This is a genomic window from Dyadobacter sp. CY327, assembly GCF_021390415.1.
GTDB classification, from domain to species: domain Bacteria; phylum Bacteroidota; class Bacteroidia; order Cytophagales; family Spirosomataceae; genus Dyadobacter; species Dyadobacter chenhuakuii.
Genome location: NZ_JAJUXJ010000008.1, coordinates 1 through 115343, shown reverse-complemented (window position 1 = coordinate 115343; position 115343 = coordinate 1). Strand labels below are relative to the sequence as shown.

Annotated in this window: 102 protein-coding genes and 1 tRNA gene; 44 read left to right on the top strand and 59 right to left on the bottom strand. The window is 45.4% G+C overall.

Annotated features, from left to right (window positions below; genetic code table 11):
• Positions 1–8: 8 nt before the first annotated feature.
• From LZG74_RS23390 to LZG74_RS23350, 9 genes are all read right to left on the bottom strand, one after another.
• On the bottom strand, positions 9–1322 hold the full coding sequence (locus LZG74_RS23390) for a M56 family metallopeptidase (RefSeq protein ID WP_233798925.1): 1314 nt from the start codon (positions 1320–1322) through the stop codon (positions 9–11).
• A gap of 11 nt (positions 1323–1333) precedes the next feature.
• Entirely contained in the window at positions 1334–1708 is a 375-nt protein-coding gene (locus tag LZG74_RS23385; protein ID WP_233798924.1) for a BlaI/MecI/CopY family transcriptional regulator, read from the bottom strand.
• Between the two features lie 199 nt (positions 1709–1907).
• Positions 1908–2555, bottom strand: a complete 648-nt coding sequence (locus LZG74_RS23380) for a Uma2 family endonuclease (protein ID WP_233798923.1) — start codon at positions 2553–2555, stop codon at positions 1908–1910.
• 142 nt (positions 2556–2697) lie between these two features.
• Positions 2698–4137 (bottom strand): pyruvate kinase, encoded by a 1440-nt coding sequence (gene pyk, locus LZG74_RS23375; protein ID WP_026631870.1) that lies wholly within the window; start codon positions 4135–4137, stop codon positions 2698–2700.
• A 26-nt stretch (positions 4138–4163) separates the two neighbouring features.
• Positions 4164–6656: a primosomal protein N' gene (gene priA, locus LZG74_RS23370; protein ID WP_233798922.1), complete on the bottom strand. Its 2493-nt coding sequence runs from the start codon at positions 6654–6656 to the stop codon at positions 4164–4166.
• A 20-nt stretch (positions 6657–6676) separates the two neighbouring features.
• A complete protein-coding gene (locus LZG74_RS23365; RefSeq protein WP_233798921.1) occupies positions 6677–7144 on the bottom strand; it encodes a type II toxin-antitoxin system VapC family toxin in 468 nt (155 codons plus the stop codon).
• The gene (locus LZG74_RS23360) at positions 7144–7371 is read right to left on the bottom strand and encodes a hypothetical protein (RefSeq protein WP_233798920.1); all 228 of its coding nucleotides are present in this window, start codon (positions 7369–7371) and stop codon (positions 7144–7146) included. Before LZG74_RS23360 ends, LZG74_RS23365 begins: the two co-directional genes overlap by 1 nt.
• A gap of 65 nt (positions 7372–7436) precedes the next feature.
• Positions 7437–8039: an aminotransferase class IV family protein gene (locus tag LZG74_RS23355; protein ID WP_233798919.1), complete on the bottom strand. Its 603-nt coding sequence runs from the start codon at positions 8037–8039 to the stop codon at positions 7437–7439.
• Positions 8017–9021, bottom strand: coding sequence for an aminodeoxychorismate synthase component I (locus LZG74_RS23350; protein WP_233798918.1), 1005 nt, complete (start codon positions 9019–9021; stop codon positions 8017–8019). The genes LZG74_RS23355 and LZG74_RS23350 overlap by 23 nt, the downstream gene beginning before the upstream one ends.
• A 124-nt stretch (positions 9022–9145) precedes the next feature.
• On the opposite strand from LZG74_RS23350, the gene LZG74_RS23345 reads away from it, so the two are divergent.
• Complete coding sequence (locus tag LZG74_RS23345) at positions 9146–10153, top strand: YpdA family putative bacillithiol disulfide reductase (protein ID WP_233798917.1); 1008 nt, start codon at positions 9146–9148, stop codon at positions 10151–10153.
• Position 10154: 1 nt separating this feature from the next.
• Here the strand turns inward: LZG74_RS23345 and LZG74_RS23340 are convergent, their stop codons facing one another.
• Positions 10155–11282, bottom strand: coding sequence for an oxidoreductase (locus LZG74_RS23340; RefSeq protein WP_233798916.1), 1128 nt, complete (start codon positions 11280–11282; stop codon positions 10155–10157).
• 57 nt (positions 11283–11339) lie between these two features.
• Between LZG74_RS23340 and LZG74_RS23335 the strand changes: the two genes are divergently transcribed.
• Positions 11340–11639 (top strand): YtxH domain-containing protein, encoded by a 300-nt coding sequence (locus LZG74_RS23335; protein ID WP_233798915.1) that lies wholly within the window; start codon positions 11340–11342, stop codon positions 11637–11639.
• A 53-nt stretch (positions 11640–11692) separates the two neighbouring features.
• Here the strand turns inward: LZG74_RS23335 and LZG74_RS23330 are convergent, their stop codons facing one another.
• From LZG74_RS23330 to tgt, 12 genes are all read right to left on the bottom strand, one after another.
• Complete coding sequence (locus LZG74_RS23330) at positions 11693–12244, bottom strand: DUF4136 domain-containing protein (RefSeq protein WP_233798914.1); 552 nt, start codon at positions 12242–12244, stop codon at positions 11693–11695.
• Positions 12245–12268: 24 nt separating this feature from the next.
• Positions 12269–14275: a DNA primase gene (dnaG, locus tag LZG74_RS23325; RefSeq protein ID WP_233798913.1), complete on the bottom strand. Its 2007-nt coding sequence runs from the start codon at positions 14273–14275 to the stop codon at positions 12269–12271.
• 426 nt (positions 14276–14701) lie between these two features.
• The gene (locus LZG74_RS23320; RefSeq protein WP_233798912.1) at positions 14702–15667 is read right to left on the bottom strand and encodes a glycosyltransferase; all 966 of its coding nucleotides are present in this window, start codon (positions 15665–15667) and stop codon (positions 14702–14704) included.
• On the bottom strand, positions 15660–17063 hold the full coding sequence (locus LZG74_RS23315; protein WP_233798911.1) for an O-antigen ligase: 1404 nt from the start codon (positions 17061–17063) through the stop codon (positions 15660–15662). The genes LZG74_RS23320 and LZG74_RS23315 overlap by 8 nt, the downstream gene beginning before the upstream one ends.
• Positions 17051–18436, bottom strand: coding sequence for a CDP-glycerol glycerophosphotransferase family protein (locus LZG74_RS23310; protein WP_233798910.1), 1386 nt, complete (start codon positions 18434–18436; stop codon positions 17051–17053). The genes LZG74_RS23315 and LZG74_RS23310 overlap by 13 nt, the downstream gene beginning before the upstream one ends.
• Positions 18406–19128: a cytidylyltransferase domain-containing protein gene (locus tag LZG74_RS23305; RefSeq protein WP_233798909.1), complete on the bottom strand. Its 723-nt coding sequence runs from the start codon at positions 19126–19128 to the stop codon at positions 18406–18408. The genes LZG74_RS23310 and LZG74_RS23305 overlap by 31 nt, the downstream gene beginning before the upstream one ends.
• Positions 19128–20267 (bottom strand): UDP-N-acetylglucosamine 2-epimerase, encoded by a 1140-nt coding sequence (gene neuC / locus LZG74_RS23300; protein WP_233798908.1) that lies wholly within the window; start codon positions 20265–20267, stop codon positions 19128–19130. Before neuC ends, LZG74_RS23305 begins: the two co-directional genes overlap by 1 nt.
• Positions 20264–21268, bottom strand: a complete 1005-nt coding sequence (locus tag LZG74_RS23295) for an N-acetylneuraminate synthase family protein (RefSeq protein WP_233798907.1) — start codon at positions 21266–21268, stop codon at positions 20264–20266. The genes neuC and LZG74_RS23295 overlap by 4 nt, the downstream gene beginning before the upstream one ends.
• Before the next feature lie 31 nt (positions 21269–21299).
• Positions 21300–23630 (bottom strand): tyrosine-protein kinase family protein, encoded by a 2331-nt coding sequence (locus LZG74_RS23290; protein ID WP_233798906.1) that lies wholly within the window; start codon positions 23628–23630, stop codon positions 21300–21302.
• 139 nt (positions 23631–23769) lie between these two features.
• Complete coding sequence (gene glf, locus LZG74_RS23285; protein WP_233798905.1) at positions 23770–24873, bottom strand: UDP-galactopyranose mutase; 1104 nt, start codon at positions 24871–24873, stop codon at positions 23770–23772.
• Positions 24874–24976: 103 nt separating this feature from the next.
• Positions 24977–26431: an OmpA family protein gene (locus tag LZG74_RS23280; RefSeq protein WP_026631887.1), complete on the bottom strand. Its 1455-nt coding sequence runs from the start codon at positions 26429–26431 to the stop codon at positions 24977–24979.
• Between the two features lie 220 nt (positions 26432–26651).
• Positions 26652–27785 carry a tRNA guanosine(34) transglycosylase Tgt gene (gene tgt, locus LZG74_RS23275; protein WP_233798904.1) on the bottom strand — a complete coding sequence of 378 codons (1134 nt, stop codon included), beginning with the start codon at positions 27783–27785 and terminating at the stop codon, positions 26652–26654.
• A 110-nt stretch (positions 27786–27895) separates the two neighbouring features.
• Between tgt and LZG74_RS23270 the strand changes: the two genes are divergently transcribed.
• The 12 genes from LZG74_RS23270 (at position 27896) to LZG74_RS23215 (ending at position 43635) form a co-directional block, all read left to right on the top strand.
• Positions 27896–29026 (top strand): glycosyltransferase, encoded by a 1131-nt coding sequence (locus tag LZG74_RS23270; RefSeq protein WP_233798903.1) that lies wholly within the window; start codon positions 27896–27898, stop codon positions 29024–29026.
• A complete protein-coding gene (gene rsmG, locus LZG74_RS23265) occupies positions 29017–29637 on the top strand; it encodes a 16S rRNA (guanine(527)-N(7))-methyltransferase RsmG (protein ID WP_233798902.1) in 621 nt (206 codons plus the stop codon). The genes LZG74_RS23270 and rsmG overlap by 10 nt, the downstream gene beginning before the upstream one ends.
• A gap of 22 nt (positions 29638–29659) precedes the next feature.
• Complete coding sequence (locus tag LZG74_RS23260; protein WP_026631891.1) at positions 29660–29941, top strand: hypothetical protein; 282 nt, start codon at positions 29660–29662, stop codon at positions 29939–29941.
• Positions 29942–30026: 85 nt separating this feature from the next.
• Positions 30027–30100 (top strand) — tRNA-Asn (locus LZG74_RS23255).
• Positions 30101–30310: 210 nt separating this feature from the next.
• Positions 30311–30943, top strand: a complete 633-nt coding sequence (locus tag LZG74_RS23250; protein WP_233798901.1) for an RNA polymerase sigma factor — start codon at positions 30311–30313, stop codon at positions 30941–30943.
• A gap of 61 nt (positions 30944–31004) precedes the next feature.
• Complete coding sequence (locus LZG74_RS23245; protein ID WP_233798900.1) at positions 31005–32129, top strand: FecR family protein; 1125 nt, start codon at positions 31005–31007, stop codon at positions 32127–32129.
• 211 nt (positions 32130–32340) lie between these two features.
• Positions 32341–35727 (top strand): TonB-dependent receptor, encoded by a 3387-nt coding sequence (locus tag LZG74_RS23240; RefSeq protein WP_233798899.1) that lies wholly within the window; start codon positions 32341–32343, stop codon positions 35725–35727.
• 19 nt (positions 35728–35746) lie between these two features.
• Complete coding sequence (locus LZG74_RS23235) at positions 35747–37360, top strand: RagB/SusD family nutrient uptake outer membrane protein (RefSeq protein ID WP_233798898.1); 1614 nt, start codon at positions 35747–35749, stop codon at positions 37358–37360.
• A 32-nt stretch (positions 37361–37392) separates the two neighbouring features.
• Positions 37393–41292: a PVC-type heme-binding CxxCH protein gene (locus LZG74_RS23230; protein ID WP_233798897.1), complete on the top strand. Its 3900-nt coding sequence runs from the start codon at positions 37393–37395 to the stop codon at positions 41290–41292.
• A 1-nt stretch (position 41293) separates the two neighbouring features.
• Complete coding sequence (locus LZG74_RS23225; RefSeq protein WP_233798896.1) at positions 41294–42205, top strand: alpha/beta hydrolase; 912 nt, start codon at positions 41294–41296, stop codon at positions 42203–42205.
• A gap of 113 nt (positions 42206–42318) precedes the next feature.
• Complete coding sequence (locus LZG74_RS23220) at positions 42319–42726, top strand: EthD family reductase (RefSeq protein ID WP_233798895.1); 408 nt, start codon at positions 42319–42321, stop codon at positions 42724–42726.
• A gap of 63 nt (positions 42727–42789) precedes the next feature.
• A complete protein-coding gene (locus LZG74_RS23215) occupies positions 42790–43635 on the top strand; it encodes a glycosyltransferase family 2 protein (protein WP_233798894.1) in 846 nt (281 codons plus the stop codon).
• Positions 43636–43641: 6 nt separating this feature from the next.
• Here LZG74_RS23215 and LZG74_RS23210 read toward each other — a convergent pair whose 3' ends face one another.
• The 3 genes from LZG74_RS23210 to LZG74_RS23200 form a co-directional block, all read right to left on the bottom strand.
• Complete coding sequence (locus tag LZG74_RS23210) at positions 43642–44907, bottom strand: hypothetical protein (protein ID WP_233798893.1); 1266 nt, start codon at positions 44905–44907, stop codon at positions 43642–43644.
• Positions 44908–45232: 325 nt separating this feature from the next.
• Positions 45233–45985 carry a LytTR family DNA-binding domain-containing protein gene (locus tag LZG74_RS23205; RefSeq protein ID WP_233798892.1) on the bottom strand — a complete coding sequence of 251 codons (753 nt, stop codon included), beginning with the start codon at positions 45983–45985 and terminating at the stop codon, positions 45233–45235.
• A gap of 8 nt (positions 45986–45993) precedes the next feature.
• The gene (locus LZG74_RS23200) at positions 45994–49086 is read right to left on the bottom strand and encodes a sensor histidine kinase (protein WP_233798891.1); all 3093 of its coding nucleotides are present in this window, start codon (positions 49084–49086) and stop codon (positions 45994–45996) included.
• 181 nt (positions 49087–49267) lie between these two features.
• On the opposite strand from LZG74_RS23200, the gene LZG74_RS23195 reads away from it, so the two are divergent.
• The 4 genes from LZG74_RS23195 (at position 49268) to LZG74_RS23180 (ending at position 54532) form a co-directional block, all read left to right on the top strand.
• Positions 49268–50050: a DKNYY domain-containing protein gene (locus LZG74_RS23195; protein ID WP_233798890.1), complete on the top strand. Its 783-nt coding sequence runs from the start codon at positions 49268–49270 to the stop codon at positions 50048–50050.
• 159 nt (positions 50051–50209) lie between these two features.
• Complete coding sequence (locus tag LZG74_RS23190; protein WP_233798889.1) at positions 50210–51499, top strand: amidohydrolase/deacetylase family metallohydrolase; 1290 nt, start codon at positions 50210–50212, stop codon at positions 51497–51499.
• Between the two features lie 9 nt (positions 51500–51508).
• A complete protein-coding gene (locus tag LZG74_RS23185; RefSeq protein WP_233798888.1) occupies positions 51509–52756 on the top strand; it encodes an amidohydrolase/deacetylase family metallohydrolase in 1248 nt (415 codons plus the stop codon).
• Positions 52757–52804: 48 nt separating this feature from the next.
• Complete coding sequence (locus LZG74_RS23180) at positions 52805–54532, top strand: PQQ-dependent sugar dehydrogenase (RefSeq protein ID WP_310589378.1); 1728 nt, start codon at positions 52805–52807, stop codon at positions 54530–54532.
• Between the two features lie 37 nt (positions 54533–54569).
• On the opposite strand, the gene LZG74_RS23175 is transcribed toward LZG74_RS23180, so the two are convergent.
• From LZG74_RS23175 to LZG74_RS23145, 7 genes are all read right to left on the bottom strand, one after another.
• Positions 54570–55475 carry a carbon-nitrogen hydrolase family protein gene (locus LZG74_RS23175; RefSeq protein ID WP_310589377.1) on the bottom strand — a complete coding sequence of 302 codons (906 nt, stop codon included), beginning with the start codon at positions 55473–55475 and terminating at the stop codon, positions 54570–54572.
• Positions 55476–56078: a GNAT family N-acetyltransferase gene (locus LZG74_RS23170; protein ID WP_233798887.1), complete on the bottom strand. Its 603-nt coding sequence runs from the start codon at positions 56076–56078 to the stop codon at positions 55476–55478. It lies immediately after the preceding gene.
• The gene (locus tag LZG74_RS23165; RefSeq protein WP_026632422.1) at positions 56071–56484 is read right to left on the bottom strand and encodes a nuclear transport factor 2 family protein; all 414 of its coding nucleotides are present in this window, start codon (positions 56482–56484) and stop codon (positions 56071–56073) included. The genes LZG74_RS23170 and LZG74_RS23165 overlap by 8 nt, the downstream gene beginning before the upstream one ends.
• Before the next feature lie 82 nt (positions 56485–56566).
• Entirely contained in the window at positions 56567–57589 is a 1023-nt protein-coding gene (locus LZG74_RS23160) for an ABC transporter ATP-binding protein (protein ID WP_233798886.1), read from the bottom strand.
• Positions 57586–58668, bottom strand: a complete 1083-nt coding sequence (locus LZG74_RS23155; protein WP_255699610.1) for an iron ABC transporter permease — start codon at positions 58666–58668, stop codon at positions 57586–57588. The genes LZG74_RS23160 and LZG74_RS23155 overlap by 4 nt, the downstream gene beginning before the upstream one ends.
• The gene (locus LZG74_RS23150; RefSeq protein WP_233798885.1) at positions 58668–59834 is read right to left on the bottom strand and encodes an ABC transporter substrate-binding protein; all 1167 of its coding nucleotides are present in this window, start codon (positions 59832–59834) and stop codon (positions 58668–58670) included. The genes LZG74_RS23155 and LZG74_RS23150 overlap by 1 nt, the downstream gene beginning before the upstream one ends.
• A gap of 49 nt (positions 59835–59883) precedes the next feature.
• On the bottom strand, positions 59884–60279 hold the full coding sequence (locus LZG74_RS23145; RefSeq protein WP_051350346.1) for a DUF5618 family protein: 396 nt from the start codon (positions 60277–60279) through the stop codon (positions 59884–59886).
• Between the two features lie 132 nt (positions 60280–60411).
• On the opposite strand from LZG74_RS23145, the gene LZG74_RS23140 reads away from it, so the two are divergent.
• The 6 genes from LZG74_RS23140 to pdeM all read left to right on the top strand — a co-directional run bounded on the left by LZG74_RS23140 (position 60412) and on the right by pdeM (position 66994).
• Positions 60412–61569 carry a ligase-associated DNA damage response exonuclease gene (locus tag LZG74_RS23140; RefSeq protein WP_233798884.1) on the top strand — a complete coding sequence of 386 codons (1158 nt, stop codon included), beginning with the start codon at positions 60412–60414 and terminating at the stop codon, positions 61567–61569.
• Complete coding sequence (locus LZG74_RS23135) at positions 61566–63164, top strand: ATP-dependent DNA ligase (RefSeq protein ID WP_233798883.1); 1599 nt, start codon at positions 61566–61568, stop codon at positions 63162–63164. Before LZG74_RS23140 ends, LZG74_RS23135 begins: the two co-directional genes overlap by 4 nt.
• A gap of 90 nt (positions 63165–63254) precedes the next feature.
• Positions 63255–63488, top strand: coding sequence for a DUF433 domain-containing protein (locus tag LZG74_RS23130; protein WP_233798882.1), 234 nt, complete (start codon positions 63255–63257; stop codon positions 63486–63488).
• Positions 63488–63838 carry a DUF5615 family PIN-like protein gene (locus LZG74_RS23125; protein ID WP_233798881.1) on the top strand — a complete coding sequence of 117 codons (351 nt, stop codon included), beginning with the start codon at positions 63488–63490 and terminating at the stop codon, positions 63836–63838. Before LZG74_RS23130 ends, LZG74_RS23125 begins: the two co-directional genes overlap by 1 nt.
• 62 nt (positions 63839–63900) lie before the next feature.
• Positions 63901–66363, top strand: a complete 2463-nt coding sequence (locus LZG74_RS23120; RefSeq protein WP_233798880.1) for a ligase-associated DNA damage response DEXH box helicase — start codon at positions 63901–63903, stop codon at positions 66361–66363.
• The gene (gene pdeM / locus LZG74_RS23115; protein WP_233798879.1) at positions 66353–66994 is read left to right on the top strand and encodes a ligase-associated DNA damage response endonuclease PdeM; all 642 of its coding nucleotides are present in this window, start codon (positions 66353–66355) and stop codon (positions 66992–66994) included. The genes LZG74_RS23120 and pdeM overlap by 11 nt, the downstream gene beginning before the upstream one ends.
• 27 nt (positions 66995–67021) lie before the next feature.
• Here the strand turns inward: pdeM and LZG74_RS23110 are convergent, their stop codons facing one another.
• Positions 67022–67312, bottom strand: coding sequence for a hypothetical protein (locus tag LZG74_RS23110; protein ID WP_233798878.1), 291 nt, complete (start codon positions 67310–67312; stop codon positions 67022–67024).
• Between the two features lie 134 nt (positions 67313–67446).
• Complete coding sequence (locus LZG74_RS23105; RefSeq protein WP_233798877.1) at positions 67447–67656, bottom strand: hypothetical protein; 210 nt, start codon at positions 67654–67656, stop codon at positions 67447–67449.
• Between the two features lie 142 nt (positions 67657–67798).
• On the opposite strand from LZG74_RS23105, the gene LZG74_RS23100 reads away from it, so the two are divergent.
• Positions 67799–67954, top strand: coding sequence for a hypothetical protein (locus LZG74_RS23100; protein ID WP_233798876.1), 156 nt, complete (start codon positions 67799–67801; stop codon positions 67952–67954).
• An 18-nt stretch (positions 67955–67972) separates the two neighbouring features.
• Here the strand turns inward: LZG74_RS23100 and LZG74_RS23095 are convergent, their stop codons facing one another.
• The gene (locus tag LZG74_RS23095; protein ID WP_233798875.1) at positions 67973–68896 is read right to left on the bottom strand and encodes an alpha/beta hydrolase; all 924 of its coding nucleotides are present in this window, start codon (positions 68894–68896) and stop codon (positions 67973–67975) included.
• Between the two features lie 98 nt (positions 68897–68994).
• Here LZG74_RS23095 and LZG74_RS23090 point away from each other — a divergent pair, with 98 nt between their 5' ends.
• The gene (locus LZG74_RS23090; protein WP_233798874.1) at positions 68995–69486 is read left to right on the top strand and encodes a (2Fe-2S)-binding protein; all 492 of its coding nucleotides are present in this window, start codon (positions 68995–68997) and stop codon (positions 69484–69486) included.
• Positions 69483–71711, top strand: a complete 2229-nt coding sequence (locus tag LZG74_RS23085) for a molybdopterin cofactor-binding domain-containing protein (protein ID WP_233798873.1) — start codon at positions 69483–69485, stop codon at positions 71709–71711. The genes LZG74_RS23090 and LZG74_RS23085 overlap by 4 nt, the downstream gene beginning before the upstream one ends.
• Here LZG74_RS23085 and LZG74_RS23080 read toward each other — a convergent pair.
• The 5 genes from LZG74_RS23080 to LZG74_RS23060 all read right to left on the bottom strand — a co-directional run bounded on the left by LZG74_RS23080 (position 71704) and on the right by LZG74_RS23060 (position 78109).
• Positions 71704–73707: a response regulator gene (locus LZG74_RS23080; RefSeq protein ID WP_233798872.1), complete on the bottom strand. Its 2004-nt coding sequence runs from the start codon at positions 73705–73707 to the stop codon at positions 71704–71706. The genes LZG74_RS23085 and LZG74_RS23080 overlap by 8 nt on opposite strands.
• Positions 73708–73733: 26 nt before the next feature.
• A complete protein-coding gene (locus LZG74_RS23075; protein WP_233798871.1) occupies positions 73734–74141 on the bottom strand; it encodes a response regulator in 408 nt (135 codons plus the stop codon).
• Between the two features lie 58 nt (positions 74142–74199).
• Positions 74200–75528 carry an ATP-binding protein gene (locus LZG74_RS23070; RefSeq protein WP_233798870.1) on the bottom strand — a complete coding sequence of 443 codons (1329 nt, stop codon included), beginning with the start codon at positions 75526–75528 and terminating at the stop codon, positions 74200–74202.
• Between the two features lie 7 nt (positions 75529–75535).
• Positions 75536–76660 (bottom strand): FIST signal transduction protein, encoded by a 1125-nt coding sequence (locus LZG74_RS23065; RefSeq protein ID WP_233798869.1) that lies wholly within the window; start codon positions 76658–76660, stop codon positions 75536–75538.
• 105 nt (positions 76661–76765) lie between these two features.
• Positions 76766–78109 carry a deoxyguanosinetriphosphate triphosphohydrolase gene (locus LZG74_RS23060; protein ID WP_233798868.1) on the bottom strand — a complete coding sequence of 448 codons (1344 nt, stop codon included), beginning with the start codon at positions 78107–78109 and terminating at the stop codon, positions 76766–76768.
• A gap of 165 nt (positions 78110–78274) precedes the next feature.
• On the opposite strand from LZG74_RS23060, the gene LZG74_RS23055 reads away from it, so the two are divergent.
• From LZG74_RS23055 to LZG74_RS23040, 4 genes are read left to right on the top strand one after another with little or no spacing between them, the layout of a single operon-like run.
• The gene (locus LZG74_RS23055; RefSeq protein ID WP_233798867.1) at positions 78275–79351 is read left to right on the top strand and encodes a DUF3500 domain-containing protein; all 1077 of its coding nucleotides are present in this window, start codon (positions 78275–78277) and stop codon (positions 79349–79351) included.
• 8 nt (positions 79352–79359) lie between these two features.
• The gene (locus LZG74_RS23050) at positions 79360–79974 is read left to right on the top strand and encodes a pseudouridine synthase (protein ID WP_233798866.1); all 615 of its coding nucleotides are present in this window, start codon (positions 79360–79362) and stop codon (positions 79972–79974) included.
• Positions 79975–79990: 16 nt separating this feature from the next.
• Complete coding sequence (locus LZG74_RS23045; protein WP_233798865.1) at positions 79991–80359, top strand: YccF domain-containing protein; 369 nt, start codon at positions 79991–79993, stop codon at positions 80357–80359.
• A 27-nt stretch (positions 80360–80386) separates the two neighbouring features.
• Positions 80387–81376 (top strand): NAD(P)H-quinone oxidoreductase, encoded by a 990-nt coding sequence (locus tag LZG74_RS23040; RefSeq protein ID WP_233798864.1) that lies wholly within the window; start codon positions 80387–80389, stop codon positions 81374–81376.
• Here LZG74_RS23040 and LZG74_RS23035 read toward each other — a convergent pair.
• The gene (locus LZG74_RS23035; RefSeq protein WP_233798863.1) at positions 81357–82232 is read right to left on the bottom strand and encodes an alpha/beta fold hydrolase; all 876 of its coding nucleotides are present in this window, start codon (positions 82230–82232) and stop codon (positions 81357–81359) included. The genes LZG74_RS23040 and LZG74_RS23035 overlap by 20 nt on opposite strands.
• A gap of 54 nt (positions 82233–82286) precedes the next feature.
• Complete coding sequence (locus LZG74_RS23030; RefSeq protein ID WP_233798862.1) at positions 82287–84299, bottom strand: TonB-dependent siderophore receptor; 2013 nt, start codon at positions 84297–84299, stop codon at positions 82287–82289.
• Positions 84300–84379: 80 nt separating this feature from the next.
• On the opposite strand from LZG74_RS23030, the gene LZG74_RS23025 reads away from it, so the two are divergent.
• The 4 genes from LZG74_RS23025 to LZG74_RS23010 all read left to right on the top strand — a co-directional run bounded on the left by LZG74_RS23025 (position 84380) and on the right by LZG74_RS23010 (position 89394).
• Positions 84380–85861 carry a PLP-dependent aminotransferase family protein gene (locus tag LZG74_RS23025; protein ID WP_233798861.1) on the top strand — a complete coding sequence of 494 codons (1482 nt, stop codon included), beginning with the start codon at positions 84380–84382 and terminating at the stop codon, positions 85859–85861.
• 84 nt (positions 85862–85945) lie between these two features.
• A complete protein-coding gene (locus LZG74_RS23020) occupies positions 85946–87253 on the top strand; it encodes a D-arabinono-1,4-lactone oxidase (protein ID WP_233798860.1) in 1308 nt (435 codons plus the stop codon).
• Between the two features lie 132 nt (positions 87254–87385).
• Positions 87386–88090: a TetR family transcriptional regulator C-terminal domain-containing protein gene (locus tag LZG74_RS23015; RefSeq protein WP_233798859.1), complete on the top strand. Its 705-nt coding sequence runs from the start codon at positions 87386–87388 to the stop codon at positions 88088–88090.
• A gap of 2 nt (positions 88091–88092) precedes the next feature.
• Positions 88093–89394, top strand: coding sequence for an AarF/ABC1/UbiB kinase family protein (locus LZG74_RS23010; RefSeq protein ID WP_233798858.1), 1302 nt, complete (start codon positions 88093–88095; stop codon positions 89392–89394).
• Positions 89395–89430: 36 nt separating this feature from the next.
• Here LZG74_RS23010 and LZG74_RS23005 read toward each other — a convergent pair whose 3' ends face one another.
• Entirely contained in the window at positions 89431–90555 is a 1125-nt protein-coding gene (locus tag LZG74_RS23005; RefSeq protein ID WP_255699602.1) for an AI-2E family transporter, read from the bottom strand.
• An 82-nt stretch (positions 90556–90637) separates the two neighbouring features.
• On the opposite strand from LZG74_RS23005, the gene LZG74_RS23000 reads away from it, so the two are divergent.
• Both LZG74_RS23000 and LZG74_RS22995 read left to right on the top strand, forming a co-directional pair.
• Positions 90638–90940: a type II toxin-antitoxin system HigB family toxin gene (locus tag LZG74_RS23000; RefSeq protein ID WP_233798857.1), complete on the top strand. Its 303-nt coding sequence runs from the start codon at positions 90638–90640 to the stop codon at positions 90938–90940.
• A gap of 7 nt (positions 90941–90947) precedes the next feature.
• On the top strand, positions 90948–91319 hold the full coding sequence (locus LZG74_RS22995; protein WP_233798856.1) for a type II toxin-antitoxin system HigA family antitoxin: 372 nt from the start codon (positions 90948–90950) through the stop codon (positions 91317–91319).
• Between the two features lie 11 nt (positions 91320–91330).
• On the opposite strand, the gene LZG74_RS22990 is transcribed toward LZG74_RS22995, so the two are convergent.
• On the bottom strand, positions 91331–91774 hold the full coding sequence (locus tag LZG74_RS22990; RefSeq protein ID WP_233798855.1) for a GNAT family N-acetyltransferase: 444 nt from the start codon (positions 91772–91774) through the stop codon (positions 91331–91333).
• A 49-nt stretch (positions 91775–91823) separates the two neighbouring features.
• The gene (locus tag LZG74_RS22985; protein WP_233798854.1) at positions 91824–93308 is read right to left on the bottom strand and encodes a cryptochrome/photolyase family protein; all 1485 of its coding nucleotides are present in this window, start codon (positions 93306–93308) and stop codon (positions 91824–91826) included.
• 47 nt (positions 93309–93355) lie between these two features.
• Here LZG74_RS22985 and LZG74_RS22980 point away from each other — a divergent pair, with 47 nt between their 5' ends.
• The gene (locus tag LZG74_RS22980) at positions 93356–94300 is read left to right on the top strand and encodes an MBL fold metallo-hydrolase (protein WP_233798853.1); all 945 of its coding nucleotides are present in this window, start codon (positions 93356–93358) and stop codon (positions 94298–94300) included.
• 43 nt (positions 94301–94343) lie between these two features.
• Here LZG74_RS22980 and LZG74_RS22975 read toward each other — a convergent pair whose 3' ends face one another.
• The 5 genes from LZG74_RS22975 to LZG74_RS22955 form a co-directional block, all read right to left on the bottom strand.
• Complete coding sequence (locus LZG74_RS22975) at positions 94344–95231, bottom strand: DUF72 domain-containing protein (RefSeq protein WP_233798852.1); 888 nt, start codon at positions 95229–95231, stop codon at positions 94344–94346.
• A gap of 80 nt (positions 95232–95311) precedes the next feature.
• Entirely contained in the window at positions 95312–95827 is a 516-nt protein-coding gene (locus LZG74_RS22970) for a phosphoheptose isomerase (protein ID WP_233798851.1), read from the bottom strand.
• Positions 95828–95935: 108 nt separating this feature from the next.
• Complete coding sequence (locus tag LZG74_RS22965; protein WP_233798850.1) at positions 95936–97519, bottom strand: SusD/RagB family nutrient-binding outer membrane lipoprotein; 1584 nt, start codon at positions 97517–97519, stop codon at positions 95936–95938.
• Between the two features lie 10 nt (positions 97520–97529).
• A complete protein-coding gene (locus LZG74_RS22960) occupies positions 97530–100730 on the bottom strand; it encodes a SusC/RagA family TonB-linked outer membrane protein (RefSeq protein ID WP_233798849.1) in 3201 nt (1066 codons plus the stop codon).
• Positions 100731–101064: 334 nt separating this feature from the next.
• Positions 101065–102894 (bottom strand): sodium:solute symporter family protein, encoded by a 1830-nt coding sequence (locus LZG74_RS22955; RefSeq protein ID WP_233798848.1) that lies wholly within the window; start codon positions 102892–102894, stop codon positions 101065–101067.
• 152 nt (positions 102895–103046) lie between these two features.
• Between LZG74_RS22955 and LZG74_RS22950 the strand changes: the two genes are divergently transcribed.
• Positions 103047–103931 carry an AraC family transcriptional regulator gene (locus LZG74_RS22950; RefSeq protein ID WP_233798847.1) on the top strand — a complete coding sequence of 295 codons (885 nt, stop codon included), beginning with the start codon at positions 103047–103049 and terminating at the stop codon, positions 103929–103931.
• Between the two features lie 78 nt (positions 103932–104009).
• Here the strand turns inward: LZG74_RS22950 and LZG74_RS22945 are convergent, their stop codons facing one another.
• The 4 genes from LZG74_RS22945 to LZG74_RS26620 all read right to left on the bottom strand — a co-directional run bounded on the left by LZG74_RS22945 (position 104010) and on the right by LZG74_RS26620 (position 106160).
• Positions 104010–105077 carry a branched-chain amino acid aminotransferase gene (locus LZG74_RS22945; RefSeq protein ID WP_233798846.1) on the bottom strand — a complete coding sequence of 356 codons (1068 nt, stop codon included), beginning with the start codon at positions 105075–105077 and terminating at the stop codon, positions 104010–104012.
• A 112-nt stretch (positions 105078–105189) separates the two neighbouring features.
• A complete protein-coding gene (locus tag LZG74_RS22940; protein ID WP_233798845.1) occupies positions 105190–105750 on the bottom strand; it encodes a cob(I)yrinic acid a,c-diamide adenosyltransferase in 561 nt (186 codons plus the stop codon).
• Positions 105725–105889, bottom strand: a complete 165-nt coding sequence (locus tag LZG74_RS22935; RefSeq protein WP_233798844.1) for a hypothetical protein — start codon at positions 105887–105889, stop codon at positions 105725–105727. The genes LZG74_RS22940 and LZG74_RS22935 overlap by 26 nt, the downstream gene beginning before the upstream one ends.
• Positions 105870–106160, bottom strand: a complete 291-nt coding sequence (locus LZG74_RS26620; RefSeq protein WP_409014523.1) for a BrnT family toxin — start codon at positions 106158–106160, stop codon at positions 105870–105872. The genes LZG74_RS22935 and LZG74_RS26620 overlap by 20 nt, the downstream gene beginning before the upstream one ends.
• A gap of 151 nt (positions 106161–106311) precedes the next feature.
• On the opposite strand from LZG74_RS26620, the gene LZG74_RS22930 reads away from it, so the two are divergent.
• From LZG74_RS22930 to LZG74_RS22920, 3 genes are read left to right on the top strand one after another with little or no spacing between them, the layout of a single operon-like run.
• Positions 106312–106824: a hypothetical protein gene (locus LZG74_RS22930; protein ID WP_026632374.1), complete on the top strand. Its 513-nt coding sequence runs from the start codon at positions 106312–106314 to the stop codon at positions 106822–106824.
• 8 nt (positions 106825–106832) lie between these two features.
• Positions 106833–108098: an S-adenosylmethionine:tRNA ribosyltransferase-isomerase gene (locus tag LZG74_RS22925; RefSeq protein WP_233798843.1), complete on the top strand. Its 1266-nt coding sequence runs from the start codon at positions 106833–106835 to the stop codon at positions 108096–108098.
• 56 nt (positions 108099–108154) lie between these two features.
• The gene (locus LZG74_RS22920; RefSeq protein ID WP_233798842.1) at positions 108155–108748 is read left to right on the top strand and encodes a Uma2 family endonuclease; all 594 of its coding nucleotides are present in this window, start codon (positions 108155–108157) and stop codon (positions 108746–108748) included.
• Position 108749: 1 nt separating this feature from the next.
• On the opposite strand, the gene LZG74_RS22915 is transcribed toward LZG74_RS22920, so the two are convergent.
• Positions 108750–110522 carry a discoidin domain-containing protein gene (locus LZG74_RS22915; protein WP_233798841.1) on the bottom strand — a complete coding sequence of 591 codons (1773 nt, stop codon included), beginning with the start codon at positions 110520–110522 and terminating at the stop codon, positions 108750–108752.
• A 125-nt stretch (positions 110523–110647) separates the two neighbouring features.
• On the opposite strand from LZG74_RS22915, the gene tyrS reads away from it, so the two are divergent.
• On the top strand, positions 110648–111943 hold the full coding sequence (gene tyrS / locus LZG74_RS22910; protein WP_233799200.1) for a tyrosine--tRNA ligase: 1296 nt from the start codon (positions 110648–110650) through the stop codon (positions 111941–111943).
• Positions 111944–112009: 66 nt separating this feature from the next.
• Here the strand turns inward: tyrS and LZG74_RS22905 are convergent, their stop codons facing one another.
• The 4 genes from LZG74_RS22905 to LZG74_RS22890 form a co-directional block, all read right to left on the bottom strand.
• A complete protein-coding gene (locus LZG74_RS22905) occupies positions 112010–112252 on the bottom strand; it encodes a hypothetical protein (protein WP_233798840.1) in 243 nt (80 codons plus the stop codon).
• 57 nt (positions 112253–112309) lie between these two features.
• Positions 112310–112522, bottom strand: a complete 213-nt coding sequence (locus tag LZG74_RS22900) for a hypothetical protein (protein ID WP_233798839.1) — start codon at positions 112520–112522, stop codon at positions 112310–112312.
• Between the two features lie 242 nt (positions 112523–112764).
• Entirely contained in the window at positions 112765–113601 is an 837-nt protein-coding gene (locus LZG74_RS22895; protein WP_233798838.1) for an Abi family protein, read from the bottom strand.
• A 216-nt stretch (positions 113602–113817) separates the two neighbouring features.
• On the bottom strand, positions 113818–114633 hold the full coding sequence (locus LZG74_RS22890) for a metallophosphoesterase (protein WP_233798837.1): 816 nt from the start codon (positions 114631–114633) through the stop codon (positions 113818–113820).
• Between the two features lie 119 nt (positions 114634–114752).
• Between LZG74_RS22890 and LZG74_RS22885 the strand changes: the two genes are divergently transcribed.
• Positions 114753–115211, top strand: coding sequence for a regulatory protein RecX (locus LZG74_RS22885; RefSeq protein ID WP_233798836.1), 459 nt, complete (start codon positions 114753–114755; stop codon positions 115209–115211).
• The last annotated feature ends 132 nt before the right edge of the window (positions 115212–115343 follow it).

The following is a 115343-nucleotide window of genomic DNA, read 5'->3' as shown; positions in this document are numbered from 1 at the left end:
TCTTGGAACTAATGCGATACTGGGCCATAAGGGACAACCGTCGCCGCGGATTTCGCCGCTTCTTTGTGACTGCTTGACGTTTTCTCGTCGCTTTCTTCCAGTTGGAAGTTTACCGGCAAATGGTATTTTACATTAACCGGTTCCCCATTTTGCCGGCCCGGCTTCCATTTCGGAAACAGTGCAAGCACTCTTGCAGCCTCCTCGTCACAGCCTGACCCAATGCCTTTTAAGACCTTAATGTCTCGAACATCGCCGCTGGTAGTAACGATAAATTGTAAAAAGACCCGTCCCTGAACATTGTTCTTTGCCGCGGCAGTCGGGTATTTTATTTTTCTTCCAAGGAACTGAAACATAGCCTGTTGCCCACCTGGGAATTCGGGCTGTTCTTCAACGACGGTGAAGACTTTTTCATTTGCAAGTGCATCGTTAGCTGCCTTTTCTGAATTTCTAAAGGCCAATTCTGCTTCATTCTGCTCGGTTTGTTCACAACCTGCAACAAATAACGCCGTGCTTCCTATAACCGTCAGGGCCAGCATATAGGTGCTGAGCATCCATTTCGACGTTCTGTTTTTGTAAATCATACGAATGCGATTTTTGATTTGCGATGGTTTAAAAAAATGATTCGTTAAAGAAGTGATAGGCGCTTTTAATGCGTAGGCGACCAGGAAACGGGCATAATGGTCACGGTTAGGCGCCTGGGCGTCTGCAAGAAATTCGTGGATCTCCTGCATGGAGCGCTTGTAAAGCAAAAGAAATGGGTTGAACCAGAACAGGACTTTCAAAATCTCGATAAACAGAATGTCCAAACTGTGCATTTGCTGCGTATGGACCATTTCATGTCTCAAAATGGCATCGAAATGATGCTCGTAATCATTGCGATTAATCACAATCCATTTCAAAAACGAGAACGAGCCAGTGTTATTAGAATCGATTAAAACCACTGTGCAGTCATCGAGCTTGATGATTTCACCGGCTTTTAAAAACTTCCGTAACTGAATGATATGCTTTAAAAACTGAAATGCGGCAATGATCAATCCAATGGCATAAACAGCCCAGATTACCTCCGTTTTGCTCAATACTGGCGCCTCTTCATAGTTTGCTGAAATGGAAAAAGCGGCAGCATTAATCTGATATACAACCGGAATTACAGGCGCATTTTCAGGGTAGATCAGCAGTGGAAGGAGAAACGCCAGGCACAATGATCCGAGCAGGTAATAGCGGTTCCACTTAAAGAATGTATGGTTCCGCAGCATGAGCAGATAACACGCAATGAGCAAGATCCAATACAGGTTAACCTTTCCAATGTACAATAGCGTTTCCATGGCTAACGGATTTATTCTTCGCTTTTATGATCATTAATCAGCTTCATAATTTCATCCAGATCCTTGGTTTTGAGATCATTATCCTTTACAAAAAAGGAAACCAGGTTAGGGAGCGAGTTGTCAAAATAATTGACCATCAGCTGCTGCATTTCATGGCGCTTGTATTCTTCCTCGCTGATCAGCGGAAAATACTCGTGCGTTTTGCCATAAGCCGTGTAACCCACAACTTCCTTCTTCTCCAAAATCCGGATGATTGTAGAAACCGTGTTATAAGCAGGCTTGGGTTCAGGCATTTCGGCCAAAATGTCTTTTACAAAAGCCTTTTTCAATTGCCACAAGATCCGCATGATCTCTTCTTCGGCCCGAGTTAATGTGCGTATTTCCATGATGTTATTTTGTCTTACCAGTATTTCGAACTACTAGTTCAAAGTTAATACTATTTACTTAGTTTCAAAACTATTTTATTAGTTATACGAGGAAAAATAAAAGCGAAGTGTTTTGCTTCGCTTTCTGAATGTGTTTAAATGGAGCTAAATGGTTTACGAATCAAGCTTTTACCAGATGCTGCCTCTGGCTTTCAACAGTTCATGCAAACTCCGAGCCTTTGTCTTTTAGATATTGACCAACATTGCAAGTAATCCCGTCTAGTATCTCCACATCACAATTCCAGTCAAACGACTGCCATCCATCATCGTGCGTTGCAACCATGACCTTTTTTGATTCTGTCAGAAACCAAATGACTTTTTCCGTGCCAAAATCCAATAATTTTCTGGTTTTCAGATTGATGTAGTTGTGAGCAGTTAAGTCTTCCAGCGCAATGTCAATGTCCACTTCAATTGATATAAGCGGTGGAACACTCGCGTAGTTTTTATTGATCTTATCAATGGTCAGTTTACTGCTGTCAAAAATTAACAAATCTCCCGCCAAATTATTCTTTCGATCTAGGTGCAATCCTGCTTCGTTTGTCAGAATATGATATTTGTGCTCATCGATTTGCTTGCCAATCCAAATTGTTAAATACGTGATCAGGAAAGCCTGCAAAGAACTCGAACCCATAATGTCTTCAACCGTTTTCGTTTTGGCCAGTACGTCGCGGTAACCTTTGCGATACAAGGGTATGCCGTCAATTATTTCATGGATCAGAACGTCAGGTATATTTTTCGCAGAGATCGTCTTTGGTAAAACCCTCTGCGGATTGGAAGAAGCTATCATATGTCCTATTGATTTGCTCATAAGTAAATATAATGATTTTTGCTTTCGGGCGGAAGAGCATTGTCCCACCGGTTTACTGCCATTTTTCTAACGGTAATCTGCCGTATAAAGCAAAAGCAGCAAGAGTTGCCTCCTGCTGCTTTCTGATAAGAATTCCTTCTATTTATTCTACAACGCTCAATTTTACAGTATTCGTCTTGCGCTGTCTTGAAACCGGGATGCTAAGCGTGTTGATGAAAACATCGCCTTTTTGCAATTCACCTTTTTCAACTAAAAACTGCTTGATATCCTCAATCAGATCGTCCGTAGAAGCATCTTGGTCGCGGTCGTAATAGTATACTTTTGTTCCCCAATACAATGCTAGTTGGTTCATTAACACTTTATTGGAAGTGAAAATCAGCAAGCCAGCCTTTGGGCGGTGATGCGAAAGACGGAATGAAGTGTATCCCGAACGTGTGATACCAATGATCGCTTTGGCTTGCGTGTCACGTGCCAGACGGCAAGCGCTCATCACCACGTAATCATTCAGTTTGTTAATGCTTGTGCTTTCGCTAACAGCAGCGTGGTGTTTGAAATAAATGCTGTTTGTAGACGATTCAACTCTTTCAATCGTTCTCGTCATGCTTTCAACAGCCAGCAACGGATACTTTCCTGATGCAGTTTCGGCGCTAAGCATTACCGCGTCAGCACCATCAAGAACAGAGTTAGCAACATCATTAAGCTCCGCACGTGTTGCACGCGGGCTATCAATCATGCTTTCAAGCATTTGCGTAGCAACGATAACCGGTTTGCCGGCCTTGTTACATTTGTCAACGATCATTTTCTGGATCATTGGCACTTCTTCCGCAGGAAGCTCAACGCCCAAGTCGCCGCGGGCAACCATAATAGCGTCTGTGGCTTCGATGATCTCGTCGATGTTCAGGATAGCTTCTGGCTTCTCGATTTTCGCAACCAAACGCGCCGTTTTGCCTTTGCTGGCAATATATTCTTTTACTTTAATCAATTCTGAGGCTGTGCGAACGAATGATAATGCTACCCATTCCACATTATTTTCAAGACCAAAATCAAGATCTTCGTAGTCTTTTGCTGTTACGGAAGGCATTGAAACCTTCGTATTTGGCAGGTTTACACCTTTTTTGGATTTCAGATAACCACCATAAATTACTTCGGTTACTACGTCTGTTCCATCCATTCCGGTTACCAGCACTTCCAGTTTACCGTCGTCCATCAGGATGCGGTCGCCGATCTTAACATCATTATACATGCCGTCGTATGGCGTGCTCACTTTTTCAGCAGTTCCCAGCACTTCTGTGTTGGAAAGTATCAATTTATTACCTGCTTCGATCAAAACGCCATCTTTTTCGGCAACCATGCCGATACGGATTTTTGGTCCCTGTAAATCTTGCAGAATAGCGAGGTTTAAACCATGCTCTTCGTTGATTTCCCGAATGGTGGTTAATCTTTGGAGGTGATCAGCGTGAGAGCCGTGAGAGAAGTTAAGGCGAAAAACGTTTACCCCGGCTTTTGCCAATGCATACAATGTTTCTTTTGTTTCGGAGGCCGGACCTACGGTAGCAACAATTCTGGTTTTTTTGGAAGACATAGATTAATATGCAGTAAAAATGATTTTTATAAACAATCCACGTCAATCACGACCTGGATGCTTTTGAGCGTCTTATCGGTTAAAATATCAATAACCTTTTCTTGTATAAATGACTTTGCCGCCTTAAAATTAATCTTTTCTCGTTCAAGTTTAATGAGAATGTCGAACAAAAACTGATTTCTTACTCTTTCCACCAGCGGCGGTTGCGGTCCGAGAACCCGGCTGGCTCCCAGGTTGGCCGTCAGTTTGTCTGCCAGGATCTTGGCAGCCTTGCTGGAAGTGGCTTCGTCGACGTGCTTAACCGTCACTTTTATAAGCCTTGTAAAAGGCGGATAGTGGAATTTTTCACGCTCCTCGATTTCATCAGCATACATGCCTTCGTAATCGTTGTTAATGATCTTTTCCAGCAGCTTTTGACTAGGGTTACTCGTTTGAATAAGCACTTTTCCAGGCTTTTCAGCACGCCTTCCCGCTCGGCCGCTGACTTGTGTAAGCATTTGGAACGCCCGTTCGGAAGCACGAAATTCAGGGAAATGGATCATCCGGTCGGCATCAAAAATCCCGACAATGCTAACATTGTCAAAATCAAGGCCTTTGCTCACCATTTGTGTGCCGACCAAAATGTCGATTCCTCCTTCCTCAAACTCTGAAATGATCTGTTGATAAGCGTTTTTTGCCCTAGTCGTATCCAGGTCCATGCGTTGCACCCGCGCTTCAGGAAACATCGAATGGATCTCATCTTCAATCTTTTCCGTCCCGTAACCCATCGTTTTTACCTGCGTTGAACCGCATTGCGGGCAAGTTCTTGGGACTTCTTCTTTATGACCGCAGTAATGGCAGCGCACTTCGCCGGCTTTCATATGATAAGTCAGGCTCACGTCACAATTCGCACATTCCGGGATCCAGTTGCAGATTTCACATTGCAGATATGGCGAGTAACCGCGGCGGTTCTGGAAAAGAATGGTCTGTTCTTTATTTTGAAGATTTAATTTTAAATGGTCAATCAGCACAGATGAAAACTCATTTTTCATCTTCTTCGACTTCTTCTCCTTTTTTGTATTAATTAATTCAAAGGTCGGCAACGCTGCATTTCCAAATCGCTGCTTCATTTCTACAAACCCATATCTGCCTGTTTGAGCGTGATAGTAGCTTTCTAATGAAGGCGTTGCGGATCCAAGCAGCGTTTTGCCCTTGTGCATATAGGACATGATCACAGCCACATCGCGCGCATTGTAGCGCGGCGCCGGATCATGTTGCTTGTACGAAGTTTCGTGTTCCTCGTCAACGATGATTAAACCAAGATTATCAAAAGGAAGGAAAACGGCAGAACGAACGCCGACAACAAACTGAAACTTTCCATCCAAAATGCCTTTCCAAACTTCAACGCGCTCATTATCAGAAAACTTGGAATGATAAATGCCCATTGTGTCACCAAAAACCTTCCGCAGCCGCACAACGATTTGTGTAGTCAGGGCAATTTCGGGTAACAAAAACAGAACCTGCAGGCCACTTTCAAGGACTTGTTTGATCAGTTCAATGTAAACTTCGGTTTTGCCGCTGCCGGTTATGCCGTGCAAGAGCACAACTTCCTTTTCTGTAAAGAGTTCGTGGATTTGTTGAGAGGCTATTTTTTGCGTTTCCGTCAATGTAATGACCGCATTGCTGGCTGGAATGTCGTCAAATCTGGAAATGAAAATTTCAAATTGTTCGAAGATTCCCTTTTTAATTAACGTGTTCAGCGAGGCATCCGAAACATTGTCATCCTGGCTAAAAATGGATTTGTCAAGCCCTTTTTGATTTAGATCAGGATTGTTATAAACTGGAATGTAACTTAAATATTTTAAGAGAATTTCCTGCTGCTTCGGCGTTTTATCCAGCGAGCCTGCCAATTTGGAAAGTGCATCATTGGAAGTGTAAGCAGCATTCAACCTGATTTTTCGAACAACTTTCGGCTTATATCGTTCTTTAACCTCTTCAAAGAGGATAACGGCACGTTTGCCGACCATCGATTTGATGATTGCCGTTATGTTGGAACGCTGCAAAAGCCGCTCAACTTCCTCATAGGAAAGGGTTTGGTGCTTTTTGATCTCATCAACCACAATCCGCTCCTGATCCGTCAGCAGGTCATCATGATCAAATTCAGGATTGATCTGGATCCGTGACTGACTTGTGATTTTTAGTCCCGCCGGAAGCGCAATGTTAAGCACATCTCCAATATTGCATAAATAATATTCCGAAACCCAATTAAACAATTCAAGCTGCCGCCTTGTGACAATAGGTTCATCATCAAGCAGTTCAAGAATGTATTTCGCTTGGTATTTGGAAGGCGGATTCGAATGTATGTGAGCTACAACCGCCGTGGTTACCCTTTTTTGTCCAAACTGCACAATCACCCGCGCCCCCACCTTAATCATCCCGCTCATTTCCCTGGGAACCCTGTAAGTAAACAAAGAAGGGATCGGAACCGGCAATATCAGATCGGCAAAAAAAGTAGTTTCTTCCTCAAAAAGGGAGGCCATTGGCTGTTGGGAACGTAGTTTTAATTATTGGTAAAGAAGGGTAAAAAGTCACTAGGATGTATTTTTCGTACATCTATAAAAATATCATGCAGGTGATCAAAGTCGGAATCAGTTGTTACTAATGTCAAGTTTATTAGCGCGGCATAAGACGAAATCCATAGATCATTTTTACCCATATTTCTGGGCGTTTTGAAAGGATAGTTTTTAAAACCTGGATTTCTAAGCTGGGAAAAAGAGTCAATTTGGGAATATGTATTTATTGCAATATTTGTGATATCGGTGACGATCATCTCGTCTAAAAGACGCTCCAAAATACGGATTTTATTAAGTCCCCACTTATTTTGCAAAGCAAGGCATTTGATTTCTCCTTCCGAAACAATGGAAATATATACCTGCCTACTGTTCGGATTTAAAAAACGAATAAGATCTGGATGATTCGCTGCTCTAACAATTGCTACTAAAATATTTGTGTCAAAAAGAAGCCCCATTACTTAGTAGCCTCAAGTTGGCGTAACAAATCAGTCCACTCTTCGTCGCTAAAAGGTTCGATAGCAGGTCCTTCTTGCAGTGCTTTAATTAGTTTTTCAGTGCTTTTTCCCAATTTTTTGCCAAATGCATCTGCCCCGCCAGCAGCTAAGATTTCTTCGGCAGAATAGGACTTATGCGTGCGAAACATGCTAGAACTCGCGTTTGGCAATGTGATATCGACTTTCATAGTGTATATATTTGTTTAATCAAATATACGATTTTATTTGCAGAAGGAAAACCAACAAGATTGGCTCAAACAATGCAATCCATCCCCAACTCCACTGCATTTTCCCAGCCAATCATCGCATTGAACAACCTGATCTTACTAAAATAGGCAAGATCATCTTCGCTAATCCTTTCCTCTTTAATAACCCCCGATTCTAGTAAAAACGCTCGTTGCGTGCCTGGTAACAGCGGTGAATTGGGGGTAACCCAGGTAATTCCATTGTAAAAAGCAACATTGCCGTAAAGGGAATCGGTCACCAGGCCGTTTTTGATGATCAGGATTTCGTCGGCGTCATTTTGTTGGGCGAAAAGGGTGTTAAGTTCTTCGCGGTCTTCGTATTTGTAACGGTAATCGATGGCGTCGTGATATACGCGCCGGATTTTGCGGATGTTCCTATATGCGTATGGCTCCCATTTGATGACTTCTATTTCCTGGCTGTATGAAACGCGGCATTTATACAGCGTATTTTCAACATTGTCGGGGATTATGAGGAGTTCGGACAGGTTCCAGTAGTCGGAATAACCCCAAAGTTCGTGGCGCGTTCTGTTGAGCCGGGCTTCGTGGTAAGCAAGGTTTTTCAATTCACGATTCTCACAGCAGATCGTTTCAAAACATAACTTGCGGGACATGGGCGAAGGGGAGGTAAACTTTGTCGATTAATTCCTGATACTCTTTTTCTGCATTGCTTTGCGCGGTGATCCCGCCACCGCTTTTGAAAACCAGCTTTCCATCCTGATTTTCGATAAACCGGATCATGACCGCACTCTCAAAATTTTCTCCGTCGAAATATCCCATAACCCCCGTATAATAACCGCGGTCATAATTTTCTGCTTCCTCAATGATCTTTAATGTGCTCGGTTTCGGCGCTCCGGTGATGGAGCCGGCGGGAAGCATTTGAACCAATAAATCACCAAATTTCCCATCGAAATCATCAGGCAGAATCCCTGCGATTTCCGAGCTTACCTGCAATAATGTCTTATCATTTGTCTGAATGCGGTCGATATAGCGGTATTTTTCGACCCAAACTTTTTCTGCAACCATACTCAGGTCATTGCGGATCAGATCGACGATGGTGGCGTGTTCGGCGGCTTCTTTGGCGTCGGATAAAATTACATGCGCTGCATTCTGAACCGATGCGTCAATGGTGCCTTTCATCGGAAATGATGCAATCCGGTTGCCGTTGATCCGGACAAAAATTTCAGGAGAAAAGCAGACGAACTCATTTTTATACAAAAACCGGTAAGGCGCCTCACTATGAATAAAGATCTCTTCCAAAGTAAGGTCCGTAGTGATGTTTGTTGGAACCGAAAGATTGACCAAAAACGAATTGCCGGCCTTTAAATTAGCAACCACCCGATCAAATTTGACAACATAATCGGAAAAAGAAATGGGTTTTTTATGAAATGCGAAGTCGGAAAGGGGAGATTGCTTTTCATCTTTGCCGACGTTACCAAAACCATTCAGATCGAAGCTAATGTTGGTCAGTGCATTGTTGTCCAATGTCCAGGCTAGCGGCTTTTCGATGCGGTAATCTACAAGAAAAAGGAAGGGAGTTTTTGATTTTCCCCACTCGTTCAGCCTTTCCGCAAAGTCCCTGGCCTGGTCTTCCAAATCTTGATTCTAACTAAATAATGAACATTTTGAACAGCCAGCTAATTTACAAAGTTCAGAAACCAATATCTAAATTAACGGGTTTATTGAAGTAGGAGAGCACAATCGAATTAAGATTATCGCAATGCATATATATGATGTAATCGTTATTGGCGGCGGGCCATGCGGGCTGGCAATGGGTGTGGAATTGGCGAAAAGCGGCCTGGATTATCTGATTCTGGAAAAAGGAAATCTTACGGAATCAATTCGCAGATATCCACGGCGCATGAAGTTCTTTTCAACCGCTGAAAACATTGAGATCGGCGGAATTCCTTTCGCTATATCCGAAGTGAAGGCCAACCGGAACGAAGCACTACAATATTATAGAAAGGTTGCGGGCTATTACCACCTGAATTTTAAGCTCTTTATCGATGTGGACCGCGCGGAAAAGCAGCCCGACGGCACATTCCTGACTTATGCCAATGATGGTCAGGTCTTTCAATCTAAAAATGTGGTTCTGGCCACAGGCTATTTTGATGTTCCCCGGCTATTGAATGTGCCCGGCGAAGACCTGCCGCATGTATCGCATTACTATGATGAGCCTTTCAAATATTCTTTCACCAATGTGGTGCTCGTCGGCGGGTCCAATTCATCGGTGGAAGCTGCTTTGGAGCTTTACAGGCACGATGCACATGTGACGATCGTGCATAAGGAGGCCGATTTCCGTACAAAAGTGAAATATTGGCTTGTGCCTGATGTGAAAAACCGGGTTAAGGAAGGCAAAATTCACACGCGTTTTAACGCTGTTACTAAAAGAATCGAGCAGGGTAGGATTGAAATTGAAAATCTTGAAACTGGCGAAACAGAATGGCTTCCGGCGGACTTTGTATTCTTGCTCGTAGGATACCTTCCCGATGAACATTTGCTCGCAAGATGTGGCGTAGCGCTGGATGAAGTGACCAAGGTTCCGTCTTTTGACAAAGAAACCTTTGAAACGAATGTGCCCGGACTTTATCTCTGCGGAACAGTTATGGCGGGTGTTTTTACAGAAAAAGTCTTTATAGAAAACGGTCGTGATCATGCAGCCGCGATTGCAGATCATTTGTCTGGAAGGGAAGTCAGGGTGGTTAAAGAACTGATAGACAGGATCTGATTTACTGATCTACAAAAACCAGTTTCCTTTTTTTCTTTTTGGTCGAGAACTTTTCAATTTTCCCGATCAAGCCGTTGGCTCCGACAGCATAGCCTACATTCCCTGCAAAACTCATGGCGTGAAATCCTTCTTTGCCCAATTCCTGCCATGTTTTGCCCCAATCTGCCGAAAAGCTGCTGCCGGAAGGGCCGCTTGCGATTAATGCGTAATCATCGGATCTGAGCTCCGATTCGCCCGTCCAAACTGCATCCGTTTTATGATATAGTGCAACGCTTTCCTTCAAACCGCCAGGCTTGGTCATGCCCGTTAGTTTCCAGGTAATGCCGCCATCGCGTGTAATGAGCACATTCTGCGTTGAATCAGTCGTTTTCTTATAATCACCACCTACTGCAATGCCACTGCTTTTCGACCAGAACCGTAATCCAAAAATGCCGCTCGTTGGCCCGGCAGGCAACGGCGTTGCCGATACTTCCCAGGAACGGCCATAGTCATCTGAGCGGAAAACACGCGCCATTTTGCCTCCCCCGGTGCCTATGAAAACCTTTTCCTTCCCTGCAACAAGGATGGAGGTGCCACTGGCAGCAAAACATGCTTCACCTGGTTCAGCAACCGGCCGCTTCTCAACCGGCAATTCCTGCCAGCTTTTTCCGCCGTCTTCCGTAGTTAAAATGAATAACCTTCCATCGATCGGATCGCCCAGACAGATGCCTTTATTTTTATCCCAAAAGTCGATTCCATCCAGAAAAACCCCATTTTGTGTAGTTTGGTACACAAGCGACCAAGTCATTCCGCCGTCTTCTGTGCGGTAAATTTTGGCCTTATCGTGCTGTGCCTCACCCGCACTCATGGCCACTGCGACATCCTTATTGAAAGCATGAATGTCTCTGAAATCAAGCGAATCTGCACCCGAAATTTTTGAGGTTAGCCATTTCTTACCCCCGTTCACCGTTTTCAAAACAGTTCCTCCTGAACCGCCAATCCAGCACGTGGTTGGCGAAACGGCGTGCACTGCGCGCATGTGGATTTTCGCTTTTATATCAATGACCCTCCATTGCGCTGTTACCCATTGTGGCGTGAGAAATACGGTAATTAATGCAAGCGACTTAAAAATGGTTGGGCTTAGTGGCACAGTATTTTTATTATTTTACAGTTCAAACTTATTATTCTCACAAAATAAGAAATTCATATGAACAAGAATCAAAAATTTCTGATAGGCTCAATAGGTGCACTTTTGACAGGTATTGCGATTGGCCTTTTAGTTGCTCCTAAGGACGGGAAAGACACTCGTAAATTGATCAAAAATAAAGCAAATGATCTTGGCGGCAATGCAAAAGACAAATACGAAAAAAGCCTTGAAGAACTGTCTGTTTTAGCTGACAGACTGAAAGATGGCTTCTTGAAAAACGTTGGCAATGCAAAAGACAAAGCTGGATCTGTTGCTGACAATGTGAATGAAAGAGTACGTGGAGTAGTAAACAACGGATAAGCATCTGACATCGACCATATTGCGAGGGCTGTTTCTTCAATGAAGCAGCCCTCTTATTTTGGGATTTGGTCAACTATTTTTTTGATAGCCTGATTAATATCCTCAGTAAAATTGCTGCTCTTTTCAGGAATAATGCCTTCCGCACCTCCCTGCCACACCATCTTGTTGGTCGAAGAATCTACCAAGTCGATCATGATTGTGCCTTCGCGGTATTTGCCGACAACTACTTCCTCGCTTTTCCAGGTATAGCGCCTTTGACCCATATAACGCGGAAGCCCGTCCGTACGAAAATCTGTTTGCCGTGTTTGTGATTTTTCTTCAACATTCAATGCAATGTTAATTTTCAGATTGGCATCCCGGGCTTCGTCAAGGCCCCTTGCTTGCAGATTTTGCGCAATCGCCGTTTTAATGAAGCCTATGTTTTTCTCAAAGTTTTGAGAAATCGTATCCCCTCTGGCTTCAATGTCATAAAATCCAAAAGTGTCGTAATTTGACAATTTGAAGTCGTCCTCTTGTCTGGAATTAAGGATCTTATAAGAAGAGTTACACCCTGAAATGACAACAGCAGCAAAGAAAAACAAGATTGAAATACAAAAAGTCTTCATAACATTAGCTTCTAAGTTGACCATTTATCCAATTACGCTACCCAACTCTTTTGCAGCTGCCATGCTAATGCCCTTATAATACATGAATTCACTCATCACGGCGGTTTGCTCTTCCTCCGTTTTGGCATGAACCGCTTGCTGCAAGCACACCTTCATTTTTTCCTCAATAAATGCCTTTTTAAGCCTCAGAATGTTTATAAAGGCTGTTTTGTCTAAAACGTCAGTTTCAAAAGGAACAAAAATCTCATATTTTTCGGACCATAATTCGCTTAACTCATATTTGTTGGCAAGCCAGTCAATGGTCAGGTTTCTGATCTCCGGTTCGTGATGGTTTAAAAAATAATCCGTAGGCAGTACGTGATTCCGGTTGAAATTTTCCCGGAAGAGCACAAGCAAATGGTGGAAAACCGTGTCCTTGAAATCAATTCCTTCGATCTCGCTTAATACATACTGACAAACGGTTATAGACGGTTCCAGCTCACGCGCGCCATAAACCACCAATAACCGGATAAATGCTTCTTCCTGGTAGTATAACTTGCTGCGCTGCGGAGCCTCTGTATGGGAAGTTTGTGGCGCAAAAAAGTCAGAAGGAGGTTCGTTCTGTCCGGTTTGGGAGTCGCCGGAGAACAATGCATCAAGATCTGCCGGACTCTCAGGTGCCTGATAACCTTGGCGGGGCACCCTTTCCTGCGGCTTTTGTGTATGGAGCTTGCGCAGGATTTTATTACCTTCCGTGATCAGCATCTGCTCATCCACCTTCATCATTTCGGATGTCCGATGGAAAAAAACCTGCCGCTTAATCGCGTCCGGGATCTTCACAATGCTATTAACGACTTCCCCGATCACTGCTGCCAGTCGAAAAGGATCATTTCCAGCGTCCTGCAACAACATTTCTGTTTTGAAGGTGATAAAATCCTTCGCGTTGTTTTTCAGGTAAGCTTTAAAAGCCTCCGCACCGACCTTCCGGACGTAGCTATCCGGATCGTCGCCGTCCGGGAAGAGGACAATGCTGACATTAAGGCCTTCTTCCAGAACAAGGTCCAGACCGCGCAATGCAGCTTTAATTCCGGCAATATCGCCATCATAGAGGATCGTGACATTTGGAGTAAACCGGCCAATGAGCCGGATCTGCTCCACGGTCAGCGAGGTTCCGGACGAAGCCACAACATTCTCGATTCCTCCCTGATTCAGCGAGATCACATCCGTATAACCCTCAACCAAATAACAATGGTCAAGCTGTCGGATCGCATTTTTCGCCTGGAAAATGCCGTATAGGACATCACTTTTGTGATAAACTTCGGTTTCCGGCGAGTTAAGATATTTGGGCTGATTAGCCGCTTTACTTTTGTCGGATTTAAGGATCCGCGCGCCAAAGGCAATGACTTTTCCGGCCACGTTATGGATCGGGAAAATGACCCGGCCGCGAAAACGGTCGTAACCGGCAGTCTGGCTGCCTTCTTTATGAATCAGTAAGCCGGCCTTTTCGAGTAATTGGGTAGAATAACCTTTTGCAAGGGCCACCTTTGAAAAAGCGTCCCACGTATCCAGGCTGTAACCAAGTTCAAATTTCTTGCGAATTTCACCTGTAAAACCCCTTTCCTTGAAATAGCTAAGCCCCACAGCCTGCCCTTCATCACTTTCATGAAGCTGCTGGACATAAAAGTTTTTAGCAAAATTAAGAATGATATAAAGGCTCTCCCGCTCATTCTGCCGAAGCGCTTCCTCATCCGTAACTTCCTCTTGTTCAATCTCAATGTTGTATTTGTCGGCCAGATAGCGCAATGCTTCGCCATAACCGACGCCGTCGATGTCCATAACGAACTTAATGGAGTCTCCTGCTGCTCCGCAGCCGAAGCATTTATAAATCTGCCGGACAGGGTTAACGTTGAATGATGGCGTCTTTTCGTTGTGAAACGGGCAACAGGCCGAGTAATTCGCCCCTTTCTTTTTTAACGACACAAAATCCCCCACCACTTCCACAATGTCAGCGGTTTGTTTGATCCTTTCAACAGTTTCAGGGTTTATGCGCATATGAGTATTTTGAGCGGCTTTTGCAATATTATCGTTCTATCTGCCGCTTTGGAAGTCCGAAGCAGCGCGTAATCTTTAACAAAAAAGATAGTGCTTAAATTTTGAACACCGGCGATTATTTACAAATTAATAAGGTAAAGACACATTGAGCAATAATTAGGCAATATTTCCGTAGATTTGATGACAGCCGTTTAATCAGTCAGAATTTTTAGAGAAATGTCTACGTTTTTCTCAGTTTAGCTAAGAAAATCACAATAGAAAGCTTTTTTCTAATTACTTTAATTTGTTATTTTGCGGTGTTGAAAGTTATCGGAGAAATTATCAGATGTTTATATAGATAATAAAAATATAGTGTGTGTATAGTGTGAAACAGGGCATGGAAATTTTTCTATGCCTTTGTTTTTTTTACAACCACCTCGTTTTCAATTATATATATTGCTGATAAAGGTCGATTAACTTACTTACTGCGTTCGTTTCCTCCGTTTCGCATTCGTTTTGCAAGCGAATTCTCCCTCTCTTAAGTTCCGCGACCAGGTTAATGGTTGCAATGTCCTCATACACAACACAAAAGCGAGCTCTGGAAACGGTATTGGAAGCCAGCACCACTACATTACAAGCATGTGCTTCGTATATGGAGAGCGAAACCCCGTCCGTGGTTGTGTTCCTGATAAATGCGTCTGAAACGCGCAAAATATTCATGAAATCATGCGGACCGTCAATGAATAGTACATTTTCTGGAACGATCCCGAAGGATTTTTCGATGAAAGGTCGATAGTTACCGGAAGGATCGGAGATGACCAGGCCACCAGAATTTACATTACGGATACTGTTAATGATCTGCGAAATTCCGTAAGTTTCCTTTGCGTTTTTGTCAAAAGCCAGATTCCATGCATTTGTACAAAACAAAAATTCAAAGCGTTTACGGAAGTCGCTTAGCTGCTGCGCACATTGTGGGTCCAGTGGAATGATGCGGGCAGCCGGGATGAATGTGAAGATGAGCAGCGCGTTGGGATTGCAACATTTGGCTTTTGTCAAACTTTCATCGTTCTGGACAATCGGCACTGCGCAGAGGAAGGCGGACACGCGAACTGCCCAATTCCCCGCAAAACGATATCGTCCCCAGTTTCCATGATAAGTCAGAAGCAGCCGCTTCCTTATCAGGACACATAGCATGGCAAACAGCAACTGAAAATAGGGGTTGGATGCATGCAGGTGAATGGTTCGATACCTTATGATTTTCCTGATAATGTTCGCCCATTTATCAGTTTTGAAATCACAAAAGGTGAAACAGTCGAATCCATTTCGTGGTAAATGTTCAATTAACCGGCTTACATGCATGGTTACCCCTCCAATCGGTGGCGGAAGCCGCCCAATGATCAGCACCTTATTCATCTGCTAATCCAATATGCGCTTTTTGAACATGTTGAGAATAGAAATAAATGCACATTAACAGGATAGGAGCCAGGCAATTGATCGTCACGCTCTTTGCTGGCAGGATCACGAAAACACTGCCAACTGTGTGATTGTAAATCAGATAAAAGGCGAAACTGACCAACAACAAGCCCAGCTTTCTATCCATTTTGCATACGGAAATAAGCTGGATCAGCAGGCGAACAAACAAGCCGTAAAAATAAACCAGACCAAGCATTCCATTTTCGGCGAGTAATGTATAAAACATCGAATGCGCTTCGCGGTAACCTGGGCCCAGCGTTTCAAAACTCCCGGTTCCGTGGCCGGTTAGCGGTTTCAGAAGAAATAAATGATAGGCTATTTCATAAATTTCAGCCCGTCCGCTGATCTCCTGCAGCTTGTCAAAAAGAGAATCTGTCGCCAGCGAATCGCCAAATCTTAATGTCCAGAAATATGCCATATCGGAGTCCTGGTATTGAGAAAGAAGATCCGGGACAAAACCGATTATCCCGAAAGCCAAGAGCAAAAAGTGCCAGAACCGAAAATGATTTCCGGCCAGTATTGACGTCAGTATTATATAGGGAATGATCAACAGGACGGCACCGCGGGAGAATGAGAATACGACCACACTGAGCAGGATTGCAGAAAGCGCCAGTCTGACCAAGCTATTTAATGCACGCCGGGAAGCATAAAGCAATACAAATGGCCAAAGAAGAATGAAGTACGCCATTGTGACATTCGTATCGGTAATGTTCCGGGTCGCCAGTAAGTTATCTGAGCCCATGTAGCTGGCTCCGGCAACGACTAACCCGAAAGTCCCGATGCCAAGAATAATATATAAGGCGCAAAGATAAAGTTCCAGATTTTCAGCAAAGTCAATAGCTGTGCTTACTTGTTTCAGGTAAATGAAAAAGAATGGTAGCACTATCAAATAGAACAAAAATCCACCAGCAACAATGTTTGCGAAATTCGGTGAAATCAGGAGAAAGAATGCCTGAATATTGATCCAGGAAAACAGAAACAGCTTTTCACCCTGAGTCAGAGAAACGGGTTTTCGAAGGAAGAAATAAGCGAAATAGCAGCTCAGGATTCCAAAGGGCACTAACCGCCAAAATGAATTGGCACCTGCAGTAAATGCATATTTTTGAAATAAATGTAGAAACTGCGTGAAAACCGGAATGGCAAGCACGTGGAAAAGCTTGTGTTTGGAGGAGGAAAGCAGACTGATAATGCAGTAAATGTAGAATGCGAGGACCAGAGCGGTTTGCATTTCATCCTCACCCAAAAGCAAAACTTGCTCAAACAACTTTCCTAAAGTCAACACGAGCATGCATGCCGCCAGCCAGTACATTGCTGCTTGAATTCCTAGTCGAGCCATTCGGCAATGATTTTAGCAGTGAAATCCACCGATTCACATTGCGTAAAATGTGTGAATGGCGCAATGGCTGCAAGCTTTTCTTGGTGATCTGTGTCTTGCAAGCTGGTTTTTAATGCATTATATAATTGCTGTCGGTTTGTCACGACTTTGTCTATTTGCAAAGCATTCAGCGGAACCTGATGCGCATAATCGTAAAGCCTTTGTACGGATTGGTGATAGGGAAGTGGGATTTTGCCATCATAAGCAATGCTGATAACAGGTTTTTTGCAAGCCGCAGCATCCAGTTTCATCGTGGAAGCAAATTGAACGCACACATCACAAATCCGCAGCATTTGAGCTAGCGAATGCAGAAAGTCCAGCTCAGGAAACCAATTATAAAACAATTCACGGTTCTTCGCAGGCAGGTTTTTAGGATGCCATAATGTGACAAATTGCTCACGGGCTATGTGCGCATAAGCATTTGCACCATCCCCCGGATGGCATCGAATGATGACATGCACGTTGTTTTCGCCTCTTGCAAATTGTAGCACGTCTTCTATGATTTCCAGTTGATTAGGAAAATGCCGATTGGCACTCGTAGCGATCAGGATTATAAATTTGCCGCTTTTTACATTGAAAAGTCTTCTAGCGCGCTCATAGTATGCTTCGGACCGATGCTGGAAATAGCAGTCAAATCGCGGAATGCCGGTAGCGACAACTTTTGGCTGCTTCAACTTAAAAATGGAATAGAAATGCAGAAACTCGTTTTTCATGAAATCATTCCAGACCAATGTGCAATTATGGTCAGCGTTAATAAGGCCTTTGGAGGTCAGGTTATCCCAACTAATGATCATTGCCAGTGACTTGACATGATGTCTTCCAAGAAAGTTTACGACCTGATTTTCTCTCAAATCCAACGGCGACGAGGAAATTACGCCTTTGAAATGATAGGAGAGGAGAGGTTTTAACCTGATTGAGAAAGATGTGAGAGTGATAATAAGCCGTCTTAATGTACATAAGGCAGTTTTAGTAATGTGCAACAGGCTCAGAATCCAAAGCAACTTTCGAATCAGCAATGCTTTCCATTTCTCTTCATTTTGGTACTTAATAGTCTGAGTGATAATGTTGAAATGATAAGCAAAAAGTGCCTTTTCTACTTTTCTCAGATAGCAAAGCCAGGCCGATTCACGTGGAAAATCTACATGAATTAGCTTCACGTGAAGATTGAAATGCTTGTTAATCTCGGCTAGTTCAGCAGTAAGGATCATCGTTGACATGATATAAACGTCATATTTAATTCCCAATCTTTTAATCAAACCGCTGTGAATGATATTCATAGCCGCAAAACTGTTGGTTACGAGAATTAAGAGACGTTGCTTTGTTGCTTCCTCCATATTTTAAAAAAGATTTCAGCGAGCTCCCAGTCCTCCGGTGTATTAATGTTGATATCGGGTAAACTTTTATCCTCATAGCCAACCATTTTCCCGCCCATCAGCAGATCCTTGGCGAGCAGGGTGGTTTTTAGGAGGTAAATCTTTCCATCCCGACAAAAAATGTCAGGCAACTCCTGTCGTCGCGTGGGCATATCTTCATGCTGCACAACCCGTTGCAATGCGTTGCCGGTTACACCAAGTGCCCAAAGTGGATGGTACTTCTCCGGGATTTTTCTAATGGTTACCAGGCTATCCGCATCCGTTTCCAGCATGTGCGCAAAGGCTTGATCGATCAAATCCCAGGTCCGACATGGCGAGGTGGGCTGCAACAGGCATATGTAGTCAAACTCCGTTTGTTGTTCTTTGTAATAGTTCACGGCGTGTTTTACCACTTCCAACGATGGCGTGTCGTCAGCCGCCAGTTCAGAGGGCCTCACAAACGGCGCTTCCACGCCTTCCCAACTTTTTGCAAAAGCAATGGTTTCCACACAATCACTCGATACGACAATCCTGGTAAGAAGTTCGGATGCCAATGCAGATTCGATCGAATATTGGATAAGGGGCTTGCCGGCAAGCAGTCTCATGTTTTTCCCCGGGATTTCCTTGGAACCTTTCCTGGCGGGAATGATGGCTAGTATTGATTTAGAATCCATTAATAGGTGATTTGTTTGTGTGTGTTTAAATCCGCTGTGGCCAGCAAATCGGCAATTTGTAGCCCCGCATTTCCATTGCCGTATATGAATGAGCTTTTGTAAGGACCGTTTGCAACCTGTTTCTGCACTACTTCTATGATTGCTTCGGGATCAAAATTCACGTCAATTACATTGCAGGATCTTTCCCGGCCGCTTTGCCTGCTGCCAATGTTCACAACCGGAATGCCCAGCAATGATCCCTCCCTGATGCCTGTGCTGGAATTTCCGACGAGGCATGCACAATGTGTAATAAGCTTTAAAAATGTTTCTGGATTTAAGTTTCGCAGAAAATGGATCTTGTGATTCTTCGTTGTTTCGCTATATCGCTGGATTTCTTTCATAATGCAGTCGGCTCCGTAATCTGCATTGGGAGTAAACCAGAATGTTGGAATTTGCAGCGCCTCAACGGCCGTAAGCAAACCCTTAAACTGATCCTTAATCAACCCGCCCTCATTCGTCACCGGATGCTGCATAACCACCAGATATTTGCTCGCGGGAAATTTTAAATGGCCACATTCATAGTCGAATTGCGGGGAGGCATCACTCTTCGCCTGTATCGCAAGGTCGATGGACGGGCAGCCCGTATGCCATACTTTGTCTGGATTTTCGCCCATAGCAATCAGGCGCGCGCGGGCAGACGCCGTTGCTACGAAATGCATATCCGCGAGCTTGGAAACTGCATGCCGCACACGCTCGTCAATGTTGCCGGTCACTTCGCCACCTTGTACGTGCGCCAGGGGAATGTTCATAAAGGAAGCGGCTATCGCAGCAGACATTGTTTCGTATCTGTCGGCAATGGTTACCACGATATCTGGCCGTATATTTTCCAATACAGAAGCCAATTCAATGATTCCCAGCCCGGTTGTCTTTGCAGCAGCCGTGGTATTTTCGTTTTCGAGCAGGTTGGAAACCTTTATAATGTTCCTGAAACCGTCCCGTGCGAGGAGGTTTTGCATTCCGCCATACTTATCCAGCAGACCGCTTCCGGTAAGTACGAGTTGCAGCCGGAGTAACGGATGCGCTTTTATAGCAATTAGAAGTGTTTTGATCCTGCTATAACTGGCTCTTGCTGTGATTACTACGCAAATTTTTCGTTTCATAGCAAATCACTGAAATTCAGGAATGACCACTTAGGAAGATCGCGCTGCAACTGCCTGCCAACGACCGTTTCAAAATGCGCAGCCGACACACCATATCCCGCTGGTTTCTTCGCTTCCAGGTCGTACAACGTCAAAATGTGACCTGTGTCCAAGTCATTATTGACTGCCAGTGACTTACCAAAAGTCGTCTTCAACATTGCATACTCTGAACTATCAGCTTTATCAACCGGATATTTCATTGCCGTTTCAATCTGCCGGACGCCCTTTACAAGCTGCTTGACCTGATCAATATTTATGGAAGACGTGGAGTCAGGGCCAAACATTCTCTGATCAAAGGTGACGTGAAATTCCAGAATCTCGGCGCCCGTGGCAGCCGCTGCAAGACAAGCATAGATGTCTCCCGAATGATCAGAAAACCCAATCGGGATCTGGAAACGATCTTTCAGAAGAGGGATCACATTCAATCCCCACTGATGCGGGCCGGTAGGATAGGACGATGTGCATTGCAATAGTGAAAGCTTGCATTTGCCCCTCACCGCCGCTAGCGCGCTGTCCAGCTCGGCAAGGGAGCTCATTCCGGAGGAAAGCGTCATTTCGGTTGCCAGCTTTGCAGCGGAGGAAAGTAGCAGAAGATTACTCATTTCCCCGGATCCGATCTTGATCCTGCTAACGCCAATTCTTTCCAACAATCCAACTGCGCTGATGGAAAACGGGCTCGCCACGAAATCCAGATTTTTCTGCTCGCAATGTGCCTTTAAGCCTGCCCATTCTTCTTCGGAAAACTCCATCCTTTTCCAATAATCCATCCGGGAAAGGTCGTTATAGGAAAAATTTGTCCGGAACGGCTCGTGAATGCTGCTTTCCGCCTCCGCAATGTGAACCTGAAATTTGATAGCGTCAACGCCGCTCGATGCCAGCGCGTCAATATAGGAGTGTGCCAGCCCCAAGCTCCCTTCATGCGCCTGGCCGATCTCCGCCATCATGTAAATGTTGTTTTGCATAGTGTGATCGATGATTTGATATAATGATAGGTTATGATTTTCGCCTTATAGCGTTGAACAAATGACGTTTCTCTTGTTTGTAATAACCGTAACTGTATCCAGGCATTTCCTTCGTGTCATTCAATATCAAATGCAGGCTGGGCAACTGTTTGGCATCCTGGATATCCTTGATAATTTCCAACTGGCTTTTGAATGTAAATTGCTGTCGAACGACATATAAGGACATGTCGGCCAAATGGCTCAGCAAGCGGGCATCTGTCACCAATCCTATTGGAGGCGTGTCCAAAACGACATAGTCGTATCGCGTTTTTAGTGAACTAATCAGTTGATCCACTTTTGGTAAGCCTAGTAATTCCGCGGGATTGGGTGGAACGCTGCCCGCTGTGATGAACGCAAACGGATGTTTTGAAGACGGTTGCTGGATGTATTCCTGGAAATTTACATCAGACAAAATGTAATTTGTGAAACCCTCTTCTTTCAGCATGAGGTCCTTCGCCAGCCGCGGCCTGCGCAGGTCGAGTTCCAGAAGCAAGACCTTCTTATTTGTGAGTGCAAGCGAACCGCATAGGTTAACGGCAATAAAAGATTTCCCTTCACCGCCCATGCTGGATGTTAACAGAATAACCTGATTTTGTTGAGGCGCCGAAAGAAATTGTACATTGGTTCTTAAAACCCGAAACTGCTCGGCAATACGACTCTGCGAATTTGAGTAAACACTTGTTTCTAAGCTATAATTATGAGATATCTCGGCTAGCAAGCTGATATTAAGAAGATCAGCAAAATCATGTCTGCCTGTGACTTTGGTGTTGAGAATGTGCCTTAAATGAATAATTGCCAGCGGTAAACCAATGCCGATAAAGCCGGACATCAGCATAACCAATTGCTTATTCGGTTTAACAGGCTCGGGACCAGCTTTGGGTTTGTCGATAATTCGTGCGTTGGCAAACGTGGACGATCTTGAAATGGAAGTTTCTACGCCTTTTTTCAGCAACAAAATGTAGAGCTCCTGCTTAATTTGCTGCTGCCTCCTCGCTTCAAATAAGAGCCGTTCAATTGCAGGAATACGCTTTAACTCTTGTTGAACCTCATCATTATAGCTGCTCATAGCCAGCATTCCTATCCGCAAATCACCATGTTGGGCATTTAGATTGGCAATCAAATCTTGTCTCAGGCGGTTGAGCTGCGCTTTCAAACCCAGGACATTCGGATGCGATTCATGCATTGTTACCAGATCATTCGTAAAGGCCAATTGAGTTGCATTGTATTTTTCGACAATGGATAGGAAGCCTTGGTCCTGAATTAAAAGCTGAGTGGGAATGATATGTTGCGGACTGGCATGAAGAAATTGGAGCAAGGAATCGACCGTTCTCGCCTGAACTTCATACTTGCTTTTATCGCGCCCGTATTCAGCCGATTGATTTAGAAGCTGCCGGACGTTTTCACTCAAATCAGTGATATGATGTAAACTTTGAAACCGCTCAATCGCTTTCTCACTATCCGTCAGCTCGACTGAAACTTGATTGAGGTTTTGATTAATAAATGCAATGGTGCTGTCAGCAACACGATTTTTATCATGAATACTGGCTTTGAAATAATTCCGTAACAGCCTGTCCAGAATGGCTTCTCCCTTTGCAGGAATTGCGTCAGTAAGCGAAAGGTTTACGGTACTGACAAATTTGTTGGTAGCCGCAATGATGAGCGCTTTTCTGTAATGATCAACCAGGATCTGCGGGTCCTGAATCACGATCGAATGCTGATCTTGGGTATCTAGCAGGTGAGAAGTGCGGTATACTATGCAGTGGCCATGGGGAAGGGCTATGCTATCTCCAAAAATACCAGTAAATGTCTGCGAACCAAGTTGAAGCTTATAATGACCCCTCTCTCCAATCGTCACAACATAGGTGCCTGGTGGACTTTTGGAATGCTGTGCTTGGCTTACAAATCTTAATCTGAAAGGCGAATTCTTGAACAGTTCAGTGGTTTTTACGCGTCCGGTGGAGTAGTATCGGACATTTAGTTGCAGATCCTCCACGACGCTCTCCATAAGCGTCCTGCTTTTCAGTATTTCAATCTCATTGTCCACGCTACTTTGCATGGACGACAACCCCATACTTTCCAGGAATGCTGCATCTCCAAATTCTGAGCCCTTCGCATCATCACGAACCAGAATTGATGCTTTTACCAGAAATTGAGGCGTATTATAGCGAAGATAAAGGAGTCCGAAAGCTACACTGAATACGAGCGAAACGGTTACCCAATGCCAGTAGTCCCTGACATCGTTTAGTAATGTCAGCGCTTTTTTGACATTTGCCGAGTCTCCTTTGTTGATGTTCGTAATGTGTTCCAATCGCTTCTCCTGCATATGGTCTAATTTTCAGTTTAGACGTAGGAGCAAGATATCGGTCACTCGAAAACGAATATTTTTTTCGAAAAAAGGCAAAATAAAAATCCCTGACCCGCTATATATCAGCAGATCAGGGATTTAAGTGTTAAATTTTTTCTTAGTCGAAATGCACTTTCACCTTTTTTAATGCTGATCCTACAACCTGGTGCATGTCATAGTAACGATACTCGGCCAAACGACCACCGAAAATTACGTTAGGCTCCTGTTCTGCAAGCGCTTTATATTGGCTAAAAATGGCGGAGTTTTTATCATCATTTACCGGATAATATGGCTCAGAACCTTTTTCCCACTCCTGTGGAAATTCATGAGTTATCACCGTTTTAGGCTGTGTTCCGAATTCGAAGTGCTTGTGTTCAATAATCCTTGTGAAAGGTGTTTCGCCATCAGTATAATTAACCACCGCATTGCCCTGGTAGTTTTCCTGATCTAGCAGCTGGTTTTCAAATCGCAAGCTTCTGTATTCAAGCTGCCCGAATTGGAAGCCGAAATATTCATCAATCGGGCCTGTGTAAACAACCGTTTCCGCAAGTGCTGTCAGCGCTTCGCGCTCTTTGAAAAAGTCAACGCCTGTTCTAACTTCGATGCCTTCCAGTAAACCTTCGGTGAGTTTGTTATAACCGCCGATAGGAATGCCCTGGTAGCGATCATTGAAGTAGTTATTGTCAAAAGTAAACCGGACAGGCAGGCGCTTAATGATGAAGGCAGGCAACTCAGTGGCTTTTCTGCCCCATTGCTTTTCTGTATATGCTTTAATCAGCTTGTGGTAGATATCTGTTCCTACCAACGAAATGGCTTGCTCTTCCAGGTTTTGCGGGTCTTTTATACCAGCTTCTTCCACCTGCTGCTTAATTTTTTCCTTCGCTTCTTCCGGCGTTTTCACTTTCCACAATTGGTAAAAAGTGTTCATATTAAATGGGAGGTTATACAGCTCTCCATTAAAATTGGCTACCGGCGAATTGGTGTAGCGGTTGAATTCCACAAATGAATTCACATAGTCCCAAATGTCTCTATCATTCGTATGGAAAATATGCGCACCGTATTTGTGAACATTAATTCCTTCTACATTTTCACAAAAAATATTTCCTCCTGTGTGATTCCTGCGGTCGATAACCAGGCACTTCTTTCCTCTCTTAGTTGCTTCGTGTGCGAAAATAGAACCCCATAGCCCTGCGCCAACGATCAGATAATCGTATTGTTTCATTGTTTGTATGCCCTAATTAATAGTTGAGATGAATTTTTAAGGTGTTATCAAAAGAGAAAGGCTCCCATCAGGAGCCTTTCTCTTTTCAATTTATCGTTAACTTCTATGGAAGAAGTTTAAGTTCTACACGACGGTTTTTCAATAGACCTTCACGTTTCGCGCTGTCAGCTATTGGTTTGAATGAACCGAAGTAGTCAACAATCACTTTGCTAGGATCTGTCAAACCAGCTTCGTTGATCAGGAAGTTCTTCACTGCATCTACACGACGTTTCGAAAGAGCAATGTTGTAACGATCTGTCGCACGACGGTCTGTGTGACCTGCAAGTTGCAGACGGCATCCGTTCAAGTTCATCAAACGAGCTACGTTTTTAAGCATTTCTTGCGCCTCAGGCTTGATCGTATTTTTATCTGTATCGAACATTACGTTAGCAAAGATCTCTGCGCAAGCTGCACCATTTTTAAGTGCATTTTTAACGTAAGCGTCGAAGTCAAGAACGCGACCACCACCGTCAACAATGCTTCCAGCTGGTGAATTAGGCTCTTTATCGAAGAAGTCAGAAACACCGTCACCATCTGTATCAAGCAACAATCTTGGGTCGATATCCTTAGGACGGTTTGCCTTAGCAACTGAGTCCATTTCTTCAAGTGTAAGAATTTTTGGTGGCTTGATCAACACTTTAGGATCTGTGTAACGCAAGTGGTAGTAACCGCCTTCTTCTGGCTTGTAATCCCATTTGCCGTCAACTTTCGCAACTTTCAATGGATTTTTACCCAATTTGTAAGTTACCTGAACCGATCCGTATCCGTAGCTGTCAAGCTCAGAATTTCCTTTGCGGGAAGTTTTTTGATCTGCGATATCAAAGCTGCCTGGGGTTCTGTCATAGTCACCACCGTAAGTTGCATCGATATAGTCAGAGTTTGTATGGTTCAAACGGAAGTCAAGACCGATGTCAATTCTCTTAGTTACTTCGTAGTTCACATTAAGACCTGTAGGAATGATCCAGTCGTTCATGTTTCCTGTTTCGCGAAGTTTAACACCGCCTGTCAGGTCATATGCAGTTGCGTCGTAGAATACTTGACCAACACCCACATATGCGTCAACTTTCCATCTTTTCATCTTATTTGGTCCCATTAAAAGACCTTTAAGATTAACTGTTCCTGCAAGAGAAACATCGAAATAGTTGCCTTCAAAGTAACGGTTGTAATTGCGGCGTTTCATACCTCTCAAATTACCGATAGAAGCATCAAGTCTTGCACCGAATAAATATGAAAGTTGTTTGTTTAATGTCAAGCCTCCTTGAATAGTACCGGATTCTTTGTGGCTGTCCGAAGTTGTTTTCGTTACAGGCCAGAAATCATATTCTCTCAAATCGCCGAAGAACATAGAAGGGCCAATGTGTGCAGAAATTGACCATGTGTTCAATTTGTAGGGGCCATCATAGGTTGCTTTGGGATTGTAATCCGGAGAATTCGGCTGCTCTAGTGGTTGTGCCAATGAAGGCAGCGCCATCATTGCCGCCAGGGCAAACGAACAAATCAACTGGGATACTTTTTTCATACTATTCAAGTTAGCGTTATTAAGATTAACTAGGATTGATCTATAGTCAATTATGAGTAAAAGATGTATTTATTCATGGCCAAACTTACTTTAACCAAATGCCTAGTGGGCACAAAAATAGGTTAACAATATCATTTAATCAACCGAACTAGATACAATTGAAAAACTTTCCTGCTTTTCAATCAAATTTTACCCGAAAGAAACTTCCTTTTATGAACTTTCAAAGCCGTTGATTTATTTTTTTTTCTATTTCCGCCTTCCAGGGAAGGAAATCACCAGCTATAATCCGCTCTCTCGCACTGTTGACCAGCCACAGGTAAAAAGTAAGATTGTGTACACTGGCAATTTGCGCGCCAAGCATTTCATCCGACTTAACAAGGTGGCGGAGATAAGCTTTGCTGTAAAACGAACTTACATAACCTCCAAGTCCTGCGTCTAACGGTGACAAATCATCCTTCCACTTTTCATTGCGAATATTGATTACACCCTCTGTCGTAAAAATCATGCCATTACGCGCGTTCCTGGTAGGCATTACACAATCAAACATATCCACGCCCAGGGCAATGCATTCCAGTATATTCGCCGGCGTTCCGACACCCATCAGATATCTCGGTTTATCCTTCGGCAAGATGTCACAAACGACCTCTGTCAGTTCGTACATGATTTCGGCCGGCTCGCCTACCGAAAGGCCGCCAATTGCATTTCCTTCACGTCCGTATGAAGCAATTGTTTCTGCAGATTGTGTTCTAAGATCTTTATAAACACTTCCTTGCACAATCGGAAAAAGCGTTTGGCTGTGGCCGTACAAGTCGTTTGTACTGTCAAACCTTGTGCAGCAGCGTCCCAGCCAGCGGTGCGTCATCTCCATGGATTTGCGTGCATATTCATAATCGCAGGGGTAAGGCGTGCATTCATCGAAAGCCATGATAATGTCTGCCCCGATGATCCGTTGAATGTCCATTACATACTCTGGGGTGAATGTGTGTACGCCACCGTCAATGTGTGACTTAAATACCACACCTTCCTCATTGATCTTTCTGCCCGTGCCCGCAAGTGAATAAACCTGGTAACCGCCACTATCAGTAAGAATAGGTCTGTCCCAGCCATTGAAGCCATGTAGTCCCCCTGCTTTTTGCAGAATGTCCAGGCCCGGACGCAGGTATAAATGATAGGTGTTTCCTAATATGATTTGTGCCTTTATGTCTTCTTTCAGTTCGCGCTGATGAACAGCTTTCACAGTCCCCGCAGTGCCGACGGGCATGAATATGGGTGTTTGAATAGTCCCGTGATCTGTTTCAATAAATCCCGCCCTGGCTTTCGACGCGGGATCTTCAACTTGTAATGTAAACTTCATTAAAAGGTTTTAAATTGTGGTGTGCAAAAATAGGGTTAAGGTCTCGAACATTGCTGACAATGACCTTATATTTGTATGAATATGATTAAATTTTACAACTCTCTTCCATTGTGGCCGATTCTTTACTCTTTGCGCTCGGAGCATTTGTGTTCGTTCAGTTATGTTATTATTTCTACTTTTTTACAAGACTTGCATTTTACAGTAAAGGCGCCAATTATGACAATGAATTACCAGGAGTTACAGTGCTTGTCTGCGCCTGGAACGAACGCGATAACCTCACCGAACTGATCCCGCTCCTCGACGCCCAGGAATATCCCGAATATGAAGTAATCCTGCTGGATGATCGTTCCGACGATGGAAGTGAAGAATTTATCAGACAAAATATCTTTCAGTGGAAACACATTCGCTACATCAGGATCAATGATCAGTTTGACCACGTAACGCCCAAGAAATACGCGCTTACTGTGGGCATGAAACAGGCTAAATATCCAATTGCGCTGATGACCGACGCAGATTGCCGTCCATCTTCCAATCACTGGATTACCGCGATGACTTCTCGCGTAAGCCATGACAAGGACATTGTGCTCGGCTTTTCACCTTATATAAAGCAGCCCGGATTACTGAACTGGTTTATCCGCTGCGAAACGTTTTATACAGCTGTTCAATATCTTTCGTTCGCGCTTGCGGGCTTTACCTATATGGGTGTAGGTCGCAACATTCTTTACAAACGTTCCGTTTTTTTTGCCAACAAAGGTTTTTATACACATAAACATGTGTTCGGCGGCGATGATGATATCTTCCTGAATGAAGTGTCAACAAGCTCCAATACAACGATATCTATAGAAGAAGATTCTTTCGTATACTCTGTTCCGAAAACCACCTGGAAAACCTGGTATAAACAGAAGCAGCGGCATATGTCTGTAAGTATGTTTTACAAAATGCGTAACAAGATCTTGCTCGGGCTGCTCTCCGGCGCGCACGTCGCGGTATGGATGGCGGGCATTACTATATTGTTGGTTGGATTGCTTACAAAAGACATTTATCTGTTGCAGGGGCTCGGGATTGTTTTTGCTGCAAGATGGTTTATCCAGTGGTTTTTGCTGATCGTTATCAATCTCAAATTAGACAAGACCGTAGAGTGGTTCAGCTTTTTATTCATGGACTTTGCACTCTTTGTGTATTATGTCGTCTTTGGATTTCTGACCTTTACAAAAAGAAAACTTCGTAAATCGTGGAATTAATCAATAAATACTTCCCGGATCTGACTGCTGATCAGCGTGATAAGTTCGGACAGATGGAGGATTTGTACCAATTTTGGAATGCCAAGGTGAATGTGATTTCCAGGCAGGACATTGATACATTATATGAAAGACATGTGCTGCATTCATTGGGGATTGCCAAAGTGCAGGAATTTAAGTCCGGAACAAGCATTTTGGATGTAGGAACGGGAGGTGGCTTTCCCGGGATCCCGCTTGCCATTCTGTTCCCGAAAGCGCAGTTTCATCTTGTCGACAGCATTGGTAAGAAAATTCGTGTTGTACAAGAAATCGCCGACGCCTTGAAGCTCGACAATGTGAAAGCCGAGCAAATCCGGGCTGAGCGGCTGGATGATTCCTACGAATTCGTCGTTAGCCGGGCTGTTACCAGAATTACACCTTTTGTTGGTTGGGTCAAAAAGAACATCAGCAAAAACTCATTTCATTCCCTGAGGAACGGAATTTTATATTTGAAAGGAGGAGACCTGACTGAGGAATTGTCTGAATTGAATCAAAAGTCTCGCACTTACGAGCTTTCAGGCTATTTCGAGGAAGAATTTTTCCAGACCAAAAAAGTCGTCTACGTACCATTATAACTTAATATTTAACCTAAAAACAATGAACGAACGATATAGCGCCAGCGGGCTGATGAACCCATTTTTTCCAGATTCGGTATCATTTGGCGATAAAGGAGTGACTTTCACAGTAAAGAAGCTTTTCAAGAGCAACGACAATTTTGTTTTTTACTCCGATATTTCGGGCGTTGAGATCGAGAGCGGGATGTTTTTTTCCACCATTAGAGTGATTCCGCGGATGCGTCCGGAAATTATTATCAATAATTTTACGAAATCAGATGCTAAGAGGGTCAAGGAGTTAATCCTTCAGCAAGTGCAAGGTTGACATTTTTTTTAAAATTATCCTTGCGCTGTATAATTCAAATTCTTAGATTTGCACCAGAATTCAGATAGTTAATCGGATTTGAAATTCCTGAATAGCTCAGCCGGTTAGAGCATCTGACTGTTAATCAGAGGGTCGTTGGTTCGAGCCCAACTTCGGGAGCCCTAGACTTGAAGCACCTAGCATTAATTTGCTAGGTGCTTTTTTTGTTGCAATAAACTTGCAATAACTACCAAATGTATAGAAAGTGGTTGGTGCCTGTAAAGCGGATCAAAATGGATTCAATATGAAATGCAGGATAGTACAGGATGGGCATTGTTAAATAAAACAATACAATTGGTAGTATAAATATGATAATTCAAATAGTGGTTTATGGGAAAGCCCACACCGATACCAGTAGATGAATTGCATCTGGCTGATCTATGGAACCGATTTCGTCAGCATGATGAGCAGGCTTTTGACGAGTTGGCTAACCGCCGTTACCGCCTGCTGTTTAATTACGCTACCAAATTCACCAAAGACACCGAGCTGATCAAGGACTGCATTCAGGACCTTTTTTTGGAGCTCTGGTATCGCCGCACGCGCCTGACGGACACTTCCTATGTCACAGTTTACCTCATTTGCGCACTCAGGAACAACCTTTTGCGAAAATTGAAACTGAACAACCGCTTGGATGATTCGGCCGATATTACTGTAAGCTGCGAAGCATTCACGGACAACCTCACAGTGGAAACCATGCTGATCAGCTCCGAGTCCATGTCGCAAAAAGAGCGCGAGATCCGCAGCGCGATCAATCGGCTGCCTGCACGCCAGCAAGAGGTGATTTTCCTGAAATTTTATGAAGGCTTATCCAATGATGAGATCGCCAAAGTGATGGAGATCGAACGTCAAACCGTTTCCAACTTCATTTACAGGGCAATAAGTCAGCTCAAAAATGACCTTCCTTCCTTCTCGAATGTCATCCCGCAGATTATTTTAATATTTTTTCTAAAATTTTTATCATAAACAGGGTATGCTGTTCTGCGGCCGTACTATTTCATTGTATACAGTCCAATGAATACGGAAAATGCAGGATTACGCACGATACGACATTAAAGATTTCCTGGCCGATGAGGCTTTTTGCAGGTGGGTGCTTCATGAAAAGCCTGCCGACAATGCTTTTTGGGAGAACTGGATCCGCAATAACCCGGATCGCGCCAGCATTGTAAAGCATGCAAAAGAACTCATCGCCGAAATCCATCATGCGCAAAACTATCTGAGCGAAGAAGAACTGCAACACGAACTGCACCGGCTGACCGCCGCAAGAAAGTCGGCAACCGAAGCGCAGGAATATGCGGAACAGACTAATGATGAATATGAAACAAACTGGTTTGGGCCGAATTGGGCAAATCGTATGTCTGTGATTCTGGTTGCCTTAACCTGCTTCGTTGTCCTGTTTTATTTTTATTCCAAATCGAGCAAACCGCAGATCAGCCAGCAAACATTGCAGGATAAGCAAGATGAAAAATGGGTTGAAGTGCGCAATGATCAGACCGCAATCAAAGTCGTTTCATTGCCCGACGGCAGCTCGGTGAAGCTTTCGCCCCAAAGCAAAATTAATTATCCCGCCGTTTTTGTAAAAAATGAAAGGAAAGTCTTGCTGAATGGCGAGGCCTTTTTTGAAGTTGTGAAAAATCCGGAAAGTCCGTTTAAAGTCTATACTAACGATGTCGTAACCACGGTTTTGGGCACCAGTTTTACGGTTAAGGCTTTTGATCAGGATAAAGATGTGCGGGTTGTGGTCAAAACGGGGCGCGTAACGGTCGCCGCCAATCCACCGCAAAACAAAACGCCGCAACCCGAAAAAAATGAGCTCGTGCTGTTACCCAATCAGCAGGTCGTTTACCACCGCGACGATCAGAAAATGAAACGGTCACTCATCGAGAACCCTGCGCAGATCGGCCCGGCAGACATTACCAGCCAGAACTTGATTTTTGACAATGCGCCCGTCGCCAAAGTCTTCGAGTCGCTTCAAAAAAGATACGAAGTCCAGATCATTTACGACGCCGATCTCATGGCCGGTTGCGAGCTCACCGCCGAGCTTGGTCAGGAGCCACTATTTGAAAAGTTAGGCATGATCTGCAAGGCAATCCAGGCACGTTATGAAGTGATCGACGGCCAGATCGTCATTCACGGAAGCGCTTGCAAATAAATTTAAAATTCAAATCCTAAACCCTTTAAGCAAACATTCATGATCCGTTCCAGCCACCCACCCTGAGTTAAAAACAAGCAAGCCGAAGATGCTGTAACATCCCCGGCTTGTCTTTTCCCCTTTCTTAATTCCCATTAATAATCCGGTTCGCTAAAACCGGAACAGGGGAGTTTTGTATCTCATTTTTCCAAAAAAGCATACATACAAATCTATGAAAATTAGTACGAAACCGATCAGGATTTTACTCAAAATCATGCGCATTTCAATATATCAGCTGATCCTGTCTGCCCTATGCACGTCGTTGGTCCTGGCCCATGACAGCCGGGCGCAGGAGTTACTGAACCGTCGTATTTCCCTGGATCTGGACGAACAGAAAATAAGTGTAGCGCTCCGGCAGATCAGCCGTCAGGCGGCGGTGCGGTTTATGTACAGTCCGCAGGTGATCCCTGTTGAAAACAAAGTGACGTTACATGTTCGCAATGAGCCGCTTAATGTGGTTCTGGAATCACTTTTCAAGCCATTGAACATTGGTTACGAAGTTTCGGGCAACCAGCTGGTGCTTAGCATCGTGGCGGATCTGAAACCGCTTGATCCCAAGCCCGCGGAAGAGCAAAAACCGGTGGACAGGAACATTAAGGGCTCTGTAAAAGATGAAAAAGGAGCACCACTGCCCGGCGTAAGCATTGTTGTAAAAGGCACGCAACGCGGTTCATTGAGCGATACGGACGGCAACTTCGACGTCAGCATTCCCGACGGCGAACACACGATCATCTTCTCTTTTGTGGGTTACCTGAGCCAGGAAATTCCGGTGGGCAATCAGAGCACGATGGGTATTGTACTGAAAGACGACCTCAAAGCATTGCAGGAAGTGGTTGTGGTGGGTTATGGAACGCAGAAAAAGGTCAATCTGACCGGTTCGGTGGCTTCTGTGGAAGGTGAAGAATTGCTGAAAACACCAGCGACCAACATTACCAATTCGCTCGTCGGCAGGCTTCCGGGCCTAATCGCTGTCAATGGAAACGGAAAGCCCGGTGCAGGATCGTCCATCTCGATCCGCGGCGCCAGCACGTTCGGCGACAACAGCGCATTGATTGTCGTGGATGGCATTATCCGGACTTTCGATCAGATAGACCCCAACGAAGTAGAAAGTATTTCCATTTTAAAAGACGCCTCGGCAACTGCGGTTTATGGTTCCCGAGCGGCCAATGGCGTTATATTGGTCACCACCAAACGCGGCGCAACGGGCAAGCCAACATTTAATTACAACGGCTTCGCCGGCTTCCAACAACCTACCCAATATCCCAAAGTGATGAATGCGTACGAGTATGCAACGACCAAAAACAAGGCGGTGCAAAATCTGGGCAAACCCATCCAATACTCCGATCAGCAACTGGAAGACATTCGCACGGGCGTGCTGCCGGAATACGACTGGTATGGCAACACATTGAAAAAACGATCTTTCCAAACGCAGCAAAACCTGAGCGTGAGTGGCGGATCGGATGCAGTCCGCTATTTTCTGTCGCTTGGTTATCTCGATCAGGACGGAATGTACGACCGCATCAATTTCCAGCGCTATTCCATCCGCACCAATGTTGATGCGAAAATCAACAAGAACTTGACCATTTCGGCGGACATTGATGCCAGCGCCAGAAACACCAACCAAAGTGCGTACGCACCTGAATCCATTTTCGACGACATTGTGGCCGCTTACCCGCTCGATAAGGCTTATAACCCCGACGGGACCATTTTTTACACCCGTGAACAGCACCCGGTGGAAGAGATCAAAACCGGCTACAACCGCATGCGGAACAACATTCTGCAAGCCACATTGACCGTGAAACATGAGCTGCCGTTCATTAAGGGCCTTTCTGTTTTGGGGCGGGCGTCTTTCGGCAGGGAATATGCCAATAACAAACATTATAATGTGCCTATTTTCATGAACCGCCAGGATGCAGACGGGAATACGCTGGAAATTTATCCTTATGGCGGCTGGAATGGCAAAACCGCATTGACCCAATCATTCAGTGAATACAACACAACCACATTGAATGCTTCGCTAAACTATTCACGCACCTTCGGCGCACACGAATTTGGCGGTTTGCTCCTCTTCGAACAGTTGGATGCAAAAGGCAACAACTTCTATGGTTTTCGCACCAATTTCCCAGCTCAGGGATTGGACGAGTTTTTCTATGGAGGTGAAAGTCAGAAAGACGCCAATGGCGGCTCCTTCACAGATGGTCGCCGCGGTGCGATTGCACGCTTGAATTATAGTTTTCAGCAGCGTTATTTGTTTGAAGCGTCATTCAGAAGGGACGGTTCCGTGGCTTTTCCGGCATCCAAAAAATACGGTTTTTTTCCGGCCGTGTCAGCAGGATGGCGGATCATTGAAGAGCCATTTCTTAAAAACAGCACGGCACTTTCGTTCCTTGATAACCTGAAATTACGCGCTTCCTATGGCGTGGTCGGGAACGACCGCAATGTATACACGGGCTATCTTTTGAGAAATCCAACATTCCAGTATTCACAGGTTTACAACCCGTCGGGAACCATCGTATCGGGCACAGAAGGGCTTTCTACCATTGCTCCGGGCATTTTGCCCAATCCGGATGTGACCTGGGAAACGGCTTCGGTTTCTGACGTTGGATTGGAAGGCTCGTTGTGGAAAGGAAAGTTTCAGTTTGAAATAGATGTTTTTTACAAAAGAACTTCCAACATTCTGCGCACACGGATCCGCTCCATTCCGGGCACGTTGGGCGCACAGCTGCCGGCAGAAAATTATGCCAAAGTGGACAACAAAGGCATCGAGTTCATGCTGAGCCACCAGAACAGTTTTCAGGCTTTGAAATATTTTGTAAAACTCAACGGGAGCTTCTCGCAAAGCAAGGTGATCACACTCGACGAACCGGCTAACACGCCTGATTATCTGTTGCAGACAGGCAGGCCGCTGGGCTTCATTACAGGTTATAAAGCATTGGGCTTCTTCCAGACAGATGAAGAAGTGGCTGCCTATTTACCCCAATTCAACGGCGGACAAAAAGCAGGTGATGTGAAATATGCAGACATCAACGGCGACGGAAAAGTAGACGCCAATGACCTGACTATCATTTCAATGGACAATAACATCCCGAAAGTGATCGGTGGATTATCATTCGGAGGTTCATTGAAAGGTTTTGATTTAAATGTCCTTTTTCAGGCGGCGGGACGGGTTCGGCAAGTGCTTTACGGTGCTGCGCGTGACTTTTTCCAGGGCGGATCAAGAAACACCTATGTGGATTTGCTCGATCATTGGTCACCTGAGAATCCGAATGCATTGTATCCACGGCCATGGGAAGGACCTAATCCAAATAACTCGCTCACTTCCAGTCTGTATCTAAGAAATTCAAGCTATATCCGGTTGAGGTCAATTGATTTTGGTTACACATTGCCTTCGGATCTGATCAAGAAAATTGGCGTTCGTAATGTGCGGGTTTATTTCTCGGGAGCTAATCTTTTTGTATGGTCCAAGATGAAAATATTTGACCCCGAAATTGAGAACACGACGGGCACTTACTATCCGCAGCAGCGCACACTGAACCTCGGCCTGAACCTTACTTTTTAATCAGTTAATGTTTACTGTCATGACAAAAATATTTGCCAAAACACTGCTGGTTGTAATGATCCTTATGACCACCGCCTGCAACGAAGAATTCCTCGAACGCCAGGCCACCGATTCAATTCCTGAGGAAAATATCTTCGCGGATCCTGCGCTGATCCAGCTTTTTGTAAACAATATGTATCTGGATGTACCCGGGTTCGATCACAGCTTGTATGATAACATTACCGACGAATCGCGCAGTTACTGGGGCGGAGGACCGCGGAATGTGGTTCAGGGCCAGTGGTTTCCGGACAATAATCCGATGGAATACTGGGCTTATGGCCCGGTAAGGAAGACCAACATGTTCCTGAGCAAGATAGACGCGGCTGATGTGGATGAAGAGCAAAAAACAAATTTTAAGGGACAGGTAAAGTTCCTGCGCGCCATGCTCTATTTCAATATGATCAAGCGCTACGGCGGCGTGCCCATTATCACTGAGCCACAAGGACTTGACGACGATCTTTTTGTAGCCAGACAAACGACGGACGAAAGCTTTGCCTTTGTCATAAAAGAACTCGAAGAAGCCATTCCACTTTTGCCCGAAACGCACGGAACGCGTGCCGTGGATGTGGGAAAAGCCAACAGGCATTCTGCAAAGGCATTTTTGGGGCGTGTGCTGACTTATTATGCAAGTGCTTTATTCAATCCGGCGGGGGATGTTTCGCGCTGGCAAAAAGCGGCATTGGTAAACAAGGAAGTAATGGATGCAGGCAATTACAAGCTGCACCCCAACTTCCGCAACATTATGCTCGATAAAAACAATGAGGAAGAGATTTTCAGCGTGCAATATCAAAAGCCGTTCCGCGAACACGGCTGGGATTCATGGGGGCAGCCCGATTCGCAATCCAAGCAGGACGCAGTGGAGCGCAGTCCTGTGCAGGAATTTGTGGATGCATTTGAAATGAAAAACGGAAAAGCGATCAACGAAACGGGGTCAGGTTACGACCCTGCCAATCCTTATAAAAACCGTGATCCAAGATTCGACGCAACAGTGCTTTACAATGGAGCTACATTTTTCGGCGCAACCATTTATATGTACGAAGGTGCGCCCATTGACGGCATCAATCTTCCCTATGCGACCATTACCGGTTATTTAATCCGAAAAGGCATGAATGAAAGCAATAAGGACTATTACGGCAGTTCCGGCAGCGATCAGAACTGGATCGAGCTGCGTTACGCCGAAGTGCTTTTGAATTATGCGGAAGCCAAAAACGAAGCATTAACCACGCCTGACGCCTCGGTTTACGCAGCTATTGAGGCCGTTCGCCAGCGTGCTGGATTGGCTCCCTACCAGCTTGCGGCCGGACTTTCCAAGGTGCAAATGCGTGAAAAGATCCGCCACGAGCGGTTGATCGAGCTGAGCTTTGAAGGAAAACGCTATTGGGATTTGCGACGCTGGAAAATCGCAGAACAGGTGTTGAACGGCAAGCAGTTCAACGCGATGTACATTACTAAAAACACGAATGGTACTTACACGTATAAAGCCAAACCGGTGGACGGTGTGCCTTATGTTTTCCAGGAAAAAATGTATTTCATGCCCATTCCGCAGCGCGAGATCGAGAAAAATCCGAACCTGAAACAAAATACCGGCTGGTAATCCAGCCCTTTTATTGACTTATCTTATTGACTATGAAGTCCAAATTTCAGCATATCCTTCTGGCCATCGTTTTCTTTTCGGTCACATTTGCGAACGCGCAGGCGCCTAACCCCGGTTTTGCCCCTAAAAATGGCGACCATATCATCCTGCTCGGCAACACATTTGCCGACCGGATGCGGCATTACGGCTACTTTGAAACATTACTTCAGAAAAACTTCCCCGGCAAGCAACTAACCCTGCGCAATATGGGATGGAGCGCGGATGAAGTGGGTTTGCAACCTCGGCCGCTGAATTTCCCGGGTTTTGGAGAAAAAACAAAAAGGCTTACCGAAGGCCAGAAGGAGGTGAAATTTCAGGGTTTCACGCATGAAGGCGAGCGCATTGTCATGCCCGTCGCGCTCAATTTCGAAGGTTTGAACCAGGATCTTTATGACCAGAAAGCGGACATGATTTTCCTGTGTTTTGGCATGAATGAAGCATTTAAAGGTCCCGCAGGATTGCCGCAATTTGAAAAAGACCTCAACACATTCATTCAAAACCTGCAAAAGAATCAATACAATGGCCGTTCAGCGCCTTCACTCGTGCTCGTTTCTCCCATAGCGCATGAAGGATTAGGAGTTAATTTTCCAAATCCGGCGGAACACAATAAAAACCTGGATCTTTATTCCAAGGCCATGCAGAAAACGGCAGCTGCGAAAGGGATTTATTTTATTGATCTTTTCACGCCATCACTGGCTAAGATGAAACAAAAAGGCCAGGAAAAACTAACCATTAATGGCATTCACCTCACCGGAAATGGTTACAGGCAGGCGGCGGAATGGATGGCGCAATCGCTGGGTTTTGGCAAAATGCCCGATCTCAACTCGGAAAACAGTAAGAAGCTCTTGGCGGTGATCAAGATGAAAGACGATCATTTTTTTTACCGCTGGCGCGCGGTGAATGGCGAATACATTTATGGCCGCAGAAGAGAGCCTTTCGGTGTGATCGCATTTCCGCCGGAGCTGAAAAAACTCAATCAAATGACGGCTTCTCTGGATTCGGTGATTTGGGAAATGGGGAAAAGTAACAATGCAGAGGCTAATAAAAAGGCCATTGAAATCGTGGACCGGCGAGGAAAACCGGTTGATCCAATGCTAACCCCCGACATTCCGATGACCGGACGGCAAGGAGAAGCCGCGAAAGCAGCCGCGCACGCGCATCATGAGAAAACGTGGCCCGCAACGACCGAAGGATTCAAGCTGCCGGAGGGTTATGAGATCAATCTTTTTGCTTCGGAAAAGGATTTCCCCATTGAAAAACCGGTTGCCATGAACTTCGATGCGCGCGGCCGGCTTTGGGTAGCGACGATGCCGACTTATCCGCAATATTTTCCCGGCATTCCCGTGCACGACAAAATCGTGATCCTGGAAGATACGGATGCCGATGGAAAAGCCGATAAGCACACTGTTTTTGCGGATGATCTTTACCTGCCACTGGGTTTCGAGTTTGGTGATGGTGGAGTTTATGTCTCGCAGGAGCCGGATATTGTGTTTTTGAAAGATACAAACGGCGACGACAAAGCCGATTTCAGGGAAGTTATTTTGACTGGTTTTGGTTCCGAAGACAGCCACCACGCCACGCACGCTTTCACATTCGGGCAGGACGGCGCATTGTATTTCAATGAAGGCACATTCCTGAATTCGCAAGTAGAAACGCCTTACGGCCCCATCCGTTCCTATGCCGGCGCGACGTATCGTTATGAACCGCGCACGGCGAAACTCACGCATTACATTTCCTATCCTTACTACAATCCGTGGGGAAGTGTTTTTGATAAATGGGGCATGCATTTGATCGGTGATGCCTCCGACGGTTCCAATTATTTTGCGCCACCCATGACGGGCAATGTTACTTATCCCGACAAACATCCACGCATTGAAATGTTCACAGAAACGCGCGTAAGACCCACTGCGGGCATCGAAATCGTTTCCAGCAGACAGTTTCCGGATGAGGTTCAGGGTGATTTTCTTGTCAATAACAACATTGGTTTTCAGGGTACGAAGCAGCACCGGATCATTCCGCGCGGTTCAGGAATTGGCAGCAAGGAAGTAGAGGCGATCCTCCAATCCCAGGATCCGAATTTCCGTCCGATCGACATTGAATTCGGCCCGGATGGCGGCTTATACATTGTGGACTGGTACAATCCGCTGATCTCACACGGAGAAAATCCGCCGCGTGATCCGGCCCGCGACAAATCGCACGGCCGCGTTTGGCGGATCACTTACAAAGGCAAGCCGGTGCTGAAAGTAACCGACGTTTCCAAACAAAGCATTGCTCAGTTACTGGATAATTTGAAAGTGCACGAAGACCGTTTCCGCTATCGTTCGCGGGCGCAGATCCGTGAAAAGAAAGCCGAAGAAGTGTTGCCTGAACTTAAAAAGTGGGTATCTGCATTGGAGAAAAACGATCCGCAATACGAGCATAATCTGCTCGAAGGATTGTGGCTTTATCAGGATTTCAATATCGTTGAACCAACAATTTTAAAAACGTTACTCAATGCAAAAGAGCCTCAGGCACGCGCTGCGGCCACAAAATTGCTCCTTTACTGGCACGACCGCATTCCCGGCTCGCTGGAACTGATGCGCGCCCGGATCAATGACGAGTCACCGCGCGTGCGAATTGAAGCGGTTGTGGCATTGAGTTATTTTAATTCGGACCAGGCTGTTACTGCCGCCGCGGACATTTTCAAATATCCCACCGATTACTACATGGATTATGCCGTGCATGAAACATTCCGGTTTTTGAAACCGATCTGGCTGGCAGGAATGAAGCAGGGAAAAAGTTTTGGAGGAAATAAAGGCGACCGCTATTTGCTAAAACTGGCAAATGCGCAGGAATTGGCTACATTACCCCAATCTCCCGACGTGCTCAATGCCATGTTAACAAGGCCGGATATTGATGCGACAAAAAAACAGCAAGCGGTGAGCAGTCTTGCCAAAACAAAGAAAACGGGAAAGGTGAATGTGCTGTTAAGTGCAATCCGGGAGGAAGAAAAAGGCAGCCAATCCAATCCTGCGCAACAGGAACTTATCAAGCTTTTGCTCGCATCTGAGCCTTCGGAGCTGAAACAAAATAAGGCTGAGCTTACAAAGCTGATCAATGCGGATACAAGTCAGGTGATGCAGGCAATCGGCTTAGCAGCAATGATAACCGCAGGGCAGTCTGATCAGACTTTACAAAAAGTAATGCAGGAGAAACAAGAGGTGTTTTTGTCAGCGATTTCAATGTTGACCAATGCGGATTTACGTGCTTCTTTTTATAATAAGATAAAAGAAATCGCTCCGAACATGCCGACGGCCGGCTATCCTTTATTAATGAGAATAACCATTGAAAATGCGGCCAAAACGCAGTCAACAAAGGATCTGATCGCCTCATTGGGCAGTACGCCGGAATCCATTCAAAACTCTCAGACATTTGCTGACGCTGTTGCAATCATGAAAAATATGTTGGTTTACATGCCGGAGAAGGACAGAAAGGACGTGCTATCAATGCTGGAAAACTTGGGAACCATTGAAATAAAACTTGTGGCAATTGAAGCAAAAATGGCTTTTGACAAGAAAGCATTAAGCGTTCCCGCAGGCAGGGCCGTAACATTGGTTTTCGAAAACCCGGATCTCATGCCGCATAATGTGGTAATTGTCAAGCCCGGCGCGGCTGAAAAAGTCGGTGAAGCTGCGGATGCAATGGCGAGTCTGAAAGATGGCTTTGAAAAGAATTTCGTTCCTTCGACGCCGGATGTTCTGTTTGCAACACCGCTCGTTAACTCCGGGAAATCATTCCGGTTGGAATTTAAAGCCCCAAGCCAGCCAGGCGAATATCCGTTCATCTGTTCGTTTCCGGGACATTGGCGGGTAATGCAAGGAATTTTGACGGTTACGGACTCCAAAGTACCCTGACATGCTCATAATAAAATTGATTTTCCTGGCTGCATTAACTTCCTTTTTTAGCCTCAAAAGCATTGCGCAAACCCACATAAACCTCTATCCAGGAACGGTCCCGAATTCAATTTCGGGGCCGGACCAGGAAACCCACACAGCAAATGCATTAGTCGATTCCCTTACTTCCAAAGTTTCCATTCCGGGACTTACCCTCTTTTTGCCAGCCAGAGCAAAGGCCACGGGAATGGCGGTGATCATCTGCCCGGGTGGCGGCTACGGCACATTATTAACGAAACGCGAAGGGAGCGATGTTGCCCGTGCGTTCAACAAACTCGGTATAGCCGCATTTGTCGTAAAGTACAGATTACCAGATCCGAGGATCATGAAGGATCAATCCATCGGGCCTATCCAGGATGCACAGCAAGCCATTAAAATCGTTCGCGAACGCGCCATGGAATTCGGAATTGACCCAAATAAAATCGGGATCATGGGGTTTTCAGCGGGCGGCCACCTCGCCTCCACCGCCGGAACACATTTCAAAACGCGCTACATTGATCAAGCAGGGAAAACCAGCCTTCGACCGGACTTTATGATATTGATCAATCCCGTCGTAAGCTTCAATGACAGCACAGGACATATGGGTTCTCGGGAAAATTTGTTGGGCAAAAATGCAAGTGCTGAAAAGATTCGTTTGTTCTCGAACGAATTGCAGGTTACCAAAGAAACGCCGCCTGCATTCCTGGTCCATTCCGGTGCGGATGTGGTCGTTCCGGTCGCGAACAGCATTGAGTTTTACAAGGCATTGAATCAGAATGGGATTCCGGCCGCCATGCACATTTACTCCAAAGGGGAGCACGGGTTTTTGACATATCCGACCTTTGAGGAATGGTTTGGCAGGGTTGCGGGATGGATGGAAACTTTAAACAAGTAGCCGAAATGCCCGATTGTTTCCACAGAAAAATAACGTTTTGCGAATAAAGTCATTATTTTATATTTGTGTAATCCTATTCAAAATGAACAGTTTACCATTTAAAAAAAGAAACGATGAAAGTAAAACTATTTGTCTCGCTTATTCTGCTGACCATTTGTTTCACCGCTTTTGCACAGGAAAAGCAAAGCACGGCTGTGGCAGAGAAAGGCTTGACCAAAGTATGCGTGATGTATCCTTTTGCGGAAGGTAAAACCTTTGATATGGCCTATTATGAAACCAAGCATATGCCGATGGTGGCAGGGTTTTTGGGGTCAAATTTGGTAAAATACACCATTGAAAAAGGCATCGCGAGCGGCATTCCCAACCAGCTATTGCCTTTCATGGCCATCGGTACATTTTATGTAAAAAGCCTGAGCGACTACCAGGCGGCGATTGGTCCGAATAGAGACGCCATTCGTGCGGATTTTCCAAAATATACCAATATCAGCCCGGTCATTCTGGTCAGCGAGGTGGTTAAATAGTTTAAGCGCATGCAGCTTCATTGATAATGTATAAATTTGAAGCATTACTGTGTTCAAGTCCTTATGTTTTCAATAAAAAAGCTGATTTCAAAATTTCGGGGAGCCGATCAGCGTCCGCAGGTTCATCAATATGATTTGTCCCTTTGTTGTATCGTTAAGGACGAAAACAACTATCTGGAAGAGTGGATCGGGTATCATCGCAAAATCGGTGTCCAGCATTTTTACATTTACGATAATGGTAGTAAGGTGCCGATTCGTACTGCATTAGCAGCCATTAATTCTCCCGCTGATCTTACGGTGATTGATATGCCGGGAAAAAACAAACATGTTAAGGCATACCAGCATTGTCTGGACGGATTCGGCGGTTCTTCCACCTGGATCGGCTTCATTGATATTGACGAATTTATAGTCCCAAAAACAGCAAGTTCAAACCTGCCGGAATTTTTGAAAGACTATGAAAATTACGGTGGGTTAGGGGTTTCCTGGCTTATTTTCGGCTCCAATGGACATGTTCAAAAGCCGGGCGGACCACAGCTGGAAAATTTTACAAAACGCTCGGATGTTGCTTTCCCGCCCAACAGGCATATTAAAAGCATTGTGCAGCCCCGATTTGTGAAATCCGCCTATAAATCGCACTGCTTTCATTATAAACCCGGATATTTTTGTGTTAATGAGCACAACATTGCCATTGACGGCGCGACTGCGGATGTAAGCGTGGATAAAATCCAGCTCAACCATTACTACTGCCGCTCATTGGAGGAATATCATGAAAAGGTTGAAAGAGGAATCAGCGATACCAAGCGTAAGCGGAAACTGGAAGAATTTCACAACCACGATATCCAGGCCAATGTAATTGAGGACACTACGATACTGGAAGTCCTGGAAAAATTAAATAACAGCGTGAATTGATGAGCCCTATTTTTTGGGTGGGACCTTGTTCCCGATGACCAGGACTTCTTGCAAAGTAGAGTCATTAAGGATCATTTGCAACCTTTTCGGATCCGGGTAAGGGATTTGAAAACCCGGCTTATTTATTGTAGAAAAATCCTTTGTAGCCAGATAGTTTCGGACATTCTCTGTTTGCGTCAATCGCCTTGCGCGTTCTTCCTTCAACACCCTGAAATCCAATACGGACCGTTGAATGTAGCTGAAAAATACGGCTACGAAAAACACTGCTGCAACACCCCAAACGGCCTTTCTGACCACGGGCTTGCCCTTAATACTCGTAAGTCTTACCACAAACCAGCTGTTCGCCGCCAGACCCAGCAAGAGGACTTCGGCATAGCGTGGCGGCATATGTATGGAATCGTGCCCGCGGCCGTAAGCGAGTGCGACGATTTGCATGGCGGTCCATGCGAGGCAGCCAAACATTAACAAATCGGTTTTGCCTATCTGTTTGCGCAGGAAAAGCATGCGGGAGACAAAAAATAAGCCCGGCAGCCACATGACACCAATAAACAATTTGCTGCCGCGCAAAGGCCAGCCCATAAGGCGAAGCATCGTGGATATGAACTCTGAAAACGTGGTGGCATGTAAAATATAATGTCCTTCAACACGGGGCATCGTGAAATAAGCCGAAACTGCCATTGCAAACAGAATGATCATTAATAAGGCTGTCTTTGCACTTAATAAGCGTTGAAGGTAAGCCCGTGCGAGATAAACAGCGATTACAGCAAGCGGCGTTAACAGGCCCGAGGCCAATGTTAAAATGCTGATCAGGCTGAAGAATAAAATCACCCATACGGACCAGCTTCTATTGTGAAAATGGGCGGCAATAATCAGTGATGCGAGTGTAAATAGGTTAACAAAGTAAAACTGGCTCTGAAAACCAATCAAAAAGTTTTCCCACGAGAAAGGAAGTGATCCGCCTGCAATGATAACGGCAATAATCAGCCATTTTAATCCGGTTATTTTTTCGGTCCGGGCCAGGGTCCAGATAAAAAGTAAGGGCGTTGACGCACCAAACAGAATATTAAAACGTGCTTCGACAATGTTATTCCAGTATCCTGTCAGCCAGAAAGTGAACAAGGTCATGATGCGCGTAGGCAGGATGCGATGTTCATTGTGTGCAATGAAGAGGTCCTGAAATTGTAATTTTCCCTCGATCCACGGTTTCAGTAAGCCAAGCCATTCAGCATCCCATTGATCCCAAAATGGCAATGAAACAGCAAACCGTTCCACATAATACAAGCGAGGGATGATTAGAGCTAGGGTAGAAAATCCTATTAGAAGACTATTCTTGCTATACTTATTCACAATTGACTGGCTAACATTTAGCAAATATACGTCGTGCCTGGTAAACTAAAAAAAAGCCGAATGCCGGGATCCCCAACATTCGGACTGAACACCTAAACCGTTTAATTAGTCATCAAAACTGCCTGAATATAGGAACGAACCAGTAGCGATGAAAAACCAACCAGCCTCCGGTGGGAATGAAAAAATTAACGGTCAGGAAGCCGCATTAATCCACTTCAAAAACAATAGTGGAGAATAAAGGCGCTTCACCTTATCTGAGTTTCAATAATCTGACTACTTCCACTTTCTTCCTGCGGGATATTTCCACCTCGGTGCCATCGCTTACCACAATGTATCCGTGGTCATGACTCATCTGGGAAATGTGTCTCGGATTTACCAAATGTGATTTGTGGGTGCGGATAAAACCGAATTCGTCGAGCATTTCATCAAAGTATTTCAGTGTTTTGCTGGTAACGATGGGCTTTTTGTGGGTGGTGTGGATAAATGTATAATTACCATCTCCCTGCATGCGTATGATTTGTTCCAATGTCAGAAACAGCACGCCGTCCTTTGATGGAATAGCAAGCCGGAAATCTTTGGTTTCACTTTTACCAATATTCTGAACGAGGTTATCATATAAGATCAGGTTGCTTTTGGCATCGGGCATCTGCATTTTCAGATATCTGTCTACGGCATACCTGAGTTCGTCCGGGTCTATGGGTTTGAGCAGATAATCCAGCGCACTGAACCGGATCGCCTGAACCGCATACTGATTGTAAGCAGTTGTGAAAATCACCTCGAATGACGGGTTTACCAGCGCACGCAAAAAATCAAAACCGTTACGCTTGGGCATTTCCACATCCAGAAATACGATCCCGGGAGTGAAATACCGAAGGATTTCGAGTGCCTGGTCCACGGACTCCGCCTGCCTGACTTCCGTAATCTCCCCAACAAAACTTTCAATATAATATTTAAGCACAGTGCGTGCTTTGGGTTCGTCGTCAATAATCAGCGCTTTAATCATTTTCTTGATTATACATTGTTGAGATACGTTGATAGTTCTATTTCCACCAGTGTGCCGGTGGCTTCGCCGTTTTCGTCGTAAAGGTCTTCGATGTTAAGCACCGCATGGTTTCCCTGTTTGTTGATCAGGTCGATGCGGTCTTGCGTGATGCTTAACCCCTGCGAATCGTGACTTTTGTATTTGATACTCTGTGATTTTAATTCAAATGATTTCTTTCTTCCAATGCCGTTGTCCTGTATCCTGCAAATAAAAACGTCCTCGTTAACCAGCCTGAATTCAATGAGCAGCTTGCGGTCGTCGTCTTTATGCAGCAGGCCATGCCAGAGCGCATTTTCCACATAAGGCTGTAAGAGCATCGAGGGTAGCGCAACGTCCTCCTCTTCCAACTCGGGGTCCATAATGATCTCGTAGGTGAAATTTCCTTCAAAACGCATCAATTCCAGTTCAAGATAGAGTTCCAGGACCTGGCGCTCTTGTGTAATAGGAATAAGATCTTTCCCCGAGTTTCGCAAAACCATCCTGAACAGCTTGGAAAACTTATTGAGATAAGTGCTTGCCTGTGGATATTTCCCGGTCACAATGCATTCCTGAATGCTGTTGAGGCAGTTGAAGATAAAATGCGGGTTCATTTGTGCCCTTAACGCCATCAGCTGGCTTTCGGCAAGCATCTTGCTGATTTTTAGCAACATTAATTCTTTTTGCTCACTCTGGACTTTTTGCTTCTTACGCTGACTGTAAGCCTGATAGACAAAAAACAGTGTTACAGCCGCCAGGATCAGGCATATCGTTCTGAACCACCAGGTTTGCCACCAGTTGGGTCGTACAACCACTTGCAGCTTCTGGATTTTTGTCATCCATCTGCCGAATTCATCCGTACTCCGGACTTTGAACACATATTTCCCCGGCAAAAGATTGGTGTACGTAGCCGTAATCGCCCTGCCTGCGTTCACCCAGTTTCCGTCAATGCCTTCCAGCTGGTAACTGTATTGCAGGGCCGGGATATCCCGGTGACTCAATGAAGCATATTGAAACGTAATAAAATCCTCATCCGGGGCCAGTTTCAGGACACCCCCTTTTTCAAATCCCAGTTTTTCCTGACCAAAAACCTTGATGGAAGTGATAAAAGGTGGCTGTTTTACCGGCACGCCGGCAAAGCTGAAAGGGTCTATTAACAGGATATGGTCCAGCATTACCGCATAGATTTTACCGTTCGCGAATGTGAGGTTGTTATAATAATCCTGCAACGTTTTACCAAGGTCGATCTCAACTTTCGTTACAGCGCGCGTATCCGGGTTGAAAAACATAAGTCCCTCCCTGCTGGATCCCCAAACCGCGCCGCGCGAATCAATGGCAATGCTGGATAAATAATCATAGAACAGTCCGGTTCTGCTGTCGATGCTGTCCAGCGGTGTGCCGTCACGACTTATCTTCACCAGCCCTCTGCCACTCACGGCAGTCCATATGTTGCCTTTTTTATCTTCGGCAAGTTTCAGGACCTGTGCATTAGCTAGTTCTTTATTGGGTAAAATAGAAAAGAATTCTTTCTCGTAATTGAATTTCAGAAGTCCGCTTCCGGGCAGTGAAAACAAGATATCGGTGTTGCTCAGCTGCAAAGAACTCGGGCAACTTTTAAATGCAAATAACCCAAAACGACTATCAGTTCCGTCATAGCGCGTTGTTTTCTTAGTTACCGGATCGTGGCGGTAAATGGCGTCTTCCAGGATCTGGAACCAGATATTTCCTTTATGATCAGTAAAAACGAAGTTTGCGTAGCGGTGGTGCGTGCCTTTTTTTATATCTGTAAACTTCACCAGTTTATCGCTCCCGTTATGCAGCACGTGCACGCCGTCGTCTCCTACAAACCACCAGGCATCTTTCGCTTTGGTGCACATCACAAAACGGTTTCTTCGCAAGTCTCCGTCCGTAACGGTGTAGCGCTGATAAGTGCGGTTATCGGTGTGATAAGCAATAGCCCCATCCTCCTTGCATGCCATCACCAGGTTTTTGTCAACCGTAATGGAGTTGGCATGGGCAAAACCGGTTTCCAGGAAAAATTTGAAATTAGGCAGCTGGTATATCGCCTGCAACGGATATTGTGATTGACTTTTACTTACACCATTGATCGTTCCCAGCCACACATTACCTTCCTTATCCGTAATTGCGTCCCGGAAATGCCCATAACCGATGCAATAAGGAAGGTTTTGGTCATACTCAATCTTCTTGATCGGCTGTCCGCGTTCCTTGATATAGGCCGCAAACAACCATGTCGAGATCCATAGCCGGTCCTTATGGTCTATAAATAAATGGTTGATCCCATCGCTGATCTTATTGCCGTCGAGCACAGGGAAGCTTTGCACTGAGCCTTTTCTGACATTCCAGTAATTGAGGGTCAGGTTGTCGTCGCATCCGTACCAAATGTCGCCTTTGCTGTCAACAGCGAGCGCATTTACATATTTCAGGTCGAATATGGGTGAATGCAGAACATTGTTTTGCTTATGGTAAATCGCTTTTTTTCTGATATCGATAAAATAAGGCTTGCTGCCTACAATCCAGAAGCCGTTTCTGATCGTGTCCCACACCATGCCGGAAAGAAAATAGTCTGGTATGCCAAACATGGTTGCTGCCGAGGGCACAATGGCCGCGAGAGGAAGTAATTTCCCTTTTTCATAAACGTAGATCCTGTTGGAAGTGCCAATCCAAAGGCGCCCGACATTATCCGTCTTAATGGTTACAATTGATTCCTGATCCAGGGCGGAGAACCGGCTGTCTTTGGAAAACGAGCCTGAGCTCATATTAAACAGCATCACACCGTTCAGTAATCCGAGGATGAGCGTATCTCCCTTGCCGAGCGGTTGTATGGCATTGACAAGAAGATTTTTCTGTTTCGGGCCGTGCTTGTATTGCTTTACAACGGCCCCGTCGTAGCGGTTAAGGCCATTGTTGGTTCCGATCCAGAGAAATCCTGTATCGTCCTTATAAAGGCACCGCACTTGTTTCGCACTAAGACCGTCCTGCCACTTGATATTCTGAAAAATCGTCTGCCCGAAAAGCAGTATTGGACTCAGACAAAAAGCAAGTAAAAAGATAAATCTCTGACGCATGCTCCTACCGGATTATTTCTTTGAAATAAGATTGTATTAATGTGAAGTAGCTGATTAACGGCGGCTCATATACTAACCGTTCACCGTTAAATAGCCAGAAGCGACCGTTCCCTCTTTGGTTTTGAAATTTGCTGCCGGGTAAGCCAACTTTATTCCGCAATAAAGCGATTAGCCGTGAAAAATGATGGAATTATCCAAATCAACGTTCGTTATGATCAACATGAATGCCCTGACTTCCCGCCTTACCAACCATGGAAAATTTGCAAGTGTGTTTTTCAATGAGCCGGGATATCATATCAGAAAAAACGCTGTTTATTACTTCGGAAGTCAATTGACTCCCAGGCTGAACCTGGTGGCAGGCGCTGATGTAAAATCGTTTCAAATTTTAGATAACACTTTCTCAAAATTGCCATCGATCAGACATTATGCCGTCGATGAAAAGTTTGTTTACTATAAAGGAAAAGCAATCCCTGGTGCTGATCCTTCCTCATTTGTTGTGCTCGGATACGCTTCGGGCAAAGATTGCAATCACATTTACACAGCTTACAAAATCGTTTCCGACGATCCCGATCACTTTGTCAAAATAGATAGGCATTTGTCAAAAGACAGCAGATGTATCTACTATGCTGATCGGGTTATTTCTCATTACGCATCTCATTTTCAGTTGATTGCGAAAGTGGATGGCTTTACTTATTTCCGGGACAAGCACAGCATTTTTGTCAATGGCGTGCGGTTGGATGATCCCGATGTAAATTCCTTCGAGGCGTTGAGGCATGGTTATGCACGAGATGCGGCCCACGTTTATTTAATGAGTTCTGCATCTCTTAAAATCATTGAGGGCGCAGATCCGGGAAGTTTTCAGGTGATCAACCAGTATTACAGCCTGGATTATAAGCATGTTTACTGGCGTGGCTCACAGCTAACAGAATGTGAGCCATCCACTTACGAGGCTTTGAACTTTTAATCTCTGATAATCTTTTTCAGTTACCCAACTATACACATAAGGCGCAGCGATGCGCCTTTCTTTTTTGCCCGTTAAGCGCAAAGTTTCAAATCTTTTGAAGTAATATTTTGCCCTTATTGTCTTGTATATGAATATAATTCAGATCTAAACTCTTAACAAATGTTGGCTTGCACACATGCAAAGAACGCCGGACGCGTTGCCGTGTTCCTGTGTTCCCTGCTGTTTCTATTCTCTCCTTATTTTACCAATGCCCAGGACATTGACCTCCTGCTGAAAGGCGGGCACGTTATTGATCCCAAAAACAACATTGATGCGGCAATGGATGTCGCTGTTTCGGGCGGCAAAATCGTCCGGGTAGCCAGTAACATTCCAGCTTCGGAAGCAAAAAAGACGGTTGATGTAAAAGGTTTTTATGTAACGCCGGGGCTGATCGATATGCACGCGCACGTTTTTGCCGGAACTGTGCCCGATGCCTACATTGCCAATGCCTCCACCAGCCTGCCGCCCGACGGCTTCACTTTTCGCGCCGGGATCACAACGGTTGTAGATGCAGGCTCATCCGGCTGGCGCAACTTCCGGACTTTCAAAGCACAGACGATCGATAAAGCGCAGACGCGCGTCCTGGCATTGCTCAACATTGTCGGCACGGGCATGGCCAGCCGTTATGAAGAGCAGGATGTTACGGATATGAACCCCGTTATGGCCGCCAATATGATCCAAAGGCTTTTTCCGAAGATCATTGTAGGTGTAAAAGCAGCACATTACTGGGGCGACTACGCGCAGGTGAAAGCCGCGGTTGAGGCCGGAAAACTGGCCAATGTGCCGGTTATGGTTGATTTCGGGGAGCATAAGCCGCCCTTATCCATTGAAAAACTATTCAAAGAATATCTTCGTCCGGGCGACATTTTTACGCACACATTTTCGCATGGGCCGGAAAACCGCGAAACGGTTGTAGACGAAAAAGGAAAAGTAAAACCATTCGTTTTCGAAGCACAAAAGAACGGGCTGATTTTCGATGTCGGGCATGGCGGTGGTGCATTTGCGTGGCGGCAGGCGATTCCGGCCATGCAGCAGGGATTTAAGCCTAATGTGATCAGCACAGACTTGCATACCGATAGCATGAACGGCGCTATGAAAGGCCTGGACAATGTAATTTCTAAATTTCTCAACATGGGAATGACGCTTCCGGATGCCATTCTGCGAGCAACATGGAATCCCGCACAAGTTATCAATCGCCCCGATCTGGGAACATTATCCGTTGGTTCTGAGGCAGATATTGCTGTGTTTAATTTAAGAAAAGGAGATTTTGGCTTTTTAGACACCCGAAAATTGAAACTCAAAGGTGATAAAAAACTGGAAGCCGAGCTGACCATCCGCGCAGGTAAAATCGTCTGGGACCTGAACGGGATCAGCGCGGCGGGTTGGGAATCTGAAACATTGGCTAAATAACTGGTGGTGATGCACTTAATAAGATCCGATAGGGCCACAAATGTTATCAAAAGCAACTTTTGGGTGCTGTTTTTGCTTGTTTTTTACAGCAATGGCTTTGGCCAGACCTATGATCTGATCGTCAAAGGCGGCCATGTTATTGATCCTGCAAATAACATTGATAAAGTGATGGATGTGGCTGTCAGTAAGGGTGTTATCGTAAAAGTGTCAGATAAAATTAACGAGCCTGCTGAGAGAACGATTGATGCAAAAGGCTTATTTGTAACGCCCGGTTTTATTGATATGCATACGCACGTTTTTGTGGGTCCGCATGCAGGTCTTTTTGCTAATGGCGTAAACAGCGTTTCTCCTGATGATTTCACATTCCGGTCCGGTGTAACGACGGTTGTAGATGCAGGAACTTCGGGTTGGCGGAGTTTTCCTTTGTTTAAGAAACAGGTTATCGATCAGTCCAAAACGCGGATTCTGGCTTTTATCAACATTGCCGGGGACGGAATGACCGGCGCTGAACATGAGCAGAACATCGCCGATATGGTCCCGGACTCTGCTTTAATGGTCATCAACCAACATGCTGACCTGATTGTGGGCGTGAAGATCGGGCATTATAACGGAGCCGACTGGACACCTTATGATAATGCGATAAAACTCGCCCGACAGGTCGAGAAGCCGCTCTTTGTGGAATGTCATTTACCTCAATATTCATTACAGGATCAGCTTGCCAGGCTCAGTGCGGGGGATATGATTACGCATACTTTTGAAAACATTAAGGAGCGGATGCCGATCATTGGCGAAGATGGAAAGGTGCGGCCATTTGTGCTGGAAGCAAAAAAGCGCGGAGTACTATTTGATCTGGGTCACGGCGGCGCGGGTTTCTGGTTTGATCAGGCCGCACCGGCGATTAAGCAAGGTTTTGCACCAAATTCTTTCGGCACTGATCTGCACCGGTTCAGCATGAATTCGGCTATGAAAGACATGGCGAATGTTATGTCAAAATTCATGGCCCTGGGTTTATCCTTGCATGATGTGGTGCAAATCGCAACCTGGAATGCTGCACAGGCTATTAAGCACGAAGAATTGGGTAATATGAAAGCAGGCAATGTGGCTGATCTCGCCATTTTCAGGGTTCGTGACGGTCAGTTCGGTTTTACAGATTCCGGTGGGAAAAGTATAGCAGGATCCAAGAAACTGGAAATCGAGATGACGATCAGGGATGGGAAAATTGTGTGGGATTTGAATGGGTTAGGCGCTAAAAAATAGATAATTGAAATAATGGGATCTGATTTTTATAAACAAAAAAAGAGGCTTGTGCAGCGATATTTCAGCTTCGGCCTGATAGTAATGCTTCTCATCGGCGCGCAAAGGCCGGATTTACTGCCAAAAGGTGATCCGGACAATGGCGGCCTGGCAACGCCGGCAGGTTTTGAAGCACTCGTAGTCGCCGACAGCACCGGACTGGCGCGGCACATTACGGTAAATGATAACGGCGATATTTATGTAAAACTGCGCTATTTCGGAAAGGGCCAGCGGGGCGGAACTGTGGCACTCAGGGACACAAACCGGGATGGGAAAGCCGACATTATTAAAAATTTCGGCAATTACCCCGATCAGAGCAGCCTCGCCAACGGCATCACGATCCGCAACGGATATTTGTATTACAGTTCTTCACTGTTTGTATACCGCAGTAAACTGATCCCGGGGCAGCTGCTGCCGGACAGCACCGTAGAGGTGATTTTAAAAGATGACCATGAGCATGGCACACATTGGCACATTACCAAACCCATGGCTTTTGATGACAAAGGGAACATGTACGTGCCTTTCGGAGCGCCTTCGGATGCATGCCAGGATGTTGCCAATTCACCGGGCGGTAAACCTGGAACTATTGGCCTTAATCCTTGCCCGGACCTGGAAAAGCATGGTGGAATCTGGAAGTTCAGTGCTGATAAGCTGAATCAGACGCAGGCCGACGGCAGCTTGTATGCAACGGGTTTGAGGAGCATTGTGGGCATGAGATGGAATAATGCGGATCAAAATTTATATGCCGTTGTTCACGGACGCGACAATCTGCGCCGCTTGTTTCCTGACATTTATTCCTCATGGCAAAGCGCCGTTTTACCAGCCGAAGAATTCGTAAAAGTGACCCAGGGAACAAACCTGGGCTGGCCATACTATTATTTTGACCAGATGAAAGGCAAGAAGATCCTGAACCCGGAATACGGCGGTGATGGCAAAAAAGAGGGTGAAGGAGCTAAATATCAAAGCCCGATCATTGGATTCCCCGGACATTGGGCACCCAACGACATTCTGTTTTACACCGGAAATCAGTTCCCGGAACGTTACAGGAATGGCGCATTCATCGCCTTTCACGGCTCCACAAACCGTGCTCCTTATCCGCAGGCGGGCTTTTTCGTTTGTTTTGTGCCTTGGGTAAATGGTAAATTTTCGGAAAAATGGGAAGTTTTTGCAGATGGCTTTGCAGGCATGGATCCGATCATCAATGTAAGCGATGCCAAAGCCCGGCCTATGGGCCTGGCACAAGGGCCGGACGGCTCCCTTTACATTACAGATTCGAAAAAAGGCAAGATCTGGCGGATTATGTTCAAGGGTAACAAGCAGTCATTCGGAGCGCCGCAACTGGCTGCTATGGAGAAGCATAAGTTGGCAGGAAACATCCGAACGCCGGATCCGGTAAAGGACAACCTGGATAAGGATACAAAGCTCGCCGGCGAAAAAATTTACAGCACTTATTGTACGCCATGCCACCAGTCCAACGGCCTTGGCGACGGCAGCCGTTTTCCGCCTTTGGTAAATTCCGAATGGGTTACTGAGGATAAAAGAAAGCTGATCCAGGCCGTAGCAAATGGTTTGGAAGGGCCGATAGAGGTGCTGGGTAAGCCCTACAATGATCTGATGCCCAAACACGATTTTATCCCGCCGGCAGAAATGGCCCAGCTGCTCACCTACGTAAGGCAGCAATTCGGCAACATGCCCGACCGCATTTCGGTGGACGACGTGAACCGGGTTTTGAAAAAATAGCCTTAATAATTATATTGAAAAGCGAAAGCCATTATTGTTACACAGGCTTATGGATTACACGGATTTCCTGGTTATTAAAGCCAATGTTCAGTGTTTGCTGATCATTGAAATTCAGCACATGCCCATCCCGCCTCACTTCATCAATTTTAGAAAAATCCAGCTCCTGTACGAGCCAGCCTTCTTTTTGTGGGATTTCGGCAGCGATAATGCCTTCCTCGGGTAAACCCTTGTCAGGCGTGGAATAATAGGCAGAATAGCCATAGTTAATGTCCACTGCCGGTGACCAGGTTGCGTTGCCGACGGTCTGAGAAACAACTGTATAAGCCTGATTTTCCAGGGCGCGAGCCCGCGCGCCTACATGTACTCGTGTAGCGCCACGGATGGTTTCCGTGCAGCTTGGAACGAGGATCAATGATGCCCCCGCGCTGCACAATAATTGGGATCCTAACCCAAATTCAATGTCATAACAGATCTGAATGCCGAATTTGCCCCAAGCCGCTTCAAACACCGTCAGCACTTTGGGAGCGCTTTGAATGCCCCATTCTTCATTTTCAAACCGGGTCATGAAAAACTTATCCTGGTAACCGACAAGGCCTTTGTTTGAAAAAACAAAAACACGGTTATGGTGCTTTCCATAATCAATAACAGGCAAGCTCGGCGCAACAATCACCACATTATATCGGCGCGCCAGGTCTGCAAAGATCTTGCAGAACGATTCCACAAAGCCATCCATCGCCGCGACTTGCAGGAAGATATCTTGCTGAATGTCAAGGGATAATATGCTAACCAATTCCATGGCGCCGTACTCAGGAAACAGTAATAATCCGGCTCCGCTCGCAGCTGCATCGGCTACCCAGTTTTGAATGTGTCTTTGCCAGCCCGCAAGGTCGACATGTTGGGAGATCGGATATTGAGCTGAGGCAACGATTACAGACATAGGCATTTAGTGATCGAGTGGTTTGATCCAGAAAATCATTTGTTTTGGGGAGGAAGCCGTTTCGCCAATATCGGGCCATTCCATGGTACTTTGCAACGCAGGTTCCTTTACATATCCGCGTTTGATCCAGAATGCGTCATTGGGACGATAATCGGCGGGTTTGGCGGGGTGGTTCTCGCCCCGATCGACGGAGCAAAAACAGCATAAATTGTAATGTCCGAAGCTTCTGGCATGCGCCTCGCGTTCATCAAAAAAACGATGTCCAAGCCCTAAGCCGCGATATTCGGGAAGTAATATGCTTTCGCCAAAGTAAAAAATAGTGCTAATATCGAATCCCCCATCTTCGAACGGTTTCCGGACTTCCGCAGCTTCGTCGGTTAACGGAATGCACGTTGTTGCGCCCACCATTTTTCCTTTATCAAAGACAGCGAACAAAAAGGCGCGTTCGGACTGAACGTAAATTTGCAGATAGTCTTTTTCGTAATCCAGCGCCCCCTCATACAAATAGGGATAATCATGGAAAACTGCGATGCGCAATGCGCCCAATGCTTCCACCGCGGATGCTATTTCAACGCCCTTATAAGATGCAAAAGTCAGTTGCTCAGTCATTTTTCGGGTTTGAAACCAGCTCTATCCAATGCGGCAGATTGTAATAAGTGGTTACGCGGCAGATTTTTTCATTTTTTAATTCCAAAAAAGCGGCTGCCGGAAGTTTGTAAGCCTGTCCGTAAGCCTCAGGGAAGCCCTCTTCGCCTTTTTTGTAAATTCCTCTCACTGTGAATTCAACCGCCACCCGGGAGTCGTCTGCGGTTGTGAAAAAGACCATGTCGGTCAGGGTTTCTTCATAGGATTCGTCCATTTGACCAAGAAACTCAGTGAATTTTTCGATGCCGATGCGCACCTCGCCCTGGTTGGGCTCGTGCCTTACCTCCGGGTGCAGCAAGGCGAGCATGCCGTCCCAGTTTTTATGATTAAAGCTTGAATAATATGCTTGTACGATGTCCAGAGAAGCCATGTCAGTTCATTAATGTTATTTAATAATAAGAAAATAGAGCAGTAACTAGTTCACCGGAACATATATAAAAGTGAGGAAGCCGTTAATTCGCGGCCAGTTTGATTGCCGCAACCAATTCAGCAATAGTGAAGTATTTTGCATTTTTTTGTTGCCATTCCATTTGCCAGGTTGTACCAGCTGCATCCCGATCGCAACGGACTTTGAATGTTGCATTCATGTCGTCAGTCAAACCAAAACCTTCTCGTTGCAAGGCCCGTCTGGTCCAGAAAGCCAAGACAGGATCACCCGCAATGCTTATTGAATGTGTGCAAACGTCCTGGTAAATGTTAAATGTGCCGCTAGATTTATCAAAAAAGAATCCATTCTTTTCAAACGCTGCTTCAAATGCCCCGTTCAAAACAAGATCTTCGGGGACACCGGCTACCAGCTCGCCGCTTTGCTGCATAAGCCAGAGAATATCAGCAGTTTGTAATGCAAGGTCTAGTTCGTGTGTGCTTAGTAAGATGGCTTTTCCGGTTTGTCTGGCCAAATTATGCAGCAAGCGCATCATTTCCACGCGGTTGGGCAGATCCAGATGCGCGGTAGGCTCGTCGAGCAGAATGAGTTCTGTGTCTTGTGCAAGCGCGCGTGCCAGCATGACCTTTTGCCGTTCGCCATCGCTCAGCTGATGGATTTTCCTGTTTACCAAATTTTCAACATTGGCCAGTAAAATAGCTTCTTCGATCTTTTTATGGTCGATTTCGCTTAATGCGCCAAGCCAGCCGGTGTAGGGCGTGCGTCCTAATTTAATCACTTCCAGCGCGGTAAGATTTCCAGCCTCGATGCGCTCGGTCAAAACGAGGCTCAATGTTTGTGCGAGCTGAGCCGATTTTAACTCGGAAAGAAGCTGCTGTCCAATGTAAACAGTGCCTTCCAAAGCGGGTTGGAGGCCTGCAATTGTCCGCATTAATGTCGATTTTCCTGAGCCATTGGAGCCAAGCAGGCACACAAGCTGCCCCGGTAGGAGGGTTAGGTTCAGGTGTTTTGAAATAATGCGTTCGGTACGCTTGGTCTTATATCCAATAGACAAATCCTTCGTTTCCAGAAATGGTTTTACATCACTCATGAGAAAGAAGAACGGAGGTTATTGCGGCTGATAATGATCCAGATAACCACCGGTGCGCCAAGTAGCGAGGTGACAACATTCACCGGAATGACGGTTTGCATGCCCGGCAACTGGGCAATGATGTCACATAAAAGCAGCAGTACCATGCCGGTGAGGCAGCAGCCGGGAATGAGCACCCGGTGGTCGGACGTGCCAAACAGCGAGCGCGTTATATGCGGAACAGCGATGCCGACAAATCCGATCGGACCGCAAAATGCGGTAATGCTGCCGGTTAACAAGCTGGTGCTGAGCATGATGATCAGTCGTGTTTTTCCAATGGTAAGGCCCATGCTTTTGGCGTAATTTTCCCCCAACAATAATGCATTAAGCGATTTGGAAGATATAAAAGCGAGTAACAGCCCAAATGCAACCACACCCGAAAGCGCGTAAAGGTGATACTGCGTAACGCCTCCCAGCGACCCGAATGTCCACATAATGTATTCCTGCAATTGTTCGGGCTGACTGAAATATTGCCAAATGCTGACAATGGAAAGCGTTATCGTTCCTATCATCACCCCGACGATCAGCAATATTACATTGTCCCGGATCCTTCCTGCAATCAGTAATATCAGCGAAAGCACCAGTGCAGATCCCAGCGAAGCCATCACAATGATGAGCCAACTGCCCGAAACGCCAAGTTTGCTGATCGCATACATGCTCGCGCTGCTTCCACCTGCAAGCATCACCGCCGCCACGCCCAGTCCGGCGCCTGCTGTGATACCCAGCTCCGACGGCCCCGCCAAAGGATTTCGGAATAAGGTTTGCATTTGTAATCCACTGACGGATAGTCCGCAACCGACCAGCATTGCGGTTATCGCTTTTGGGATGCGGATTTTTTCAATGATAAAAAGCCAGGCAGTATTTTCGGAGTCTTGTAAAAAAATGATTCTAAAAACTTCTTTAAGCGGAATTTGCACGGAGCCCAGCATTACATCCAGCACAAAAAACACAATTGCCAGCGTTGCCAGTCCCGAAAAAGTGAGCCGGTGCGCATTCAGGGGCGTTTTAAGCAATGGTGCTTTGTTGAGGGATCCGACCATTATTTGAGCTGCTTATAGTAGACCAAATTGTGATTTGGCAGGAGTTCGGGATGCAATATTTTGATCAGATCAGACAGGACAATGTGTGGGTTTACAGTTCCGGATTCAAAAAAATCATTCGCGCCCTGCTCATTAACACGTCCATTGTAACTGAACATTTGCCCCGATTTATAAGCCTTAAAATCGCTGTAACGTGAATCCTGCGCCAGAATGTTGGCTTTCGTATCACTTTTATCGAACCCAACATTCAGCCATGCGTCGGCTTGTAGAGCAATTGGATATACAGATTCGAAGTTCAAAGGCAAACTGCCTGTCGCCTTCATATTGCTCCAATGATAATCCCCTCCCGCATCCCTGAAAAACTGCGACATATAGCTGTCCCCATTCGGTAAAAACCAGGCATCTTTGGTATTCAAGCCCGAAATAACGGATGGCTTGATTTTCACCTCCTTAGCAAGCTGAGCCAACCGAAGATATTCATTTTCGATCTTGCCAAACTTTTCATTGACCAGCTCTTCCTTATTTAATAATGCGGCAATAAGCTTAACCCACTCGGCACGGGCCAGCGGCGTTTTTTCGATCCATTCCGAATTAATCAAAATGGGAATTCCTGCCTGCGTTAAAATGCTGTATTGGTCCACTTTCGCGCCCGGCCCGCCCATGGCCATCAGCACATCCGGGTGCATTTCCACGAGTTTTTCATTATTCAATCCCTGATCCCGTCCAATGTTAGCCACTTTGCCAGCTTCAATGCGCGATTGAATTTTAGGCGAATAAATGTATTGCGGGTTGCTAAGGCCAGTGATAATGTTCTCCGAATCCAGAAATTCCAGTAATGCAGCATGCATGGAGGAAGTAGCCACAATGCTTGTAACCGGAATGCTAATTACCTGCGCATTCTCGAAACCTTTCGGTCGTGGTGTTCCTTTTTCGAGTAAAATGTATTTTGAAGTATCCGTTGCCGTTTCAAAAGGGCTCAGGATGCTTACGATTTTGTAATTATTGTGATACGAAATGGTAAATCCTTGCGCGTGGTTGATTTTGGTTTGGGCATTGTAATTAACCGATTTCGAAGTTATGTTCTCCTCCCTTTTCGATGAATTTTCGGGATTACAGCTAAGGATTGTTAGATAAAGAAAACACGAAAGGCAGAGGTTTTTGATCATTAGACGATATAAGGAGCGTTGAGCAGAATAAAAATGTAGAAAGAAAGAATCAGATATAAGATAGCATTTGCTTCACATTTGCCAAACCGTTCTGGATGACCTCAGCTGATTCTGTTCCTTGATAGTAACCGATAAGATGTAATTCGCTGTAAGCATTGATCGTATGTTTCAGCAATTTTTTGTCATATTTTCTTAATCTCCCCTTGTAATCCTCAATGCTTTGCGGCTTTACAAAATGAATACCTTCTTTTTGTTTCAGATATTCATCAAGAATTAGCAGCGCCGCTGAATAAGCAGTGCCCGCGGCCATTCTTACATATTTAATGTCCGAATACAATCCATCCTTTTTGCCTGCTTTTTCAGTCAGTATTTGTCTGGCATTTTCAAGATATCTTGCTGCTTCCGCACTTGGAGATAAAGGGTTTTCCATACTTTTCTTAGACATAGTTGTGTATTTGATAAGGATATTTGTTTAGACGCAGGCCAAAGAAATTGGTCACTCAAAAATAGCACTTATTTTTCAAAGGCGTCAGAGGCCTGGGTCCGCAATTGGCACACTTTTAATATTTTTCAAGCCATGCCAGCACAATCTCTTTTACAGTTTACAGGGAAAAGTATATACTGCGCCGTTGCAGATGCGCACATTGATCCATGGATCCCCGTTGACCGGGCGATCATCACGCATGCGCACAGCGACCACGCGCGCTGGGGGAGCAAACATTATCTGGCCCACAAGGATAGCGAACCCATTTTACGGCTGCGATTAGGGCAGGATATCTCTTTACAAACTGTTGAGTACTACGAGAAATTTGTGATCAATGGTGTCACATTCTCATTGCATCCTGCGGGTCATATCATTGGTTCTGCGCAGGTCCGGGTGGAATATAAGGGGGAGGTCTGGGTTGCGAGCGGAGACTACAAGCTTGAAAATGACAACTTTGCAACGCCTTATGAGCCAGTCAAGTGCAATGTTTTTATTACCGAATCAACCTTCGGTTTGCCTATTTACAAATGGCAGCCTCAGCATGAGGTGATGAGCGAAATTGACAACTGGTGGCGGCAGAATAAAAGTGAAGATAAAGCCAGTGTGCTGATGGGCTATTCATTGGGAAAAATGCAGCGGATATTGAAAAATATTGAATTACAGGACAAAATAATCTACGCACACGGCGCTATTTATACATTAAACGAGAGGTTAAGGCAGGCCGGTTTTGATTTGCCCGAATTGACATTGGTCACCAAAGAAACCGACCGGAAGCTATTTCGGGGATCATTGGTGTTAGCCCCGCCCTCGGTCGACAGCAGCACGTGGATCAAAAAGTTCGCCCCTTATTCGCTGGGCTATTGCTCAGGATGGATGGCCCTTCGCGGCGCCAAAAATCGCCGCGCCGTGGACCAGGGCTTTGTATTGAGCGATCACGTGGACTGGCCGGACCTGAACACTGCTGTAAAAGAATCGGGAGCCGAAAAAGTATACGTAACGCACGGATATACAAGCATTTACGCGAGATATTTGAATGAAAATGGCATAGAAGCAGGTGAAGTCCATACCATGTACGGCAACGAAGACGAAAACGAGGAAGAAGAAGTTGTACAAGACATCAGCGCCGGAACCGACGCCTATGAAAAGCACAAAGAATTACTAGATGGCGAATTCATCACTGATACAAAGGCGTCAACAAAAAAGTCCCCTTTAGGGAATTTAGCGGAAGGGGAAGGAGGCATCACACTATGAAACAATTCGCAGAACTTTTCATGAACCTGGACCGCACCAACAAAACCAATGCAAAGGTGGAGTTGATGAAGCAATATTTTCTGACTGCATCCGACGAGGACAAACTCTGGGCATTAACGCTTTTTACCGGTCGCCGGCCTTCGTTTAAGGTGAACAGGACGATGGTAAAAGAATGGGCCGCACAAGAAGCGGGTATTCCGATGTGGCTTTTCCAGGAAAGTTACCATAGTGTAGGCGATTTGGGTGAAACCATTTCATTGCTTTTGCCTAAAAGTAAGGTCGACGGATCGGACAAATCGCTTACCGAATGGTTCTATTATCTGGGACTTTTGCCAGGTATGACGGACGAAGAAAAACGTGACCATATCCTGCAAGCCTGGATGCAACTGTCTCAGCACGAGACTTTTGTTTTTAATAAATTATTGATGGGCAGTTTCCGGATCGGGGTTTCGCAGACATTGGTGGTGCGTGCATTGGCGGAAGCCACCGAAACCGATTCTAATGTGATCGCACACCGGGTCATGGGTCAGTGGGAGCCGTCGGGGACAACCTTTGAGCAGTTGATATTGGATAAAGGGGAAAATGACAACGCATCGCGCCCATATCCGTTTTTCCTGGCTTATCCTATCGAAGGCGACGTTTCTGGTTTGGGAAACCCCGAAGATTGGTTTGCCGAATGGAAGTGGGACGGCATTCGCTCACAAATTATTTATCGCAACAATGAGCTTTTTATCTGGACTCGCGGTGAAGAGTTATCGACCGAAAAATTCCCTGAACTGCATTTTTTAAGTGAAGTTTTGCCAAACGGAACGGTCCTCGACGGAGAGATCGTAAGTTATATGGATGATAAACCCATGCCGTTTAATGTGCTGCAAACGCGTATCGGCAGGAAAAACCTATCCAAAAAAGTGCTGGAAGAAGCACCAGTCGCATTTTTGGCTTATGATATTTTGGAAGTCAATGGCGTGGATATCAGGAACCTTACCCAGCAACAACGCCGGACCGAGCTGGAACTCATTCATCAGAAAGCGCCTGATCAATTTGTGTTTAATCTTTCGCCGCTCATTGATTTTAAAGAATGGGCAGTTTTGCGGGAGTTGCACACACTTTCCCGGCAGCATATTGCGGAAGGTTTTATGATCAAAAGGAAAGAAAGCACTTACCAGGTTGGCCGTAAAAAAGGCGATTGGTGGAAATGGAAAATTGATCCGTTAAGTGTTGACGCCGTGCTCATTTACGCCCAGAAAGGCTCCGGCAGGCGCGCTGAATTATTCACCGACTATACATTCGCCGTCTGGGGCGAAGACGGGAAGCTGGTTCCATTCGCAAAAGCCTACTCTGGATTAACAGACGTAGAAATCGGCCAGGTCGATTATTTCATCAAACGAAACGTCCTGGAAAAATTTGGTCCGGTAAGGACCGTAAAGCCCGAATTGGTTTTCGAAATAGGCTTCGAAGGCATCAACGAATCATCCAGGCATAAATCCGGAATCGCAGTAAGGTTTCCCAGGATTCTGCGCTGGCGGAAGGATAAGAAAGCAGAGGAAGCAGATACGCTGGAAGCGTTGAAGGGGATTTTGGAGATGTATAAGTGAGGGATTCGTTTAATGTATCGACCTGCGTTCACACAGTTCAAACGATCCCGAAACATTTGCTATTTTTGTAATTAAATGAAAAGGGATACAATGGAAAACTATCTTGATAGAATTACGATAGATGAGGCAGTTTGTAATGGCAAACCAACGATAAGAGGTTATCGGATAACGGTTAAAACGATTCTTGAATATTTGGCAGCCGGAGAAAGCTATGATGGTATTTTAGAAGCATATTCATTTTTGGAAGAAGCGGATATCAAAGCTTGTATCCAATTTGCCGCTAGAACAATGGACAGCGAGCACCATTCCTTAATTGCAGCTTAATGGCGCCCAATCGCTTTCTTATCGACGTAAATCTTCCGAAGTTTTTTAGTTTCTTCAATTCGAATGCGTTTGAGTTTGTCATTGATATCAATGGTAAGTGGCCTGATAAAGACATTTGGGAATACGCAAGAGAACACGATCTGGTGATCGTTACGAAGGACACAGACTTCTACTATCGATGTCTATTGGATAATGAGCCAGTCAGAGTAATTTATTTAAAGCTTGGTAACCTGCTGATCCGGGATTTGCATCTGTTTTTTCACCAAAATTGGAACACAATTGTCACGCATCTTCCCAACGCAAGGATGATCATTGCTACACCAACCGGAATTGATATTATTGGAATTTAATTCTGCAAAATCCGTGGGTACAATATTTATGTTACATTATTAAAATGTAATCGTTTATCCCTTTGACCAAATCCCCCGGACATACAATCGTTGAACATTGGTTTAAGGCCAAGAAGTGGAAGTGGGCGGCGTTTCAGAAGGAGGCGGCGGAGGCTTATCTGAATGGTAAAAGCGGCCTGGTGAATGCGCCGACGGGGAGTGGAAAGACTTATTCGCTCTGGCTTCCGATATTAATCCGGCATATTAATGAAAAGGCGAATAAGGAACTCAAACCAAAACGAGGTTTGCAAGTTCTGTGGATCACGCCTTTGCGCGCTTTGTCCAAGGACTTATTCCGGAATATGGAAAGCGCTGCGCTGGAAATGAACCTGACCTGGCGCGTAGGCATTCGCACCGGCGATACTAATTCCAAAGAAAAAAGCGATCAGAAAAAGCAAATGCCCGATGCGCTGATCATTACGCCGGAAAGCCTGCATATTCTTTTTGCACAAAAAAACAGCACAGAAATATTTAAAAACCTGCACACCATCGTCGTCGATGAATGGCACGAGCTTATGGGCAGCAAGCGCGGAACACAAACGGAACTGGCGCTGGCAAGGCTCAGAAGCATCAGGCCGGATCTCCAAACCTGGGGCATTTCGGCAACCATCGGCAACCTCGACGAGGCGAAACATGTGCTGCTCGGCATGAAGTTCCCGGTTGCCAAGTCCACGGTGATCAAGGCAAATACAGATAAAAAAATCCTGGTCGAAAGCATTATTCCTGAACGCGTGCAGACGTTGCCGTGGTCGGGATATATGGGGACGAGCCTGGTTGACCAGGTGGTAAAAATCGTCAATGAGAGTAATACGACGCTGCTTTTTACCAACACGCGTTCCGGAACCGAAATCTGGTATCGCACCATTATTGATAAATATCCTGAATTTGCGGGCATTATGGCGTTACACCATGCATCGCTGGACCGGGAAATAAGGGACTGGGTGGAGGAAGCACTGCACGACGAGCGGCTCAAACTGGTGATATGCACGGCCAGCCTCGATCTAGGGGTCGATTTTCGGCCCGTTGATACGGTCATTCAGGTTGGTAGTCCGAAGAGCATTGCGCGGTTTATTCAACGTGCGGGCAGGAGTGGTCACAGACCGGGTGTGGATAGTAAAATTTATTTCTGTCCTACCAATGCTTTGGAGCTGATTGAGGCTGTTTCGCTTCGGGAAGGCGTCGCCAAAAATATGCTGGAAGACCGTCCGCCCGTGGCTCATGCATTCGATGTGTTGGCGCAGTGGATGATGACTTTGGCAGTGGGCGAAGGTTTTGATGAGGCTCAATTGTTTGATGAAGTTTGTGACGCTTATGGTTATCAATATCTGAACCGGCAGGAGTGGGAGTGGCTTTTGGGATACATTACCACCGGAAGCTCTTCGCTTCATGTATATGATGAGTACAAGAAAGTAGAGCGTGTCGATGGCCTGTATAAGGTGACGAGCCGACGCGTCGCATTGCGTCACAGGCTGAGTATGGGAACGATTGTCTCGGAAACAGGCATTAAGGTGAAGCTGCAAAGCGGGAAATATCTGGGAACGGTTGAGGAATCGTTTGTTACCTGGATGAAACCGGGGGACGTTTTTACTTTCGCGGGCATGACCGTTGAGTTCTTGCGGATCCATGAGATGACGGTTAGTGTCAAAAAAGCAGAGGGTAAAAAAGGCTTTCTGGTGCGCTGGGCTGGCGGAAGAATGCCGCTGTCGTCTCAGTTGTCCACATTCATCCGCGAGCGATTGGCCGATGCCCTTGAAAATCCGCATAAAGAGCTCGAACTTGCCAAAATGCAGCCATTATTGGAATTGCAGGCAAGCCGGTCTATGATTCCAAAGACCGACGAACTGCTTATAGAGCAATGTGAAACCCGGGAAGGTCATCATATTTTCATATTCCCATTTGAAGGCCGTTTGGTGCATGAAGGGATGTCCATTATACTGGCCTATCGCCTGAGTCAACTTAAACCCATTACATTCTCAGTGGCTATGAATGATTATGGTTTTGAATTATTGAGCGATCAATATGTTGATTTTGAGCAGGTAATGAAGGAAGTTGATCTTTTTTCAACGAAGCATTTGGTCGATGACATTTATCAAAGTGTGAATGCAACCGAAATGGCCAAACGGAAATTCAGGGAAATTGCCGCAATTTCGGGATTAATGTTTCAGGGTTATCCGGGCAAAAATGTCAAAACACGGCAGTTACAGGCTTCCAGCTCGCTGCTGTTTACGGTAATGACCAAATATGAAGACAACAATTTGCTGATCAAGCAGGCTTACCAGGAAGTTTTGACTTACCAATTGCAGGAAGTGCGGATGCGGGAGGCGCTTGACCGGATCGCAACTCAGAAAATAATTGTAAAACAAACCCGCAAACCAACGCCTTTTTCGTTCCCTATTATGGTAGACCGGCTACGCGAGCAACTTACATCAGAAAAGCTGGATGACCGGATCCAGAAAATGATCAAACAGTATAGTAATGCAGATTGAAATCAAAGAAAACCATTTTATTTTACTCACACAAAGAGCTATTTTTTGGCAGGAAACGCAGACATTACTAATCGGAGACCTTCATTTAGGCAAGATCACCCATTTCAGAAAAGAGGGAATTGCGGTGCCGCCTAATGCCATTGAAAACAATTTCGAAAGATTAAACGAGCTGGTTCAAAACACTGGTGCCACCCGCATCATTTTCCTAGGAGACCTGTTTCATGCACAATACAACGCTGAATGGGAGCTTTTTAAGAACTGGCGCACGGCACATCATTACATTGAAATGCTGATCGTTATCGGCAATCACGACATTTTGCCGGTAAGTATGTTCCTGGAATGCAACCTGGAAGTGCATTTAAACGATTATGAAGAAGGCAATTTCATTTTCACCCACCACCCAAAAGTCGATGCAGTTTCAGGAAAATTCATCTTTGCAGGCCACGTTCACCCCGTTTTCACAACCTACGGAAAAGGCCGCCAAAGCGTGCGTCTGCCGTGTTTCGTAATCGATAACCATCAAGCCATCGTCCCAAGCTTCGGCGTTTTCACAGGCGGTTTTCAAATGGACCTGGCCAAGGACAGGAAGATTTATATTACGACGGAGACCAAGGTTTTTTCGGTTTGTTAATGCGGTTTTCCTTGATTTGGCTATGTTTCAGACATATAATGTGTTCTTATAACCATCCCCGAGTTTCGCAATCAAAGTTGCCACACGGAGCTGGTTCACGATATGTTCCCGCATTTCTGGTGTTACCTGGCTCAGGTTTTCTGTAAATAAAAAGGTTTCTATCATTGCGTGCAGCGACCCAATCATTTCGCTTCCTTTATCTGTTTGAAAAAACTCTTTTACGATCTCAAATTGCTGCCTTAACGCGGCTTCGTTACCGATAATTTTTTCATTCCCGCCGTTCATTTCTTTGTTTGTTGAATTTTGTAGTGTGTACATATTTTTGATGAAGTTTGATTGTGAACTTGATTGAACCGAACCCGGATGCCATTGTTCTGTGGCAATGCTCCGGGTTTTTTTGCAGACCTGATTTGCGGAGAACTCCATAAAATTCAGGTAAATAAAAAGCCTTGTTAAGGCTTGTATTTGACCAATGTTTCGATCTCAAAATGACCATATTCGAGCAAAATTTGTTTCATTCGTTTTTCGGATATTCCTTTTCCGTATATGTAATCCTGCATTGCCTGCACCGCTTTCCCTCTTTTCATCTCCGGCGTCAATGTAGGATATAAATTCTTTACCCACCACTCAAAAGCTTCTTCTACGGAGCTGAATGTTTTCATTTTTCAAAGATAGTTGTTTTACGGAGAAATCCATAATGTTGGTATTGCCTTTAAATTTTTCATTCCTGCCGTTTATTTTTTTTGTGAGATTATAGTTGAGTCGTATTTATATATTCGTATGGGTCAAGATGCATCTAACACTATGAGATTTATATCAAATACAGTTTCCAAAGCCGTTATTGGCAAAGAAGCTAAAAAGCTTATAAAAGCGGTCCGAGAGAACAGGCATGTTGCTAATGAGCAGGCAATGGAGACTATTAAGCGCATTGTGGAGCGCAGATCTATTAATTGCGAGTAATGTTTGGATTCATGATTGTCAATCCCGAAGAAAAGCTTCTGCCTCTCGCTTATCCTCCGGCAATTCTCTCTGATTATCCGCGGTTTTCATAAACTCCAAAATCTCCCCATATCTACCATTCCAGGGATTGAAAAATTGAGTGATCATGGGAATGTGTTTTTTGCCTTTTTGAATGTGGTAGGGTGTTTCTGGTGCGTAGGTTTTTAGGGCTTTGATGAATTTTTCGTTGCTTGCCAGGATGGAAGGATAGGTTTTTCCGCCCCGGTATATAAGCATGGGAGGCATGTTGCTGTGCAGGTGATACAGTGGTGTGGCTTTTTTCCAGGTGTCGGGGTTGTTGGAAAATGTGTTGAGATAGGTGTTGCCTTTTTCGAATTTTTCTTCTTGCAAATATCCGTACATATCCAGCCCGGCGGCGTCGATGAGGATCACCCCTGCAAGTGGATTTTCCAGGCCGATGTTTTTGAAATAATGTTCATCCGTGGCAACCAATGTCGCAAGATGGCCGCCTGCGGAATGTCCGGACAGGAAGATTCTGTCAGGATTTCCACCATACTGACTGATATTTTTCTTCACCCAATCAACAGATTTGGCAACGGAAATGGCCATGTCATCATAGCCCGCAGAGGGGCTCAGTGGGTAGTCCACAAGCACGGTTACCACCCCTTTTTTGGCCCAATGTCCTCCAATAATGTTGTATTGCGACTTCTTGCCGGAATTCCAGTTGCCGCCATGAACAAAAATCAGGACATCACTGGCCTCGGAATGCTTCTTTGGCGCAAACACATTGAGTTGCTGTTCTGCGGAAGTTTTATCTGCTTTTTGGTATACAATATTCTTCGACTTCGTTATCCTTTTAAAAGAACAACCTGATAATGTGAGCATAAATGCGCCCAATAAAATCATTAAAAGTATTAGTGTGATCCGTGCCTGCGCTTTCATAAATCTTTCAGAATATGGTAACACATACGAGAGAAGCATCTTAAAAGATTTAAAAGCAAGTAGTTAAATCATGGCGGCGGCTTAATTTTATTATTCTGGTGGAAAAAATAGAGGGCAATATGGCTGAGGTGATTAACATTAAAGTGAACGGCAAAACCCACCGCGTTACTGCGGACCCGGAAATGCCGCTGCTTTATCTTTTACGAAATAACCTGCAACTGAATGGCCCGAAATATGGCTGTGGCATAGAACGTTGCGGCAGTTGCATGGTGCTCTTGAATGGCAAAGCGCAACCTTCTTGCGTAATTCCGGGCTCGGCTGCGGCAGTTTATGAAGTGACAACATTGGAAGGACTTTCCAATAATAATGTGCTTGATCCGATCCAAGAGGCATTTATTGAAGAGCAGGCTGCGCAATGTGGCTATTGCACTAGCGGGATGATCATTTCTGCTAAGGCACTTTTAACAGAAAACAAAAATCCAACTGACCAGCAAATACGGCAGGCTTTGCAACGGAATTTGTGCCGATGCGGAACGCACACGCGCATTATTAGTGCTGTAAAAAAGGCGGCTGCTAAATTGAATAAATGATGGACGAATTGAATGATATAAGGTCTGGCAGACGTGGTTTTCTCCGGAGTTCGGGTTATCTGCTGATGGGTTTTACGCTCATGCCCGGACTTGGATTTTCTATGCAGCCGGATGAATGTTACTCGCCGGAACAAACGTTGATCGCAGATCGTGAGGCAATTGATTCGTGGATCAGATTTGATGATACGGGCATTCTGACGGTGTTAACAGGTAAAATGGAGCTTGGGCAGGGAATACGGACGGCATTAATGCAAATGGCAGCTGAGGAACTGGACATTGAGATGAAGCAAGTTCGTATCATCATCGCGGACACCGGGCAAACGCAGGACGAGCGCTATACGGCCGGAAGCGGGTCCATTGAAGGAAGCGGAAATGCGATCAGAAATGCTGCTGCTGAGGCTCGGAAGTATCTTTTGACACTGGCAGCAAAGGAATTAGGATCAAATGTGAATGAACTTTCGGTTCAAAATGGAATTGTTAAATCAGCCAAAAATCAGAAAACAATTGCCTATACAGATCTTGTAAAAGGAAAACGTCTGGAAGCAGAAGTCACTGGAAAGGCTGATCTGAAAAAGCCTGGTAATTACAAGCTTGTCGGTAAGCCTATCAAAAGGACTGACATTCAAGAGATAGCGGTGGCGAAAACGCATTTTATCCAGGATCTGAGGTTCCCGGATATGTTGCATGCGCGGGTGATGAGGCCATCGGTTTATAATGCCAAATTGATTTCGCTTCCAACGGAACAAATCCAAAAATCCCCTGGCGTTTTGAAAATCGTAACTAACGGAAGTTTCGTTGCTGTGATTGCTTCGCAGGAATACGAGAGCATGAAGGCGTTGGGTAAAATGAAGGAGCTGGCCAAATGGGAAACCACGCCGATAACGCCTTTGCCAGGTCAGTTGTACGCTGATATGATCAAAAATGGCAGTGCCGGCGAAATTGTGGAAGGAGATAAAAGTGCAAATAGTAAGGTTTGGGAGAACGGAACAACACTCGAAGCGGAATACAAACGGCCTTATCAAATGCATGGCTCCATAGGCCCGTCTTGCGCGATCGGTCTCTGGAAGGATGATCAGCTGACGATCTGGTCACATACGCAGGGCGTGTATCCTTTGCGAAGCACAATCAGCGATTTGGTGGGTCTGCCTCTGGAAAAAATCAGGGTCATAGGCATGCCGGGCGCGGGTTGCTATGGACATAATGGCGCGGATGATGTGGGAGGTGATGCTGCGTTACTGTCTCTGCAAATGCCTGGAAAGCCGGTTCGCGTGCAATGGATGCGGGAAGATGAGCACAAATGGGAGCCTTATGGGTCTGCTATGGTGCTGAAAATTAAAGCTGCATTGACTGCTGATGGCAAAGTAACTGCCTGGGAAACAGATATATGGTCGGACACACATAGTTCACGGCCAGGTGGAAAGGCGGGGCATTTAATTGCAGGACAGCATTTGGAAAAGCCATTTGCTTTTGAAGGCGGTGGATTTGCAGGAGGCACGCATCGGAATTCGCTTCCGTTGTATGATTTTGAATTCAAAAATGCCTCTGTTCACAGTTATAAAGGCCCTTTACGGACTTCTGCTTTGCGAAGTTTGGGTGCCTATGGCAACATTTTCGCATTGGAATCTTTCATGGATGAGCTGGCGGTGAAAGCCGGGAAAGATCCCGTTCAATTCCGTTTGGATCATTTAAACGATGATAGGGCCAAAGAAGTGACTACGACTTTGGTGAAAAAAGCAGGTTGGGATTTGAAAAAAGAGCCCGGATTAGGAAAGGGTTTTGCTTTTGCTCAATATAAAAATAATGCTTCCTACTTCGCTGTAAAGGCCGAAATCAAGCTGGATAGGGCGGCAAAAACCTACCGTCTGGTAAAATTGACAGGCGTAATTGATGCAGGGCAAGCCATTAATCCGGACGGGATTGTCAATCAGACTTCCGGCGGGATGATCCAGGCCGCGAGCTGGACCATGTTGGAGCAAGTTCAGTATGGTGCAAATGGTGTGGAAAGCAGTTCGTGGGAAACTTATCCGATTTTCCGTTTTGAAGATGTGCCTCACACAGAAGTGTTTGTGATTGACCGGCCGGAACTAGAACCGCTGGGTGCGGGAGAAGCGGCACAAGGGCCCGTGTCAGCTGCGATTGCAAATGCTATTTTTGATGCGACAGGAAGCCGTTTGCGAGAGCTTCCGTTGACTCCTGATAAAATCGATTGGACGAAAATCAGCTGACCGGGACAGGTCGGGCAGCATTACTAAATGCAAGATGCCTTGCGATAACACGGATCAGCTCGTCCGCCTTGAATGGTTTGGTCACAAAATCATTGAAATGGCAGGATTCAAGTTCCGGGGCGTTTTCAGCGAAAGTGTCTGCTGTAAAGGCGATTACGGGAACATGCGTATATTTCGGATACTGGCTCCGGATGGTTTTCATGGCCGTAATGCCATCCATAACCGGCATCTGAATGTCCATTAAAATAAGGTCATAACCATCGTTTCCGTCGAGGCTGGTCAGCACTTCCCGGCCGTTCCCGCAAATGGTAAATTCTGCTTCCCATCTTTTGAGTAAATGTTTGAGTAGCATCTGGTTAGCAGGAACATCGTCCGCTGCCAGGATCCTGAAACCTTTCAGCGACAGGTTTTCGGGCGCGCTGGCTTTTTCTTCTTCTAACGAAAGTCCGCCTTTTCCAAAATTGAGCACAACACTGAAAGTCGCACCTTCGCCAAGCTTGCTTTTGGCGGAAATGGTGCCGTTCATCAGTTCTGTGATTTTACGGGTAATGCTTAAACCGAGGCCGGTTCCACCGAAATATCTGGTGGCATTGTTGTGGTGCGCCTGTGAAAAGCTTTCGAAAATGTCGTTTAACTTGTCTTCGGAAATGCCTATGCCTGAGTCAGATACATCAATCCTGAGATCCACATTCCTGCCATGGTCTTTTTCCAGCTGAACGGCAATTTTGACAAAACCGTTTTCTGTAAACTTAATGGCATTGCCAACCAGATTATTGAGAATTTGATTCAGACGGTATGCGTCGCCCATGAGGATCTTAGGAACGTCATCGGCACATTCAAACAGCAGGTCAATGGATTTTTCCCTTGCCCGCACATCAAATGTCCGGATCAGCACATCCAGCTTTTCTTTTAAGTCAAACTGAAAACTTTCCAGCCCGAATTTTCCAGCTTCAATTTTAGAAAAATCAAGAATGTCGTTCAGGATAACGAGCAGGTTATCAGCCGAACTTTTGATCATTTTCAAATATTCCTTGTCCTGTCCCTGGAAATCGCTGTTTAAGAGAATATCGGTAAAACCAATAATCCCGTTCATAGGCGTGCGGATCTCATGGCTCATTGTGGACAGGAAGTCAGACTTGATGCGCGTTGCTTCTTCGGCGTCGCGCTTCGCTTGTATGAGTTCCTGTTCCGCCTGTTTCCGGCTGGTAATGTCTATTGCTGTGCCAAGCACTTCCTGCACAGTTCCTGCTTCATTGCGCTTAAACGGCACTTCACGAGTGATAATCCAGACTTCCGAACCATCTTTGTGTTTGAGCCTGAACTCCTTTTCAATCACATCTTCATCCTTCACATAATGCCGCATATAATGATAATGCCGCCGGAAAGTAAGCTGATCCTGATTATTAATAATCTGTTTCAGCCCGTTCTTAGAGTCGGTAGCAATGTCATCTTCGGAGTAGCCCAGTATCTTCCAGATTTGTTTATTATGAAAAATGTTGGTCCATTTCTCAATGTCGATCACATAGATAATGTTAGGTGACAGGAGGGCGATTTTATTTATAAATTCCTCTTTCTCAGCCAATTCATGCCTTGCGTCTTCCCGGTCTTTTTCCACTTCGAGCATTTGCCCGAGTGTGTGAAAAGCCTTGGTCAGCTTTTCGGCCGTGATCTCGGATTTGGGATAATAATCCGTTGCACCCGCTTTCATCATTTCCACGGCAATCCGCTCGTCGCCCTGGGAAGTGAGCACGATAACGGGCAGCTGCGGCGCCCTTTCTTTGATCTTTTTCAGCAATTCCAGTCCGCTCGTTTTGGGCAGCTGGTAATCCAGGAATACGCAGCCCGGCACCCAGGAATCGAGGGTTAGCAGCGCATCTTCGGCATATTTGCAGATTTTAACCTCTCCAATCTCCACCTGAGACTTCCTGATCGCCCGCAATAAGTTCATTGCGTCGATCTCATCATCTTCAACCAGAAGAATACTGATAGGGGCCATAGAATGGAGAATATGCGTTGTTTGGATTATCCGGGATATTCGCAGAGTGTCCAGTAACTGTTGAGCGTGGAAACGGCCGAAATGAAGCGGTCCATTGAAAGCGGTTTTAGAATATAACCCGCTACATTCAGGTTGAAAGCCTCAATTTTGTCGCTGTCTTCATTGGAAGTTGTCATTACAAAAACCGACAAAGAGCTCAGTTCAGGATCCTGGCGGATCTCTTTCAAAAACTCAATTCCACCCATTCTAGGCATATTGAGGTCTAATAACACAATTCTTGGCTTTGGGCTGTCGGATGAACCGGAGCGTAGCACTTCGAGCGCTTCAATGCCATTTGAAGCCACGATAAGCGGGTTGGAAATATTGTTCTTTTTAAATGCGCGCTTCACATTCATTACATCTACTTCATCGTCTTCAACCAATAATATGGTCATGGGGACTGGGGTTAAGGGGAACATTTTTGTGAAATTCTAGTTACGGAAAGGGTTATGTTTAGAGGGAAATTTCTGCTTCTTTGGCTTCGCTTTTAGGCCAGGTGAATATAAATTTAGTGCCTTCCTTCATGGTAGATTCGATACGGATCAAGCCGCCTTTTTCGTCAAGGATCTTTTTAACAATGGCTAGTCCTACGCCTGTGCTCTCTATCTCGTCGCGTGCCTGCAAGGTTTGGAAAATGACAAAAATGCGATCGTGAAATTCGGGGCTTATGCCCGGGCCATTGTCACGAACGTAAAATTCGTACTTGGTGTCTTCCTCCGTCCAGCCCACCGTGATTTCTATTTCAGGCTTGTCATTGTACTTAATGCCGTTGGAAATCAGGTTTTGAAGGATTTGGGTCAATGTGATTTTTTCCGTTTCGAGCTCCATGGACATATTTCCATCGAAAACGAAACTGACGGGCTTTTTGCTGTTGAATGTTTCGTGCAGATCTTCCAAAAGAGAACTGATCACAAACCGCTCTTTCACCGTCTTCATCCGGCCCGCCCTTGAATAGGATAAAATACCATTAATAAGGCTTTCCATACGGTGAACGCGCCCGCGGAGCAGTTTGAACTGGTCCAGCGTATCGCCTTCGAGCAAATGGCTGATATCTTCTTCAATCCACTCGGAAAGGTTATTGATAGCGCGCAGAGGCGCTTTCAAATCGTGACTTACGACATATGCAAACTGGTCCAGCTCAGCATTGATGCGTTCCAGGTCACGCATGTAGGATTTTAATTTCTTTTCTGCCGAAACGCGCTCCGTAACGTCCGAAAATGTGCCAATGTAGCCAGTTAGCGCATGATCATGGAATTGTTTTGTAAGCGAAACGCCTATCCAGATCTCTTTTTTCTGTGCCGTGAAAACCTTGATGGTTGCATTGATCGTCGATTCCCCGGAACTCAGCATTTCACTGATCTCCTCTTGCGAATCGGAGAAGAAATCCATCCAATTGCGGTTAAGACATTCACTTACCGTGTAGCCTGTGATGGTTTCCCAGGCCTTATTCATGTAAATGATGTTGCCATTCCGATCAAGCTGCACCAAAACTTCGGTAATACTGCTCACCACTTCTTCCAATCGCTTGTTGGTCAGTTCGGCTTCTTCGGTTTTCTCTGCGGCAATGCGGCTCAGTTCGCGGTTGGCCTTGAAAAGTTCGCCGGAGCTTTGTTCCAGAATAAGCTCTACGCGGCCAAGGTCGTCCTGATATTCAGTATATGCTTGATTTACAGATAACAAAAAGTCCTGCAGATCGGGATGTTCGGCAAGTTCGGGCGGCAGCGATTTCCGGATCTGACGTTTCAGTAACCGGTGATAATTGACGTCCGTAAGTTCGGGCATGTTCATTTTAATATTCTCTGAAAGTTGTAACGGTCATTGTCTGGTTGTGCAGCTCGCACAGCGAATTGCGGTTGAACGGCGCAAGCTCTCCATACGAATAAAAGCCTGTGATCACCGGACTATCCAGCACATCGGATACGCTTTCAACTTCTTCTTCAACCATTTGTTTGAGCACCAGCTTTCTGCCCACACAACTTACCAGAATGGCAAACTCAGGGCTGTTTTTAAGACCTTCCGAAGCGGCCTGAGCGGCTTCTTCGGCGCCGTTAATAAGCCTGTCGTTATTTGCTTTCATCAAACGAACAAATGAGCCCTCGGGAATATCGCCTGCAAAAGTGAGGCTTTTTTCATCTTCATTAATACCCAGGATCGTCCGCACAACCGGTGCACGATCTTCGCTGTCACGCATGCTAAGCGGGAAAAGTAACCCGGAAGCAGGCAGTTCTTTGGCCTTGTCGCCCAGGAACGATTTGTACAGATCGAGCGCAGGCTCGCCGTCAATTTCAAACAATATATTCTCTTTTGATCTCGTCACACGCCTGTCCAGCCCGAAGCTGTCCCATCCGCCCCGCGAACCAAAGCCGATCGTCAGGTTTTCACCATAAAAGCCGATGGCCGCCACCGTCTCACTGGCAATGTTTCCGTCTGGTTCAACAATCACAGTTCTTGCAAAATGCGATCCGTCGCCGGCGAGTCCGCCTGTAAGCGAAACTTCGGAACCCAGCCCTTCAGCCATGCCTTTTACGAGGTCGGTGCCATTTACTTTCAGTCCGTCTGAGACTACAAAAACGTGTTTCAGGCCCTCTTTCGGAAGTTGTGAAACAAGGTTTTTACCGGCTTCAATGCTGCTGAAATGAATGTCTTCCAGCGCAACTTTGGAGCTTTTGACGATTGTATCATCAAATCGGATCGCAGTAATGATGATGGTATTGTCTTTTACCGAAACGTTAGAGATTTCGCCTGCTGTGGAGCAACCGGAAAAAAGAGCTTCGGGATAAAGTGCTGCCAGCTGGGCAATTACATCGCTTTTTTCGAGGAGTTCCCGGTTTCCGAATACAAAAAAGAGTTGGGGTGAAAAGGAAAAGGTGACGTTCGAGGAGGCATTGGTGTACACCAATTGTTTGATTTCCATAAAAGATTGATCGGGCTCATGAATTTGATCAACAATTTACAGAAAACTTTTGACTGGCGAATTAATTTTACGCTGAACCAAAAATTTATACTGGTGAAACGAACATTAAGAGAGTGAGGGAAATGAAATTCCCTTGATTTTCCTGAATAATTCAACCGCATACAAGTCTGTCATCCCCGAAACGAAGTCCAGAACAGTCTGGATTTTCGCATATTCGTCCGTTTTTGAAGTTATAAACTGCTTGGGAATCAGATCCACCAGCTTGCGTGAATAATGTGAATTGTTATTGAGATAAGCAGGGACAAATTCTTCCAGCAAGCCGCCCATCACCTTGTAACCAGCCACTTCGATCTGGACGACGGAGGAATAGTTGTAAATTTTATTGACTGAAATCTTCGCAATGTCCTTCATAACAGAGCGGTAAGGCTCCTGGATTGCGTCGATAAGGCCCGAGTTGAAGTCGCCGCTGAGGATAGCATCCTGTTCATTGTAAAACAACTCGGAACATTGGAAAATCAATGTGCTGATGGATTTGGCCCGTAACAAGCTGATTTTGGCATCTTCATCATCAATTTCCAAAAGGCGGGCTGGCATTTTAGGATCGTTGCAAAGGCGTAGCAACAATGTTTCCACCTCGCTATACGACAATATTTTCAGCCTGTGGGCGTCTTCGAGATCGATAATGTTGTAGCAAATGTCATCCGCAGCTTCAACCAGGTAAACCAGTGGATGGCGCTTGTACACCAATGGTGATTCCGTAACCATATCCAGTTCCAAATCTGCTGCAATCTTTTGAAAACCAGTCTGCTCCGACTGAAAGAAGCCGTATTTTTTTGTGTAAATGTTCGATTTATTATGTCCTGCAATGGACTCGCAGGGATATTTGGCAATGGCTGCAAGCGTAGAGTAAGTGAGTGCAAAACTGCCGTAACCTTTGCCCGCATAAGGGTGCGTGAGAATGCGGAATGCGTTGGCGTTGCCCTCAAAATGCGTCAGATCAGCCCATTGTGATTCGGTAACCTTGTCGCGATATTGTAAACCGGCATCATTGGTAAAATAATGTGAGATCGCCGCCTCGCCTGAATGCCCGAATGCAGGATTACCCAAGTCGTGCGCCAGGCAGGCGGCCGACACAATGTTCCCTATTTCACTGATCAGCGGCAATTTATCATCAATGTTCGGATCGTCCTTTTTGAGTTTATTATAGAAAATCCTTCCTAAGGACTTGCCGACACTGGCCACTTCCAAGCTGTGTGTAAGCCGGTTATGGACAAATACGCTGCCCGGGAGCGGGAAAACCTGTGTTTTGTTTTGCAGTCTTCGGAATGGGGAAGAAAAAATCAGTCGGTCGTAATCACGCTGGAATTCCGATCGTGCCTCAGCCGGATCGGCATTGTATTTGTCTTCACTGCCCCACCGTTTCGCCGAAAGTAATTTCTCCCACTTCATTATTCAAGAATTTTAATTGTCGGCAAAACTAATCCCTTTCCGGTAATTAAGGAATAACAGGCGCTGTGGATTGCAATGGGCCGACAACTGGCATTGGTAGTTTCGCAAGTCGGGGCGCTTTTGATTTCTACACGGATTCCATTTGAAGATCTAAATTCAAGATATATGAAAAGGCTTTTAATTATAATCGCATTCGTAGCCAATGCGCTCATCATAAGCACTTCCGGAACATTGTCGGCTGCAACTGGCCACGATTTGGAAGGTCATACAAAGGACGAGAAACTGGCCAAAGAAATGGTGACCGTTGTCACGGCATTTCTCGAATCACTTTCTGCCGACCAGCTTTCAGAAACAAAGCTTCCTTACGACGATCCTGCCCGTTTCGACTGGAATTTTACGCCCCGGAAGCGAAAAGGGATTACTTTCAAAACCATGAGTGAATCGCAGCGGAAGTCGGCCATGGATATGATCAGGCTTGTTTTGAGCCAGGAAGGTTATACCAAAGCCGAGCAGATCATTGACCTGGAAAATGTGCTCAGGGTTGTTGAAACACGCCCTGCTAACGACACTTACCGCGATCCCGAAAACTTTGCATTCCTCGTTTTTGGCGAGCCGGGAAGCGATCCCTGGGGTTGGCGGGTGGAAGGCCATCATTTATCGCTGCACTTCTCATCCATCAAAGGTGAAATTGCTTACACACCGAGTTTTATGGGCAGTAATCCGGGTAACGTCATGGCCAATGTTCCTCAAAAGGGCCTGCGGATCCTGAAAAATGAAGAAGATTCAGCATTTGAACTATTACACTTATTGAATGAAAAGCAGCTCGAAAAAGCGGTTATAGGAAACCCTGCACCCAACGAAATGTTCACTTCCAATTCCAGGAAGGCATCTTTGGAAAAAATGCAAGGCATCCCGATGGGAGAAATGACCGCCGCGCAGAAAGCAGCATTCAAAAAACTCATCATGTCATATTTGCAGCGTTACCACGTAACATTAAAAAACCAGCAATGGGCCGAGCTGGAAAAAACCGGCCTCGACAAAATACATTTCGCCTGGATGGGCGACCAGAAAAACATCATCGGTTCAGGCCAGGGCCACTATTACCGCATCCACGGCCCCACCTTCCTCATCGAATTCGACAATACCCAAAACGGAGGCAACCACATTCATTCGGTGGTAAGGGATTTGGTAAATGATTTTGGGGAAGATATGTTGCGGAGGCATTATGAGAAGGCGCATTAACTTTGTGTATGATAACAACCCACACCCACCACCATTACTACATTATCAACAAGCCGCCCAACATGGTTTCACAGTTTGTGAGTCCGGATGATGTGGGGTTGCTGGGGGATCTGGCGTTTGAATTTCCGGAAGGGATTCATGCGATTGGACGGTTGGATGGACATTCTGAGGGGCTTTTGATCCTTACCACGAATAAGAGAGTAACCAATCTGCTGTTTCAGGGAGAGGTTCCGCATAAGCGCACTTACTGGGTGAATGTGGGACATCACGTCAGTGAGGAAACGCTGCATAAACTCAGGACGGGCATTGCCATACGAATAAAAGGAGACGTTGAATATGTGACGTCACCGTGCGAAGTTGAGATCATTCCCAGGCCTGAAATATTAGCGCCACATGCCAGTGAAAGCTGGGAAGGCGTGCCCAACACCTGGCTCAAAATCACATTGACAGAAGGAAAATATCATCAGATCCGTAAAATGGTGCGGACCGCTGGTCACCGCTGCAAACGACTTATCCGGGTCAGTATAGAGGATCTGGAATTGGGAGACCTTGTTGCCGGTGGTGTAAAAGAGATTGAGGAAAGCGAATTTTTTAGGTTATTGAAGATCGATAACTGGAAATAACGAAAACAACCCCGACATGAACTTAATAGGCAACATTATCTGGCTCATCTTTGGCGGATTCATCGTCTTTCTGGAATATATGATTGCCGGCCTGGCGCTCTGCCTGACCATCATCGGCATTCCGTTTGGTATTCAATGCTTTAAAATAGGTCTTCTGACGCTATTTCCTTTCGGGCAGCAGGTTAGGGAGGTTCCGGGGAACACCGGCTGTTTATCCACGATATTTAACATTCTCTGGATTGTGCTGGGCGGCATCTGGATTGCGCTTACGCATCTTATTTTTGGTGTGATCCTCGCCATAACGATTATAGGACTGCCCTTTGCGCGCCAACATTTTAAGCTGATGAGCTTGTCCTTCACGCCGTTTGGCAAAGAAATTTACTAGTCATTATTTCATTTGACTGTAAAAAACATGAAAGCCATTATAATCTCGCAGCCCGGCGGCCCGGAAGTGCTTCAAACAGAGGAGCGGCCAATGCCTCAACCGGCTGCTAACCAAGTCCTGATTAAGGTTTATGCGGCAGGGATCAACCGTCCCGACGTGTTTCAGCGCAAGGGAAATTATCCGCCGCCGACATGGGCGCCACAGGATATTCCGGGTCTGGAAGTTGCAGGAATTATTGAGCAGGTTGGGCATGATGTTGCTGATTGGAAAAAAGGCGATGCCGTTTGTGCATTGCTGCCAGGAGGCGGTTATGCGGATTATGCGGTTGCGCAAGCAGGCCACTGTCTGCCTGTTCCCGGCGGCTTCGATTTCGTGCAGGCGGCTTCCCTTCCGGAAACGGTTTTTACGGTTTGGCACAATGCATTTCAAAGAGGCGGTTTAAAAAGCGGCGACAATTTCCTGGTTCATGGTGGCACAAGCGGAATCGGGATTACGGCCATTCAGCTTGCAAAAGCATGGGGAGCAAAGGTTTTCGCAACGGCTGGCTCGGAGGAAAAATGCAGTGCTTGCGTTACGCTGGGTGCGGATATTTGTATTAACTACAAAACCGATGATTTCGAAGAAAAGCTTAAAAATGAAGGCATAGACGTCATTCTGGATATGGTAGGCGGTGATTATATTCCTAAAAATATCCGGTTGCTGCGGGAAGATGGGCGGCTGGTTTTTATCAACACCATGAAAGGCAGCAAGCTCGAAGGCACCGAAGTAGATTTCGGCATGATCATGAAAAAGCGCCTGACAATCACCGGCAGCACGCTGCGCAATAGAAGCGATGAATTCAAAACGGCACTTGCGAAGGAAATACGGGCGAATGTTTGGCCGATTATAGAAAGCGGAGACTTCAAAACCGTCATAGCAGCTCAATTTCCATTAAACGAAGCCTCAAAAGCACAGGCATTAATGGAAACGAGCGGGCATATCGGGAAAATTGTCCTGGTTAATGATTGGGAGTCGTAACCCAGTTGTCGCTTAATTTCTTATTCAAAATATCTGAAATCTGTTTTGCCTGCGCGTATACCATCAAATGTCCGGCGCCATCGATTGACACATCGGGTTTCACCATTTTTATCGGGATCAATTTATCGGCGGTGCCGTGAATGTGATACAGGTTTTCCAGATTGTCCTGTCTTTTCCAGCTGCCCATTCTTACCAAAGCCCATTTTAAAAAACGGCTGTCGGTGTCGTGTAAAATGGATTTCAGCAGCGATTTCAGCTCGGGTGTATCCGCACCGAAAAATTTATAGGTAAATGTATTGGTTGATTTCAAAAACGGAGCTGCGAATGGGCTTAGTAACAAAAATTTGGTTAACCCCTGATAAAATTTTGAAACCGGGACGCCGGTTGGTGTGCTAGAAATGATGACAATCTGCTCTGGATGAACGATATGTGCAAGTTCTGAGGCGACAATCCCCCCAAATGATAAGCCTACCAACTGAAATGGCCGGGTCGTGTCAATTTGTGAAACGAGCCTGCCCGCATAATCTGTGATACTTTCCTTTTTTAATGGTTCTATCCAATCTATATAATGTACCGCAAAACGGTCGTCCAGTTCCAATTTGCTAAAAACACGTTTATCAGCGCCTAAGCCGCTCAAAAAGTAGAGATTCATTTTGTCGTTGTCCGGCGCTGTTGGTCGTTGGTGCGTATTCGCCGTTCCAGCCGATAAAGTATGCTCATTTCCTAAATTTGCTACAAACGATTTTTCTAACGGTCGGTTCGCACCATTTAACGTAGCTTGACCGAAAATTTCGGCGCTCCGAACCGTTAGATAAATGGTCAGGCAGATGTGGGAAATGTTGATATTCGAAAGCATAATCGATCTTAAAAGTCAATCGAATATACGTAACGGGCCACGAAAAAGATTGCGCTACTTCGCGAAATTGAACCTGAGTCCGGCCATAGCCCATCGTCCCGGCATTTTAGAACCCAACAAGTCGCTGTACTGAACGTCGAATGCATTATCGGCCTGCACAAATACGGCCAGACTGCGCTTCAGGAAAGCATATTCAGCCTTGGCGTTGAGTAAAAAATAATCTTTCGAAATGTTCGCCTCGATAGCCGAAGCCGCCCGTTCGGCCCTGTTTTTATACAAACCATTCACACTGAACGAAAATGCGGAAATCTGGTAAATCGCAGAAAAATTACCCAGGAACTTGGCGTGTGACGAAACGTAGAATGAAGGCTGCGCATTGCTGCTTTCGCTGTTCAGCCAGGTTAACCCTGCATTGAAAATGACTTTTTGATTGGCAGAAATTGTATTGACTGTTTGAAAATCAAGTTCAAAGCCGGTTGTGTTCACTTCCGCAATGTTCAATGCAAGGCCAAAAGTCCCGGTGGGCGAAAGGTTTTCTTTGCGCGGCATTTGGGCATACGGCGTTGAAACATAATCGATCAGGTCGTTTTGCAGCCTTTGGAAAAATGTGCCTGAAATTTTCAGCTGATTGGTGCTGCTATTAGTCAAAAACCAGTCGGCGCCCGCTTCATAACTGAATGATCTTTCCGCTTTCAATGCAGGATTGCCCACATTTCCGCCCGTTACCAATGCTTTTTGAAAGTTATTAAACCGCTCTGTAAAATCGGCATCCCGGATCGTTTTGCCCGCGCTTCCGCGTAATTGCCAGTTTTCTTTTTTGTAAGATAAATTAATCTGAGGCACCACTTCCGAACCGATGCTTTCCCGCCAATCCAATCTGACAGAAGGCGTTACAGTGAAATCGGAACCGATATTTTGTACCAAAGAAATAAATGGTGCGAGCTGGCTCAGCGAATGATCGCCACGGTCATTGGAGGCAATGTTGCGGTTCTGGTAATTAAGCCCGGCGATCAGGTTCGTGCTTTGGGTGAAGGTTTGCTGCCAGGTCAGCAAGCCCTGCCATAGTTGTGATTTGCTGTCATTCGCAATGGAATGCGGGTTAAACATATACTGGTCCCTCACAAATTTATAGCCACCATCGAGCGTGATGGCCGTTTTAGCTTTCCTATAACTAATTTTAACCTGATTCCAGGAAGTTTTTACCTTCTCGCTGGCCGTGTCGGATTTTAAAGCTGTGTAGAAATTCTGAGCAGCGAAATCCCGGTGATCATAAGAACTTCTCACGGCCACATTCAAGTTCGGGGAAAGTGCGTAGTTCAGGGATAGGGATGCGGTGTTGTTATGAAAGTATCCTTTTATGCCACGCTGCTGAACGCCTGAGGCATTATTTGATAAAAAACCACCTGAAACTGCTAGTTTATTTCTCTGAACGAATGCGCCTGCATTTGCATTTCTTAACCCATATTCTCCACCTGTCAATGCTGCATTAATGCTCGTTTTTGTTGTTTCGGCAGCATTTTCAGCATCATTACCCGACTGTAACCGCGCAGCAAATGTTTTGGAAATAACATGGATCACACCGCCCACTGCATCGGAGCCATAAATAGCCGAAGATGCGCCTTTCAAAACTTCAATCCGTTCAATTTCAGCAGGTGAAATGGGGATATAAGCATTGAAATGCCCTGTGTTGGGATCATTCAATCGTAAACCATCCAGAATGATCAGGACGTGCTGAAACGTTCCACCGCGTAGCACAATGTCACTCTGCGAACCCATCGGCCCGCGCGCCTGAATTTCCACGCCCGGCACATAACGCAGCAGATCATCGATGCTGTGCACGGGCAGGTTTTGGAAATACTCGCCTTTAATAACAGCAATGTTACGGCCAGTTTCGGATGCGCGTTTTTCCACAAGAGAGGAAGTGACAGTAACCGGATCAAGCGAAATATCCTGTGCATAAAGCGGATGCAAAAGGCCTAATAAACTAATAAGTCCAAGGCTTGTAAAAACAAAAACTGCCGGGCCTTTCAAGACCCGGATCAGAAAAGAAAGGAAAGTTGTCATCATGGCTGAGATATCAGAATCAAATATATTTTCTACAAACTTACTATCTTGCCGGACTGTTAACATGCTCCGGTTTTAAGTTTATGAGTAGTCCGGTTGAGATTCCATTCCAAAGTATTGTATCCATCGACCGGCAAAATGAGACGCCGGTTTACCTGCAAATTTCGCGTCAGATGATCAATGCGATCCAGCGCGGCGTGCTTTATACAGGCGCCAGATTGCCCGGAACACGCTCACTGGCTGAGATTTTATCGGTTCATAGAAAAACCGTGGTGGCCGCTTATAATGAACTCGATGCGCAGGGGTGGATCGAACTTCGGCCGAACAAGGGAACATTCGTCACCCAAAAATCACCTGCAATTGCTGATAGTCCGGCGTCTTTTAATGCTGATTATCTTGTCAAATATCCTCAAAAAGCGGGTTTTGCATTTGAAGAAAGCATGCTGCTGGACAGGCCGGTTTCCGTTTCCAAAGCTGAACTGGAATTCACCGACGGTCTTCCCGACGTGCGCCTGGCACCCATGGACAAGCTGGCAAAAGCCTATTCCAGCGTTTTGAGACGAAATAATAACCGCAAATTGCTCAGTTACTCGCATGTGGAAGGCAATGCGTTTTTCAGGACGAAACTGGCTGACTACCTGAATAATACGCGCGGCTTGCATATTGGCAAAGAGAACATTATCACCACGCGCGGCATTCAAATGGGCATTTACCTGGCCTCCATGCTGCTCCTCAAAAAAGGCGATCACGTGGTGGTGGGTAACCTGAGTTACTATACGGCGAATATGATTTTCCAACAGGCCGGGGCCAACATTATTTCGGTTCTGGTGGATGAGCAGGGCATATCGGTGGAAGCAGTGCGGAAGTTGTGCGAAACAAAACGGATACGGATGCTTTACATCACACCGCATCATCATTATCCCACAACGGTGACGCTGAGCGCGGAGCGGCGCATGGAATTGCTTAATCTTTCGGTGCAATATGGCTTCATTATCCTGGAAGACGACCATGATTATGATTTTCACTATAATAGCAGTCCGGTTTTGCCGCTTGCAAGCGCCGATCCGGCGGGAATGGTGGTTTATATCGGCTCATTCTGCAAAGCGCTGGCGCCCGGACTGCGCTCCGGCTACATTGTGGCGCCGCAAAACCTGATTACGGAACTGGGGAAATTTCGGAGGATCATCGACCGCCAGGGAGATCTGATGATGGAGCAGGCATTGGGTGAACTTTTGGATGAAGGAGAAATTCAGCGGCATATCAAGAAAGCACAGAAGGTTTATCATCAGCGACGCGATCTTTTGGGAACATTACTGCAAGCAGATTTCCAGGAATATCTCCATTTTAAAACACCTCCCGGCGGCCTGGCGATCTGGACAGAATGGCGGAAGGACGTTAATCTAATGCGCCTTAGCAAGAACTGTTTGAAACAAAACCTGCATTTACCACAGACATTACTCTTCCAAACCGGCCAGCTGAGTGCTATGCGGCTTGGATTTGGGAATCTGGATGAAGGAGAAATCCGGACGGCGGTTGAAATCCTGAATTATTCAATTAATTTGTGATTTAATCATATCCTTCTGGTTTTCACTTTGCTTTCTTCCCAACATATGAATAAGAGAACCTTTATTAAACTTTCATCCGCATTAATGACAGCTCCATTATTTACACCATTAACCGGCTGGACAAACACCGATAAATTGAAAAACTGGGCAGGGAATTTAGAATACAGCACGCAAAAGCTGGATCAGGCGAAGAATCTGGCACAGGTTCAGGACATTGTGAAGAAATATCCAAAGCTTAAAGTGCTTGGAACCAAGCATTGCTTCAATAACATTGCGGACACCAAAGATCAGTTTATTTCCTTGGTAAATGCGGAGGAGCAGATGGTTTTGGATGAAAAAAACAAAACTGTAACCGTGAATTCCGGCATGAAATACGGACAATTGAGTCCATATCTGCATCAAAAAGGGTTTGCGCTGCATAATCTGGCATCCTTGCCGCACATTTCGGTTGCGGGTGCCTGCGCTACGGCCACGCACGGTTCAGGGGATAAAAATGGTAACCTGGCGACTGCGGTTTCGGGAATGGAGATTGTTACGGCGGCGGGTGATGTGATGCAACTGAGCCGTAAAAAGGATGGGGAGAAATTCAATGCGGCCGTTGTAAATCTGGGCGCTTTGGGCGTGGTAACGAAAGTAACACTGGATATTGTGCCGACATTCATGATGGGGCAGTTTGTGTATGAAAACCTGCCTCTGAATCAACTGAAGGATAATTTTGAAAAAATAGAATCGAGCGGATACAGCGTGAGCTTGTTCACAAACTGGCAAAGTAACGACATTACGGAGGTTTGGGTTAAGCAAAAAATAGAAGACGGAAAGCCGTTGAAAGCAGAAAAAGAATTCTTCGGCGCGAAACTGGCGACTAAAAACCTGCACCCGATCCCAGAACTGTCTGCCGAAAACTGCACCGAGCAAATGGGCGTTTCCGGTCCCTGGTATGAGCGCATGCCGCATTTCAAAATGGGCTTTACTCCCAGCAGCGGTGTGGAGCTGCAATCAGAATTTTTTGTGCCCAGAAAAAACGCGGTGGATGCGATTATGGCCATTTCCAAGCTGGGAAGCCAGGTCGGGCCGCATTTGCTAACTTCTGAAATACGAACTATCGCGGCGGACAATTTCTGGATGAGCCCTTGTTATAAGCAGGATTCTGTGGCGATTCATTTTACGTGGAAGCAGGAATGGGACGCCGTGAGCAAGCTGCTGCCAGTCATTGAGCGTGAGCTTGCGCCCTACAATGTGCGTCCGCATTGGGGAAAGCTGTTTTCGGTTTCGCCGGATCTGCTTGCAAAGCGTTATGTGAAAATGGAAGAATTCAAGGCGCTGGCCAAGGAAATGGATCCGAAAGGGAAGTTCAGGAATGACTTTCTGAACCTCAATATTTTCAGAGTTTGAAAAATTAATAGGCCTTTCGGTGAATGATTACGGCCCTTTATTTTGTTCTCTAATAGTCCGCTATGAATATTTTATGCTGACCAACATTCGTTGTGTAAGCGTGGATCAACACCTTGTAAACCAAATAAAATAATGGCAGCAAAATTGAGGGAACTTCCGAATGCAGGGGAGCCGAATATGGCCGAGCCGGCAGCAGCACGGGAAATTACATCCGATAAGATCATTGAATTATATATGCACGATTGCCTGGAACAGAATAAAAAGCCGGAGTCGGTTTACCTGTTCTGCAAGCGGCATGGCATCGTCGAGAAGGAATTTTACAAACATTTCTCTTCAATCGAAGCAATTGAAAAAAGCGTTTTTGTGAGCTTTCACAGACTGGCCGTTAACCTCATGAGACAAAGTGGCGATATGCCGTCGCTGGGTTTTCGGGATAAGCTTTTGACTTACTATTTTACTTATTTTGAGATACTTACAGCAAACAGAAGTTATGTTGTATTTGATCTCAAAAGTGAAAAGAACCGTTTGGCTGGGCTTATGAAGTTGAAAGATTTCCGGAGCCGGTTTAAATCGTTCGTTAATGAAATCAGCGAGGGTTATTTGAAATCCAAAAGCGAGCGGATCCGCAAGGCGCAACAGGATGCACTGGAAGAAGGTGCGTGGATACAGTTTATGGTAACCCTCAAATTCTGGTTGGATGACGAGTCTATCGGCTTTGAAAAAACAGACCTTTTCATCGAAAAATCAATCCGCGCAACATTCGATCTGATCGACATTACGCCGCTGGAAAGCGTCATCGATTTTGGTAAATTTCTCATCAAAGAAAAGTTAAAGTAGGAATGGAAACAATTGACAGCATCCCTACTTCGAAAATTCAGCGCGCAACCAGATTGATTTCGACCGGTGTAAAAATCGGGGGTAACTATTTAAAATATTACGGTGAGAAAATCACCAATCCTGAATCGGCGCGGGATAACTTGAATACTAACAACGCTGAGGATATTTACGACGGACTTAAGAACCTGAAAGGCAGTGCCCTAAAAGTGGCGCAAATGCTGAGTATGGAGAAAAATTTCCTTCCGCAGGCTTATGTGGAGAAATTTTCTTTGTCCCAATTCTCCGTTCCGCCGTTGTCGGCGCCGCTGGTTGTGAAGACATTCAGAAAGTATTTCGGCAAATCGCCGCTTGATCTTTTTGATTCCTTTGACGCCAATGCGATCAATGCTGCGAGCATTGGCCAGGTGCATAAAGCGACTAAAGACGGCAAGGATCTGGCTGTGAAAATCCAGTATCCGGGTGTTGCTGAAAGCATTTCTTCGGACCTGGCGATGGTGAAACCGATTGCGATGAGCATGTTCAACATTCAGGCAAAGGATTCGGATAAATATTTCAAGGAGGTTGAAACCAAGTTGACGGAGGAAACCAATTATTATCTCGAAATAGCTCAGAGCACGGAAATTGCCGAGGCCTGTGCACACATTCCTAACCTGCGTTTCCCGAAATATTATCCGGAATTATCCTGCGAAAGGGTAATTTCAATGGATTGGATGACGGGCAAGCATTTGTCGGAATTTACGAAAACGAATACGGACCAGAATCTGGCCAACAAGATCGGGCAGGCGCTTTGGGATTTTTATATGTTCCAGGTGCATCAGTTGCGAAAAGTGCATGCCGATCCCCATCCGGGCAATTTTCTGGTAGACGATGCCGGGAACCTGATCGCCATTGATTTTGGGTGCATTAAAGAGATTCCGGAGTCGTTTTACACGCCTTATTTTGAGCTGGCAGAGCCGGATAAGTTGAATGATCCTGAGATTTTCTATTCAAGAATGGAAGCGCTGGAAATTCTTTCGAGCAAGGACACGCCTCAGGAAACGGTTTATTTTTCGAAGCTTTTTAAAGAGATTTTATCGTTGCTAACCCAGCCGTTCCAGTCGGATACATTTGATTTTTCGGATGAAACTTTCTTTGGAAAACTGGCAGAATTGGGTGAGAAATATGCAAATGATAAAGAGCTGCGCAAAATGAATGTCAACCGCGGTTCCAAACATTTTATTTACATCAACCGCACATTCTTCGGGCTTTTCAGCTTGTTGCATGATTTGAAAGCGACCGTGGAAACGAAGCAACTGGTGGTGTAAAACATTGATTATCAAATTGTTCAAACCGGCGAAAGACTAAGCATCTTCGTCGGTTTTCTTTTTAGGCTTGCGCTTGTTCACAAGCCTGAACAGATTGTTATTCGCCTGTTCCGGCGTTTGATCTCCCAGTAAAATTCCCCAAGGTTTCAATCCATCAATCCGGTCAAAGACCACTTTCATCATTGCAATAGCGGGAATGGATAGGAACATTCCGGACAATCCGGCCAAGGCGCCACCCACCAGCACGCCCACAATCGAAACCAACGCATTGATCTTGACCTTGGAACCAACAATGAGCGGCACCAGGAAATTGTTGTCAATAAACTGAACAGCAATAAATACGCCCACAACGCCCAGCAATGTATGCGCATCGGGATGGCTGATAAACGTCACCATAACCGCCAGCGCTGTTGCCACAAGTCCGCCGATGTAAGGGACAAGATTCAAAATCGCGGCCATGATGCCCAAAAGCATCGCATACTGAACATTCAATAGCAGCAGCCCCACCGAATTCAGCACCGCAACAACAGCCGTTTCCAGCAGCAAACCCACCATATAGCTTTGAATAATGGCTTTGATCTCGCCCAGCACTTCCAGCACGCGCGGCTTATGCTTCTCTGCAAACAGGACGACCATAAAATGCAGCAGCATCGTACGGTAATAAAGAAGCAAGAATGCGTATATAGGGATAAGGATCAATGTTGCGAGCGGTCCCGTAACCACGCCGAGCGTCTCGGCACCCTGGAAATTTTCCAGCGTTTTTGTCTGGGCATTTTTGAGATATTCGGCCTGTTTGCTATAACTGACGCTATATTCCCGCCGGATCCAGCGCCGCGCATCCCTGTAAAACTCATTAATGTTCCGCTTCAATTTCGGCCATTCATCCGAGAAGTCTGAAAGTTGCATTGATAGCAAGATCGCGACGCCGGACACAAGCACGACCGCCAGCAGCACGGCCAGGGTGATCGCCAGCACCTTATGCATCCCCAGCCGAGTAAGCCAAGCCTCCACCGGCCTGAGCAAAACCGCAATCAACCCCGCTAATGCCAAAGGAACGATAATATCCTGGCCCAGATAGATTCCTAGCATGATGAGGCCTATGGCCAGGAGGGAGTAGGTGAGCTTTTCGTGGAAGGGGGCGGGGGTAGTGGTTAAGGACAATGGATTTAGTTTAGATTTTCTAAATAATTTTTGAAAATATTAATTTTCTTGTATGTTTGGTTACTCACACACTATTAATATTATGGTTATACTTAGCTATAAAGCTATAAGAGAATTTGGGAAAAAGCATCAGGATTCGCAAGAAGCCTTGAAGAGCTGGTTCAAGATCGTCGAGCAATCTGATTGGGCTCATTTTCATCATGTAAAGCAAGTCTTTAATTCCGTAGATTCAGTTGGCAATGACCGCTACGTTTTTAACATTAGAGGAAATAAATACAGGCTGGTAGCACTCATCAACTTCAATGTTAGGACCCTTTATATTCTCTTTATTGGTACGCACGCTGAATATGATCTGATCGACGCATCGCTTATCAAATTTAAATAGAAGTTATATGGAATTTGAAGAGATAAAAAGTGAACGAGAATATGACCGTATCATGGAAGAGATACTGGACATCATGAACAAAGGTGAAGCAAACATTTCACCTGATGAGTCAGAAAAGCTCCGAGTAATGGCTCTTGCTGCTCAGGCTTATGAAAAGAAACATTACTATGTGGAGCCACCGCGGACTTTCCAGGGAATGATTGAGTTGCGAATGTATGAGCTGAAATTGAAGCAGAAAGATCTGGCGACGAAACTAGGTGTTAGTAATGCTAAGCTGTCACTGATCATGAGTGGAAAGCAGCGGCCCGATGTTCCCTTTATCAAAGCTGTGCACACTGAGCTGGACATTCCTGCCGATTTTATCTTGCATCATATTTAATGCTAACACATTTAAACCAACCGCTTCACCATAAACACACTATGCCCAATCGCTTCATTCTGCCCGGGTTTTTCGGCGTTGGTGTAGCCTAGTTTGTGATACATGGCGATGGCTTGGGGTTGGCCGGTGCCGGTTTCCAGGACGGCGTTTTGGAAGCCTAGTTCGATGGCCCATTGTTCCAGTTCGCGGACCATGGTGGAGGCGATGCCTTTGCCACGGAAGGCCGGGGTTACGTACATGCGCTTTAATTCGATCGTTTCTTCATCATAGATTTTAAAGCAGCCGCAGCCGATGGCGACATTGTCGGCATAGGCTAGCATGACGGTTGGTAGATTGCTAATGCGGTTATAGTCTTCGTAATCAGCCTTATTTGTATTGTAAATGGAGCAAAGCTCGTCGTCCAGCTGGTCGGTTAGCTTTTTAAAATCGGGGTTTTCGCTGTTTGTTCTGATCATTGGTCACGTGTCGGAAAATGGATCGCGAAATTAGAGGATTAATAGCAGATTATTGTTTGTCCAATTTGGTCAGGAAATCATTAGCGTGCTGCAAATGTGCTTTTCGCTTTCCTTCTTCCATGTTGTCGAATGTGCGGATGAGCATGCCTAAGCGTGGGTTTTTCAGGAAGAATTTTCTGTTTTTATCCATAAACCGCCAGAAAAGTCCGTCCCAGGTTTGCTGCCAGTCGCCTTTGGGGAAGTCGCTCATTTTCATCAGATAATTACTGCCGCTAATGTAGGGTTTGGTTGCTAGTAATCCACCGTCTGCGAATTGGCTCATTCCGTAGACATTAGGGACCATTACCCAGTCGTATGCGTCGATAAAAAGCTCCATAAACCAGCGATAAACGTCATCAGGGTCGAATTCGCATAACAGCATGAAGTTTCCCAGCACCATTAAGCGCTCAATGTGATGGCAGTAACCGATATCGAGGACTTTCCTGATAACAATATCAATCGGCTCGATGCCCGTTGTGCCAGTCCAGAACGTTTCAGGGATTTTGCGTGTATAGCCCCAATAATTTCGCGTCCGCTCAATGCTGCCTTTGTATTCGTAAACCCCATGCATAAATTCCCGCCAGCCAATGATCTGCCGGATAAAGCCTTCCAGTGAGTTGAGCGGAATGTCATGTTTTCGCGCATACTTTATGGTTGCATTAATGACTTTCTTAGGCGTTAGTAAGCCTGTATTGAGCATGGGCGTCAACACGCTATGATGGAGAAAATGTTCTGCGACAACCATGGCATCCTCGTATTTGCCAAATTCCTCAAAACGCTTCTCCATAAACTGATCCAGCCAGGCCTCGCTTTCTTCGGTGGTGATCGGGAAGCGGATTTCGTCGGGAATGTTTCCGTAATTGTCCTTATAATGTTGCCCGACGTAACGTTTCGCTTCGTCATAATGCTCATTTGAAGCCGGGAAATGAATAGTTGGCGGCATTTGTTTTTTGGGGAATTTTAATCGGTTTTCCGTATCAAAACTCCATTTGCCACCTTCCGGGTCACCGTCTTCGTCCAGCAGGATCTTGTATTTTTTGCGCTGAGCACTGTAAAAATCTGCCTGGAAATATCTTTTCTTGTTCATGAAATACATTTCCAGATCTTCTTTGGAATTCACGAACATCGGCGTTTCAAACTCGATCAGCTCGATATTGTTCATCTTTGCAGACGTTGAAAGTCGTTTTTGGAGCCAGTTATCGGTAACATCCACATAGAAAATTTCTTCAACACCCTTTTTTTTAAGCATAGGAACCAGTTTCCGGACATCAGCCAGGGGATCCTGCGCGTCAATGTAATGCACATTTAATTTCTGGCTTTCTAAATGCAGCTTGTAAGCCTGCATGGAAGCGCGGTGGAAAAATAATTTATGCTTGTGAAATGAAAATTGGTTGAAATAAAGATCCTCTTCCACCAGAAAAACGTCTCTTCCCGCTGCAACAGCCGGATGCGGATGAAACAACTGATGCGGAAAAATTAGCGTAATTGCCTTCATTTGCTATTCATTATCGATACATGCCGACCAACTTCCTTACTAAAACCATGCGAATCCTTGCATTCTTGTTCTTAACCTGTTTTGTTTCCGTTTGTTCTGCTCAAAACAGCTTCCGCGTCGTTCCGCTGGGGGTTAGGGGAGGCGGGGACGATGGAAACCTGTCGGCTTACATGGTCGCACCGGTAAATTCCAATGCTTATGTTTGCCTGGATGCGGGGACTGTGACGAATGGGATTTCCAAAGCATTGACAAACAAGGCGTTCTCAGTTGCCGCGGATGTTGTTTTGAGAAAATATATCAAGGCTTATTTGATTTCCCATCCACATTTGGATCACGTTTCGGGCATGGTGATCAATTCGGTGGAAGACACGGCGAAGAACATTTACGGCACAGAATATTGCATTGAAACGCTAAAAAGCCATTATTTCAATTGGAAAAGCTGGCCTAACCTGACGAACGAAGGTGCGAGTCCGGCTTTGAAAAAGTATAGTTATAAAATGCTTGGTGAGGATCAGGAAGTGAATATTGAGCAGACGGAAATGTCCGTGAAAATATTTAAACTAAGTCATTCCAATCCCTACGAAAGCACTGCATTTCTGATCCGGAAAGGCGAAAAATATGTCTTGTATTTTGGTGATACAGGTCCTGACGAAATTGAGAAGTCTGATAAAATGCAGCAGGTCTGGAAGGCGGTTGCGCCGCTGGTGAAGGCAAAACAGCTGGCGGGAGTATTTTTAGAAGTGTCTTATCCTAACAAGCAGCCGGACAGACAATTATACGGCCATTTGACGCCAAAATGGCTGATGAAAGAATTGAATGTGCTGTCAGAAATCTCAGGCGCAGGAAGCTTGAAGGGCCTGAATGTAATTATCACACATATGAAGCCGACGGCAGATAATGAGTCGCAGATTAAGGCGGAACTGGCGAGTGATAATGCGCTTGGATTAAACCTTATTTTCCCGGAACAGGGCAAAGCATTTGAATTGAAATAACAACTTCCGGGCCGAAATAACATCCGCCCGGAAGTTGCAAGCATTATTTTTTAGCAGGAACCGGCGTCGGATGCACAGGCACTTTGAGCTCCATTCCCAGCTTTTCGTTGAATTTTTCTATCAGGTAAGCGGAAAGCAACGGAGAAGCCTCTTCATGATTCTGGTGGACAAAAAAGTAAATGTTCTCAATTCCTTCTTCCACCCACAATTTCAATCGCTCAAACCAGTCATCCAGCCTCGTATAATCCGAATCCACATTGGCACCATTATAACGCACAAATGCAGTCGGCGTGGTCAGGCGCATGTGCAGTAAGTCGCGGCGACCGGCGGAGTCTGTGACAATGTGGGTAATGTTATTTTTTTCCAAAACCTCGTAAAGCTCGTCGCTGTTGAATGAGCCGTCGTACCAGCCTGTATGGCGAAGTTCCAATGCAAGCGGGAAGCCGGAAGGCCATACTTCGAGGTATGCTTTCAAAACGTCCCAGTTTTTCGGGCCGAAATTGTCGGGCATCTGGAGGAAGAGCATGCCCAGTTTTTCCTGCAAATGTGCGATGCCATCCAGATACACTTCTGTGGGCTCTTTCGCATCTTTCAGGCGTTTCCAATGGCTAATGCCCTGGTGCAGTTTTGGGAAAAACCGAAATTCAGCAGGCGTTTTGTTATACCAGCTTTCGATCGTTTCCACGGGAAAATTGTTATAAAAAGTCGCATTCAGTTCAATGCTGTTAAATTGAGTTGCATAGTAACCGAGCTCATCCTTTGTTCCTTTTGGATAAAAACTTTTTAAGTCTGCCTTGTTCCATTTAGCACAACCAATGTAAATATTCGGCTTGCCTTTCTTTGCGTCGTTCAACAATTGCTTGTTAGCAGCCGCATCGTCCGGCAACTTAAAATCAACATCTTCTGGATTATCAACTTTCCCGAATTTCATGGTCTAATGTCTAAAATGGATCAATAATATATATAAAGAAGAATTTCCGTCGGTTTAAACCGACGGGAAAATTTTCTTTTTTATCGGCCGAAATCGTCTTGTACGCGGACGATATCGTCTTCATCGGATGGATTTGCGGCATCTGTATGTTTCCAGATTTCTGCCACAAAACCCCATTCATCAACCCCTACCAGGCGATGACGCTCTCCTTTTTGCAGTTCCACAACTGTCCCGATCGGCAATTGGCGCAATGGTGTTTCTTCGTCTGTATCGCTGATCACAATGCCCGCATTGCCGCCAATTACCTTCCAAATTTCAGCGCGACGGTGATGATACTGCCAGGAAAGACGTTTATTAGGCGCTACAACCAATATTTTAGGGCTCAGTTTTTCGTAACCTGCAAAATCTTCAAGCGACAAATGAGGGAAGAATGTGGATATGAATTTCGGTGCCTCCGTTTCTTCCAAAACAAAAAAACCGCCCCACGGCCGCGAATGATCCTTGCTGACAACTGTGAAACCCTGTTCGTCGATAAACTGCTGAACTTTGGCAAATACAACATCCTTATCGGCTGTCGCGGTGAAAGATTGTATCATAAATTGTGATGTTGGTAAAATCAGTGATGATTTCAAAATTAGGATAAAAAACAAAAAGATGCCCCAAAATATTCAGGGCACCTTTTGAATTATATCTACTAACTTATATTATTTGTCCCACCAAACTTTGGTAGTGAAGTCGTCAGGTAATGTTGCCCCGGTTTGGTAATTCGGGTTTCCTGCCACTTCGTTGGTTGGGTAGCGAAGTCTTACCGGGATTGTTCCGCCTGTTACATTGCCTGGATAGTTGGTTGGTGTTAATTTAGGGAATCCCGTTCTTCTCCAGTCGGACCATGCTTCCCACCAGTTGAAGAATTTGTTCACCCACATTTGCTCACCGATCATTTCAAGGGCTGGTTTTGTTACGCCATAAGGATAGGTCGTCAGATATTTGGCAGCCGCTGCGTCGGACACCGTCAGGGACGCGTCGAATGGCGTGTACATTTGCATAGAAGCCTTCACGCCAGCCTCATAATGTGATTTCGCTGTGCCCGCAATGCCGGTTCCGATCTTTCTCTCAATCGCCTCAGCAAGCAGGAGCTCCACTTCGCCATAATTCATGATCTGGTAAGGATCAGAATCCTGCAACATTTTTGAATTAATTCTTGAATAGGTTGTAGAGACATCGATCGGCTTCTTGTTTTCCAATTTTTCAAGCATCGCCAGATCATATCCGTTGGGCATTCCTTTTTGCTTCACCGGGTCCGTAATCACCGTCCCGCTGCCGATTCCACCGCTAATGATCATCAAACGCGGATCATCGTCTGTGGCAACAGCCGGGTTCGCACCTTTCAGGAAATTAACCAACGTCGCACTCAAATAAGTAGGCTGACCGCCATCACCCGCATCAAACGCACGCGAAATACCGTTCTGATTCACCCACTCGCTCGGGCCATCGGCCATTTTCACCCACACATTGTCTGCGTTGCTTGTGAAAACACCTCCCGCAGCTGCTTTGGTTACATAAGTTGCCGCTTTGGCCGCATCCACATTTGAAATACGCATTGCCAGGCGAAGCATTAAAGAATAACCCCATTTCTTCCATCTGGCAATGTCACCATTGTAGATGAAATCCGCTGCTTTGAACCCCTCATCCGGATTGGAAGTGCTTAATGCTGCTGTTGCCTCATCGAGCTCTTTCAGCAAGTCGGCGTAAATAACATCCTGGGTATCATATTTCGGGAAAAATATACCTTCAATGCCTTTATTTGCTTCGGAATAAGGGATATTTCCATATAAATCTGTCAGACGGGCAAAGCTGAATGCACGGAGGATCCTGGAAGCTTCGCGCGTGTTTTTGTACTTGCCTTCCGCAAAACCGCCCGGTCCGGACTGTTTCAGAATCTCAGCAATGTTTTTGAGCTGATCATTGTAAGTAAATTCAAATGGCGCAGCGTTTGTTTCCGCATTAACGGTGTATTTATCGCCAGGCGCAATGCCTCCGCCTGAGTTGGCCAGGTGCTGAATGGCATAGGAGAACATGCCGATGTTAGTCCGCCAGTCGATATAGCGGTTGTCGCCCGTTGTACCATTGGAGGCAATGCCCAGTTCAGCCGACGTAAAAATGAAGTTCAGATTTACTTCATTCAGGGCCTGCGGGTTAATGTTCAGATCGTGCAATTGCTTGGTATCACATCCTGTCACCAACGCCACTGCCAATCCGTATTTAATATATTTTTTCAAATTTTTCATCTTTGGTAAATTAGAATGTTGCTCTCAAATTGAAACCGTAGCTGCGTGTCGAAGGAAACCCGAAGTAGTCGAACCCTTGGGAGTTACCGTTCGCATAATTGGATTCAGGATCAATGTTCGGCGTGTTCTTGAACAGAATAGCCAGGTTACGACCCACGAATGAAAGTGTCAGGTTTTGCAAAGGCGTTTTGCCAAGCAGCTTTTTAGGAAAAGAATAACCTACCGTAAGCTGTCTCAATTTGATGAATGACGCATCGTAGAGATACATTGTGGTCACAGCATTATCGCCTTCACCACCCACGGCTCCCCAGTAATTGTATGCTTCCAGAGGCGTTAATGTTTTCGTAAATGGCTTGTATTCGGTGCCTTCTTGGGTAACACCGGTCACTGTAAGTGGCTCTTCTCCTTCACGGCCTTTCAGGGAATTTTTGCTTAGTCCCCATTGATCCAGTCTCATGTTCGTTCCGGAAAGAATGTCGCCGCCCACTTTGAAGTCAACCAGGAAAGAAAGGTCGAATCCTTTGTAATTGAAAGAGTTGGTTACGCCGCCTGTCATTTTCGCAATACCATTTCCAATCACCTTATATCCAGCTTCACTCACCGGACGACCGTCTTTATCGAATACCGGCTGGCCATCAGGCGACATTTTTTGCACACGTCCCGTGATCATTCCAAACGGTTGGCCAACAACGTTTTTGATAAAAGCATTCCGGGTTCTTGGTTCGTCCATTACCAATTCGGTTGTTCCTTCGATCAGCGATTTAACCTTACTATTGTTTTTTGCAAGGTTTACAGTCAAATCCCAAACCAGATTGTTGCTTTTGAGTGGCGTTGCGGATAACAAAAGCTCCAAACCGCGGTTCTGTAATTTACCCAAATTCACAGAAGTGCTTCCGAAGCCAGATGCCCGTGAAATCGTAGCATTCAGGATATCGTCCGTGGTTTGCTGATCGTAGTACGTGAAGTCGATGCCCAGTTTGTTGTTAAACACCCTGAAATCGATTCCAACTTCCGTCTCTGTAACTGTCAGCGGTTTAAGTGCGGGGTTAGGAATGTTTCCGCCGTTACCCATCGCCTGCGAGAATGATGCCATCGGAATGCCCAGATGCGGGTTTCCGTTCAGGGAGTAAGTCAGGTTGTTTTGATAAGCATCAATGGTAACATTGCCCACCTGCGCCCACGACGCCCTTACCTTACCATAAGACAACCAGGATGGAAGTCCTTTGAAAGCATCAGAAAATACAAAGCTACCACCAACAGAAGGATACAAAATGCTGTTTGTTTCAGGGTTAAGCACTGAGAACCAGTCGTTTCTTGCCGTTGCCGTAAGGAACAAATAACCGCCATACGAAACTTCGGCAGATCCTAACAACGAATTAATGCCGCTTTCCTTAGGGTCATAAGTGAAAGATCTGTCTTTTACGTTGTTCAAAGCCGGGAAAAACTGAACATTAAAGCCGTTTCCGTAAACGTTTGTGTATTCATATTTTCTTCTCATCCGGTTTCCACCTGCAAATGCAGTGAAACCGAATTTGCCAAACTCCTTGCTCGCACCGATTGTATACTCTGCATTAAGCTCCGAAACATTCCAGTTTCCAAGGTTTCTGGCGCCACCACGCTGGTAACCGGTTCCTTCGGGTGTGAGGGACTCTGCGCGCCTGCTGTACTTGTCCAAACCAACCCGTCCCTGGATGAAAAGCCAGTCGGTGATCTGATATTTCAACTGACCGGAAGTAATAATCCTGTTTTTTTGATCCGATTTAATGAACTGATAAGCAACCCAGTAGGGATTTTGACCCCAGTTATTGCTGGCTTGCTGCATTTCTTCTCCTACTGCTCTCGACTCGGATACACCCCAGATGGCCAGGCTGGCTGGGTCAGTGCCTGCTGGAATTGCACCCGGCTTGGCAGGATCTCCGTAATAATCAAGCACATTCTGGTCGCCCGGAATCCGCCAGATTGATTGGATCGCATTACCAGGGGAATCGGAAACATTTGGTCTGTTTTTCGCCTTTTCCTCTGAATAAAGCACTTTGGCATCGAAAGAAAGTCTTTTGCCAAATTTCGATTGCGTTGAAAGTGAAAGGTTAATCCGGTCGAAACCTGAATTAGGGATGATGGTCGTGCTTTTCAGGTTGGTAACAGATGCCCGGAAATTCTGTGTTTCATTTCCGCCTGAAAATGCCAGGTTATTGGTGAAAGCATGCCCTGTTTTCAGGTAACGCGAGAAATTGTCGCCAGCGTAGGAATATGGGTGCATTTTACCATCGAAACCGATTGCTTCGCTGTTGTCAAATTTTGGTCCCCACGAATCGTCACCCCAGTCATAAGCCTGCGCCTGGTTGGATGGCTTGCTTGCAACACCATTTACGTAACCCCCAGCTCCATACGAATGTTGCAGATCAGAAAGGTCATTCAGTTTTTCAAAAACATAGTTTGAGCCGAACTCAATGCCGACGCCTTTTCTTTTTGTGCCGCGTTTTGTGGTGACGTTAATAACACCATTGGCTGCACGCGAACCGTAAAGCGCCGCTGCATTGGCGCCTTTTAACACCGTAATGGACTCAATGTCATCAGGGTTAATACTCGAAAGACCATCTCCTTCATCAGAACCGCCCCAAAGGCCCGCTTGTCCGAAGTTGCTGTTATCCATGGGGATACCATCAATTACATAAAGCGGTTGATTATTGCCTTGCAGCGATTTATTACCACGAATGATCACACGGGAAGATCCGGCCGGGCCAGATGCCACTTTGCTCACATTCACACCTGCAACACGTCCTGCCAAGGAATTTCCAAGGTTAGCTTCACGGGCAGCCGTCAGGTTGTTGCCACTCACTTCTGTAATGGAGTAGGCCAATGCACGCTTATCACGACTGATACCAAGCGCCGTAACCACAACTTCATTCAGGGCAGTGGCTTCTGCTGCAAGATTCACATCAAGCACACTCGCATTGACAACAATTTCTTTCGAAACATAACCAATATAGCTGAATGTCAATGTTTTTCCCTTTTCGACTGAGATGGAATATTCTCCCTTGTCGTTCGTAGTAGTTCCCCGGGTTGTTCCCTTTACCACCACGTTTACACCGGCGATTTCTCCGCCGGATGCATCATTTACTTTCCCGGATACTGTCATATCCTGTGCATTGCCCTGGAGGGCGAGCATGGAGAGCAGTACCAACACAATGTTCAGTACAAGTTTTTTCATACGCTTTCTTTTTCTGGAAAATAGGTTAATCAAATCATAACATTGGATCTTGAACAATCCGGCTCAAATATACCACTTCGAAGAGCATACCGTTATAGTTCTTTTTTATCTAAAAATAACACATTTTTGACAGTTGTTCAAGATATCAGGGCTATTTTTTTGCGGTAATATCTGCTCTAATGCCTTGTTTATCAGCATTAACCTTTAAGAAAAATTGTAAAGGCAAATTTTCCTTGCTGACACTATTTTCGAGAGTGTCGCTTTGTTATATACGTTCAAGTATTGTTTAGCAGTTTTAGGGGTAATTTCCTTGTGGCAGTCAGGTTTTTATGATTTAATGATCGGGTAACTGCTTGTACCAGGTTTTCCAGAGGATCAATGCTGAAACGGCCAGTATGGCTGCTGCGATGGCAGTTTGTTCGGGCATGAGCAGCACCAGAAATACAGGTAACGCGGTGATGGAAGTCTGCGCCGTAATGCCCACCACAACATTAAACATATCCCATTTGAAACGACGGTTGGGCTCAAATGATGGATCTTCCGATTTTACGGCAATGGCCACAGGTTCCCAAAATCCCCACGGCCGGACCGTTTTGTAAAATTTTTTCAATGTATCAAAATCCATTGCGGGCGTCAGTAATGAGCCGGTTACTGCGCCCATTGTTGAAATGAGCAGGATTATTGGAAAATAAAAAAGCGGGACCGTTCCCGGAAAAATGGATGGCGCTGCCAGAGCGCAAAGTATGCCGGAGAGCATTCCCCAGAAAAAACCACTGCTATTAAACCGCCACCAATGCCATTTCAAAACATTGGAAGCAATATAACCACCAAAAAGCGCGGAAACGATCCATTGCAGAATGCTGTTGACGTCTTTCGCCAAAAAACCCAGCAAGATGCTGATCGTTACCACGGCAAGGCCCAGCAGGTAATTCATCCTGGAAATCTGCTTGTTGGTCGCTTTTGGATTAAAGGATTTTAGATAAATATCATTAACAAGGTAAGCCTGCGCAGCATTGAATGTCCCCGCAAATGTCCCCATAAAAGCGCCCATCAGCCCAACCAACACCAATCCAAGCAAGCCTGAAGGAATATAGGTGTTGAGCACAGCAGGCAGGATCCGCTCAAAATCCGTTTTGTCGGCGATTGAAATGCTGAGATCTTTATAAAATAACAATCCGAGAACGGTAACGCTGGTAATGAGCAGGTAACGCGTAGGAAGCAGCACCACATTCACGATCATACTCATAAGGGCAGCCTCGCGCGGTGTTTTTGCCGACAGGACTTTTTGCATATCATAACTGGGAACAGGCCCGGCCAGACTCGCCAAAATGCCTTTGGCCGTCATCAACGCAAAGAAATAACCAAAAGGTGAGAAGCCATTGGCCTTGATTTTTTCATTCACCTCAGGAATATGCGTGCTCCAATCCATATCCAGTTCTTTGCCAAAAAACAGATTATTCCAACCCATCGGCACAGGCAGCGATCGGGCATCGTGTAACGCGGTCATAGCAATGACAGCGATGGCGACAGATACGACAACCATGATCGCATAATGGATCAGATCGGCCCAGACGATACTTTTCATGCCACCTAGAAGTGAATAAAAAACCGTAAACAATGTAAAAATGACGCCATAAACATGCGCCGCATATGCTGCACTGATTGTAAAAGGTAAATATGGCTGGACAAAATGCCAGGGAATAAAAATTTCGATAAACTTGCCCAATCCGATAAATCCGTAGGCCATAAAACCCAGACAGCTCAGGAGCGCGAAGGCAATAATCGTCTTATGTGATGGCAACGCATCTTTTTTATCCCCAAACCGTGTGAGCATCCATTCAGCGCCCGTTGAAACATTGGATCGCCGCAACCAGATGGAAAGATAAACCATCATGAATATCTGATTAAAAACCGGCCATAACCACGGCAGCCAAATGCTTTTTACACCGTAAACAAACATGATGGAAACCATCCAGACGGTTCCGGAGATATCAAACATTCCCGACGCATTGGAAACGCCCAACATCCAGAACGGCATGGATCTCCCGCCAAGCATGTAATCATTTTTGCTCTTTTGCGCCTGTTTTTTGAGTATGATTCCAATCACCGTTACCAGCAGCAGATAGGCAATGATGACAAGGAAATCAATCAGTTTTATTTTCATGAAGAAGGTCCGGCGTCCATGGTATTTTTATCACAGTGAATTTAGAATACTAATGACAGATTTCAATATGTAACGTCAATTCTTCCCCTTGCCCGTCGATGAATATTATCACGAAATCATTATATTTAGCACATTCTGTAACCAAGATCTGTATGAGTGAAATTTACCGTGAAATTACCCCATTGACTCAGTATGACTGCTTTACAATCTTTGCCAGGAAAAAAACCGTTTTCGATTTCCCTTTACACAGCCACGATGAATTTGAGCTGAACCTTGTGCTGTCGGGTAAGGGCGTGAAGCGGATCGTGGGGGACCATACCGAGGTGATTGACGATGCGGAGCTGGTGTTGGTTGGAAATAATTTGCCGCATGGGTGGTTAACAAATGCGTATAAATGGCAGGAAGGCGTTCCCGAAGTGCAGGAGATCACCGTGCAGTTTCATCGCGACTTGTTTGACGACAAATTCCTGAAACGCAACCAGCTGTTTTTCGTCCGCTCACTGCTTGAGAAATCGTCGAAGGGAATCGCATTTTCCAGAGAAACCATTGAACGGATTACGCCCAGGCTCACGGCCCTTGTTCAAAAGAGTGGTTTTGATTCTATTCTTGAATTGATGTCTATCCTGCACGATCTGTCCGTTTCCAGAAACATGCGAACGCTTTCAAACAGCACATTTACAGGCGAAAACGTTAATTATAACAGCAGAAGAATCGAAAAAGTGTTTGCCTATATGCGCGATAATTACGACAAAGAGATCAATCTGGAAGGCATTTCCAAGCTGGCCGGCATGTCGGAAGTTTCGTTTAGTAGATTTATTAAAAAACGGACAGGGAAGACATTCATCGAAAGCCTGAATGAGATAAGACTTGGCCATGCATCGCGCTCTCTGATTAATACGACGAACACGATTTCGGAGATTGCTTACAAATGCGGGTTCAATAATTTGTCCTATTTCAACCGGATTTTCAAGAATAAAAATGGCTGCACGCCAAAGGAATTCCGGGACAATTATTCGGGGACGAGGACATTTATATAAAACAGAAAACCCGGTTATGTTTATACAAAAGGCCCGGTTAAAATCGCTTAACCGGGCCTTTTGTATAAAATATCAGAACTATACTTTCAGCATCCAGCCAAATGTATCTTCCTCTTTGCCAGTGCGTAAATCCGTCAGGTAACGCTTTACTTTATTGACAAATGAATCTTCTTTGATTTCAGGAAGAGGATAATCCACGCCTTCGTAGGCAATGCTCGCGAATGGAGAGATCACAACCGCCGTTCCAGCACCAAATGCAGCTTCCAGACTTCCGTCTTTCAGGCCGTCAATGATTTCTTTCACACTTACCCGGCGCTCTTCCACCGGAATGCCCCAGTGCTGTGCAATGGCAACGATGCTTTTACGCGTAATGCCATCCAATGTGGTTTCCGAAACGTATGGCGTAACGAGCTTGCCGTCCAGGATAAACATAATGTTCATCGTTCCGGATTCTTCAATGTACGCATGCTCGCGGGCGTCGGTCCAGATCAATTGATCATAACCTTCTTGCTGTGCAAGTTTGGCAGGATATAATGAACCTGCGTAGTTTCCGGCACATTTTGTTGCCCCCACGCCACCCTCTGCAGCACGGATGAAATGCGTTTCCACTTTTACCCGCGGAGGCTTCGCATAATACGTGCCAACCGGGCTTGTGAATATGATAAAGTAGTAAGAATCAGATGGTTTTACACCAATATAGGGGTCCGTTGCGAACATATAAGGGCGAATGTATAGCGAGCAACCGTCTTGTGAAGGCACCCAGTCCGCATCCTGACGAAGCAATTCTGTAAGCCCGCTCATGAAGATTTCTTCCGGGATTGTGGGCATGCAAAGGCGTTCGGCGGATTTATTCAGTCGTTTCCAGTTGTCAATCGCGCGGAATAGAAGCACTTCTCCTTCGGCACTTTTATAGGCTTTCATGCCTTCAAAAATAGCCTGACCATAATGCAATGCGGCAGTAGCAGGGCTTAGCGAAAGGTCACCATAAGGGACAATGCGCAGGTCTTGCCATTGGCCTTCGCGATATTCGGCGATAAACATGTGGTCGGAGATATTCCGGCCAAAAACGAGATTGTTGAAATCAACCTCTTGCAAACGTGAATTTGTTGTCTGCTGAACCTCTATTTGCAACGTGTCGGCTGTCATAATGCCAAAAATTTAGATTGCGGATATTGTTTTTTGAGGAAGTTTTGCGGCTTTCCTAAGTCCCGCAATTTAAAAAAATAAATCTATAAACAACAGATATTTAGTATAACAATTATTTTTTTGGAGCGACCCTCGGTTTCCACGTAACTTCCTCAATTTCCAGCTCATAAGTCATGGCGCGGCAGAGCATAAATAAATAATCCGAAAGCCTGTTCAGGTAACGAACGACGATATCCTCGACCTCTTCTCCCTGCTGCAAATGGATCACTGCCCGCTCAGCCCGCCGGCAGACGGTGCGCGCAATGTGCCCAAACGAAACAGATTGATGCCCACCCGGCAAGACAAATGCCCTTAACGGCGGAATTTGCGAATCAATCACATCCATTTCCGTTTCCAGCAAGGTCACGTCCGTATCCAGCAAATCCGGCAAAACCCGCTTCACCTGATCCGATTCGGAGGCCAGATGCGAGCCAATTGTAAAAAGCCGGTCCTGAATCTCTTTCAAAAGATCCCGCCGCTGCTCATTCACCGGCTGGTCGCGGAGCATGCCGATATAACTATTCAGCTCATCCACAGTGCCATAAGCATCAATCCGCACATGCGCCTTACTCAACCGCGTCCCGCCAATCAGCGACGTGGTTCCTCTGTCACCTGTTTTGGTGTATATTTTCATTTTTACTCATTTCAAATATTTCCTGAAGCGTATATGTTTTCGCGGTTGGGTCTAAAAAAACCTTTTCAAGTTCCCGCATTTCCGCCTTTGTGTGCTGGTTTTTAATTACCGCAATCTTCTTAGTTTTTGGCTCTTTCATAATAGTGTCGTTTAGTTTGTGTACTTGCAGGCCAACTACTTATTGGTCGGATTCTTTCTTCCCTTATTGTAAAAATAACAACCCTGATCCTTGCTAAGTTGCTTAATCCAATAGCGATATATCGTTGCTCTGTTGTAGTTCGCTCCGACATTCGATACTCCATAAACGGATCGTTGAAGATACTTTCAACTTCACTTTTTGTATTCTCTCTTTTAGGATAGTCCTCTAAGATATGTTTTCGGTTATGGTCATCCCATTCAAATTCAATCATTAAATATATGTATAGTGTGTTATGAGAATGTCAACTTTCAAAGTTAACATTTATAATCATTAACGTTCCCAATTAGGTTTTAGAAACTCCCCACCCTAATTTTGCAGCCAAATTTACTATGGCGATAAAACCTCCCGGAGGTTACTGATTCATGAAAGTTACAACATTTGTTATAAAAGTATGGCGCTGGATGTCGTTGATCCTGGTGATCGGGGCGCTGGTATGGACGTATTCGGTTTTTCCGCAGACGGTTGCAGTTGATTTCTCAGACAATGGTCTGGCTGAAAAATATCTTGAAAAAGAGCACATTTTTTACATTGTCATGGCCCTGTTTCTGCTTAATAATGTGCTTATAACGGGCCTTGCTCGGCATATTCCCAAAGTGGACCCTATGCATTTGCCTATTCTGAACAAAAAAGTCTGGGCACAGCACCGCGAAGCATTGAACGAGCATTTGATCAACTGGCTTTATTGTCTCGTAGCGGTCATCAACACGATCATTGGCATGAGCCTTTTCGCACTCGCGACCGTCAATAGTCAGCAGTATAAGCTCGACGTTTTCGATTTTTCCTGGCTGTATTATGTTGGTTTGGGGTTAATGATTATCGTTTTCCTTTTGCCATTAAGATTGCTGTGGACGCCGGCTCCTGAGGATAAATTGTAGAAAAAGGAATGGAAGAAGCAGAATCTCAAGGCAGCGGAAATTCAGAAAATTCCTGGCTAAAAGCAGCGGAATCCATTCATTTGGACGGTTACACCTATGACCTTCCGGACAATCGAATCGCAAAATACCCCCTCGAAAACCGAGATCAATCCAACCTTCTGATTTATAAATCCGGCGAAATCACGCACAAGCGTTTTGCCGATCTGGCCGAAAACCTGCCTGCAAAAACGCTTCTTGTCTTCAACGACACCAAAGTAATCCCGGCAAGAGCTTATTTCAAAAAGGAGACCGGAGCGGTTATCGAAATCCTGCTGCTTCATCCAGAGCTGCCGACGCGTGTGATTAATGATGCGATGTTGGTAAAGCATTCCTGCGTGTGGGAATGCATGATCGGGAATAAAAAGCGCTGGAAGTTAGCCGATAAGTTAACGACGGAAATCAACATTAATGGTCAACTTGTTGTTCTGAGCGTTAAATACGAGGATTATGACCGGAATTTGGTTCGGCTAAATTGGAATGAGGACTTCGTTTTTCTCGACATTGTAAAAGCACTTGGTGAAATCCCATTGCCACCATATCTTAATCGCAACACAGAAGCCAGCGATTCGGAAACGTACCAAACCGTCTACGCCCATCACGACGGCGCAGTCGCAGCGCCAACCGCTGGCCTGCATTTCACGCCGGAGGTTTTTGAAAAACTTCAATCAAAAGGTGTAAAGAGATCTTTTCTCACCCTTCACGTTGGCGCAGGAACATTCCAGCCAATCAAAGTAAGCTCCGTAACTGAGCACCGGATGCATTCGGAGCAGGTCGTTTTTACTAAACAACTGATCAATGATCTGCTTGAAAATCTGGAAATGGTCATTCCGGTCGGCACTACATCATTGCGGTCTTTGGAAAGTTTGTATTGGTTCGGCGTAAAGCTCTATCGCCAGGAGACGACCGATTTTTTCATAGAAAAGCTTTATCCCTATCCTTTCGAAGAAAAGGATCTTCCGTCTGCAAGCGAAGCATTGCATTCAATTTTAGCTTTCATGGAGCAACACAACACAGACCACATTGTGGGTGAAACCGAAATCTTCATCTTCCCAGGCTACAAATTCCGCCTTTGCAAGGCCTTAGTAACCAATTTTCACCAGCCAGGCTCCACGCTCATTCTCTTAGTTGCCGCCTTAACCGGCCAAGATTGGAAGCGTATTTATGCAGAGGCGTTGGAAAAGGACTATCGCTTTTTGAGTTATGGAGATTCATCGTTGTTGTGGCGGAAGGATTGAGTGCAATTTGAAAATGCTCGAATTTTGATGTAATTTGTTTTGAAAAATCAACCATTATGGGACACGCACAAATTTCAGAACAAAAATACACCGTAGCCGAATACCTAGAAATGGAGGAGAAAAGTGAAATCCGTCATGAATTTTACGATGGAGAGATTTTCGCCATGGCAGGAACGACTATGAATCACAATGATATTGTAGACAACGTTCGGTCACTGTTGAAAAGCGTTTTTGTGCCAAAGGGTTGCAGAGTTTTCTCAGAAAATATCAAGGTTGAGGCTGTCCCAAATTTTTTCTATCCTTATCCTGACGTGATTGTCACTTGTGCAAAAGATGACGTGAACGGAAAATATATCGTCAAGCATCCGAGCATTCTGGTTGAAATTCTTTCTAGAACTTCTGCGACCTATGACCGCGGCTTTAAGCTGAGAATGTACAAAGGAATCCCCTCACTGCAATATTACATGCTAGTGTCTCAAAACGAATTTTATGTCGAGCTTTTCACTCGAACTGAGCAGAAAGATATTTGGACGTATCAGACATTTGATCAGCCAAGCGACATTATCAATTTTGAATTGCTAAATTTCAATATTACACTTTCAGGCATTTACGAAAACATTATTTTCATCCCCGACGAAGAGATTATTTAAATCACTTCACCCCAACAACCTCACTCATCTTCGAAACGTCATTCTCATTAAAAGCCTCAATGGCAAAGTAATAGGGCACACCGACATTTAAAGCTCTCAGCTCAAATGCATTAGGCTCGTCATTCCAGAACTGATAAGTCTGATACAATTTATCCGGCGCGATTCCCCAAAGCACATTATAGCCAATCACTCCCGGCACCTTTTCCCATTTCAAATCTGCATTTCTGGTGTCTTTTTGGCGAATCACTGAGAAGTTTGCAGGCGTTTCAGGCGCTTTTCCAAATCCATTTCCAAAAACACGGAATTCGCTGATCGCCAGATTGGGTGAAGCAACATATATATGCTCATAGCGAACATAACGCGCTTTTACGGATTTTGCCAGCTCAGTGTAGGCGCATGGCCGGTCGCGTTTTGGCTCCTGCGTTAGATCGCTTACGATGTCCCATTTTTTGCCATCAGTAGAAGTCAAAATTTTGAATTGCGTGTAAACGACTTCCGGTTTGTTATCGAAAATGTCTGATTTGTAATCTGAATAATTTACTTGGACAGCTTTAATTTCCTGTTCTTTTTGTAAATCAATGGTCAACGTTTCACCGGGTTTGTTTTGTTTGGCGACCCAGAAAGTTCTGGGGTTTTCGTCGGTGATTTTTGCGGCGGACATGGTGTCCATAACGGACGATGCCGTGACAGGTTTTTTGTAGGAAAGCAGCATCCAGCCTGTGAAAAGTTCATCGCCTTTGCCTTCCCACTTTTTGGTTGTCATTTTGTGCGGAAAGTCACCGAACCGGGTGTTGGCGAACATTTGGCCGTCTTTGTCGAAACCAGCTGCATATCTCACGATCCTTCTTTCCATTCCCCAATTGTAGCCGATCCAGGAGGTTCCGGTGTTCCAGTAATTGCCAAAATTATCTTGAAATGTATTGCCGTGCCCGGCACCGGTCGCGAAGCCACCTGGCTTGTAGGAAACCGGATTGTAAGGCGCATAAGTGAATGGCCCGAGCGGGTCATCGCCGACGTAAGTGCCATTGGCGTAAACATTGTATTCCGTGCCAGGAGCGCCGTATTGCAGATAATATTTGCCATTATGCTTGGTCATCCAGGCGCCTTCGGTGAACGGTTTGAATGGATCGGAATGGTTCGGGCCGAAGCGTTCCCAGCCATGCTCGTATTGATTTAACCAAAACATTGCCTTATACTGATCTTTGAAAGCCAGCTTTTTGCTATGATCCAGCTCGGCGCCGAAAATCGGATATACATTCGACGAACCCCAATACATGAACCATCTGTCGGTGTCTGGATCGTGGTAAATCGCCGGATCCCACGGCCCAATGTCCTTCGGCAAGCGCGGCGTCCAGCGGTTATAAAACTCCCAAATGCCTTTTTCCGGCGCAACGGAATAGAGGATAGGACGGGATTCGAATGTGGATTGAAACAAAAAAAGCGTGTCACGGACTGAAACAGCCGCCGGAGCGCACATATCTTCAAAAGGCCAGCGGTTGGCAGTCAGATATTTCCAGTTGATCATATCTTTGGAATGCCAGTAACCGCCCTGAATGGTCACAAACATGTAATAATCACTTCCTTTTCCGGAAACTTTGTGGTTAATGATCACCGGATCCGCGCCGGAACGGTAACTTATTTTCTCATTCAACTGCTCAAAATTGTATTTGTAATCAATGTCCATCGGATTGCAATAGGTCGTTTGTGCAACCGCAGACTGGAAAATGAGGACATTAAAGGTGTAGGAAATAACTTGTAAAATGTTTCTGATCATTAGTATGTGAGGTTTGAATGCAGGAAAATCTTTTAATCATGCTAAAATAGGCACTTTCCCGGTAAACCGATAACGTTTACCTTTGCGCTTCGATTTTGAAATAAGAAACACGATTTATAATGACGATTGATTTTGTTGAAGAACTGCGCTGGCGCGGAATGCTTCATGATATGATGCCCGGAACGCATGAGCAACTGAAAAAAGAAATGACGGCTGGCTACATCGGTTTCGACCCAACGGCCTCGTCGTTGCACATCGGTAACCTGGCTACGATCATGCTTTTGGTCCACTTTCAACGTGCTGGTCATAAGCCATTTGCATTGATCGGTGGCGCAACGGGAATGATCGGCGATCCGTCATTTAAAGCATCGGAACGGTCGTTTTTGGATGAAGATACATTGCGCGTTAATCAAGATGGCATTCGCAAGCAATTGGAACAATTCCTTGATTTTGACTGCGGAGAGAATTCAGCTGAAATGGTTAATAATTATGATTGGTTCAAGGACATTGGCTTTTTGCAATTTTTGCGTGAAGCTGGCAAGTTTCTGAGCGTCAATTATATGATGTCGAAGGACTCGGTTAAAAAGCGTTTGGAAACGGGAATCTCATTCACAGAGTTTTCTTACCAATTGCTGCAAGGCTACGATTTTTATCATTTATACAAAAACAAGAATATCCGTTTGCAAATGGGCGGCTCCGATCAATGGGGCAACATTACAACCGGGACTGAAATCATCCGTCGCAAGGAAGGCGACGAAGAAGGTTATTTCAAAGCATACGCATTAACAACGCCACTTTTAACCAAATCCGACGGTTCGAAATTCGGCAAAAGCGAAGGCGGGAACATCTGGCTGGATGCTGAAAAAACGTCTCCATATGAGTTTTACCAATTCTGGCTCAACCAGGCCGATGAGGATTTGCCGCGTTATCTGCGGGTTTTTTCTTTCAAAAACAGAGAAGAAATTAAAGCATTAGAAACGAGCCATGCCGCCGAGCCACATTTGCGCATCATGCAAAAAGCATTGGCATCCGAACTAACGATCCGAATCCACTCAGAACGTGCATATCAAACCGTTTTGAAAGCATCAGAAGTGTTATTCGGCAAAGCAACATTGGAAACATTACAAAGTATCGAAGCCGACGAGTTCGACACCATCTTCGCAGGCGTGCCCCAAACGGACATCACAAAGGTCGAGTGGAGCGAAACGGCAAACATTACGGATTTGATTTCAACCGTTACCAAATCCGAAATTTATGCTTCAAAAGGAGAGGCAAGACGAGCGATTCAGCAAAATGCGGTAAGTGTTAATAAGGTAAAAGTAACCTCTGCTGAGCAAGCTTTGAGTGATTTTAGTTTGCTGCAAGATCGGTTTTTGTTGATTTCGAAAGGGAAGAAGAATCATTTGGTTCGGGTTGTTTAGTTGCCCATCCGTTTCGCTGGTGACGAGACTTTCTAAGTTTTCAAAACTTGGAAAGTCTTAGTTGCATTAACCAATCTCCTTATAACAACGCTCCAACTTGGATAGCAACGTTGCAACTCGTAGCTGGTTCGCAATATGCACGCGCATTTCAGGCGTGATCGAGTCAATGCTTTCAGTAAAGAGGATGCTCTCAATATTCTTGTTCAGCGATTCAATGATTTCACTTCCTTTGTCGGTCTGGAAGAATTGTTGGAGGATTGCTAGGTGATCCGGCAATGTTGCATAATGTGTTTGAGAAGTGTTCATCATGGTCAATTTGTGTTTATAAGTCTGTTGTATTTTACGACAAGATGTGGTCAAAAAAAATCAGTTTGGCTTGTAGTTAACAATAGTCTTAACTTCTATATCGCCAAATTCCTCTAAGATTTCTCTCATCCGTTTTTCAGTAATGCTTCCTCCATGCGTATAATCTCGCCAGGCATATGTTAATCGCCCCTTTTTCTGCTCAGGAGGAAGATTTTTGTAAACGTTTTCAAGAAACCACTTAAAAGCTTCGTCAATTGACGAAAATGATTTCATATTTCAAATGTAAACGAACTTGTCGCAAAATACAACAAGCTTTTTTTGCTCTGGCTTTTAGGAGGCTCCGCTGGAGCCAAAAAATTTGAATGACATTGTGTTGCTATAAACAGGGAATCCCTCTGGGATTTTGGTTAGCAAATGTTCCGGAGGAACTTTCTGTTTCTAGAAATCGCGTTGATATTATAAGTATGGCTCCGGTTGCAGCCTCCTTAATTGCTTGACGGCACATTCCGTCAAATTCAAACCTGGCTTTGCCATAGCGGCTCTTTCTCCCAATTGTCTGGAAATCCCATCGCCTTCACATCTACATTTGGATACTTGCTTAGTAATTGAGTGAACTTAATAGTAAATCGAGATTTGGGATTAACCGTTTGCAAAAGATATTTTGTCATCGATAAGGCAAAGTATGCTTTATCCGTGCGCACGTTACGATTATTCAGCCAAACCTTTCTTGGTGAATGCGGCGATTGTGGTTTTATGCTCAAACCGCGATTCCATAATCTGGAATGGTGTGCACAAACATTTCGTAGATACACAATGCTATGAAGCCAGGTGCCAAAAACAGAGTCGGGTAAACCAAAATATTGAGCAATGTCTCGTTTTTCCTTTCCAGGAGCAAGCTGCGAATACAATTTAGATAGTGTGCCAAATGATACAATTTCCATGATCATCCAGGAAGGAGGGAATGGGTTAGAGTATTTATCTCGAAAGGCTTTGATGAATTCTTCATCACTTCGTTCATATTCTTCTTTCAATTTACCTAATATCTGACCTTTGAATTTATCCGGATCTTTAAACAATGTTAAGTTTTCGAACCAAAACCCACCATATTTTTGTGACAAAACATAGATCATCTTCGCCCTAACAGCAACTTCAATCTTTTCTAATTCTGAACTGATGAGTAGCCTTAGTTCGCGATCAAAACAATAAAGCTGGAATGCAGTTTCAAATGAGGAGCCTTCTTTGAAAGTATGCAACTGCTTATCGGCGAGCAATGGATACCAATAACCACTGATGCGATAGTAGCTGACATTTTCAAGTAAATGCAATGCTTTCTGAGGGTCTTCAACAATCAAACCGCGGTCAATAAGTTGTTGAAGTTGACTGGCAAATGTTAAGAGGGCTTTGAATAAGGAATTTTATCCATTCGCTATAAAAAGTTCACCCTAAGCGCCCTGTTCTAATGGGAAGGGGGGTGAACGTGTTGACGCAAAGGTATGAAAATTCTTTAAGATCTTGTCTTTTGAGATTGAAGTATTAAATTTTGGGAGCAAAGTATCACTATTTGACTTCTAACTCTTCCCAGTAAAACTATTCAAAACTGGCGCAGCCGTCGGGTTATACTGATACGACTGCCACGTGCTATCCTCATAAATCTCTACAATCCGGTAACCTTTATAAGTCGTTCCCCAATTTCCTCCGAAGTGGCCGTCGAAGAAATAGGGTTTCTTTCCGTAGATTTTCGTGCTGTCTTGGTCGTGGTCGTGACCGTTAAAGATGGCTTTGATGTTGGGGGTGTTTTCGAAGAGGTCGATGACTTCCTTGCATTCGATTCCGTTCACGGTCCATTTGGCGGGGGTGATGTGCAGGAATACGAAAATGCCCTTTTTGTCCTTGTGTTTGGCGATTTCGTTTTTTAGCCAAGTTGCATCCGGGCACACGTATTCGCCTTTTTCGTTGGAAGTGTCGCCGATGATGAATGCGTATTCACCTTTTGCAAAACTGTGGTTTGTGGGGTAACCCCACGTGCTTTGCCACACGTCCAGGCCAACTTTATCGTGATTGCCGCGACTTACGTAAAACGGCACGCTGAGGTTGCTGATCGTGTTTTTGAAATCATATAACAATGTCGGATCGTCGTGGATGAGGTCGCCGTTGAAGAATAGGAAGTCAACGCCTTTCTGCATTTTCTCGCGATTCACCCAGCTGATCAAATCCGTGTGGAATTGTTTGAAATCGGTGTTTGGCTGGCCATAATGTCCGTCGGAGGCAACGATGAACCGCATGGAAATTCTTGCGGGAACATTGTTTTCTGCTGGTTTTGATATGAATGAAAGGCCTGGCAATGCGGGTAAAAGTTTGAGAAAAGAGCGGCGTTTGAATGTCATCGAATCGTTTAGGTTTGGGGCGTTCGGGGTGTTTTTATTATTCCAAAAATAGTTATTCGCGAATGATATTTTCTTTATTCTTGCACCTTGTTAAAAATATTTAATATAAAAATCAATTCATGGATCGCCTAATCCTGCAAAAAGCTGCTTCCTATTGTGCTTACCAGGAAAGAACGCAAGATGAAGTGCGCCAACGCCTGAAAAAGTGGAATGTGTGGGGCGAAGAGGCCGACGAGCTCATCGCTGAGCTGATTTCCATGAATTATCTGAGTGAAGAACGCTTCGCGAAAACTTATGCTGGTGGAAAATTCAGGATTAAAAATTGGGGCCGGATGAAGATCAGGCAGGAGCTCAACCGGCGTGGGCTGAGTCAATATAGCATTGAAAAGGGAATGGGGGAGATTGAGGATAAGGCATATGTGGAGGGGCTTAGAACGCTTTTGGAGAAGAAGAGGAATTTGCTTTTGAAAACAGAGAATGATCCTTTTAAGCTGAAACAGAAATTGGTGAGGTTTGCTCTGGGGAAGGGTTATGAGAGTGAGTTGGTTTGGAGGCTGGTTGAGGAATTGCTTGCCTGAAAGCTTGTCAGCCTGATTTCTATGATAAAACCAAGTGATCTTGATAGGTTGCTTGGTTTTTTATTAGGGCAAAGATGATGTGGACGATTTTGTTTCTGACTGCATTGAGAACGGACATTTTATTTTTGCCTT

What these genes read in the sequence shown, in the direction of transcription:
- glf (WP_233798905.1), bottom strand. Translation starts at nt 24,873, where the DNA reads ATGAAACAATACGATTATCTGATCGTTGGCGCAGGGCTATGGGGTTCT.
- LZG74_RS23185 (WP_233798888.1), top strand. Translation starts at nt 51,509, where the DNA reads ATGCACTTAATAAGATCCGATAGGGCCACAAATGTTATCAAAAGCAAC.
- LZG74_RS22950 (WP_233798847.1), top strand. Translation starts at nt 103,047, where the DNA reads ATGAGTGAAATTTACCGTGAAATTACCCCATTGACTCAGTATGACTGC.
- LZG74_RS23290 (WP_233798906.1), bottom strand. Translation starts at nt 23,630, where the DNA reads ATGCAGGAGAAGCGATTGGAACACATTACGAACATCAACAAAGGAGAC.
- LZG74_RS23125 (WP_233798881.1), top strand. Translation starts at nt 63,488, where the DNA reads ATGGCGCCCAATCGCTTTCTTATCGACGTAAATCTTCCGAAGTTTTTT.
- LZG74_RS23390 (WP_233798925.1), bottom strand. Translation starts at nt 1,322, where the DNA reads ATGGAAACGCTATTGTACATTGGAAAGGTTAACCTGTATTGGATCTTG.
- LZG74_RS23020 (WP_233798860.1), top strand. Translation starts at nt 85,946, where the DNA reads ATGACAGCTCCATTATTTACACCATTAACCGGCTGGACAAACACCGAT.
- LZG74_RS23015 (WP_233798859.1), top strand. Translation starts at nt 87,386, where the DNA reads ATGGCAGCAAAATTGAGGGAACTTCCGAATGCAGGGGAGCCGAATATG.
- LZG74_RS23000 (WP_233798857.1), top strand. Translation starts at nt 90,638, where the DNA reads ATGGTTATACTTAGCTATAAAGCTATAAGAGAATTTGGGAAAAAGCAT.
- LZG74_RS23335 (WP_233798915.1), top strand. Translation starts at nt 11,340, where the DNA reads ATGAACAAGAATCAAAAATTTCTGATAGGCTCAATAGGTGCACTTTTG.
- pyk (WP_026631870.1), bottom strand. Translation starts at nt 4,137, where the DNA reads ATGTCTTCCAAAAAAACCAGAATTGTTGCTACCGTAGGTCCGGCCTCC.
- LZG74_RS22935 (WP_233798844.1), bottom strand. Translation starts at nt 105,889, where the DNA reads ATGAAAGAGCCAAAAACTAAGAAGATTGCGGTAATTAAAAACCAGCAC.
- LZG74_RS23205 (WP_233798892.1), bottom strand. Translation starts at nt 45,985, where the DNA reads ATGATTAAAGCGCTGATTATTGACGACGAACCCAAAGCACGCACTGTG.
- LZG74_RS22920 (WP_233798842.1), top strand. Translation starts at nt 108,155, where the DNA reads ATGGGACACGCACAAATTTCAGAACAAAAATACACCGTAGCCGAATAC.
- LZG74_RS23060 (WP_233798868.1), bottom strand. Translation starts at nt 78,109, where the DNA reads ATGAAGTGGGAGAAATTACTTTCGGCGAAACGGTGGGGCAGTGAAGAC.
- LZG74_RS23380 (WP_233798923.1), bottom strand. Translation starts at nt 2,555, where the DNA reads ATGAGCAAATCAATAGGACATATGATAGCTTCTTCCAATCCGCAGAGG.
- LZG74_RS23260 (WP_026631891.1), top strand. Translation starts at nt 29,660, where the DNA reads ATGAACGAACGATATAGCGCCAGCGGGCTGATGAACCCATTTTTTCCA.
- LZG74_RS23245 (WP_233798900.1), top strand. Translation starts at nt 31,005, where the DNA reads ATGCAGGATTACGCACGATACGACATTAAAGATTTCCTGGCCGATGAG.
- LZG74_RS23110 (WP_233798878.1), bottom strand. Translation starts at nt 67,312, where the DNA reads ATGTACACACTACAAAATTCAACAAACAAAGAAATGAACGGCGGGAAT.
- LZG74_RS23195 (WP_233798890.1), top strand. Translation starts at nt 49,268, where the DNA reads ATGATGGAATTATCCAAATCAACGTTCGTTATGATCAACATGAATGCC.
- LZG74_RS22980 (WP_233798853.1), top strand. Translation starts at nt 93,356, where the DNA reads ATGCGAATCCTTGCATTCTTGTTCTTAACCTGTTTTGTTTCCGTTTGT.
- LZG74_RS23310 (WP_233798910.1), bottom strand. Translation starts at nt 18,436, where the DNA reads ATGGAGGAAGCAACAAAGCAACGTCTCTTAATTCTCGTAACCAACAGT.
- LZG74_RS23130 (WP_233798882.1), top strand. Translation starts at nt 63,255, where the DNA reads ATGGAAAACTATCTTGATAGAATTACGATAGATGAGGCAGTTTGTAAT.
- LZG74_RS23010 (WP_233798858.1), top strand. Translation starts at nt 88,093, where the DNA reads ATGGAAACAATTGACAGCATCCCTACTTCGAAAATTCAGCGCGCAACC.
- LZG74_RS22900 (WP_233798839.1), bottom strand. Translation starts at nt 112,522, where the DNA reads ATGAAATCATTTTCGTCAATTGACGAAGCTTTTAAGTGGTTTCTTGAA.
- LZG74_RS23365 (WP_233798921.1), bottom strand. Translation starts at nt 7,144, where the DNA reads ATGGGGCTTCTTTTTGACACAAATATTTTAGTAGCAATTGTTAGAGCA.
- LZG74_RS23240 (WP_233798899.1), top strand. Translation starts at nt 32,341, where the DNA reads ATGAAAATTAGTACGAAACCGATCAGGATTTTACTCAAAATCATGCGC.
- priA (WP_233798922.1), bottom strand. Translation starts at nt 6,656, where the DNA reads ATGGCCTCCCTTTTTGAGGAAGAAACTACTTTTTTTGCCGATCTGATA.
- LZG74_RS23235 (WP_233798898.1), top strand. Translation starts at nt 35,747, where the DNA reads ATGACAAAAATATTTGCCAAAACACTGCTGGTTGTAATGATCCTTATG.
- LZG74_RS26620 (WP_409014523.1), bottom strand. Translation starts at nt 106,160, where the DNA reads ATGATTGAATTTGAATGGGATGACCATAACCGAAAACATATCTTAGAG.
- LZG74_RS23160 (WP_233798886.1), bottom strand. Translation starts at nt 57,589, where the DNA reads ATGAGTGATGTAAAACCATTTCTGGAAACGAAGGATTTGTCTATTGGA.
- LZG74_RS23035 (WP_233798863.1), bottom strand. Translation starts at nt 82,232, where the DNA reads ATGCTTTCGAATATCAACATTTCCCACATCTGCCTGACCATTTATCTA.
- tgt (WP_233798904.1), bottom strand. Translation starts at nt 27,785, where the DNA reads ATGAAGTTTACATTACAAGTTGAAGATCCCGCGTCGAAAGCCAGGGCG.
- LZG74_RS22945 (WP_233798846.1), bottom strand. Translation starts at nt 105,077, where the DNA reads ATGACAGCCGACACGTTGCAAATAGAGGTTCAGCAGACAACAAATTCA.
- LZG74_RS23360 (WP_233798920.1), bottom strand. Translation starts at nt 7,371, where the DNA reads ATGAAAGTCGATATCACATTGCCAAACGCGAGTTCTAGCATGTTTCGC.
- LZG74_RS22990 (WP_233798855.1), bottom strand. Translation starts at nt 91,774, where the DNA reads ATGATCAGAACAAACAGCGAAAACCCCGATTTTAAAAAGCTAACCGAC.
- LZG74_RS23190 (WP_233798889.1), top strand. Translation starts at nt 50,210, where the DNA reads ATGTTGGCTTGCACACATGCAAAGAACGCCGGACGCGTTGCCGTGTTC.
- LZG74_RS23230 (WP_233798897.1), top strand. Translation starts at nt 37,393, where the DNA reads ATGAAGTCCAAATTTCAGCATATCCTTCTGGCCATCGTTTTCTTTTCG.
- LZG74_RS23140 (WP_233798884.1), top strand. Translation starts at nt 60,412, where the DNA reads ATGCCAGCACAATCTCTTTTACAGTTTACAGGGAAAAGTATATACTGC.
- LZG74_RS23215 (WP_233798894.1), top strand. Translation starts at nt 42,790, where the DNA reads ATGTTTTCAATAAAAAAGCTGATTTCAAAATTTCGGGGAGCCGATCAG.
- dnaG (WP_233798913.1), bottom strand. Translation starts at nt 14,275, where the DNA reads ATGCGCATAAACCCTGAAACTGTTGAAAGGATCAAACAAACCGCTGAC.
- LZG74_RS22965 (WP_233798850.1), bottom strand. Translation starts at nt 97,519, where the DNA reads ATGAAAAATTTGAAAAAATATATTAAATACGGATTGGCAGTGGCGTTG.
- LZG74_RS23220 (WP_233798895.1), top strand. Translation starts at nt 42,319, where the DNA reads ATGAAAGTAAAACTATTTGTCTCGCTTATTCTGCTGACCATTTGTTTC.
- LZG74_RS22955 (WP_233798848.1), bottom strand. Translation starts at nt 102,894, where the DNA reads ATGAAAATAAAACTGATTGATTTCCTTGTCATCATTGCCTATCTGCTG.
- LZG74_RS23330 (WP_233798914.1), bottom strand. Translation starts at nt 12,244, where the DNA reads ATGAAGACTTTTTGTATTTCAATCTTGTTTTTCTTTGCTGCTGTTGTC.
- LZG74_RS23250 (WP_233798901.1), top strand. Translation starts at nt 30,311, where the DNA reads ATGGGAAAGCCCACACCGATACCAGTAGATGAATTGCATCTGGCTGAT.
- LZG74_RS22890 (WP_233798837.1), bottom strand. Translation starts at nt 114,633, where the DNA reads ATGACATTCAAACGCCGCTCTTTTCTCAAACTTTTACCCGCATTGCCA.
- LZG74_RS23100 (WP_233798876.1), top strand. Translation starts at nt 67,799, where the DNA reads ATGAGATTTATATCAAATACAGTTTCCAAAGCCGTTATTGGCAAAGAA.
- LZG74_RS23280 (WP_026631887.1), bottom strand. Translation starts at nt 26,431, where the DNA reads ATGAAAAAAGTATCCCAGTTGATTTGTTCGTTTGCCCTGGCGGCAATG.
- LZG74_RS23075 (WP_233798871.1), bottom strand. Translation starts at nt 74,141, where the DNA reads ATGACCATATTATTGGTTGAAGACGATGAAGTAGATGTAATGAATGTG.
- LZG74_RS23040 (WP_233798864.1), top strand. Translation starts at nt 80,387, where the DNA reads ATGAAAGCCATTATAATCTCGCAGCCCGGCGGCCCGGAAGTGCTTCAA.
- LZG74_RS23135 (WP_233798883.1), top strand. Translation starts at nt 61,566, where the DNA reads ATGAAACAATTCGCAGAACTTTTCATGAACCTGGACCGCACCAACAAA.
- LZG74_RS22995 (WP_233798856.1), top strand. Translation starts at nt 90,948, where the DNA reads ATGGAATTTGAAGAGATAAAAAGTGAACGAGAATATGACCGTATCATG.
- LZG74_RS23145 (WP_051350346.1), bottom strand. Translation starts at nt 60,279, where the DNA reads ATGTCTAAGAAAAGTATGGAAAACCCTTTATCTCCAAGTGCGGAAGCA.
- LZG74_RS23320 (WP_233798912.1), bottom strand. Translation starts at nt 15,667, where the DNA reads ATGAATAAGGTGCTGATCATTGGGCGGCTTCCGCCACCGATTGGAGGG.
- LZG74_RS23065 (WP_233798869.1), bottom strand. Translation starts at nt 76,660, where the DNA reads ATGGAAATCAAACAATTGGTGTACACCAATGCCTCCTCGAACGTCACC.
- LZG74_RS22960 (WP_233798849.1), bottom strand. Translation starts at nt 100,730, where the DNA reads ATGAAAAAACTTGTACTGAACATTGTGTTGGTACTGCTCTCCATGCTC.
- LZG74_RS23045 (WP_233798865.1), top strand. Translation starts at nt 79,991, where the DNA reads ATGAACTTAATAGGCAACATTATCTGGCTCATCTTTGGCGGATTCATC.
- LZG74_RS23225 (WP_233798896.1), top strand. Translation starts at nt 41,294, where the DNA reads ATGCTCATAATAAAATTGATTTTCCTGGCTGCATTAACTTCCTTTTTT.
- LZG74_RS23385 (WP_233798924.1), bottom strand. Translation starts at nt 1,708, where the DNA reads ATGGAAATACGCACATTAACTCGGGCCGAAGAAGAGATCATGCGGATC.
- LZG74_RS23200 (WP_233798891.1), bottom strand. Translation starts at nt 49,086, where the DNA reads ATGCGTCAGAGATTTATCTTTTTACTTGCTTTTTGTCTGAGTCCAATA.
- LZG74_RS23305 (WP_233798909.1), bottom strand. Translation starts at nt 19,128, where the DNA reads ATGGATTCTAAATCAATACTAGCCATCATTCCCGCCAGGAAAGGTTCC.
- pdeM (WP_233798879.1), top strand. Translation starts at nt 66,353, where the DNA reads ATGCAGATTGAAATCAAAGAAAACCATTTTATTTTACTCACACAAAGA.
- LZG74_RS22985 (WP_233798854.1), bottom strand. Translation starts at nt 93,308, where the DNA reads ATGAAGGCAATTACGCTAATTTTTCCGCATCAGTTGTTTCATCCGCAT.
- LZG74_RS23080 (WP_233798872.1), bottom strand. Translation starts at nt 73,707, where the DNA reads ATGGCCCCTATCAGTATTCTTCTGGTTGAAGATGATGAGATCGACGCA.
- LZG74_RS23070 (WP_233798870.1), bottom strand. Translation starts at nt 75,528, where the DNA reads ATGCCCGAACTTACGGACGTCAATTATCACCGGTTACTGAAACGTCAG.
- LZG74_RS23095 (WP_233798875.1), bottom strand. Translation starts at nt 68,896, where the DNA reads ATGAAAGCGCAGGCACGGATCACACTAATACTTTTAATGATTTTATTG.
- LZG74_RS23050 (WP_233798866.1), top strand. Translation starts at nt 79,360, where the DNA reads ATGATAACAACCCACACCCACCACCATTACTACATTATCAACAAGCCG.
- LZG74_RS23105 (WP_233798877.1), bottom strand. Translation starts at nt 67,656, where the DNA reads ATGAAAACATTCAGCTCCGTAGAAGAAGCTTTTGAGTGGTGGGTAAAG.
- LZG74_RS23030 (WP_233798862.1), bottom strand. Translation starts at nt 84,299, where the DNA reads ATGATGACAACTTTCCTTTCTTTTCTGATCCGGGTCTTGAAAGGCCCG.
- LZG74_RS22885 (WP_233798836.1), top strand. Translation starts at nt 114,753, where the DNA reads ATGGATCGCCTAATCCTGCAAAAAGCTGCTTCCTATTGTGCTTACCAG.
- LZG74_RS22975 (WP_233798852.1), bottom strand. Translation starts at nt 95,231, where the DNA reads ATGAAATTCGGGAAAGTTGATAATCCAGAAGATGTTGATTTTAAGTTG.
- LZG74_RS23315 (WP_233798911.1), bottom strand. Translation starts at nt 17,063, where the DNA reads ATGGCTCGACTAGGAATTCAAGCAGCAATGTACTGGCTGGCGGCATGC.
- LZG74_RS22925 (WP_233798843.1), top strand. Translation starts at nt 106,833, where the DNA reads ATGGAAGAAGCAGAATCTCAAGGCAGCGGAAATTCAGAAAATTCCTGG.
- LZG74_RS23295 (WP_233798907.1), bottom strand. Translation starts at nt 21,268, where the DNA reads ATGCAAAACAACATTTACATGATGGCGGAGATCGGCCAGGCGCATGAA.
- LZG74_RS23355 (WP_233798919.1), bottom strand. Translation starts at nt 8,039, where the DNA reads ATGTCCCGCAAGTTATGTTTTGAAACGATCTGCTGTGAGAATCGTGAA.
- LZG74_RS23155 (WP_255699610.1), bottom strand. Translation starts at nt 58,668, where the DNA reads ATGGTCGGATCCCTCAACAAAGCACCATTGCTTAAAACGCCCCTGAAT.
- LZG74_RS22905 (WP_233798840.1), bottom strand. Translation starts at nt 112,252, where the DNA reads ATGATGAACACTTCTCAAACACATTATGCAACATTGCCGGATCACCTA.
- LZG74_RS23345 (WP_233798917.1), top strand. Translation starts at nt 9,146, where the DNA reads ATGCATATATATGATGTAATCGTTATTGGCGGCGGGCCATGCGGGCTG.
- LZG74_RS22970 (WP_233798851.1), bottom strand. Translation starts at nt 95,827, where the DNA reads ATGATACAATCTTTCACCGCGACAGCCGATAAGGATGTTGTATTTGCC.
- LZG74_RS23150 (WP_233798885.1), bottom strand. Translation starts at nt 59,834, where the DNA reads ATGATCAAAAACCTCTGCCTTTCGTGTTTTCTTTATCTAACAATCCTT.
- LZG74_RS23085 (WP_233798873.1), top strand. Translation starts at nt 69,483, where the DNA reads ATGATGGACGAATTGAATGATATAAGGTCTGGCAGACGTGGTTTTCTC.
- LZG74_RS23055 (WP_233798867.1), top strand. Translation starts at nt 78,275, where the DNA reads ATGAAAAGGCTTTTAATTATAATCGCATTCGTAGCCAATGCGCTCATC.
- LZG74_RS23025 (WP_233798861.1), top strand. Translation starts at nt 84,380, where the DNA reads ATGAGTAGTCCGGTTGAGATTCCATTCCAAAGTATTGTATCCATCGAC.
- LZG74_RS23175 (WP_310589377.1), bottom strand. Translation starts at nt 55,475, where the DNA reads ATGCCTATGTCTGTAATCGTTGCCTCAGCTCAATATCCGATCTCCCAA.
- LZG74_RS22915 (WP_233798841.1), bottom strand. Translation starts at nt 110,522, where the DNA reads ATGATCAGAAACATTTTACAAGTTATTTCCTACACCTTTAATGTCCTC.
- LZG74_RS23165 (WP_026632422.1), bottom strand. Translation starts at nt 56,484, where the DNA reads ATGGCTTCTCTGGACATCGTACAAGCATATTATTCAAGCTTTAATCAT.
- neuC (WP_233798908.1), bottom strand. Translation starts at nt 20,267, where the DNA reads ATGAAACGAAAAATTTGCGTAGTAATCACAGCAAGAGCCAGTTATAGC.
- LZG74_RS22940 (WP_233798845.1), bottom strand. Translation starts at nt 105,750, where the DNA reads ATGAAAATATACACCAAAACAGGTGACAGAGGAACCACGTCGCTGATT.
- LZG74_RS23170 (WP_233798887.1), bottom strand. Translation starts at nt 56,078, where the DNA reads ATGACTGAGCAACTGACTTTTGCATCTTATAAGGGCGTTGAAATAGCA.
- LZG74_RS22930 (WP_026632374.1), top strand. Translation starts at nt 106,312, where the DNA reads ATGAAAGTTACAACATTTGTTATAAAAGTATGGCGCTGGATGTCGTTG.